Source organism: Filimonas zeae (genome assembly GCF_014641615.1).
Lineage (GTDB): Bacteria > Bacteroidota > Bacteroidia > Chitinophagales > Chitinophagaceae > Filimonas > Filimonas zeae.
The window spans coordinates 57672-173014 of the sequence record NZ_BMIB01000003.1 but is presented as its reverse complement, the minus strand read 5'-3'; the positions used below and the strand labels follow the sequence as shown (position 1 = coordinate 173014).

Below are 115343 nucleotides of genomic sequence, written 5' to 3'. Positions count from 1 at the left end.
AAGTATCACAATTACCTGGCCTTCAATTTTACCTTCAATCTGTTCTTTATTATCTTCTACCAAACGTATGTTCTTTACCACGGTGCCCAGTTTTGCTGAAAAGCTGGTGCCCTTTACATCTAAAGCCTTAATGGTTACTACCGTATCGCCGGTTTGCAGTATGGTGCCGTTGCTATCGCGGTGGAAGTCTGAAGCGCCCTCTTCATGATCGCCGGTGGCTTTAGCCCACTCCAGCATATCATCTTCCAGATATAACATATCCAGGTTGTCTGCCGCCCAGCTTTCCTGCTTAAAGCGCTGCAGCATACGCCATGCAATTACTTTTACACCCGGTATTTCGCTCCACATAGCTTCCGGCAGGCAGGCCGCCCAATGGTTACCATCCGGCTCTTCCTTTTTCTCTATCTGCGCACGGCATTTGCCACACAGCACTACACTGTTGTTTTCTGTTGCGCGGGTTTGCGGGGGTACTTCGTATACCTCAATTGCGTTGTCTTGCTTACATACTTCGCACTTTTGTCCGCTTCTTTCCAGTAATTGCTGTTCTAATTTCATGTTGAAAGGCTAAAAATGGCGCCGAAGGTACTATTTTCACTTTCGTATTTTTTATTATATCTGTTACATATGCAAAAACAAAATTTTCAAAACCACGTGCGGTATTATGCACCCCACCATTTTATACTGCTTCCGCTGATACTGGTGGGTGTGGTAATAAGTCTGGTATTTGCCGTAAAACAAACAGCAGATTCCGGCGCCTGGTATGGCATTACAGCCGTGTTTCTACTGCTGGGTTATACCAGCGTAATGCTCCGCCAGCACTATGCACTTACGGTACAGGATCGTTTAGTAAGGCTGGAAGTGCGCTTTCGTTATTTCACCCTTACCGGCAAACGCTTTGAACCGCTGGAGCAGCAACTGAGCCTGAGCCAGATACTGGCGCTGCGCTTTGCGGCTGACGAAGAATTGCCTGGCCTTGTACAGCGCGCAATAACCGAACAGCTGCCTGCAAAAGCCATTAAACAAAGCATTCAGCAGTGGCAGGGCGATTATATGCGGGTATAATTGTACTTTGGCGGCATGCAACAGAATACCTTTTTGCTTTACGGCGCCAACGGCTATACCGGCGAACTGATTGCCCGTTTTGCCGGTAATTATGGTTTACAACCTGTGCTGGCCGGAAGAAATGAAAAAGCCATACGTGCACTGGCCGAACGTTTGCAATTACCCTGTTGCATTTTATCGCTCAACAATACTGACGCTTTGCAGCAGCAACTGAGCCAGACGCAACTGGTGGTAAATGCCGCCGGCCCTTATGATGTTACGGCCAAACCTATGGTGGAAGCCTGCCTGCAAAACGGCACCCATTATATTGACCTGAACGGCGATCTGGATGTATTTAATCTGTTACAGACATATGATACACAGGCCCGGGAAAAAGGCATAATGTTACTGCCCGGTGCGGGTTTTGATGTAGTACCTACCGATTGCCTGGCCTTGTGGCTGCAACAGCAACTGCCTGATGCCAACCTGCTGGAAATAGCTTTTGCTATAGAGGGCAGCCACCTTTCGCGGGGTACTGCCATTACTACTTTACAAAAGCTGGGCCTGCCCGGTGCCGTGCGTACCAACGGCCATATAACACCGGAACCGGTGGGCAAAACAGGCAGATGGGTGCAGTTTACCGGAAAACCGCGCAGACAATTTACCATGAGTATACCCTGGGGAGATATCAGCACCGCCTTTGTTTCCACCCGCATACCCAACATAGTTACCTATACCGGCGTAAGCCGCTTTACCTGGTTGTTTTTACGTGCACAGGCGGTGTTTAACCCGCTGCTACGCGCCGCCTGGATGCACCGGTTGATACAGAAGATAATACTGCGGCAAGCCCCCGGCCCTGATGACAATGTACGGGGTAAGGCTACCAGTTATATTAAAGCAGCCGTAACTAACCCGCAGGGACAAACCTTAATGGGCAGTATGCGCTGCCCCGAAGCGTACGCTTTAACAGCAGATGCCACCCTGCTGATAGCACAGAAAATATTATCGGATAAGTTTACCCCCGGCTACCAGACGCCTGCCAGCGCCTATGGTGCAGACCTGGTAATGGAAATTGCCGGGGTAACCCGTTGGCTGGAAAAAGAAGCTACCTGGTAAGCGCTATAAAAACGGTTACGCTGATACCAAGCCATAACAATACACCCAGTAACAAGGGAGCGATACCCACCTGTTTCAGTTGCGGTAACGACAGCCCCGCACCAATGAGAAATAAGGTAAGGGTTAAACCTGTTTTTGCCAGCTGTACTATACCTCCACTGTATTGCTGCACAACCGGTACATAAGAACGCAGCAATACCGCCACTATAAAAAGGCCGATAAACCACGGAATAGCAACCCGGCCAGGCGTACGGAACAACCATCCGGAAACCAGGGCCACCGGCATTATCCATAACGCACGCGCCAGTTTTAGGGTGGTAGCTGTTTCCAGCGCCTGCCCGCTGAACCTGGCGGCTGCTCCTGTAACAGAGCTGGTATCGTGTATAGCAATAGCACACCAGGCACCAAACTGTCCATCAGATAAATGAAACAGGTGCCCCAGAAAAGGGAAAACAAACAGCGCCAGCGTGTTTAACAGGAACACCACCCCCAGCGATACAGACACCTGCTTTTCTTCTGCCTGAATTACCGGCGCCACCGCCGCTATAGCACTGCCGCCGCAAACCGCCGTACCTGCCGCCACCAGCCACGCCGTTTTACCATCCAGCTTCAGCCATTTACCTGCCAGCAGGCCCAGCAACAGGGTACCGGCCACAGAACATACGGTAAGCAATATACCCTCGCGACCCGCCTTTATGGCATTGCCCGCAGAAATACCAAACCCCAGCCCTACTACCGACGCTTTCAGCAAAAACTGACTGTAACGGTACTGCCGGTGCAACCATGGGTGGCCGGTGGTATGCGCTACCGCCAGCCCCAGCAAAAGCGCCGCAGGTGCAGACATGAATGGAAATAAACAAATAATACCCGAGCCGGCAAAAACCACTTTTCTAACCAATGGATGCATAATTCCCTTCTTTGTGTTGACAACACAAAGTTGCGTGGTGCCAGGCACGCTACCTTATTGCAAAAGGTGATGCGCTATAACCGGAAGTTATAACGCAGGGCAAAATTCATAAACAGTTCCGGTAAAGATTCGGTTTGCCCATGTGGGCGGATGAAGTAAAAATCCCTTTCAATGGTAAGCCCTTTTACTTCTATTACAGCACACTCTTTATTCTGTAACTCCTTCAATACAGAGTGTACCGATAAAAAGGCCATACAATCAGAATGCAGCACATATTGTTTGGCACTTTCCGTGCTTTCCAGCTGCATTTCTTTTTTCAGCTGGCTTATTTTAATACCAAGCGGTTTTAGCGCATGTGCCAGTACCTCCAGCGTACCCGATCCGGGTTCGCGCATTAATAAAGGAATCTGTAGCAGTTCCTCCGGCTTAATTACACCCTTTCGCGCCAGCGGATGGTTAGATGCTGCTACCAGTACCAGTTCATCTTTTACAAATGGGGTGTACTTAAACAGGGCGTTTCTGGAGCGCCCTTCAATAATACCCAGATCAATTTTTTGCTGCTGCAGCAGATGCTCTATCTGCTCTGTATTGTTTACCGTTAGCTCTATACTGCTGCCGGTAAAACGGCGGTGGAAGGCTGCCAGTACACCCGGTAATACATACTGTGCCACGGTGGTACTGGCGCCAATGCGTATTTTGCCGCTATGCGGCTGGGCAAGGCTGTTCATGTCCAGCTCCAGGCTATGATATACATTCAACAACCGTCCCGTATGCTGCAGCAGAATATCACCGGCAGTGGTAAGCCTTATTTTAGTGCCGTTACGCTCAAACAGCTTTACTTTAAAATGCTGTTCCAGCTCCTGAATGTGTTTGGAAACGGCCGGCTGTGTAATAAACAACTCCTCAGCCGCTTTGGTAAAATTGAGGCGGCGGGCCACTGTGTGAAACACCTGTAAACGAAAATCGAACATAAGTACGTTTACTGCCAGCCAAGGTTACCCAAAAAGCGGCTGGTTTCTTCAAAGTTTTTATGTTGAAAGCCGTTTATACCCAGGCCCTCTGCCACTGATACAAACATTGCACGGTCATCTATATACAATACCTCTTCCGGTTTTACCAGCGCCACATCCAGTGCCATGCGGAATATATCAGCATCCGGCTTGCGGAAATGTACAAAGCAGGAGGAAATAAAGAAATCGACAAACTTATCCAGTCCGAACTTGCGTATACGATATTCGTTCAGTTCGCGCCCTTCGTTGTTTACAATAGCTATTTTAATACCGTATTGTTTTTTAATACGGCACACCAGATCAATCATATCCGGGTAAGCTTCTGTTTGGGCATACATAAAATCTTTAAACGTCTGCCGCTCAAAAGAACGCTCTTCATAAAAAACGGTTCTATCCAGATATTCGTCCAGCGTAAGTTTGCCTTCTTCGTAGGTATCAAAAGTAAGGTGGTGCCTTTCTTCCGTTTCAGGAAGGTCGAGTGAGAAAGTTTCCGCAGCACGTCTGCGGGCAGCCCTGTCCCAGCCATTGGTTAGCAATACCCCACCAATATCCAGAAACAGGGTGGTAATGGCCGTTGATTGATTCTTATCCATTCTTAAAGATACTTGTTTTACAGAGTACCCTGCTGCCTTTCGGGCAGTATGGCCGTGATTATAGTGCCTACTCCCTCCTGCGACTGCACCTGCAACCATCCATTGTGGTTCTGAACTATTTTGCGGCACAAGGCCAGCCCTATACCGGAACCGGGATACACATCGCGCGTGTGCAGGCGTTTAAACACTTCAAAAATCTGATCGGAATACCGGATATCGAACCCAATGCCATTATCGGCCACAGAAATAGCATACCATTGCTGCACACCTTTCAACAGCGGCTCCTGTTCCAGCTCTTCTACCTGTAAAGGCTGTACGCGTATTGCAATCTGCGGCAACACACCGGGCCGGGTAAACTTAAGCGCATTGCTAATGAGGTTAAATACCAGCTGGTTCATCTGCAACGGCTCCGCTTCAATGGCGGGTAGTCTGTCCCACTGTATATCTGCATTTTTATCCAGTATAGCCACTTCAAAATCGCTCAGCACATTCTGCAGCACGGTATCCAGGTCTACCATGCCTATCATCTTTTCGTTACGCAGCAGCCGCGAAAACTCCAGCAGGTCTTTAATCAGCACGCTCATCCTTTCGCCCGAATAAATAATCTTGGCCAGCATTTCACGGGCCTTGTCGGGCATTTCTTTATAGTTATATACCATGCCTGCATACAACCGTATTTTCCGCAGCGGTTCCTGTAAGTCGTGCGAAGCCACAAAAGCATACTGCTCCAGTTCTTTGTTGGAACGCTGTAGCAGCATATTGGCTTCATTCAGCTCTTCGTTGGTAGTGGTAAGTTCTTCGTTGGTAGATTGCAGTTCTTCTGTAGTGGCCTGTAACTCCTCTGTAGTAGCCTGTAATTCGCCGGTGCGCTCCTCTACCTGCTGCTCCAGCCTTATCTCAGCTTCGGCCAGTACCAGTTTGGCTTTTACCACGTCGGTAATTTCTTCTGCGGTGTTCAGCACCCCGTATACCTCGCCCTGTTGGTTTTTCAGCGGTGTATAACTGAAGTTATACCAGGTAGACGTAAGCTGCCCGTTGCGCATCAGCAGCACCTCCTCTTCGCGTGCTTCGTAAGCCACGCCGGTGCGGTATACCTGTTTAAGAATAGCCTCAAAGGGCTGGCCCTCCATTTCGGGAAGGGCTTCTGCAAAGGTTTTTCCTATTACAGAGGCGTCTTTTTCCCAGGCATTTAATATAGCCTGGTTTACCAGTGTTACCCGTAACTCCTCTCCCAGGTACATGCCTATAGGTGCGGGTGAAGACATGACCAGATCTTTAAAACGCCTTTCGCTTTCTTCCAGCACACGCCGGGCTTCCAGTTCAGGCCTCAGATCGCGCAGGGTGGCACCATAACCGATAAAAGTACCGTTATCAAAAATCTTTCGCACATCTGCATGGCAGGGTATAGTGGCAGCGGTGGACACCTGCTTCAACTGCACCCTGCCAGACCATGCTTCTTCTGCAAACACCGGATAATTGGCCGTAAACAAATCCTGCATCTGTATAACAGGCAATGCTCCTTCTTCTGCAATACCGGCAAGCCTTCTGCCTGTACGGTTGAGATAAACCAGATGGCCTTTTGTATCTGAAACTGCTTTTATATTCTCGCTGTTCTCCACTAACGACAGCAGTTTGCGCTGCTCCTGCCTCGCATTCATTTCCGGCGTTATATCCTGTATAAGACCCGAAAAATCAACAGGCGTACCAGACGAATCAAAGGTGTACATGCCGGTGATTTTAGCAGCATGTACCGATTCATCCCGCCATATAAACCGTGCTTCGTATTGCAGATAACCGGTTTCCAGCGCTTTTTCATAAGCCTGCCGGCGAATTTCCCTGTCCTCCGGGTGCACATGCCCTATCAGTGTAGCCCGGTTTATCTCCGCCGTTTCCACGCCGGTTATAATGCGCGCTCCTGTGGGGGAATACATATCTTCCCCCGTATTCATATCTATAAAAAAAGTACCTACGCCGGTGCGGTCTACTGCCAGGCGGGCAATACGTTCCGTTTTATTTGCCTGGCGGCGCTCTTCTACCTGTGCAGTAATATCCTGTGCGGTACCTGCAAACCGGTAGGCAATTCCTTTTTCATCAAAATAAGCCTGACCTTTACAATGCAACCAGCGCAGCCGGTTATCTTCTGCCCCTATGGTGCGGAAACGGATATCGTACACACCACCTGTTTGCGCGTCCAGCGCTGCAGCAACCGCTGCCGACACCAGCGGCACATCTTCTTTATGAATGTATTTCAACACCAGATCAAACGAAACAAAATCTGCCTTGGAAAACCCGTACAACTGCTTGCAACGTTCATCCCATTTTACCTGGCTGGTAAGCGGATATAATACCCAGGTACCTATTTCAGCCGCATCCAACGCAAAGCTGCGCTCCTTTTCGGCCTCGTTGCGCAACTGCTCTTCCCGTACGCGCTCTGTTACATCCTGCATTACACCGGCAATGCGCAGGGGTTTACCATCTTTGTATTGTACGTACCCCCGGTCGTACACGTAAGCATACGCACCATCACCCCGTAAAAACCGGTATTCGCCACACCAGTGGCTGCCCCCACGTTCCAGTAAACTATCAACCTCCTGCATTACCCGTGGCAGATCAGCCGGGTGTACCCGCTGCTTCCAGCTATCCGCGTCTGCAAACGTTTCCTCAGGATTTCCCAGCCATTTCCGGAAATGATCATTCCACCATAGCGTATTGTTCTGAATATTCCAGTCCCATATAAGATCACAGGTTGCCTTTTCCAGTAGCTCATACCGCTCTAACGCAGCCTGCCCTTCCCATTCATTCAGCCGCTCTGACATAATTACCTGATTTTACATGCAATATAAATGAAGTAAACCGGTAGTGCATCGTTTATACCATTGGTTTACACCAGACGGTTTGTTAATAATACCCCGGAAGCATAAACTGAAATATATTATTTTTTATTATAGCGTTTGCCTGGCCGGATGGAAAGCAAGAACAACCCACCTAAAGCATTAGCAATCAAAAATTTACATAAGAAGTAGCACAACAGAAAGCAATAAGGCCGGGGAAGGATAATGATTGTTTACACAAAATTATTATTACATATTATTAAATAATACGTTAAATTGCATGCAAGAGGATGTAATTTACCAAAACCGGATTTCTTCAGCAACCCCTTAAAAGAGGGAAAACGGACGATCAAAAGGGCCGCACAGCATCTTTCTTACCGAACAACAGTTATCTATTTATCCCCAGTAGAGAAATGCTGCAATAGCCAGCCATGGCCATCTATTGCAGTAACCAAAGACAGGAACAATTGCAGACCAGCGGTGATGTTACAGGCAGGGTGTGTTTATAAGTGAGTCATTTATAAAATCAAAATATCCTTTATGAAAAATTTTTTACCTGCTGCGCTGGCAGTACTATTTATGGTACTGCAGTACCAGGGCAATGCCCAGTACGATTATGACTACGAGGGACCATTATTTTCGCGGCCTAAGGCAATTGCATTAACCCTTGGTACGCAGGGTGTAGGTGTTGATTTTACCCAAAACGTCAGCTTTGGTGTATCTGTAAGGCTTGGGGCCAGCTATCTCCCTTTTTCTTATAAGTACTCCGGCCTTTTTGGCAATGTAAATTCTGATGTAAAACTAAAAACCAAAAACTTTGCAAATGCACATCTGCTTGTTGATTGGTTTCCATTTGAAACCCTTGGACTGCGTGTTACCCCGGGTGTAGGTTATTTTTTTAACGCGCAAAGTGTAGCTACTGTTACCCCTAAAGGAAATTATAAGTATGGCGATATTGATATAACCGGAGAAGATATTGGCACTATGACAGGCACACTGGAATGGAAAGGTCTGGCCCCTTACCTCGGTGCCGGCTGGCTTTTCAGTTTTCAGGAAGGAGAAAGCCCCATCAGTATTACGGTAGACCTGGGCACCTATTATTTATCAAGACCAGATGCCACATTAACAGGCACTAAGCTGCTGGAAAACAATTCTTACAACGAAAAACGCTTTCAGGAAAATGTAAAAAACTACCGCTGGCTACCTGTATTGCAAGCCAGTCTGAGATACACTTTTTAATCCTGTCCAATATCCAATAATCTTCTTTTTATGAAAAATCAGCAACGCTATCTGCTATACATAGCAGGCATTCTTTTACCGCTTATTACCATTATCTGGTGCTGCACCAAGCCAACCAAAGACTTCATCATTAACGTAAATTCAGACATTATTACGTATAAAGCCACTTTTGACTTTACCGATGCCCGTACCGGCAGAGCGCCAGCCGGCCTTACCGTATCACTTACCGGAGCAGACGCGGCCGTCATTTATGACTATTCAGGCACCAAAGCGCTGAAACTGCTTGACGGCCGGGTTACCGTGGGTGTGCACCCGCATAATAACCCTGCCGGAACGGCTGCCCTGTCGTTTAACATTGTGGCCACGGCAGATAACTATCTGCCGGTAAACATTCCTGTAACTATAGGCAGCACCAATCATAATCAGAACTTTTCTGTGCCTTTAATTAATATAGATAACCCACCCGATGGTGTGGCCACCAGAGAGCAGAATAATGCCATAACAAGCAGCACCACTCCTTCTGCAATTACAGTATCTACCAGCACCAATGCCACCACAACAGCATCCATAAACCTTATAATACCTGCAGGCACACAGCTGAGAAATGCCGCCAATGCCACTATTGCCGGCTCTTCGGTTAACTCTGTACTGTCTGCCTTTGACCCTGCACAACCTCTGGCATCCGTTAACCTGCCAGGCGGCTCTGTTCAAACCAACATTTCGGGCGGTCCCTCTTCTTCGCTGGTTTTTCAGCCTGCCGGTTTTGCCACTGTAATTTTGAAAGTGGGCAATACGGAAGTTAAAAACTTCAGCCAGCCCGTAACCGTACAACTGGGCCTGAATGCAACTACCTATAACCCGGTAACCAATGCTGTTATTAAAGCCGGCGACGTTTTGGATATTTACAGCTATCAGGTAGAAACCGGTGTGTGGAAGTATGAATCCACAGCCACTATTACCAGTAGTAGTGGCAGGCTGTTTGCGAATTTTCAGGTAAACCACCTCTGCAGCTTCCTGGCACATGTGCGCAACCCTGTACAACCCTGTAGCAATGTGGCCAGCATTACCTTTAATGCACCGCAGATTAACCCCAACAGCTCAGAGCAATTTATACTGGATATAACACCTGCCGGCCTTGGCAATAACGCCCCACCTGTTTTATCACAATACATTACCCTGCACGATAAAGATGTAATTAACTTCAGACGTATTACAGCAGGCGCAGTTAATATTAAAGTATCAGTGGTAGACTACGACCATTATAAGTTACATGAATACAGAAACCGCGGCGCACAGGTAGGTAGTGTAAATGTAAATATATGCGCAGCCGGCCAGTCAACCACGGTACCCATAAACTATGCACCAGGCACTTATTTAACTGGCACAGGCGCAGCTGTTTGCCCTAACAATCCTGCTGTGATATTTCTTCCGCCAGATGGAGCACAGGTTTACTACCGTAAAAGCGGAACAAGAGATCAATACCGTATTCTGGGTACCATTGTCAATCAGGGCATCACTACCACGCAACTGGTAACAGGCCAGCGTTATGATTTAAACGGAAACTACAGCGGTAAGATGGTGGGTAGAAGTGACGTATTAATCAGAACAGGAGTTTCCTTTCTGGATAGTACTGTTGTAATTAATTCAGGTAGCAGTTTCTGCCAGTAACAATCAACTCTACTCCATATAAAACAAGCAGCCTGCCTTATTTATCATAAATAGTGCAGGCTGCTTGTTTTTATCAATGCCTATGCTTTCTTTAAAAAATCGCGCACCACATACTGCAGAATCCCCCCGTTGCGGTAATACTCCAGTTCAATAGCCGAATCCAGCCGGGCCTTCACTTCAAATACAATAGCTTCTCCCTCATCCGGCTGTGCTTTTACATTCAGTATTTTACCGGCGCTGAGGTCGGTTTCAATACCAGTAATAGTGTAGGTTTCACGCCCGGTAAGGCCAAGCGTTTCTGCATTCTGGCCATCAATATACTCCAGTGGTATTACCCCCATACCCACCAGATTGCTGCGGTGTATACGTTCGTAGCTTTCTGCTATTACGGCTTTCACCCCCAGCAGGTTGGTGCCCTTGGCTGCCCAGTCGCGTGAGGAGCCACTGCCATATTCTTTACCTGCCAGTATTACCAGCGGCGTTTTTCTAACCGCATACTCTGTAGCGGCATCAAAAATGGGCAGCACATTGCCATCGGGTAATAAAGTAGTAAACCCGCCTTCTTTAGAAGATATCTGATTTTTAATGCGCACATTGGCGAAGGTGCCACGGATCATTACCTCTTCATTGCCCCGGCGCGAACCGTAGGAGTTGAACATTTTAGGATCAATGGCATGGTTAATCAGATACTTACCTGCCGGTGTATCTGCTTTAAAAGAACCTGCCGGTGAAATATGATCGGTAGTTACAGAATCGCCCAGTTTCAGCAGCACTCTGGCCTGTACAATGTCCTGCACCGGAGCAGGTACATCAGGCAGTTCTTTAAAAAAGGAAGCTTCTTTAATATAAGTAGAACTGTTGCTCCATTGGTAGTTTTTACCATCCGGTGCATGCAGCTCTTTCCATTGTTCATCACCATCGAATATCACCTTGTACACCTCTTCGTAATCTTCCCGCTGTACCGCCTTCATAACCGCCTGGTTAATCTCTTCCTGGGTAGGCCATATTTCGCGCAGGTATACCGGCTCGCCGTTGGGGTCTTTACCCAGCGGTTCAGACAACAAATCCAGATCTACCCGGCCTGCTATAGCATAAGCTACTACCAGCATGGGCGAGGCCAGAAAATTCATTTTTACCTGCGGGTGTACACGGGCTTCAAAGTTGCGGTTGCCGGATAATACAGACGCTACCACCAGCTTACCTTTATCTACCGCTTCTGCAATATGCGGCGGTAACGGGCCGCTGTTGCCTATGCAGGAAGTACAGCCATAGCCCACGGTATGAAAGCGAAGTGCTTCCAGATCGCCCAGCAATTCGGCCCTTTTCAGGTATTGTGTTACCACACGGGAACCCGGTGCCAGACTGGTTTTTACCCAGGGCTTAACATCAAGCCCGCGTTTAATGGCCTTTTTAGCTACCAGCCCCGCCCCTATCATTACCGTAGGGTTAGAGGTATTGGTACAACTGGTAATGGCGGCAATAACAATAGAGCCATCGCTTAACACATACTCTTCGTTATGCAGCTTTAAACGTACGGTTTGTAATGTATTTTCTACTTCTACCGCCACATCGTTATCATGCTTTTGCACCTCGTAACTGAAAGTAGAACCGGAACCGCCTTCTGAAAGCCAGGCATTATCTCTGCGCTTACTTTCGGGCGTATACATACGTTGATATTCTTTACCCAGCAACTCGCTGAACTGGTTGTGTACCTCCGTTACCGGAATACGATCCTGAGGGCGCTTGGGCCCTGCCACAGATGGTTTTACCGCACTCAGGTTCAACTCCAGTACATCCGAATACACAATCTTATCTTCCCCCTCACGCCACAGCATATTGCTTTTACAATACTCCTCCACCAGTTTAATCTGCTCCGCACTCCGGTTGGTACGTTGCATGTACTGCAGGGTTTGATCGTCGATAGGAAAATAGGTAACCGTACAGCCGAATTCGGGAGACATATTAGAGATGGTAGCACGGTCTGGCACGGTAAGATGATCCAGCCCTTCCCCAAATACTTCTACAAACTTGCCTACCACACCGTATTTGCGCAGCAGCTGCGTAATAGCCAGTACCATATCGGTAGCAGTTACCCCTTCTGACAGCCTGCCGGTAAGTTTTAAGCCAATTACCTGCGGGCAGGTAAAGTAAATAGGCTGCCCCAGCAACGCGGCTTCTGCCTCAATACCACCCACGCCCCATGCCATTACACCAATACCATTTACCATAGGTGTGTGCGAATCGGTACCTACCAGCGAATCGGGGAATAACCAGCCATCCCGGTCAATAACCCCTTTGGCCAGGTATTCCAGGTTTACCTGGTGGCAAATGCCCATACCCGGCGGTACCACCGTAAAATTATCAAAAGCCTGCTGTGCCCATTTCAGTAACTGATAGCGCTCTTTATTGCGTTCGTATTCGTAAGTAACGTTTTTGGTATAGGCATAATCGGTGCCGAAGAAATCTACCTGAACGGAGTGATCCACCACCAGATCCACCGGTATCAGCGGATTAATTTTACTGCCATCTTTCCCTCTCCGCACCACTTCAGACCGGATAGACGCCAGATCTACCACAGCAGGTACACCGGTAAAATCCTGCATCAGCACCCGCGCCGGTTTAAAAGGCACTTCTTTATCGGTGCCGGCTGGCTCCCAGTTAATCAAAGTGTTTACATGCTCTTCTGTGATAGCAAAGTTGTCCTGATTACGCAACACGTTTTCCAGTAGTATTCTGATAGAAAACGGCAGCCGCGCAATGTTTTTTCCATTCTGCTCCTGCTGTGCAAGAGATGCGATTTTTGATTGCATGTTCATCGTTTTGATAAAAAGTAAAGTAAACTAGCTTATGCTTCTGACATATTCAGCGTACCCGCGTTTTGGTACAACAAAATCAGATTGATATACAACAACAAACAAGCCGGGAAGGTGCATTGTTTACCACATAAGCCGGTTTTCACTTTATCATAGCCCTTTAACCGGCTTTTAAAACGGCTACGGTTACCAGTAGCTGCCCGGTATGCCGGGTGGTATGTTCCGCTGCGTGAAACAACAACCCGCCTACGGTAGAAGGCAGTTGCTTACGCCCTACCCCACGCCAATTAGTAAGTATACTTTCATCTATACCGGATAATTGCTGTACAAAAAGCTGTATAGCACTGTTAAGCGCATCTACCAGCGTGGCAGGCTCCAGACCAGGCACTTCTTTGCCTTCAGCTGCCAGATACTGTAGCTGTTGTTCTGTCAAAGGCTGGCCCTGCGCATAGGTATACATACGATCCAACACCCCGGTAATATGTTGCAGGTGAAACCCCGGCGAAGCCAGCCCCGCAGGCTTTTGCCATAATAAATGCACCGGAAAATCTGTTAACAGTATGGTAATTTCCTGTGCAGCCTGCAGTAAAGCATGCGCTACCGGTTGCAACGGCGCGGGCACGCCGTTTATGGGGCCGCGCAGCCACATTTCTGGTTGTTCCTGTAACATATAATATCATCAGTTATGCTGACAAAGGTCATCTTTTTTGTTGTAGGGTGCAGGTAGCTTTGCTATAGAAGAAAACAGGAAACGTATGTATAGCGACAGAATTAAACATCCGGCACTTCAACATAAATTAATAACTGCGCAGGAAGCCGCAGGCATGATACGCAACAACACCGTAGTGGGCTCCAGCGGCTTTACCCAAAGCGGCGACAGCAAGGTAGTACTACCTGCGCTGGCAGAAAGAGCAACGCATGATCCGTTGCAGATTACTTTAATTACCGGAGCCTCACTGGGCCATGGTACGGATGGCTTGCTGGCCAACGCGCATGCCCTGCACCGCAGGTTACCCTTTCAGGTAGATCCGGTGCTGAGAAAAAGCATTAACAAAGGGGAAGTATTGTTTATAGATCAGCATTTATCTGAAACTGCAGAGCAACTGAAATCAGGCCATTTTCCACATATGGATATTGCCATTCTGGAAGCTGCTTTGATTGAAGAAGATGGCAGTATTGTACCTACTACCTCTGTTGGTAATTCAGCTGCCTTTGCCCAGCTGGCAGATAAGATTATTATTGAACTGAATATAAGTGTACCCCTTTCTGTAAACGGGCTGCACGATATATTTTATACCGGCAACTTTCCCAATCACCGCATTATACCGGTTACAAGGCCCGATATGCGCATTGGGCGCACCAGTATACCGGTTGACCCCGAAAAGATTATTGGTATTGTAATTACCGATATACAGGACAGTGCGGCAGATATTGCTGCACCGGATGCTGCTACCACCGCCATTGCCGGGCACCTGCTGGAATTTTTTAATTATGAAATTAAAAAAGGACGCCTTACCCAATCGCTGCTGCCCCTGCAGGCGGGCATTGGCAAAGTGGCCAACTCTGTTTTAACCGGCTTACTGAACAGTGATTTTCACGACCTGACTATGTATTCAGAGGTGCTGCAGGATAGCACTTTTGACTTGATTGATGCAGGAAAAATGCTGTTTGCTTCCGGCTCTTCTATTACGGTTTCAGCCCCGTATTACGAAAAGATTTTCCGCGAGATAGAGCGCTACAAAAAACACATTGTATTAAGGCCGCAGGATATCAGCAATGCCGCCGAAGTAATACGCCGGTTGGGTGTTATATCTATCAACACGGCACTCGAATGCGACATTTACGGCAATGTGAACAGTACGCATATCGGAGGCACACATATGATGAATGGCATAGGTGGTTCCGGGGATTTTGCACGCAATGCTTACCTGAGCATTTTTGTTACCAGCGCTGCAGGCAAAAACAACGATATCTCACGCATTGTGCCTATGGTGCCGCATGTGGACCATTCTGAACACGATGTAGATGTTATTGTAACCGAAAACGGCCTGGCCGACCTGCGTAACCTGGCACCCCGCGAAAGGGCTAAGCTGATGATAGCACATTGCGCGCACGCGGAATACCGGCCTCACCTGCAGGATTATTTTACAGAAGCCTGCCAGGCCGGAGGCCAGACACCACATTTGTTACATAAAGTTTTTGACTGGCATACGCAGTATAAAAACACCGGCTCTATGAAAAAAGAAGTATTAGAGCCGGAGATATACTAGCTGTTATCTGCCAGAGGCTCGAAGAACTGTGCTGCTATTTCATCAATCATTTCAGGTCTGAGTGGCTTGGTCATAAAGCGTAGTACCTGGTTATACCCCCGGGCTTTGGCTTCATCATCGGGATTGAGTGAGGTGGTTAGCATTACAATAATAATTTGTGCTTTGCTGGTTTCCGGCAGCTTATTGTATTCTTCCAGAAACTCCCATCCATCCATGCCGGGCATATTAATATCCAGAAGGATAATGCCCGGCCGTGGTGCCGGGTCTTCTGCTGTACTGGCTGAGGTAATAAAGTCCAGCCCTTCCCGCGCCGATTCTGCCACCTGTACATGCACCTGTACCTGCGAACGGCCAATAGCTTTGGTATGAATAAAATTAGTTACATGATCATCGTCTATCAGTAATATACAGTCTAACGCTTTGTACTTCTTCATAACTCCTTCAGGGCAATATTCCATTGATTGTTGTAAAATGGCTACCCTATATACGCAAATATAGGGCAACAGGTTTGCCCCATAAAAAGCCCCCTGGCCGTATTTTGTAACAACCAGAGGGCCTTTAATAACTAATATTTGTTATTATTATTTGACGGGCTGTACACGAAACCAATCAAAATCGGCAAAACCCGCATCATTAATCTGTGTGGTACGCGTGCAATAGATGCCTACTTTAGCCCCTATCCACCGGCCTACTTCTGCCACAAACGTATCGCCTGCGTTGGTGTAGTTTACACCATCCAGGCTATAACTAAAACGGCATTTAGCACCCTGCGTAACCGTAACCCGGAAATACACATCGCGGCTGGTTAATTTAACCAGTTCTGTTTCTGCCTCAGCCTTTCCTTTCACAGCATCTTTACAAAGGGTATACACCAGGTAATTGCCATCTTTACGGCTTTTTACCGCCAAACCGGCATAGCTGTAGCCCATTACTACCAGTCCCGCCTTTTCATTCACCAGCTTTTCATTGGGGGTAAAAGACAGTTTGGTAGTGGCCATAAACTCATCTGCCGGTGTTTTCTGCATCAGCACATTGGGCACATCCCACAAATTGGCTGCACTATCAGGTATTTTATCAGAGAACAAACGAAGGCTGCCTTTAGTGGGATGCATAAAACTCCAGGTGGCTTTGGGGTTGGCCTGCCATTGCCATTGCAGCCCTGGCATGTTGCCATTGAATTCATCACTTTCCGCTGGTGTTGCAACCGGCCATGTTTTGCCAACGTTCGGCTTTTTAAAGGTAAGTACCGGCTCGCCCTTGCCATCGCCATCTTTATCAATGCCAATTACCGGCCAGTCGTTCACCCATTTCATGGGTTGCAGATGTACTACCCTGCCATAAGCCTCTTTATCCTGAAAATGTAAAAACCAGTCCTCGCCGGTTTGGGTAGTTACCCATGCACCCTGGTGCGGACCGTTTACGGACGTTGAACCCTGTGCCATTACCACCCTGCGCTCGTATGGGCCGTAAATATGTTTAGAACGCAATACTATCTGCCAGCCGGTAGGCACGCCACCCGCAGGGGCAAATATGTAATAGTATCCGTTGCGTTTATAAAACTTGGGACCCTCTACCGTTACATCTTCTGTACCGTGGCCATCATATACCAACACACCGGCATCTGTTGTGCGGGTGCCTTCGGCATTCATTTTTTTAACTACTACAACACTTTTAATACCGGCACGGCTGCCGGCGTAAGCGTGTACCAGATAGGTTTGTCCGTCATCATCCCATAGCGGACAGGGATCAATTAAACCTTTTCCGCCTTCTACCAGTACCGGATCGCTCCAGGGCCCGTTAATACCGGCGGCTTTGGTTACATAAATACCAAAGTCAGGATCGGGGTAGTAAATATAAAATTCTCCTTTATGGTAACGGATAGCAGGTGCCCACACACCGTTGCCATGCTGCGTTTTAGAAAAGTGCTCAAAAGGCGGCTGGCGTTTAAGGGCATGGCCAATGATAGTCCAGTTAACCAGATCTTTGGAATGTAGAATGGGCAAGCCCGGCACCGCATCAAAGCTGGAGGCAATGAGGTAGTAATCATTCCCTACGCGTATCGCATCCGGGTCGGAATAATCTGCGTTTAACACGGGGTTTTTATACGTTCCATCACCGTTATCTGCCACCCATACCTGTGATAGGGCGGGTGTTTTACCGGCGGTAGTTTGTGCATGTGTTACACCTGTAAATGACAAGCCAAGGGGCAGCAGAAAAATAAGTTTTTGTACAATGTTTTGGTTACGCATATGGCAATATTGCAGTTGAATTTTATGGTTTCCAGTTTCCGAATATATTTTCCAATGTATACTGCTTTACCTGCTTTGCAGTAAGCTGTTTACTCCAGTTAGCCCTTTTATTGCCGGCTCCCGGTCCGGTGCTGCCATACTCCGCATATAACACCGTTTTTTCGTTTTCGGGGTTACGCCAGTTATCCCATCCTACAGGCAGTATATGGCTGCCCATTTGTGTGCGGATGAATACGGTTTTGGCATTGGGGCGCCAGGGGCGGCCCAGAAACACCTTTCGGGCAGCGGTATCTGCAATAAGATTACAATCGAAAAACACATAACCATATTGCTGGCGTGGCGTGGTAGAAGCGGCGGTAATATAAGAGTTGGTAAGGTTTTTTATGGTACAGCGCTGAAACACCGCAGTAGCTTCACCAAATATAAAATCGGTGGTGCCCTCTATATAGCAATCACGGTACAGTTGCCTGCTGTTTTCAGTAGCAGTATACAAAGTATCCTGATTGCCGAGTAAACGGCAGTTGGTGATAATACAGCGATCGCCCTCTACGTGCAGCGCCACAGCCTGCCCTACCCTGCCAGATGTGTTTTCGATGGTAATACCACTGGCAGTAAAATCATTCCCCTGCACCAGTACGGTGTAAGACGTATAGGTGCTGAACTTGTCTTTACCGGTAGCATCTTTACCGTTATAAGGCTTGCCCGAATAGTCGTTCCAGGTGATAATGGTACTGTCTTTATCTTCCCCTACCAGAGATATTTTTGTTTTCCAGGAAGGAATTACCAGCTTTTCCCGGTAAACACCTTTTTTAATGTGAATGGTTACCTGCTGCTGCGATAAATCGCGCACGGCGTTTACAGCCTCCTGTATAGTTGTAAAATTACCACTGCCATCTTTAGCCACTGTAAACTGTGAGGGATATACTACCGGCTGGGCAACAAGCTGTATCAGAAAGCAGCATAACACACAGCCGGATAATAATAGCTTTTGCATATATATTATTTTTTAGCGGTACTGATGGATAATGCTTTTTCTGCTGCTTCGTGCAAAAACTCACTTACCTGTGTAGCCCCTGCGGTATTGGTATTGAGTAATTTAATATCGCTGCTGTTTTTGCCGCTTACGCGCAATAACAACGGTACATTTTTGCCGTAGTTAATGTTATCTACCGTAATGCCTTTTGCGTTTTCCAGGTATACTACCGGGTTATTCTGTTCAGCCACCACCTGTATATCTTTCAGGGTAACATTACTGCTTTCAATCAACTCAACACCCTTATTCACTTTAAGTACAATATTGCTCAGCTGTATGTTTTTCACATGCATTTCGGGCAGGCCCCGCATAAATATACCTTTAGTGGCACCATTGCATACTACGTTGGTAATGTAAAAATCGCGGAACTGCGGGGTAGCTTCTGTTACAGCAGGCGCTGCTTCTACCACTACGCCGGCTGGTGGTTTGGTAAAATAATACATATCAAAGTAAATAGCCTCGCCCACTATGTTGCGCATAGCAATATTACGTACGTATATTTTTTCCACTACGCCACCGCGGCCACGGGCAGTTTTAAAACGAAGCCCTTTATCAGAACCAATGAACGAGCAGTTTTCTACAAAAATGTTTCTGGCGCCACCACTCATTTCGCTGCCTATTACCACACCGCCATGGGCATGGTATACAATGTTGTTTCGTATAATAGCATTCTCGGTAGGCATGCCTCTTTTGCGGCCTTCCTCATCGCGGCCTGATTTAATGCAGATACCATCATCTCCCACATCAAACGTACAGCCTTCTACCAATACGTTTTTGCACGATTCCAGATCCAGCCCATCACCATTAGGCGCGGTTTCGGGGTTTTTAGCATATACGTTACGTAAAGTAATATCCTCGCACATCAGCGGGTGTAAACACCAGGCGGGCGAATTCTGAAAAGTTACCCCTTCCAGCAGCACCTTTTTGCAACTGGTGAACACTACCATGTTCGGCCGCAGATAGTCCTTTACGTGTTCAAAATCTTTCAGGGTTTTGCCATCTTTTAAAATACCGTTATCCCTGGTTAAATGCCCCTTCAATGTTTTTTCAGTGGGGAACCAGCGGCTGCCATCTTCACTTACAATACCACCGGAGGCTATCTTCTTTTTCCATTCTCTTTCGGTAAAACGGTCGCGGAAGCCCATATGCCATACACTGCCATTGCCATCAATTACACCGGCACCGGTAACGGCAATATTTTCTGCGTTGGCGGCAGAAAGGGGCGACTGGTTGCGCGCGCTGCGCACTCCTTCAAAGTTACCCTCTACCAGCGGATACTGATCAAAATCGCCGGTGAACTGCAATATGGCCGCCCGTTTTAAATGCAGGTTTACATTGTTTTTCAGCACCACAGGCCCCGTCATCCACAGGCCTTCCGGAATTAATACCACACCGCCGCCTTTTTTACTACAGGCGTCAATAGCATTATTAATACTGGCTGTATTTAAGGTAATACCATCTGCTTTGGCCCCAAAGGCCACAATGCTGAATGTATCCTTTTTAAAAACAGGCTGCTGAATAACCGGCAAACGGTTCCATGAATAATCCTGGGATGTGCTTTTTTGAGCAGTAACAGGTGTGGTTACAGAAATACCACCCACGGTGAGAAATAGCCCTAATAAACGTAATGAATTCATGACAAGCGATTTATCTATGCTATAATCAGCAATGCTATTGCGTTTTTACCAGAACACCGGGAGTTTTTACGCAATCGATTTCATAACGCGGTATAAAAGACCGCTTCACCACGGTTTTGTGAATGTTTAACGTTTTTAGTGGTGGGCTGATACCCGATATCTGCCATAAATATGCATATTTACAGGTATAAATAAACAAACCCACATGAAACAATGGACTGCCCTTTCAATAATTGCATTAGCGTTTGCAGCCTGCGGCACGCCTAAAACCTATTTTAATGCTACGGTACGTAATACTATTGAAGCCAACCAGCTGCCCATCAATCAGGTTCAGTTTTATGTAGACCGTGATGTGGAACTAAAACGGGAAGTAGCATCGGGCAGCACCAAGGTATCTGCCGGTGTGGTTAAACTGGAAAACGGACGGTTTGTGAATATTATTACCCTGAAAAAGAACACGCCGGGCGTTTGTATTAAAACGTATCCGGATAAGATGGACATATCGTTTGAAGTAGGTGACGGCAAGTTTCTGACTTTTGGTAAACTGAAACGGGATGACCGGGCACCTTATACCCTGTATGCAGACTCCTGGCATAACGATATGGGCGCTATTACCTACGATGGCAAGCAGTACTACATTCTGGCCAGAGGCTCTGAAGCCAGACTGATGATAAAGAAAAGCGTACTCAATTCTTCCAAAGTGGAGAAAAGAGAAATGAAAGGCCGTAAAGTAACCGGATAATGGCACAGGGCTTGAAATACCTACTACAAACCTTACAGTATGAAAACACTTGGTATTGTATTAATTGTGGTAGGTATTGCCATGATAGTAATTAAAGGCTTTTCTGTTACCACGGAGAAAAAGGTGGTGGACCTGGGCCCGTTAGAAGTAAATAAAAAGGAAAACAAATGGATTGGCTGGCCAACCTATGCCGGCGCAGCCGTTGCGGTAATAGGTGTAATATTAGTAGCTACCGATAAAAGGAAAAGCTAGCACTATTGCGCGTTAATATATGCCGCTATTTCATCAGCATTCAGTATGCTATCTACCGCTACGTGGTTGATGGCATACTGAGGCATATAAGCCGCCGAAGCGGTTGCCGGATTCTGGGCCAGGCAAATGCCACCATGTTGCTTTACTATTTTCATACCTGCTGAGCCATCTGCATTAGCACCTGATAATATGATGGCGGTTAATTTTTTGCCAAAGGCTTCCGCAGCCGATTCAAAAGTTACATCAATACTGGGCCGGCTGTAGTTAATTTTTTCAGAGGCATCCAGCGATAAGCCTCCCTGCTTTTCCAGCAGCAAATGATAATCTGCCGGGGCTATATAAATAGTGCCGCCTACCAGCACATCGCCATCTTCCACTTCTTTTACAGGCAAATTTGTTTTGGCCGTAAGCAATTCGGTAAGAATATTCTCCTCAGATATTTTGCGGTGCAATACTATAATAACCGGCACCTGCATGGTTGTTTTTAATAACGGAAGTACACGCAATATCACGTCCAGACTGCCCGCAGAACCACCTATCACTATTAAGCCTGTCAGATGTGTTATTCTATTTTCCTCCATATCTTCTGTTTGTTATCCAACTGTCTGAACTTGTGTGCCACCGGCGAAAACTTCAGGTTTTCTTTGGAGCCCAACGCCAGAAAGCCCAGCTTTTCCAGACTTTCATCAAAAAGCACAAAAGCTTTGTCTTTCAGCGGCCGGTCGAAATAAATGAGTACGTTTCTGCAAACAATTAACTGAAATTCATTAAAAGACCGGTCTGAAACCAGGTTATGCGTACTTACAATAATGCTTTTACTCAGGCTGGCATCAAACCGGGCCCTTTCGTAGTTGGCAGTGTAATACTTCGAAAAATCTTCTTTACCGCCCGAAGCTATATAGTTTTCAGAATACTGCTTCATCTGGCTTAAAGGGAACATACCCGTACGCAGCTTTTCCAGCACCTTAGGGTTTATATCCGTTGCGTATAAAAGCGATTTATGTAACAGATTGGCTTCCTGTAACAGAATAGCCATAGAAAACACTTCCTCTCCTGTGGAGCAGCCTGCATGCCATATGCGTATAAAAGGATGTGTGGCCAGAACAGGTAACACCTCTTCGCGTAAGGCTTTGTAAAACGAAGGATCGCGGAACATTTCCGTTACGTTTACGGTAATTTCTTCCACAAAACGGCTGAAGTAATCGGCATCTGTTCTTATCTTATACCGGAACTCAGCAAAGGAAGGAAACTTATCCAGCGCAAACAAACGGTTAATACGCCTGCCTAAAGAAGCCCGCGCATATTCTGAAAAATCGTATCCATACAAGCTGACTACATCGTTTAACAGAATATCTATTTCATGATCATGAATATATGTATTTTCCAAGCCGGTTATACTATTAAAGCGTTCATTAATCTTATCAGTTCATCAATATCCACCGGCTTGGATACGTACCCGTCTGCACCCGCACGCAGGCAACGTTCGCGGTCGCCCGCCATGGCCTGTGCGGTAACAGCTATTACTGGAATACCCTTGTACTTTTCAACAGCTTTAATGGCAGGCAGGGCTTCATATCCGTCTATTTCCGGCAGCATCATATCCAGCAATACAACTTTTATGCCTTCCTCCTGTGCCATGGTATGCAACGCCTCATGCAAATCTCCTGCAGCAAGGCAGGTGTACCCCCTGGCTTTCAGCACAGCCGAAAGCGCAAATATGTTGCGTGCATCATCGTCTACAATCAATAATTTATCCTTGCCCATAATACTACTTCGTGGTTCAACTATTTAGTTTCTGTCGTACAACCAAACACGTAACAATGAAAGCAACTGATCTATATCTACCGGTTTGGTAATATAATCCGAAGCACCGGCGCTGATGCACTTAGCCCTGTCGCCCGTCATGGCCTTCGCCGTAACTGCTATTACCGGCAGGTTACGGAAAGCCTGCTTTTCACGTATCAGGCGTGTACTTTCGTAGCCATCCATTTCCGGCATCATCATATCCATCAGCACAATATCTGTATCCGGATGTATTTCCAGCTGCCTCAGCGCCTCCCGGCCATCCATGGCAGAAATAACATTCATATGAAACGCCTCCAGCGCCTTGGTTAAGGAGTAAATGTTCCTTACATCGTCATCCGCAATCAGCACCTTTTTGCCTTTCAGCACATCCTGCAACTGGCCCAGGTTACGGTATTGCCTGTTCTGCTCCACGCTTTCCTTTTTCTCTTCTACCAGATGCAGAAACAGCGATACCTCATCCAGAATACGCTTGTAAGAATGGGCTGTTTTAATAACAATAGAATCAGCATATTTCTTAATACGCAGCTCTTCTGCCCTGGACAGGCTTTTGCCGGTAAATATAATAATAGGCAGGTTTTCCAGGCCAGGCCTTTTCTTCACTTCCTCCAGGGTATCGTACGCATTCTGATCGGGAACCCCCATATCCAGAATTACGCAGTTTACCTGTTGCTGGTTAAGCGCCTGCACACTGTCGTTTACATTATCAGTTATTTCAGCATTTACCTCATGCGTTTCCAGGAAGTAAGCCAGCGCTTTGGCGTGTCTGGTATTCTCTTCCACAATCAGCACCTTACGCGGGTTGGCAGTAAGCACCTGCTCTATCTTTTTAAAGATATCCTGCATTTGCTCGTACGCTACCGGTTTATTGATGAAATCAACCGCCCCCTTACTCAGGCTCTGATACCTGAACTCCAGTGATGACATAATATGCACCGGTATATGCCTCGTAAGCGGCGATGCTTTCAGCATTTCCATTACCTCCCAGCCATCTTTAACAGGCAACTGAATATCCAGCAGAATACCTGCGGGCTGGTACATAGAGGCCAGTTCCATTACTTCATCACCACGTACACTCACTATGCCCTTATAGCCTTTTTTATGGGTATAATCCAGTAGCGAACGGGCAAAGTTTACATCGTCCTCTACAATCAGTATACAGTTATCACCCGGTTGTACCGTACTGCGGTCGTCTGGTATATTATCCGGAATAACATCAGAAATATAACGTTCTGCACGTTGTGCCGCTCTTGCTTCGGCGTCTTCTGCGGGTACCTCCTCCGGCGCAGGTGTGGTTTTTATCAGTTCCTCCTTGTCAGAAGCCGCAAGAGCATTTTCGGCGGCCACCTTGTTTGCCGGTATATATACCGTAAACTCGCTGCCCTCGTTAACCGTACTTTCCAGTGTTATGTTGCCACCCAGCAGTTTTACCAGTTCGCGGCTGATAGATAAGCCTAAACCCGTTCCGCCATACTTGCGGCGGGTAGAGCCATCGGCCTGCTGGAAGGCTTCAAAAATCAGCAGTTGCTTGTCTTTGGAAATACCAATACCGGTATCTTTTACCGTAAAGGCAAGCATGGCACTGTTGCCGGCTGCCACATTCACATCCATACGTACATAGCCCCTTGCTGTAAATTTCAGGGCATTGGATAACAGGTTTTTCAGAATCTGCTCCAGACGCATTTTATCTGTTTCAAAAGCAGCAGGTACTTCTTCATGTACCCGTACTTCAAACTCCACCCCTTTTTCACGGGCAAGCGGGTTAAACAACGCTTTCATATCAGCGGCTACATCGTTTACCTGCACGTTGGAGTATTCCAGTTCCATTTTGCCTGCCTCAATTTTAGACAGATCCAGTATTTCATCAATCAGCGATAACAATCCATGGCCGGAACTGAGTATTACATTGGCATACTCTATCTGTTCTCTGGTAAGGTTTTTATCGTTATTTTCCGACATTAAGCGGGATAACAGCAGAATGGAGTTTAATGGAGTACGCAGCTCGTGCGACATATTAGCCAGAAACTCTGACTTATACTTGGTACTTAACGCCAGCTGCTCCGCTTTACGCTGTATTTCAATATTGCGTTCAAAAATAAGGTTGTTCTTTTCTTCCAGCAGGCGGGTTCTTTCTTCCAGTTCGGTATTGGCCTCTTTCAGTTCCTCCTGCTGTACTTTCAGTTCTTCTTCAGAAGCCTGTAGTTTCTGCGTTTGAATTTCCAGTTCGGCGTTAATATTCTCCAGTTCGCTGTGTTGCGCTTGCAGTTCTTCTGCCTGCGATTGCGTTTCTTCCAGCAGTTCCTGCAACTTCTTCCTGTTTTCTATGCTGTTGATAATAACACCTATGTTGTGCGATACAGCGCGGATAAAAGCCAGGTCATTTTCGGTATAAGTTTGCAGCGAAGCCAGTTCTATTACCCCTACCACCTGCCTTTCAAACACCACCGGAAAAGCCACCACATCTACCGGCTTTATTTCACCGGCAGCATAACTGATGGTAAGCTGATTAACAGGTATATCCTTCAACCTTATTTCAATGCCGCTGGCTGCACACTGGCCGGTTATACCATCGCCTAAAGCCACCATTTCTCTTTCTTTGGTAACCCTAAAGGCATATCCGTTAATATAACGCAGCATTTTGTCGGTTTCTTTCAGGTAAAAGGCCCCCACCTGGCTGTGTGTGTAATGCGCTATAAATTCTGTTACATTGTACGCCAGCAACTGCAGGTTATATTCACCCAGCATTTTATCGTTCAGGGTGGCTATACCGGTTTGCAGCCATTCTTTATCAGACAAAGCAGTAAAACTGTTTTCCAGCGATGCTGCCATGCGGTTTACAGAAAATGCCAGTTCGCCCAATCCGTCCCTGCCTTCATCCGCTGCGCGGGTACCATATTCGCCCTCTGCAATTTTATTGGCAATATCGCTGATAAGGTTAATGCGGCGGGTAATATCTGCATCCTTTGCTTCCAGTGCCAGTTGTAACAGAGACCTTTTTTCAAAATCGCTGTTTACCCTTATCAGAGATATGATGGTAATTAAGAAGGCCAATGCTGTAGCAATAAGAATAATATTAGGGGTATACTCGGCAAATTTTGTCATACTGCCGGTTCTTTCGGCCAGCAACACCTGCTCCTGTGTAATCATTACATCCACCAGTGCGCGTGCCGCATCCATGTTACGCTTACCTGCTTCCAGGTCGTCCATTTCAATAGCCTGCCCATCCTTCTTTTTGTCAATCAGAATACGCAGCTGGCTCATGCGGTTGTTTACAATATCCAGTAACTGTTCGCAGTTTACCTGCTGCTGCCGGTTATCTGTGGTAAGCGTTTTTACCCGCCTTACACAGGCCGTGGCACTATCGTAAGCGCCATTGTACGGAGATAGAAAGCTGGCCTTACCGGTAAGCAAAAAGCCACGCTGGCTGGTTTCGGCATCTTTTAGGTACGAAATAGATTTCTCCAGGTTTTCTATTACCTTTTGCGTATGTGTTACCCACCGGGTGCTGGTGATAAGGCCTTGTATGCTGTTGTAAGATGCTATGGCACTTACAATAAGCAGCAACAGGGAAATACCAAAGCCAATAAGCATGTTTCTTTTAAAAGCCGACTTCATTTCCTTTGCTTTTTTTTCCATGTTGTTTTATGTAAGGGGTTCGTTCTGGTAAACGGGCAATACAATAATAAATTTGCTGCCGGTGCCTTCTTCGCTTTCGGCGGTAATTAATCCTTTGTGGGTATCTACAATTTTCTTAACTATGGCCAGGCCTATACCGGTACCTTCATATTCTTCCCGCGAATTAAGGCGCTGAAAAATCACAAATATTTTATCCAGGTACTTTTCGTTAAAGCCTATACCGTTGTCCATTATTTCAATGCGGCAATACCTGCCCCCCTCATCAGCCTGGGCCTGAAAACTTTTCTCCTTTACCAACCAGGCTTTTATATCAATAACCGGCGTAGCCGCTTCGCGTGAAAACTTAAGCGCATTGCTAACAATGTTCTGAAACACCTGCCGTATCTGCGAGCGGTTAACCTCTAATGCAGGTAGTGTTGCTACCTGTACCGTGGCATTCTTTTCCGTTATCAGCATTTCCATATCGGCCAGTATATCATTTACCACGCTGTTGATATCGGTAACCTCAAAATGCTCCGGTAACGATACCCTGGAGTAATCCAGAATATCCATGATAAGGCTGCGCATGCGTTCGGAAGAACGGATAATCTTATCCATATCTGCCATGGCATCGGTATTGTTTTTAAGATGCCTGTTCTTGATAAGATCGCTGAAGAAGTGAATTTTACGCAGTGGCTCTTTTAAATCGTGTGAGGCAATGTAGGCAAACTGCTGCAACTCGTGGTTGGTAGCTTCCAGCTCGTAGTTGCTGTTCTGCAGCTGTAAAGTACGTTCGGCCACCCGCTGCTCCAACAGCTGGTTAGCCGTTTTTTGCTCATGTATATCTGTAAACATACCCACCCATTTTACAATTTTGTCGTGTTTGCGAATGGGTGTCATAGTTAAGGTATGAAAACGGTATTCTCCGGCCTCCAGCGGACGTATGCGCACCTCGGCCACGTACGACCCTGCATTACCGATAGCTTCGCGTATACAGTCAGATACGCTCAGCTCGCCCGGGGCTGTTTTAGGCAGTACATTCTTATCTCTGCTGTAGGTGTACCAGTGCTGGTTAATAAATTCAATAGCCCCGCCTGCATTGGCGGTGAAAGCGATCTGCGGAATAGATTGCAGTATACTGTGCAGCTCTTCCACACTTTGCGACAGATCGCTCTCCGCCTGTTTGCGGAATTCAATTTCTTCCCGTAAAGCTTTGTGAATGGCGTTGAGTTCGTTGGTTTGTTGCTGCAACCGGTAAAAGGTTTTTACTTTCAGCAACAGGATATCGGGGTCAAATGGCTTGGCTATATAATCAATACCCCCGGAGGTATATCCGCGGGTGATGAATTTCTTTTCTATATTAACGGCCGACAAAAAAATGATAGGAACGTCTTTGGTACGGCTGTACCCCTTGATGGTTTCAGCAACCTCAAAACCATCCATGCCGGGCATTTGTACGTCCAGAATAATGAGTTCATAGGTATTCTTCAGAATTTTTTTTAACGCATCTTCACCCGATGTAGCCGAATCAACCTCAAAGTGATTTAACTCTAGTATCTTCTGAAGTGAATATATGTTCTCCTGCCTGTCGTCTACAATCAGTATCATAGCAGCCTCTTAGGGGTTGATGTTACAAGAAAGGTGTACCCTGTTTAGGACACACCTTCTGCCCGCTTCTTTTCCTTGCTTTTTTACCTACCCATCATAGTTATAGATTCTACAGTGACCGGTTGCTGGCAAAATTCTCAAAGGAATCAAATGACGGACCTGCTTATAATGTAAAAAACTATGCCATGTTATATAAAAACTGCATACGTAACGTAAAATACCAGAATTGTACAAAATATCCGGTACAAGCATACACCGGAATCCACAAAAAGAACAAAAAAAGAGGGGAATTAATTCCCCTCTTTTCTATTTTTATAAAAGTCCTCGAATAATAAACGTAAGCTCTGGTCAAAAGTAAAGTACTTATAAAACCAGTTCAGGAAAATCTGTAAACGGTTTTTAACGCCCAGAATCAGTACCAGGTGTAAGCCCATCCATACAAACCAGGCGAGTAATCCACCAAAGTGTATTTTAGGTTTAGGCATATCCACTACGGCTTTGTGGCGGCCCACAGTTGCCATGCTTCCTTTGTCTTTATATTCAAACTCAGTAAGAGCTTCCTGTTTGTTGCGTACCTGCTTCAGAATGTTCTCAGCAAGGGTTTTGCCCTGGTTAATAGCCACGTTAGCCAGCTGCGGATGCCCGTTAGGATATTTAGGCGTTTCCATGTAAGAGATGTCGCCAATGGCGTACACATTATAATAGCCCTGTACCTTATTGTAACGGTCTACTTTAATACGGTTGCCACGAACCACCAGTTCAGGGTTTACGCCCTTAGGCACATTGCCTTTAATACCTGCCGCCCAGATAACGGTTCTGGTAGATATTTTTTCGCCGTTGGTAAGGGTTACAAAACGGCCGTCGTAATCTTTAACAATGGTGTTCAGTTGTACGTTCACACCCAGATCGCGCAGATAACGCTCGCTTTGCTCGCGGCTTTTCTCGCTCATGTTTAACAGTGTGTGGTTGGAACCTTCCAGCAGAAAAATCTGCATGTTGTTAAAGTCCAGCTCCGGATAGTCTTTAGGCAGTACCTTGTTTTTCATTTCTGCCAGGGTTCCACTCACTTCCACACCGGTAGGGCCTGCACCTACTACCACTATGTTCATCATCTGCTGAAGATCTTCTTCAGATTTGGCGTTCAACGCCTCTTCAAAGTTGTGGATGAGGTGGTGACGCAGTTGAAGCGCCTCGGAAGTAGACTTCATGGGGTAAGCAAACTTTTCCAGGTTGCTGTTACCAAAAAAGTTGGTTCCCGCACCGGTTGCCAGTACCAGCGTATCATACTCAAAATCACCGATATCGGTTTGTACCGTATTGGAATTAGCGTCGATGTTTTTTACTTCAGCCAGCCTGAAACGTACGTTTTTGCTGTCATGAAATACTTTGCGCAGGGGAAAAGATATGTTACTGGCGTCGAGACCGCCGGTAGCTACCTGATAAAATAAGGGTTGAAACTGGTGATAGTTAAATCTGTCAATCAGCAAAACCTCAACGCCCTCTTTGTTATTCAGGCGGCGTGCCAGCTGCAATCCAGCAAACCCACCACCAATAATTACCATTCTCATACAATACTTCCTGTTTTTTCAGGGCGCAAAGGTAACTGTGTTTCCGGGGATTGACTAACGATTTCGTACTAAATTTGGCCTTCAACCCTTGAATAAGGTGTGTTTTCAGGGGTATTCTGTTATCTTTTGGTTACATTACCTGCCTCGCCTTCAACTCAAAGTATTTATTTAATGTATCGGCCGTTAACTGCTCCGGAGTGGTAAGTAGCGACATAATTCCGTGTTTATGCAGTTCGCGCACCATCTGCTTTTTTTCAAAAGCAAATTTGGCCGCCACCGTTTGCGTGTATATCTCTTCCAATGTGTTGGCCCGCTGCTCTATCAGTTGCGACAATTCTGTGTTATTAAAAAACACCACCAGCAACGGATGGTGTGCCGCCAGCTTTTTTAAATAGGGCAATTGCCGCTCCAGCCCATATGTACTTTCAAAGTTGGTAAACAGCATCAGCAGACTACGTTGTTTTATTTTGTAACGCACCACCGAGTACAGTGCTTCAAAATTGCTGTCCATAAAATCAGTTTCCTGCCGGTACAGCGCCTCGATAATAAGGGAAAGTTGTGTAGCCTTTTTGTCGGGCGGAATAAACTGCCCTATAGTGCTTCCGAAAGTAAGCAGGCCTGCTTTATCCTGTTTATGCAACACCAGATTACCCAGTGCCAGCGAAGCATTAATGGCATAATCCAGCAGCGAAAGCCCTTCAAAAGGCATTTTCATGGTACGTCCTTTATCAATCAGGCAGATTACCTGCTGGCTGCGCTCATCCATAAAATGGTTTACCATAATGGCACTTTTGCGCGCGGTAGCCTGCCAGTTAATGGTACGGTAGTCATCGCCCAGCACATACTCCCTTATTTGCTCAAACTCCAGGCTGTTGCCCAGCTTACGCAGGCGGCGGGTACCTGCCTCCTGCAACTGGCTGGTGTTTACCATCAGTTCAAAGCGGCGCATCTGCAGGTAAGACGGGTAAACCGCTACAGCCTTTTCTTCGCCGCATAGCACCTGCCGGCTAACCATTTTAAGTATGCCGGTAATAAATACGTTGATGTGCCCAAACCGGTAAACGCCACGTTCTACCGGCTTTACTGTATAGGTAATGGTAGAAGTAATGCCCGGCACCACCGTTAGTGCTGTTTTCCAGTTGCGTACCTGTAGCTGATAAGGCAGTTCATCAATAACCGTGATATCTATTTTATACGGCAGCAGATTGGCTATATGAATCTGCACCCTGTTTTCATCACTGTTGCTGAACCGCTCCCCCACCACCCGCTCTGCCTTAACCGGCACTTTGCGGGTGTATATCATTACCAGATCCATTACTACCGCAATACACAGGCATGCCAGCCCTATCAGCGCTACCAACTCCAGCACGGGAAAGAAAAAAGCCAGTATCAGCGCTATAACTATACCGCCACAGCAGGCATAAAATAAACCTGTAAAATAAAAAGAGATGCTATACAGCCACCTGCGCATACTATCGGGGTATTTCTATGGCGTGAACAATTTTATGAATCACTTCATCTTCCGTTACACCTTCCATTTCACGTTCCGGTGTAAGAATTAAACGATGGCGCAATACAGGGCGGGCAACAAATATTACATCATCCGGTGTAATAAAGTCGCGGCCCGCTACCGCTGCCGCCGCTTTTGCCGCATTAAGCAAAGCCAGACTGGCCCTGGGCGATGCACCCAGGTATACCGACTTATCGTTACGTGTGGCCACTATAATGCGTGCTATAAACGTAAGCAGTTTTTCTTCAGCAATTACCTGTCTGGTTACTGCGCGCAGCCGCATAATATCATCGCCGCTGATAACCGGTGTTACCGACTGAATACCCGCTTCTGCATCTGTTTGCTGAAAGCGTTGCAGTATGGCTATTTCCTGTGCTTCGGATGGATAAGGCACTTTAATCTTGAATAAAAACCGATCCAGCTGCGCCTCCGGCAGGCGGTAGGTACCCTCCTGCTCAATCGGGTTTTGTGTGGCCATTACCATAAATGGATGCAGCATTTTGTGTGTGGTACCATCCATGGTTACCTGCCGCTCTTCCATTACCTCAAACAAGGCTGCCTGGGTTTTTGCAGGGGCGCGGTTAATTTCATCAATCAGCACCACATGGCCAAATACCGGCCCTTTTCTAAATTCAAACCTGCCGCTGCCAGGGTTAAAAATGTTGGTACCCAGTACATCACTCGGCATCAGATCGGGCGTAAACTGTACCCGGCTAAAACCAACCTGCATGCTTTTGGCTACCAGCTTTGCAGCCAGTGTTTTGGCTACGCCTGGCACGCCTTCAATCAACACATGTCCATCTGCCAGTATCGCAATAATCAGTAGTTGCACCAGCTCATCCTGCCCCACAATCACTTTTCTTATTTCATCCTGCAGGCGCTGTACGGCACTGCTCAGTTCCGTTAAATCCAGCCGCTGTTCAAATAATGTATCTTCCATAATCAGGTGGTTTTATAATAATCATGTAGCAGCCCGTAAAACGCAGCCAGTTCTGTAGCATCTATTTTACCTGCTTTTGTTTTTAATATGTAATCTGCAATGTCTTGCGCATGCTGCGGCGTAATGCCTGCTTTGGCAGCCAGTTGCTGTGCAAAGGCGGGCTGTATATCCTGTGTATCCAGCTGATACTTCTGCCTTACCTGCTCCAGAAAAAACTGCGTCATTTTTTGCGCCATATTGGTATGATCGCCCTTTTCGTAATACAGCTTGCCTATAACAGAAATAAATTCCAGCGAGTCGTTTACGGGTTTGGGATGCCAGGGAATAAGGCGTTGCCTGCGCTTAACACCCGTAATAAGAAACAGTACTGTTACCACCAGTACTAACCAGAAAGCCCACCTGAAATTATGGTGCTGCAATACTGCTGTAAGCATTCCCTTCTCAACCGCTACTTTGCCGCGTAAAAAATATTCATCCCATATAATGCGCGATGGGTGGCCGGGCATCAGCGCCAGCATCTGTTGCAGGTAGCGGTAATTATTATGGTACAAAGCAAAGAAGTTGGTAAAGGTTACCGGTGCGGTATGCAGCAGTATGGCCCCATTGCCACTGATAACACCCGCCAGGTTTAACTCGCTTCTGCCATTGTAACCCAGTGGCTGCAGATATGCGGTATCTATCAACGTAAAAATATTACTGTAATCTACGCCCGGGTAATCAAAAGTGGTAGCAGAGGACTGTGCACTATTCGCTACACGTACCCCAAATTTATGAGATACGCGTATCATGGGTTGCCCTTCCAGTACAACATCGCCCTTCTGCGCATCCAGATACATCTGTTGCAGGCGAAAGAATTTACGCGCATCGTAATTCATTTCCAGCGCACTGATAACAATGTAATTGCCCTGCGCCGCCAGCACGCTCAGGTAATGCAGCTCATCCTCCGTAGGATTAAAATATTTAGCCACAATCAGCACCAGTTGCCTGGTACTGTCCAGGCTTATCTTCTCCCACTCCGCAGGCGCTTTACGGTTGGATGTAACCGGAATACGGGGATACATCTGCGAAAGCAGCTGATAAGTAGCATAACAACCATAAGGATTTTTATCGTTAATACCCAGCGTTACGCGGCCATCAAACACCGCACTCTTTTTACGGGAGGGCATAAACAGGTAAGCCAGCACAATTACAAGCACTGCAGTAATAGCAATCACCAATAGCTGCTTCTTTTTCATGATTCCAACCCGCTTTGTAAGGTGATAAAATCGCTGCTTATTTTTTCGTACATCTCTTTCGTCAGCTCAAACTTTCCATACCATACATGCTCGTAATGCCGGGTAATAATGGCAAATTGCCGGTAACAATCAGCCGGCCTTAACTGCAGCAGATAGTCGTAATTGGTTAAATCGGGCTGAAAGCGGATAAGCCCCTTTTTGTCCAGTACCGTAAGCGTTTGTAAAAACAACATGCGTACCGCCAGCCGGTAATTATTTTCGGCCAGTGCTTTGGGCAGCAGCTCCTGGTAAGGCAGCCCCCATATATGCTCTCCCATATCCTCTACGGTAATAACAGGTGCGGTTTCTTCTGCTTCGGGGCGGGCAAAAAAGCCCAGTTTGCCAGAGATCATAAAATACAGCACCACCACTACAAACACTACCACCGCTGCTAAAAAAAACCAGCGGCTATAATCAGCTTTTACATTACCCGCAGCGGCATCAAAAGCTTCGCGTGCAGAAGGCAGCGGTTTACCCTGGCTGCGTTGTACTCTTATAAGTGAATCTACATAACGCGTAAAATCCTCCATCTGGCTCATGTACTCAAAGTCATCGTCTTTTTTCCATTTGCTTACCGCCTTATCCAGCGTAGCAGCGGCCAGCCTGCTGCCCTGCCAGAAGGCAGAATCTGCATGCGTAAAATACTGTTCGGAAGAATCGTAGATGTGCCGTTCATAATCCTGCGCATATACACCGCCGCACAGGCAAATACCTGCCAGGCAGGCCACTAACAACATTAACCCTTGCCTCATTTCTTTTTCAGGATTATAGGATACACCACAAAATAGCCGGCGATAATAACAAACGATACGGTAATAATCAGCAGCCTTAACCACAAGGGCATACCCGAATGGCGGGTTACAAAACCCTCAAAAAAAGCAGCCAGCAATAACATGGGCACGTTGGCCATTGCTATAACAATACCATCCCGCGCACCGGCCTTTAATGCCTGCAGGCGGGTTATAGTGCCCGGAAAAAGCCAGCTTTGCGCCAGCACCAGGGCCGATGTAAACGCAACCACAATCATGCTTAGTTCTATAGTGCCATGAATCATAATAGTAAGAATACTGGCTTCCATAAGACTGTTGCTGTAAAAGAAATATTCAAACGCGCCTATCATAATACCGTTATACATAAACATGTACAGCGAAGGCAACCCCAGCAATATGCCGCCCGCAAAAAGGCGCAAGGCTACAGACAGGTTATTAATGAACAGGTAAATAAACGATAGCATTTCATTGCCGTAGGAATACACCCCAAAAGGCGCCCCACCGCGTATGTTATTCTCCGTCATATCCACATAACCATCGCCAAATATCTGCCGTACAAACGTAGGGTCTTGCCAGGCCGAGAAAAAGCCTATGGCCACAAACAATACAAACAGAATAAAACTAATCAGCAACAGGCGGTGGTGTTTGCCAATTACCGTGGGTATATCATATACAAAAAAACGGATGATGCGGTTTTTCTGCTGCCGGTTGTTTTTATAAATATTCAGATAACGTTTGGTGGCCAGCGTATTTAAATACGTGCCTATGCCGCTATCGGGATAAAAGGTTTTGCTGTATCCCAGGTCTTCAACCAGTTGTATAAACTCATTGGCAGTTTCGTCAGGATGGGTTGCCGGCTTCTCCTGCATGCTAAGCCAGCGGTCTTTATTCTTTTTAATGAACTGCGCTTCTCTCAAGTTTAGGTATTTGAATTAGGGAAATTATAATTACTTTACAAACAAAACAAGAGAAGCCCTTCCTGAATGGAAAAAATTACCATCCCTACCGCCTTTAATATTGATCTTGAGTTTGAAGCTGCCGGTTTATTACAACGTATAGCGGCATGGCTGATAGATGCCGCAGTAACAGGCTTATATCTTTATATAGCTTACGAAATACTGGAATACTACGAAGGGGATGAATACTTTGGCAACGATTATCCAATCATATACAACATTCAATCCTGGCAAACCATCATTTTTGCACCTGCCCTGTTGTACCACCTTGCCTGTGAGGTTTGGATGAATGGGCAAACCGTTGGCAAAAAAATATGTGGCATACGGGTGGTGAGTGAAAACGGAGGCCGCCCCTCGCTTTACCAATATCTGGTACGATGGGTATCCAGGTTTACTGACTTTACCTGCACCTTAGCCTTTGGCGCAGCGTACGGCTATATGATAAGCCGAAAGAAGCAACGGCCTGGCGATATAGCTGCCGGAACCCTGGTTATTAAAAGCAGCCTGCAGGGCAGCCTTACCGATGATACTACTTTTACTGAACTGAGCGATGCTTACCAGGCAAAATATGCGCAGGTGCTGCAATTGAGTGATGCGGATATGAATAGCATACGCAGGCTGCTGAAAGCATATCATACCCACCAGCCAGGCTCCTCTGCGCGGGCAGATCGTGCAGCGGACCTGATAAGAGAGGCTTTGCATATTACTGACTGGAAAGCCAGTATACCTTTTCTGGAAGGTATACTGAAAGACTATAACTCCTTATCGCACCTGCAGACTGATGTTTCTACCCGTAACCTGCTTACAGAAATTGAAGAAGAAAGCACGCTGATACCTGCCACACCGGGGCAGCGTTTTCTGAACTTTTTAATAGATCTGGGTGCTTTTTATCTGTTCTACATCGTTTTCTTCTCCTATGTGTCGGTGCTTTTAAGCGGGGTTACAAATGGCTTGACCAACTGGGTAAGAAGTATTCCCCTGATGCCCTGGCTGGTTTACATGATTTTTTATGCCATGTATTATATGCTGCAGGAAGTAGTTACACGGGGGAACAGTTTTGGAAAACTCATTACCCGCACACGGGCACTAAATATAGACGGCAGTCCTATCAGCTATAAAACAGCCATTTACCGGAGTTTAGCACGTGCAGTACCCTTTGCAGTGGTAAGCGGCCTGGGCCCACGCCCCTGGCATGACAAATGGACCAACACCATAGTAGTAAAAAGATAAGGATGGCAGCTACGCAACGCATGTCTGCAATGTTACTGGCCCCTCCTGCGTATAGCAGCCAGGATATAAAAGCGGCGGCAGCTTACGCAATTTCTTCCCCGGCAAAGTTTGCTGCACTAATGGAGTGCTTTTTAAGCAAGGAATACCGGCTGGTACAACGCGCGGCTGGCGCATTAAACCATGCAGCACGCTTAAAACCTGAACTGCTGCCTCCGTGGATACCCGTAATAGCAGAGCAATTACTACAAAAAAATGCACCAGATATGGTTGTACGTAACAGCGTGCGTATTCTGGAAAACTGCGAACTGCCGGAAGAACTACACGGCCCCTTAATGCAAACCTGTTTTGAATGGGTGGCAGCGCCCGGTACCGCCATTGCCATTAAAGCCTTTGCGCTTACTATGCTATACCGCCTTTCCTTAATTTATCCGGATATTCAGCCGGAACTGCTGCTGCTGATTGAGGAACAGTGGGAAACAGCAACGGCTGCATTCCGCAGCCGTGCTAAAAAAATCATACTTCAGTTAAAGCACTGAATTAGTAAAGCATTCTCACTTTAATAGTGCCTTTTACCTCTTTCAGCAGTTCAACTGCCTGGCTGGAAAGCTTATTGTCTACGTCTAATACCACATAACCAATTTCATCATTGGTTTTCAGGTATTGGCCGAGAATGTTGATGTTGTTTTGCGATAACTGGGTGTTGATAGCACTCAACACGCCCGGTACGTTTTTGTGTATATGTAAAATGCGGTGTGCGCCTGCAATAGCCGGAAGGCTTATACCCGGTAAAGTATGCGACCCATTGGTAATGCCTTTTTCAAGATACTGGTATAATTTATTGCTTACATCATCGCCAATATTCTGCTGTGCTTCTTCCGTAGAACCACCGATATGCGGGGTAAGAATTACGTTAGACAAGCCTTGTAAAGGACTTTCAAACTTATCTCCGTTTTTCTCAGGCTCCCAGGGGTACACATCAATAGCCGCTCCGTTAATATCTCCTGCTTTCAATGCTTCTGCCAGTGCTTCCAGATCTACTACTTCTCCCCTGGCATAGTTGATAAGTATGCCGCCCTTTTTAAACGCTTTGATAATATCCGCATCAATCAGGTTTTTAGTAGCTTCTGTTTCCGGCACATGCAACGATACTACATCGGCCCCGCTCACTACCTCTTTTATAGATTTTGCTGCTGTGGCGTTACCCAGCGGCAGTTTGGTTTCCACATCATAAAACAGCACCTTCATACCCAGCATTTCGGCCATTACACTTACCTGTGTACCTATGTTGCCATAGCCAATAATACCCAGGGTTTTACCGCGCAACTCAAAGCTACCTTTGGCATCTTTTAACCAGATACCGTTGTGGGCAGCCGTGTTTTTATCGGGAATGCGGCGTATAAGCATAATAGACAATCCAATTACCAGTTCTGCCACGCTTCTGGTATTGCTGTAAGGTGCATTAAATACCACAACCCCGTGCTGTGTAGCTGCTGCCAGATCCACCTGGTTTACGCCAATACAGAAACAGCCTATGGCCTGTAATTTTGAGGCATGGGCCAGTACATTTTCAGTAACCTTGGTTTTAGAACGGATACCCAGCAGGTGTACATCTTTAATCTCCTTAATCAGTTCTTCCTCGCTGAGTGCGCCTGACACCTTTTTTACATTCACGTAACCATTGTCTTTAAAACGGTTCACCGCCTTATCGCTGATATTCTCTAAAAACAGGATTTTAATTTTCTCCTTGGGGTAGCTGGTTGCCTGGCTCATATGGATTGCTTTTGAGTGAAAATAACTAATGTACGTATGCCCTTAAACACAAATCCCTCCGAAGCTTGTAAACTGCGGAGGGATCGTTTGAAAACATTTTAGCAAAACTATTTTTTCGCGTAACGTTTGTTGAATTTGTCGATACGACCCGCAGTATCTACCAGTACGTTTTTACCGGTATAGAAAGGATGCGAGGTATTCGAAATCTCCAGTTTGATTACGGGGTACTCGTTACCGTCTTCCCATTTAATGGTTTCTTTAGAACCTGCAGTTGAACGGCCCAGGAATGAAGTGCCATTACTCATGTCCTTAAACACTACAAATCTGTAACTTTCCGGATGGATACCTTGTTTCATAAACTTTAAATTTTAGGCCGCACGGTTTTTGCCGTGCTGTTATTTTATAGAAGCGCAAAGGTAATTGAAAGCTTTGAATTTACAAATACTCCCCGGCACCAGCGCACTACTGAAAATCAACTACTTAGCTCTTCATGTTAATAAATTGCAGTGGCATTCCCAGATTTCCACCTTTACAGGCAGCTATCACATCCTGCAAATCATCAATTTTTTTACCGGTTACACGCACAATGTCATCCATAATCTGCGCCTGCACTTTTAACCCGGAATCTTTAATCAGTTTTACAATCTTCTTGGCATCATCCTGCTTCAGACCGTTTTTAACCGATACCTCCTTTTTTACCACCTTACCGCTAGGGTAAGCATCTTTATCAAAATTGAATGCACTGGCATCAATTCCCTGTTTCATGGCACGGCTGATAACCACATCTATCAGCTGTTTCATCTTCATATCACTCTCCACTTCCAGATTCAGGATAAAATCCTTTTTATTCAACTCTATAGATACCGGCGAATCTTTAAAATCGAAACGGCCAGCAATCTCTTTTTTTACAGTATTAATAGCATTGTCCAGTGTCTGGAGGTCTACTTTGCTGCTGATGTCGAAAGACGGCATAGGCTACAGTTTTTTGCAAAGATATACAATTCAGGCTCGGTTTAACTATCCGTTTCAACAGCTTATGTACACAATGGGCTGATCGCCACAGCCCACCTATCTGCATTGGGGTGTAACTGATTCCTCCGCAGGGCCATTAAACTGTGCATATGATTTTGACTGACATTCGGATTTGGTACTGCTAAATGCCTTACTTTTAAGCGGTACAAAAGTGCTTTATGCAAAAAGTATATAACAACCTTAACTCTTACGAACAGGAAATTGAAAAACTGGCCTGGGCCTCTAAAGAATCTATTTTTGAGCTCGTTTTTTTTGCCCGGCGGGTGGCTAACTACTTATTGGATGCCCCTTTTACCGAACCCGACAAAACTGAAACAGTTCAATCGCTGAAAAAGCTGGGCGCCAGCCTCAACAGCGTTACCACCACTACTACCAAAACCAAAGAGCTGAAAGAGCACTTTGAAAAAGGTAAGCAGGAAATGCGCAGCACATTACAGCAGTTTATTGCCAGTCTGGCTGCGCATGTGTAACTAAGCCACAAACAGTTTTTCCAAAACCGGGTCGGTGTAATCTTTTACACAGGCCAGCACATTGGGGTAAGCGGCAAATTCATGAGCCGGGTGCATGGTAGTAATCACTACTGCCTTCATTCCGGCATTCAGCGCCGCTTCTACTCCCTTGGGGGCGTCTTCAAAAACCACACACTCCTCATAAGGCACCTTCAGCAGATCGGCACACTTTAAAAAGGTTTCAGGGTGTGGCTTACTGGTGGTAACATCATCTGCCGATACAATTACATCAAAATACCGGCGTATATCCAGGTTATCTACTGTAAAGTCTACATTAAAAGTAATGGCCGCAGTACCAATAGCCATAGCTATATGGCTTTCCTGCGCTTTACGCAGAAAGCTGCCCAGCCCGTTAATCAGTTGCAGGTGCGGTTTGTACGCCGCCTGATAGCGTTTTTCTTTTTCAAAAGAAAGTTCCTGCACCCGACCGGGCGTAAAATACCCGGCACCAAACAGGCGGTTCAGTACCTCTTCATTTTTGCCATACATCTGCTTATCCACTTCTGCACGGGTAAACGATGCTTTTACATCCTGCGTTAATACTTCGTACCATGCCTGCCCATGATAAAACATATCATCTATCATAGTTCCGTTCAGGTCAAACAAAAAAGCCTTTGGTTGTATCATATCCTTCCGGTTTATAGTAATTCTACGGCAAGCACACGGGGGTGGGAAATAAAAAGGGTGCGCCAAAGATAAGGCACACCCTTTTTCTGAAAAAACAGTGTAACAGAAACTACTTACCGCTTAAAGTAAGCTTGTAGGTAGTTACCGTATGGTATTTCTGCCCCGGCTTAAGAATGGTAGACGGGAATTCTATTTTGTTGGGTGAATCCGGGAAATGTTGTGTTTCCAGGCACAGCGCTGTATGCTTATTAATAGGCGTACCAGCGGATGTTTTAAACGTACCATCCAGGAAATTACCGGAATAGAACTGTAAACCTGGCTCAGTAGTATACACTTCCAGTGTTCTGCCCGAAGTGCTGTCAGATAAAATAGCTGCCAGTTGCAGTTGGGTAGAATCACCTTTTTTGTTCAGCACAAAGTTATGATCATAACCACCAGGTACATCGTTCAGTTGTAAGCCAATCTTCTTTTTGGCAGTAAAATCAAACGGAGTTCCTGCAACAGGTTTTATTTCACCGGTAGGAATCAGCGTGGCATCAACCGGAGTATATCCGGCTGCGTCAATCTGCAATCCGTGGTTTTCAATAGTATTAGCTACATCACCGGTAAGGTTAAAATAGCTGTGGTTGGTAAGGTTAACCGGTGTTGGCTTATCTGTTTCTGCTGAGTAATCAATTTTCAGTTCGTTATCATCGGTAAGTGTATACTGAACAATCACTTTCAGGTTACCAGGATAACCTTCTTCCCCATCTTTACTTACATAGGTAAGAATAAGTGCAGGAGTACTGTCTGATACAACTGTACCGTTCCAAACCACTTTATCAAAACCTTTATTACCGCCATGCAGGTGGTTTTTGCCATCGTTGGTGGCCAGTTTATAGCTGTCAGCACCAATTTTAAATGCGCCATTAGCAATACGGTTGCCGTAACGGCCAATGATAGCACCAAAATAAGGAGGCTTTGCCAGGTAGCCGCTAAGGCTGTCGAAGCCCAGTACAATACTGGAATTTTTACCGTTTTTATCGGGTGATACCCAGGAAGTAACCGTACCGCCGTAAGTAGAAATTTTCACCTCCACTCCTTTCTTATTGGTAAGGGTATACAATTCTACCTGCTTACCATCCGTTTCGCCCCAGGGGGCTTTCGTAATGCCTGCCTGAACTGTTTTTTGTTCATTTTTACCGGCCTCGCCACCGCCACATCCGGCTAACACGCCGGCAAAAACCAGTAACAGGGCTGCGGACCGAATCATTTGCTTCATATAGCTATTATTTGATTAAGGCTTCAAATTAAGTTTTTTTTCGTCTATTTCAACTCCAGTACCACTACTGATAACGGTGGTAACTGCACATTTACAGTGCTGCCAGCCACAGAAGCGCCTTTAAACGCTACAGGCTTAATTTTATCTGGCTTATCAAAAGTATTTACATCCGCATAACTGGCAGATGTAATAATACGGCCCTCTACCTGTGAAAATTTAAAGCCAGCCAGTTGCAGCGCCACATCGTTTTTGGTATTAGGATCGATATTAGCCAGTGTAATATGCACTTTACCGGTACTGTCTTTAGAAGCAGAAATGCTGATGGCTTCTATGTTGTCTTTACCTCTTGTATACTCAGGGCTTTTAAACTGTACAGGCAGCAACATAGCGTCGTGATGCACTTTGTACAAATCAAACACATGATAAGTAGGTGTAAGCAGCATCTTTTCTTTCTCGGTAAGTATCAGCGCCTGTAATACGTTAATGGTTTGTGCCAGACAGGCCATACGCACACGGTCGCTGTGGTTATTGAATATATTCAGCGTATTGGCAGCTATAATAGCATCGCGCATACTGTTTTGCTGATACAGGAAACCGGGGTTGGTACCAGGCTCTACATTCGTCCAGATACCCCATTCGTCCACTACCAGGGCTACTCTTTTCTCCGGATCGTATTTATCCATAATAGCACCATGGCGGTTAATCAGTGTTTCCATCTTCTGGCAGCTTTTCATGGCACCAAAATAACGGTCTTCATCAAAACCGGTAGCGGGGCCTTTATCATACCATCCGCCGGATAAGGTGTAATGATGCAGGGTGATACCCCACATATTTCTGGGGCCTATATTACGCATACAGGTTTCTGTCCAGTTGTAATCATCCACATTAGCACCGCTGGCAATTTTTTTCAGGGGTGCACCAGGGTAATTTTTAGCAAAAGAGGAGTAGCGTCTGTACTGATCTGAGTAGTAAGCAGGCGTCATTTCACCGCCACATCCCCAGCTTTCGTTACCAACACCCCAGAAAGATACTTTCCATGGCGTGCTGCGGCCGTTCTGCTTACGCAGTTCCGTCATAGGGCTCTGACCATCAAAGTTCAGATACTCAATCCATTTACTCATTTCTTCTACGGTACCGCTGCCCACGTTGCCTGCCACATAAGGCTCGCAATTAAGCAGGTTACACAGTTCCAGAAACTCGTGTGTACCAAAGCTGTTATCTTCCGTAACACCTCCCCAGTTGGTATTTACCATTTTAGGGCGTTGCGAACGGGGACCAATGCCATCGCGCCAATGGTATTCATCTGCAAAACAGCCACCGGGCCAGCGCAGGTTGGGAATATTAATTTTTTTCAGCGCATCTACAATATCCAGCCTTATGCGGTCTTTTTTGGGCACTTTCATATCATCGCCCACCCAAAATCCGTCGTAAATACAACGCCCCAGGTGTTCTGAAAAATGTCCGTAAATATGACGGCTGATTTGTTGTTGCGGATTCAGGCCGTTTACCAGCACCTGAACCTGCGCTTCTGTTTCATACACACTGGCACTAAGCGCCAGGAAGGACAGTGATAATGCGGGAATTATCCTGCGACAAGCTCGTTTCATGAAGATATGTTTTTATAGCACCCCAAAATAAATGTATTGGTTACAATTATTACACATACGGCATGCTTTTTTTGAGAACAAACTAAAACACCTCTCTCACCATTAAATTATACGTATGAAAAATCCAAACAGCCGTAAAAAAGGCAATACTTATTTTGAAAACACCGGGAAGGACAAGAAAAAAGAAACAGACAGCCAGCGCCGCACATTTAATAAAAGCGGCTATAGCGAAGATGCCAAAGATGTAGTAAAGGAAAATACAGAAGTGGCTAAAGACAAAAACGTAACCACATCCAGGTAGTTACATGCATAAAAGTGAATAGTAGTAATAAAGGTGCAGTAACCCTGCACCTAATTTTTTGACGGAACAGTAGCGTTGGTAATTGCTTCGCACGCATCGGAACAAATGCGGCAGGCAGCAGCACATTCAGCGCAATGCTGCATTCCGTGGGCAGCGTGTTTTTCACACTCTTCTGCGCATACCCTACACAGGTTGCTGCAAAATTTAGCCATAGTGGTAGAAAATTCACCAGGATAGTTTAATAGCCGGGCGGTAGCCACACAAACTTCAGCACATTGCACGTCCAGGCTTATACACAGGCGTAATGGTTCTACATCACGTTCATGCAGGCAGGCAGCTGCACAGGCGTTACAGGCAGCTGCACATTTCATACACAGTTCTATACATTCAGCGGGCGTCATGATAAGTAAATTTGTAATCAGGCGGCAACAGGTTCAGGTTTAAATAAAAACGACACATTGTCGCGCATCCATTGGTTTACAGAAGTCCACCATCCCATATGATTTCTGGGCGCTTCTGATACAAAATCACTCATCTGGTGACTTAATACATTCACCTTAATTACAGCAATATTACCAGGCAGGTAAGCCAACTGCGCTACCCCCTCAATTGTAACGTGATGAGGAACGCCTTTTTTATAGTAATGTAGTTTTACCGGAAACTTTTCGTCTACGCTGGTCCAGCATTTTTTTACCATTAACCACAGCGTACCACCTTCCTCATAACGGATAGTTTCAGCAATACTGGTAGGCATTTCAATTTCCTCACTTAATGTGCTGTACATCAGGGCCGTCCTTATCTTTTCGACCCGCTCTTTCAGATGCATTTCAACATTTTCTTCCATAGGTTCATCCTTTTATTGCCATACATAATTCAAAGGGCGTACCATTCTTATTCTGCCCATTTTATCAGCATCCTGGTTGTAATAAAGCATCGCCTGTAACCCGCTAATTGCGGAATTGCCTCCACAAAAACCCCTTAAAAGCAGGTACATCAGGGAAGAAGCAGGCAATTATATACGGGGAATGGTTTTTTGCAGCCTTTTGTAGGATCAAATGAATACACTATGAAAAAAAACAATCTTTTTTGGGGTATGCTGCTGATGGCAGGCATTAGTTTACATACAGCCTGTAACAACACTCCCAATAGCGAAACCAAAGACAGTAAAGAGGTAGCGGAAGATCAAAACGATCAGAAATTTGCTTCCGACTCTACCAACAATGCAAAAAAGAATGCAGATTGGCTGGTAGATGTAACGGCAGCAAATTATCATGAACTGGCACTTGCTTCTGTTGCCAAAGAAAAAAGTACCAATAAAAATATCCGTACGTTGGCAGATTCACTTATCAGCGATCATAAACAAGTGATAGAAGATATAAAAGGACTTGCGGCTAAAAAATCGGTTACACTTCCCGTAGCTGAAACAGAAGATGCCAGCAAGGATACAGAAAAATTCAAAACCAAAAACAATACAGACTTTAATAAAGACTGGGTAGATGAAATGGTAAGCCTGCACGAAAAAAGCATTTCAAAATTTGAAGATGCTGTTAACAATAACGATACAGATGGCGAATTAAAAACCTGGGCGGGTGCTACGCTGCCTAAATTAAGGCACCATCTGGATAGCTTAAAAGCACTGCAGGAAAGTCTCAAAAAATAATGTTGTTAGAGTGGACATATTCAAACGGGCGTGCCTGCTTCTGCAGGTGGCCCTTTTTGTTTTAATAATAAATAATATATTATGAGAAGTATCTGGAAAGGCGCCATTGGCTTTGGCCTTGTAAACATTCCGGTTAATTTATACAGCGCTACCGAAAACAGTTCGCTGAATCTGGATATGCTGGATAAAAAAGATCATTCACGCATTCACTTTAAAAGGGTAAACGATGCAGGCAAAGAAGTATCCTGGGCGAATATTGTGAAAGGGTATGATTTAAACGGAAGTTATGTAATACTGGATGATAAAGACTTTGAAAAAGCCAGCCCGGAAAAAACACAGATGATACAGATTAATGAATTTGCCAAACTGTCCGACATTAACCCCATGTTGTTTGAAACCCCTTACTACCTGGAACCACGTACAGAAGGCAAAAAAGCTTATGTATTGCTGCGGGATGCCATTACAAAATCCGGCAAGCTGGGCATAGGTTCTTTTGTATTACGCAATAAAGAACATTTATGTGCGCTTACTACCCATAATGAGGTAATGTTGTTATACATTCTTCGCTTTCCACAGGAAATAAGAGACGTTTCTGAAATTAAAATTCCCGCCGCTAAAAACAGCGCTGCAGAGTTAAAAATGGCTATGGCATTAATAGACAACCTTACGCCCGTCAAATTTAAAGTAGATAAGTATAAAGACACTTATACCGAAGCGCTTCTGAAAATTATTCAACAGAAGAAAAAAGGCGTTAAACGGCCTGCCGCAAAAATGAAGGTGGTACACAACCGCACCACCAATGATCTGGTAAGTCAGCTGAAAGCCAGCCTGGGTGGAAAGTCTAAAACAACATCACATAAGAAAGCATCCTGATACTGATTTAGTTCAGGATGGCTTCCGCCGGCCAGGGAAACAGAATACTGAAAGTGGTTCCTTTGCCTACCTCCGATTTTACTTCAATGGTTGCATTGTGCGATTGAAGAATGTTCAGTGTTGCTACCATGCCCAGTCCCATACCATTCCGTTTGGTAGTGTAATAAGGCTCGAATAAGCGTCCCAGGCTCTCCGCCGGAATGCCCATGCCATTGTCCTGAATTTTAAGCACTATGCCATCCTTGCTTTTTTCAGAAGACAACCATATCATTCCATCCGTATGTTCTATTGCTTCAATAGCATTGGTAAGCAAATTAAGAAAAGCAGAATTCATCTTCTCCAGATCAATCATAACATGTAAATCTTCCTGTGGCAGATTTACTTTTACCTGTATCTTCTTTAAATCTAACCGGTCTTTCACCTTTGCCAGCGACAGATAGAAGATATCATGTACCGGCCATTTCTGAATGTTCATCTCCGTATGCCGCAGTGAATGCAGCAGCTCGGTAATCAATGAATTAATATATCCGGAGTTACGCTTTACTATTTCAACATACGTATACAAACTGTCATCAGTCAGATATTCTTCCATCTGATCAATAGACATATTAATGTTGTTAAGCGGGTTACGCACCTCATGTGCCAGCGTTCTTACCAGGCGCCCTACAGCCGCCAGCTTCTCTGCCTGAAACAAGTGTCGCTCGCTCTTTTTCAGCTCGGTAATATCGTGCAGAAAGCACTGAAAAAAGCTTTCTCCACTTTCATTGGTAGAGCAGGAAATAGATAGCAGTGCTATGCGGATATCCTCTCCGGAATACAGTAATTCCGTTTCCAGATCTTTAATTTCCCCGCAATTGTCAATAATCGTATCCAGAATAGCTTTTTGCTGTTCAGAAGTTACCAGGTCGGTAATACGCAACGGATTATTTTCATTTATCCCCACCCCCAGTAACTCTTCAAATACAGAGTTTACCTGTAGAATTTTGCCGGTATGGTCAGCAATAAAAATAGCATCCTTTGAATTTTCAAAAACGTTGCGGTACTTGGTTTCGCTTAAACGGAGGGCTGCTATTACACGGCTGCGTTCAATAGCATAGCGTATACTGCGGTCCAGCTTCTCCTCTGTCATCTCCCCCTTTACCAGGTAGTCGGTAGCACCTGCCTTCAATGCCAATGCATCAATTTTAGCATTGCCTGCCCCGGTAAGGAAAATAAAAGGAGTATCGGAATGAAACCTTGCCGCATCAGCCATCAGATCCAGGCCCGTTTTCCTGCCCAGCCTGAAATCCACAATAATCACATCGAATTTTCCGGAACGGATCAGTTCCAGTGCATGATTATAGGTATAAGACCAGGTGGTGGTTACCGGATACGAAATGGTTTCCAGCATATCCTTTAAAATCAAATAATCGTCTTCGTCGTCATCTACAATCAATATTCTTACCGGCTGTTGTACCATGTATTATCTGGTTTCAGGAATGAGAATTATAAAGGAAGCACCTTTTCCAGATTCTCCCTGTGCATATATCACTCCGTTATGTACTTCTAAAATTCTTTTACAGATAGATAGTCCTATGCCCGATCCTTTGTATTCAGCTTTACCATGCAAACGCTGAAATATCTGGAATATACGTATGGCATCTTCCTGCTCAAAGCCAATACCATTGTCTTTTACAATCAGTTTCCAAACAGGCCGGCTGCCCAGCAGTGGCCATTGTAACAGTTCTTCTGCAGATGGCTTTTCCGCACTTATTTCTATCAGCGGATGCTGCTGGTTGTTGCTGAACTTTACTGCGTTGGAAATAAGATTATTAAACAACTGTTCCATCTGAGATGGAATGGCCTCAATTTCAGGCAAATCTCCTACTTTAATAATGGCTCCTGCTTCTTCCACCTGCAGCTCCAGGTTATTGATAACCTTGTCAACCGCCTGTTGCAGAGATACCTTTACAAAATCGTGGTTCATGCCGCTGATGCGCGAGTATTCCAGCAAATTGTCAATCAGATCGCGCATTACCTGTGCTGCCGCCATCATACGGCCCAGATAAAAATTACCATCTTTATCCAGCACATCGCTGTACTTCATCTGCAGGCGCTCACCAAACGTATTAAACTTACGCAGTGGCTCCTGCAAATCGTGCGAGGCTATATAAGCAAACTCTTCCAGCTCTTTGTTAGAACGGTTCAGTTCCTGAATTTTAGCCTCCAGACCACGCTGATATGTACGCAAGTCAGTAATATCACGGGTAGTACCTACTACCTTCACCAGGTTCCCCTCTTCATCCCGTATAAGGGAGGCGTTGGATTCCAGGGTTTTGATATTACCCGATTTGTCTTTAATGCGGAAGTCCCAGGAATAATGGCCCGGAAAATCATTCCAGGAGGCTCTTATCTGCCTGGCACGCTCCACATCTTCCGGAAACATATGCCGGAAATACAGTTCAAGCGTAACAGGAAACTCTTCTTTTTCGGTGGCAGGGTCGTAGCCAAATAACAGATACATCCCGTCTGACCAATGAAAAGTATCAGTATGCAGATGGTTTTCCCAGGTACCATACTTTAAAAAGGCCTCATTTTCCTGTAAACCATTGCCAGAAAAGGAAACAATGGGGTCAGAATGTATACTTGCAGCAGGCATACGCTTACCGGTTATTGTTCTCGTCAAATTGCTTAATCTTGTTATACAGGGTTTTCCTGTCTACATTCAACAGTCTCGCGGCTTTACTCTTATTAAAATTCACTTCTTTCAGTGCCTTCAATATGGTCAGATACTCCGCATCAGCAGCCGCATCTTTCAGGCTATGCTCTCCCAGCGAATCTTCACGGCGCGGAAGAATTTCGCCCATTTCTGCTTTGGCATCCTTAGCAGCAGGCACTTCTTCCTCTTCAAAGTTCAGCTTGGAATAGTTGATAATTTCAAAAGGCAGCGCAGTAACCTCAATAAACTCGCCATCGGTAAGCAAAGAAGTACGCTTGATTACGTTCTTCAATTCCCGCAGGTTACCATGCCATACATATTTACGGAAAATGTCTTCCACTTCAGGTGCAAAACCTTTAATGCCCTTGTTCAGCTCTTCATTGGCCTGGGCAAGGAAATGCGTAGCAAACTGCATTACATCTTCCCTTCTGTCGCGCAGTGGTGGAATTTTGATAGAAAACTCGTTAAAGCGGTGAAACAGATCTTCTCTGAATTTACCTTTTTTAGCGGCTTCCCATAATTCTTCGTTACTGGCCACTATAATACGTACATCAAAGTCTATGTCTTTGGTGCCACCTACCCTTCTTATTTTGCGCTCCTGTACAGCACGTAACAGCGATACCTGTATATCGTAGCTGAGGTTAGCAATTTCATCCAGGAAAACGGTACCCCCGTTGGCAACTTCAAATATGCCGGTTTTCTGGTTTAATGCACCTGTAAAAGCACCTTTTTCATGGCCAAACAGTTCACTACCTGCCAACTCTTTCGACAGGGCACCACAGTCTACCGCAACAAACGGAGCTTTGGCTCTGCGGCTTTGCTGGTGAATTTCGTTAGCCAGTACCTCTTTACCGCTACCGCTTTCGCCATATATAATTACACTGTAATCCGTAGGCGCCACACGGCGTACCTGCTCCAGTATATTCTTAAACAAAGGACTTTTACCTGCCACAAAACGGTCGGAACTTAATGTTGCGGGCTTTTCTTTAGCCGGTGCACCCTGTACCTGCACTTTGTTGCCATCCAGCGTAAGTCCGTTCACATTGCCGGCAACGCCTCCGCTTTTCAACGCCTTCTCTATGGTCAGCAGAATCTCATCCGGAAACAAAGGCTTGGTAACGTAATCAAACGCACCTTTCTTCATCGCATCCACCGCTGTTTTAATATCACTGTAAGCAGTAATAATAATTACCGGCAAATCAGCGTACTCCTTACGGATAGAGGTTAACAGTTCGGCACCGGTTACATCCTCCAGCTTGTAATCACAAAGCACCAGATGCACATTGTTTCTGAACAGTACATTCAACGCTTCTTTACCGGAATTGGCCACCACCACTTCATAGTTTTTCTTCCTGAGAAATCTTTCCAGCAGGAGACACATGTCTTTATCATCGTCAACGATGAGAATCTTAGGCATAGGTATTGTTTAATGTTGTATTTGAGCAGACAGCTTTCTTAAATGGGCAACAGGTATCTGCAGCTGTTCCCTGTACTTGGTTACCGTTCTTCTTGCAATCATTATTCCATTTTTTTTCAGCGTATCGGTGATCTGTTGGTCCGTAAACGGGTCGCTCTTGTTTTCTCCGGCAATGATATCTTTAATGTTCTGCCGTATAATCCGGTTGCTTACCGTTTCCCCTTCTGTGTTATGTACCCCTTCGGTAAACAGCTCTTTCAAACTCACCATTCCAAAAGCTGTTTCGGCGTATTTATTAGCCGTGGCACGCGATACAGTAGAAATATCCATGCCGGTTACGTCTGCCACCTGTTTTAGAATCATTGGTTTAATCTGAGAAGTGTCTCCTTCTTCAAAATACGCCGCCTGCAGTTGCACTATTGCTTCCATAATTTTCAGCATTGTATTCTCCCGCTGCTGCACGGCCGAAATAAACCAGTTGGCAGCCGTGGTTTTGCTTTTGATGTATTTATTGGTTTGCCTGCGCTGCTTTTCAGATAGCTGCTCCGGTAGCGATGCCCAGCAGTTACTCAGCATCAGCCGCTCTCCGTACGCATTGTTTAAACTTACCAGAAAGCGGTCATCCTGTTTCCATACAAACACATCCGGTACAATTACCTGCTTCTTCTCTTCTTCCACATCTGTTACTATCAGCGGATGCGGGCTGAATCTCGACAGATATTGTATTACCGTCTGAAACTCCTCTTCATCCAGCTGCATCTGCTCTCTTATTCTGTCAAAACTGCCCGTGGCCAGCTGCTCATAATGAAGGCTTAACAACTCAATGGCTTTGCGGCAAACAGGATCTTTACGCTCTACCCTTTCCAATTGCCGCAGCAGCGATTCCTTTACCGAGGAAGTGCCTATACCCGGCGGCTCCAGTGTTTGTATCAGCTGCACAGCACGTTCAATAGACTCTGTTTCTATCAGTCGCTGCTCTTTAAAAGAAAACTCTTCTGCCAGGCTTTCCACATCTGTTTCCAGCATACCATAATCGTTCAGCGAATCAATAACGTAGGTAGCCAACTCTCTGGTAACCTCATCCGTTTCCAGCAATCCCAGTTGTTTCTTCAGGTCTTCCCTGAAATCAACCCGCTCTTCGAGCGGCTTGTCTACATGGGAGGTTTCGGGCAGGTAATTCTGATACTCATATTTATAGTCAGGAATATCATCATACATGTATTCTTCCACCCCTTTATAATCTGCTACTAAATCGTCTGATTCTTTATTGTCGTCCGAAGCTTCTTTTAGTTCCAGCAGCGGGTTTTCTATTAATTCATTTTCTATCCGCATCTGCAGTTCCTGCCGGTTCAGGTACAGGAAATTGAGAAACTGAATTTTCTGTGGCAACACCTTTAACTGGCCTTTCTGCTCAATTCTCTGATTTATCATAGGTAGGTCGGTTAAAAACAAAACTGCTTCCTATAACACAATCACCACTCCAAAAAAAATTAATGACTCAGTTTTTTTTTCTCCACCAGAATTGTAGCGTACAATACAAAAATGGGGATTAAATTCCACAATCCCGCGTCAAAAAAAGCAGATCGCAAACGTGCCTTGTGTTGCAAATGTTCCCCCGCCCGTGTCATAAAATGCACACCATCTGTTACCTGTGTGCAGGATGTGCCCTTGTTCCTTCCTCCCCTTGCCCCCTCAATCAGGGGGCCTGGTTACACTTCTGAGGAACACAAGCCAGCGGTAACAGCCGGAAAGCCGTGGAAGCACCCGCTTTTTCACCTGCCCTACCGCAATATTCTTAACTGTATATTATTTTAGTTTCCTGATCGGCTTAATATGGAATACATATTGTACTCTATATATCTGAACAGATTTTGATAATTAACTTTTCCTGGAATGAAAATCTATCGGATATTGGTGATAGACGATGAGGCTGATTTTACGCTGCTGCTGAAAAATTATCTCACGCGACTGGGGCACACCGTGGTTACCGCAGGCACTATTGCGGAGGGTATGAATATGGCTGACGTATTTAATCCTGAAATTATATTTCTCGATAATCATTTGCCCGATGGGCTGGGCTGGCAGCAGGTACCTCTATTAAAAGAACGGATGCCCGAAGTACAAATTAACCTGATGAGTGCTTATTATACCCATCTTGCACACCTGCAGCATTACCCCGATGTGCAGTTTATTGAAAAGCCGCTGGGGTTAAAAGCCATATCCTCATTATTAACGCCTGCATCTTAAGCAGGTAAACATATATAAAAAACAAGCCTCCTTAGGGAGGCTTATCCATATCGGAAAATACAGACAGTTACAAACTGTTTTGCTGTTGTAACGTTTTTGCATGAATCGTTTCACTGCACCAGTGTTGCCATTCTTCTTCTACTATAGCCGGGCTGTTTTCATCCATTACAAAATTATCTCCGTCCTTTTCGCGGTTCAGATAAAAAGTCTGTAGTCCTTTATCCGGGTGTAACAATACCACCAGGTAGCGGCCGGTAGTTTCGTACTCAGGTTTGCTCATATCCACTTCCGGATGAAAATAAGCATAAATTTCCCTGTCCTCTGTGCTCTTTATAGCTTTAAAAACCTTGCTTGAGTAGTTTATCATAGTCGGTGTTTTTATAAGGTATAAAGATCAAAAACACTGCCACGCAATGCCCGGCAACATACCCCGTTTACCGAAACATAATACTGAGTTGGCTTGAGGAAACGCCTCTACAACCCATATTTTGATTTGCTTTTTTTATGTTTGCAGTTTACCAGGGAATTTTTGCGCGGATGAGAATAAAAATTGCAATACTGGATTTATACAACGGACAGCCTAACGAAGGAATGCGGTGTCTGCAGCATATTGCCCGGCAATGGGCGGCGCAGCACCCGGAGCATGATATCACCCACCATGTTTTTGAAGTGCGCCATCAGGTGCAGCTTCCCGATCTGTCTTACGATATATTTATATCCAGTGGTGGCCCCGGTTCTCCCCTCGCCAGCACTGGCAGCCGGTGGGAAAAAGCATGGATTAACTGGTTGCAAAAGACAGAAGAATGGAATACAAAACCCGGCAACCGCCCCAAACCGGTGTTTTTTATCTGCCACAGCTTTCAACTTGCCTGCAAACATTATCAGGTAGGAGAAGTATGCAAAAGGCATTCAGCAGCTTTTGGCACTTTTCCGGTTCATTTAACTGAAGCCGGCAGAGAAGAGATATTGTTTAATGGCCTGCACGATCCTTTTTACGCGGTAGACAGCCGTAATTATCAGATTATTCAGCCCAGCGAACAACGCCTGCACGCTATAGGCGGTCAATTACTGGCTATTGAAAAAGAACGTCCCCATGTGCCTTACGAACGGGCTGTAATGGCTATCCGCTTTAACCCGTATTTCATAGGCACTCAGTTTCATCCCGAAGCAGATGCAGAGGGTACCAGCAAACATTTACAGCGGGAAGATAAAAAAGCAACTATTATTGAAACTTACGGAGAAGAAAAATGGCGTAGTATGATAGAAGCCTTGTCAGATCCGGAGAAGATAAAACATACACAGGAACATATTCTGCCTGCTTTTTTAAACAATGCGCTGCTGCTGTTTTAGCAGCGCATTGCACGTACTTATAATTCAAACAACAGCTGCTGCTCATGCCCTTTTACAGGCACTTGTCTTATAAAATTATCATATCCAGCTTCGTGCTCGCTGTATACACCATAGGCATCCAGACTATACCCCTGCAGGCCGTCTTTTGCTTCCAGTATATATACAACTGACATATCAGAGGGGTCAGTAACGCCTTCAAAGCGGAATACTTTAATAATTTCCAGATCTTCCGGCTGGTAAAACTTACCGGTACCGGTGGTAAAGCCTTCATCGGTATAGCGGAATTCATTGTCCATTTTTTTAATGCGCAATTTTTCCAGTACCTGGGCTACGGTGGTCATTTCATGAGGTATTTCCATATGTTTATGATTTTAAAGCATAGTAAAATAATTATACATGCTGCGTTTTAACAATCGCTCTGGCCAGGGCTTTCTCGTCTGTTAAATCCAGCCGTAAAGGTGTTATAGAGGTATATCCGTTTTCCACCGCCCAGCGGTCTGTACCTTCTTCTGCCGGCTCCAGCGGAATGGTGTTAAACCAGTACAACTTACGCCCACGTGGGTCGGTAGCGGGTACCACCTCGTTATCATACAAACGTACCGACTGGCGGGTCCACTGAATGCCGGTAGGATTGGGCGGAAAGTTTACATTAATCAGTCTCACTTCATCATCAGGCTTGCCGAGTAACAGATTCAGAGCTTCTTCTACGTATGGCTCCAGCGCATCAAAATCAGGCTCAATCTTATCTGTTACCGTACTTAATGCTATGCCCTTACAACCCAGTAACACCGCCTGCTTGGCAGCTGCCAGCGTGCCGGAGTGCCACATAGCATTACCCAGGTTGGTGCCCATATTAATACCCGAAAGCACTACATCTGTTGTAGCCCATAAGTGCATTCCCAAAGCCACACAGTCTGCCGGGGTACCATTTACCCGGTAAGCCTGCAGATTGTCAAACTTAATAGGCGATGCTTTATAGTTAAGCGGGCGCGATGCAGTAATAGCATGCCCCATAGAAGATTGCTCCACATCCGGTGCAACCACTGTCACCTCACCAAAGCGCGAGGCTACTTTAGCCAGGCAGGCTATGCCCGGGCTATATATTCCGTCGTCGTTTGTTACCAGTATTCTCATATCCACGATGCTTCTATTATCATGCCACCAAAATGTGGTACACTTTTAAGGTTATTATATATTATAGCTATCAAAACACCACCATTATGAAAACAGCAGAACTGCTCCACAATCCTAAAGCTGGAGAAGAAGAACACTCTGAAAAACAACTGGTTAAAAGCATTAAAGCTGCCGGTTTCAAGTGTAGATATTTGTCAACAAAAACCGATGAATGGAAGAATACGGATAAAGACACCGAGTTCTTTATTGTTGCCGGAGGCGATGGCACCATTCGCAAAGTGGCTAAAAGTATTTATTGTAATGAAACACCTGATTTGCCGGTGGCTATATTACCCATGGGTACTGCCAATAACATTGCACAAACCATGGGCTTAACACAGGCACCGGAAAAGATTATTGAAAGCTGGCATGATGCACGGATTAAGCAGGTAGATACGGGCACTGTTAGCGGGCATGAAAAGCCGGTGTTTTTTCTGGAAGGGTTTGGCTATGGGGTTTTTCCACGCCTGATGCATACCATGAAGAATTATGATAAAGCTTCTATGAGCACAGATGAGCGCCTGCAAAAGGCATTGGAGGAGTTGTATAGCATTGTACTCGCTACCCCGGCGCTGGAATACACTATTACTATGGATAATAAGGATTATTCCGGTAAATACATCATGGCAGAAGTAATGAATATCCGTTCCATAGGCCCCAATCTGGTAATGGCACCAGACGCCGACCCTGGCGATGGATATTTTGATGTGGTACTGGTTGCAGAACAGCAACGCGGCTTGCTGGCAGGTTATATAGCTGCATTGAAGGATGGCGCAGAACATCCGGAGTTTCCACTACATGCCATTACAGCGCAACATATTACCGTCCATGCACAGGAACTATACTTACATGCAGATGATAAGCTGATGCAGCTGGGGGAAGCGGCAACAATGACCATTGCCCCCGGTGAAAAGCAATTACGCTTTCTGGTTACACAATAGCTGTAAAACAATAGTGGGTGCCCCTGTACAGGAACACCCACTTACAAACTCTGCTATTGATACAAATATTATACGGTGGCCGGAACATCCTCCCTGTTCAGGGCCAGCACTTCGCCGGACCAGTTTCTCACCTTTTCACAAAGCGCTGCGTCTTTGTCCAGGTTTTGACCGTAGGAAGGAATCATTTGTTTCAGTTTATTCTGCCATTGGGCACTCTTCACATTTTCAGGGAAGCATTTGGTAATCAGTTCTACCATGATAGATACCGCCGTAGACGCTCCCGGAGAAGCACCCAGTAATGCAGCCATGCTACCATCTGCAGAGCTTACCATCTCGGTACCAAACTGTAATATACCGCCATGCTCTTCGTCTTTTTTAATTACCTGTACACGCTGGCCGGCAACTTCCAGTTCCCAGTCTTCCATACGCGCATCCGGTAAAAAGTCGCGCAACGCCTCCAGTCTGTCCTCAGGGCTCTGGCGCACCTGCTGAATCAGGTATTTGGTCAGTGGCAGGTTGTCCTTACCGGCAGCCAGCATGGGGCGTATATTGTTCAGCTTTATAGATAAAGGCAGATCCAGATAAGATCCGTTTTTCAGAAACTTGGTGGAGAATCCGGCATAAGGCCCAAACAACAGGGCTTTTTTGCCATTGATTAAACGGGTATCCAGGTGTGGTACTGACATGGGCGGTGCACCTACAGAAGCCTTGCCATACACTTTTACATCGTGTTTGTCAATAATCTCCGGGTTTACACATTTCAGCCATTGGCCGCTTACCGGAAATCCACCAAAGCCTTTTCCTTCCGGAATGCCCGATTTCAACAACAACGGTAATGAACCACCACCTGCACCTATAAATACAAACTTCGCTTTTACTTCTCTTTTACGGCCGGTTTCTCTGTTCTTCACCTTTACCGCCCAGCGACCATCCTCTTCTTTATCCAGATCGCGGATTTCGTGGTTCATGTACATTCCCACACCTGGCTGCTCCTGTAAATAATGAAACAGCGTACGGGTTAATGCACCAAAGTTTACGTCGGTACCAATATTCATGCGGGTAGCCGCCACCTCCTGGTTAGGATCGCGCCCCTGCATTACCAGCGGCATCCATTTTGCCAGGGTAGCATGGTCTTCAGAATATTCCATGCCTTTGAACAGATGATTACTGGTTAAAGCTTTAAAACGCTTTTCCAGGTAAGCTACATTTTCTTCGCCCCATACAAAACTCAGGTGCGGTACCTGCCGGATAAACTCCTGCGGTGCGCCCACCATGTTCTGCTGAACCAGATAAGCCCAGAACTGGCGCGACTCTTCAAAAGACGCCGCAATGCTAATGGCTTTATTGGGACTGATAGTACCATCTGCCTTTTCGGGCGTGTAGTTCAGTTCACAAAAAGCAGAATGCCCCGTTCCCGCATTGTTCCATGCATCAGAACTTTCGGCAGCTACTTCGTCCAGCCTTTCATAAATGGCAATTGTTAACTCAGGTTGCAGCTCTTTCAGCAGCACGCCCAGCGTTGCGCTCATAATGCCTGCACCAATCAAAACTATATCCGGCTCCTGATTAGAAGAATTCGTACGCTTACTCATTGATTATCATCTTCTGTTCCGGCCGCAAAATTAAGTGTAAATTAGGTGAGGTGTGCATAGAAAATGTCGATATTAGGAAAACTTTTATATACCGGCTGTACATACAAATGTTCATTATCCGCGTGGGCAGCTGATTTACAGTGTCATTTTAACACGGAACCACCTTTTCAGAACACATTTTTTCCTTCTTTCTGCATCTCTTTCCGGATACCTTTTACAATATCCTCCGGTAAAATAAGGCGGGAGTTTCTTTCCAAAGCACAAAGCGAGCTGTAACGGAGTACATTCATAATAGCAGCACCGGTGAGTTCGTACTCGTAGGCCAGTTTATCCAGCTGCACGTCTGGCGATAGCTCACAGGGAGGGGTAAAGGCGTTTTTCCACAGCCGCAGCCGTTGCTCGTAGTCGGGTTTTTGAAAGTTAACGCTCAGTTGAAAACGGCGGGCAAAAGCTTCATCAATGTTCGATTTAAAATTGGTGGCCAGTATTACCAGACCCGGAAAATCTTCAATCCGTTGTAACAGATAGCTCACTTCCTGGTTGGCGTGGCGGTCGTGCGCATCAGAAGTGTTGGTTCTTTTGCCAAAAAGTGCGTCGGCTTCGTCAAAAAACAAAATCCAGTGTTTGTTTTCAGCCATATCAAAAATGCCGGCCAGATTCTTTTCTGTTTCTCCGATGTATTTGGATACCACCATAGAAAGGTCAATCCGGTAAACATCCATCCCTACCGTTTTTCCCAGTAAAGAGGCAGTTAACGTTTTGCCGGTGCCCGGAGGACCGGAAAACAGCACCCGGAAACCCGGTTTTACTTTTCCCTCAAATCCCCAGTCGTTCAGCAAAGTGGCACCATGCTGCAACCATATCCTTATTTCATCCAGCTCATCCAGTATCTCCTCCGCCACTACCAGATCTTTCCAGTTAAGGCTGGTGGTAATTCTTTTGGCCGGAAAGCTACCGCTGTATTCCGGGCGAAAAGCCCTTCCGGTGGTAAGCAGCGCCAGATATTCAGATGAAATGGTTAATAAGCCACTCAGCCGGGGTTCGTTGGCCGGGGCAGATTGTAAACGCAATATATTATGACGGTAAAAGAAGTGCTGGTCATCAAACAACTCCATCAGCAGCACCCGTTTTGCCAGGTCGTTACCCGCGAGCAGAAAAACGGCGGTTTCACCGGTAGGCAGGTAACCGCTGTGGGCGGTTGCCTTTTGCCCGCCCAGCTCTGTATATACCCTGTCTGTAGCGGGATTTTTTAAAAACAGCATATCCAGCATTTCCGGGCGCAGATGCGGAATAAGGGCGAGCGCCAGTATAAACCGCTCCTCAAACCCCATTTGAAACTGCCGGATGGTGTTGGCATAAACAGAAACCTCCTGCAAAACATCAGGAGGCTGAATCGTGTCTATAGCAGGTTGTGTAGCATCCTGCCCAAAACTGATGGCACCGCGGGCTACCGCCACTTCGGCAAACCATTGAATTTCGTTATGGAGGGTATTGATATTAGCGGAAAGCGCTGTCATTATAAAGGCTGTTAGTTGATCCGGAAAACCTGCAGTGCTATGGAAGCAACAACAGCATCAGAACGTGTTATTACTTTCTTTTCAGTGAAACGGCGGCCGCTTTGGCCCCCATTACATCGGCTTCAGATTCCAACGATACGTCATCATTAATACCTACGCCTTTTTCCTGTATGGTGGGCTGTACCCTGCCCTGCATCTGCTGTACAACATGCCAGGCTTCGTGCGGCAGATGTTGCTCCTGCCCCGGGCCCATATGTATATCCGAACCCTGTGCGTAAGCCAATGCATTCAGCTGTGCAGGTTTATCTGAGTTATAGTGAACGCGTACATTGTCCATAGAATAGCCTGACATAGATTCCACACCACTTTTCAAACTGTCAGGCATCCCTGTTTTGTTCTCTACCCGTTGTACCGCAAACTTGCCCTGTACCGGCAACTCTTCTTCCGGTGCCTGCAACTGGGCGGTAAACTTACCCTGCACGGGCAATTCCTCTTCCGGACCGGCCTGCAATTGTGCAACAAATTTACCCTGCAAAGGCAGTTCTTCCTCCGGTGCAGCAAGCTGCGCCGTTAGCTTGCCCTGTACAGGCAACTCTTCCTCCGGAGCCACCAGCTGGGCGGTTTTATCACGGCTCATGAGTTGTGCAGCCTGCTCTTTTAATAACTGAAAGGGATTACCGGCGCTTCTGCCGGCTGTTACCGCAGTATCAGGAAGTTTCGATTGCAAAACAGCTTGTTTCATAACGGCGAGAGGTATTAACCAGGTTATTGATAATTAAATATACTATTTTTTCCCAAACCTGTGGGGATAGTATGAAAACGTAAGCATAATATTGTTGCGCTTTTAGTATTCCCATTCCACGTACAACATCTCCCCCATCCAGGGCAACCGTATGGTGCTGATGCCCCATGGCAGGGTTTGCAGCAGCAAATCGTAGCCTTTCTGCTCTACCCGCAAACTCCAGTGATCGCCCTTATAACACAGAATACCATTGCGTTGTAAAAAGCTTTGCCTGAAACCATCCACACTCGAATTCTTCATTTTCTCCCATTGCTGAAAAATGCCTGCGAAAAGTGATTCAATCATGGCTGTTTCTTCCACCGTAGGTTCTACCTGTAACGGTACCGGCTGCTCCTGCTTTAATCCGCACAGCAGCTTGCTTAAAGGCAGCAGCGGTTCTTCATGCTCCCACCTGCCATCTGCCAGGTGATGTAACAGATGCACGGCCCGTAACTGTGCTTCCTCAGTTACCCATTTACCCTTTTCGGTCATTTGCAGGCGATTGAAAAACACCGCTAAAAACGGATGCATAAGAATGATACCCGCATTCTGTACGTGTATTTTATCATAGTTTTCGCCTGCCGGCAGCAAATCCTGTAGCGGATACCCTTCCTGGGCAGTGGCAACAGCCGGCTGCTGTACAACAGGCCTGGCTACCGGCGGCCGCTGTAACAGCCGTGCAGCTATTTCACGATCTACCAGCCGCACCAGCGTAGCTGATTCAGCGGGCTCCATATCCCGTGCTATGGCCCAGGCACGGGCAATCTGTTCATATACGCGGTATACAGGCGGTGGTATATGCTTATCGGTAAAAGCAAAAAAGTGGTGAATAAAAGCAGGCGCATCTTTTACCTCAATATGTGCGGCAAAGGCCAGTAGTATAAACTCATTCAATTGCAGCTGTGGCCAGTTGCGCGTTAAACCGGTAAAATGGCGGAAAAGCCGGTGCAGTATTTCAATGGCAGGCAACACCCGGTTGTACCAGGTACTGCTATAACCCTGCAGCCATTTTTGCAGGGTGGCAGTGGAAAAATGTACCGCTGCATATTTAATTACCGCCACCGGTAATTGCTGCCAGCTTACCAGCCGCAGCCAGGCGGCAGTTTCCGTAATATCTTCCTGCACCGAATGTTGCAGATAAGCCAGCACATCATGCTGCAACCACAAAGCAGTAAAAGCAGTTACGCTTTTACCATTTACATATTCATTGGTAGCAAACCATTGGTGTATCTGCAGGCGGGCGGTGGCATGGTGACTACTTTTTTGTAACAGTGTATACAAACTATTACTGTTTTTACCCAGCACCCACCTGAACAGATATTGTATCAGCAACAATCCTTCCGCACCTTGTACCGGAAAACCCGCAGGCAAACTGTTACGGGTAAAATAATAATCCAGCAACTGTATCGCCTGCTGTAACAGCACCTGCTCATCCGGTGGCACAGCTACTACTGTACCATAATATTTACTAAGCAATACAGCAGCCCGTGTAAGGCTAAACCCTTTCCAGGTTTCTTTATAATACCCCAAACCGTTTATATAAGGCACATCACCCAGATACACAGCCATATCTGCCTGCAAAAAGGTGTTAAGCCAGTTAGCTACCAATGCATCCCTGCCTCCCTTCTGCTGCGAAAACAAAGCATAGATTCTTCTTTTGGCTGCGTAAGAATTCAATGGCGATAAAAAAAGCGCCCGCAGCCGCGTACGATCCCGCTGAAACAGCAGCAACACCATATCCGCCAGTAATCCCCGCTCTTTCTCCCTTTCCGTTACCGGAAGGCTATCTGGTAGCTTATTCCACAGCAAAAAGTAAGACAGCGCTTCTTCCACCGTAGCTACGGTATTTTCGGGCGACTGATAAAACACGGAAAACAGCGGCAGAAACTGTAACTCCTGCTCTGCAACAGATAATAATATTTTCTTTATCTCCGGCAACTGCCCTACCGTTTGCCGCCATGCCTCCTGCTGCACCGGCATATGTATGCTTCCGTATTCTTTAGAATCCATAGCAGCCAGCAAGGTTATTACGGTTTGTAAGGCTGCCTCTCCTCCGCGTATAAACAAAATGCTTAACTCCGGCAGCAAGGTATACCATGCCTGCACAGGTACGCGATATAACATTTTTAGCCCCTGCAGGTAAAAACTTCCTGCATGAAAGCGTTGGTATTCCGCTTCGGCATAGTGGCTCCAGAGCATGCGCAGCCTGCTCTTTGCCAGTTGGCCTGTGGCCATACCCGGCAGCCGGCCAGCACCGGCGGCATTATGCTCCGCCAGCTGTGCCAATGCCTGGCTGGCCGCCAGCGCTTCTCCACCCTGCGGTAGCAGCAGTATAATAGCTGCAATCAGTTCCGGCGAAAACTGGTATAAAAAACGGTTCTTTCTTTTTTCCTCCGCACCTGCCCAGGTAAACAACTGCACCGCCTGTTGCGGATATTGCTGTAGTAACTGTTGCAGCAGTGCCTCCATGCTTCCGGTTGTGTAAGCGGTAAAGCCCGGCACCGTGCCTGTTTGTAAAAACCAGGCCAGTATGTTTTTAATATACAGCGCCCCCTGCGCCTGCGCTGCTTTGTCCAATACCCATTCAGGTACGGCAGCTTCCGCCAGATCGTAATCACCGGCTTCCTCAATAACATGGGCAGCCGCCAAACGCCGTGCAGGTGCAGGCAACTCTTCTTCCAGCACCACCTTTATAAACCAGGTAAGCCGGGCCTGCTCTATATCTACACCCGCTGCATATAGTGCCTGATACAGCAAACCTATCAGCGACAAATAGGGTACGTTAAAATGTGCCGACATCTGGCGCAGGGTACTCTTGATAAATACCCGCCTGTTAAACCAGGTTTCCCGCTCTGACAATAAAAAGGAGAATATAAAAAACCACACCGCGCGTTTAAAATCTTCTGTACCCGATTTTACCAGGTTATATTGTTGCTGCTGCCGGGTAACACTTTTATGGTAAGCCAGTATAAAAAAACACTCCTCTGGCTCCAGCACCTGTATCAATGTTTTAATACTGTGTTCGCTAAACTGCCAGGCTATGCGGCGGCGCACCTGCTCCTTCTTCCCTTCCTGCATCAGCAGGGCACGTAGTTGCCTCGGCCTCTTTACCGCCAGCAGCTCTATATAATCTTCCAGTTGTTCATAGGTAGTAGCACCGGCCCACCAGGGGAAATGTCCGACCTGTAAAAAAAACAACAGTAATTGCAGATAGCCCTCTTCGGTAGTGGCAATGGTATATTGGGCAGGTAACAAACGGGCGGTGTCTCCGCCGGTTAAAGAAATATCAAAGGCTTTCCGTAACTCCTGCAGTAGCCTTTCAGGCAATTCTGCTTCCAGTTGTTCATAAGATAGGTTGCCCAGGTCCAGCGTAACCTGCGCTGCTTTCACCACCAGCCCCGGTGGTATCACCTCCTCAAAGAACTGCTTCAGCAAGCCTTCCAGCCGGTAGGTATACATTCGGCTGATGGTATTCTGCAATGCATGCGCTTTGTCGCGTGGCGATAGCTGAATATCGAATACAAGGCTTTGTATCTGATGAGCAGGCGCTGTCATAACAATCCGTAATCATGTTTATCCAGCAAAAAAGAAATCAGCCTGTCCGCATGGCCGTGGGCGATAGCTTCCCTGCCATTTTTCAAGGCTTCCCGCCAGGCACCGTGCAGTTGTTCAAACTGCTTCATAGGCCCGGCATTCAGCCACAGAAAAACAGGCTGTATATGAGCTGGCAGGTTGTAGGTAAACAAAGCTTCTGCAAACTCGCGGAACCCTTTATCCTGAAAACGGGCAGGCCATGCAGGAAACACTACCGTAACCATGGCATTATAAAACTCCTCTTTTATTACCACGCCAGGCGAGCGCTGTACGCGATAAGAAAAACGGGGATAAAAATTAGTTCTGCGCCGCCTGTATGCCTGTAACGCATAGCGCAGTTTACCCGGCAGTATGCGGCGCATATCATCGGTCATACCCTCCCAGGAATGCACTTCCGCAGGCGCATGTTCCCGGGAGCGCGCCAGAAATACATGATTGGTTTCTAACACCCGCTGCACCCATTTCCGGTTTTTAGCATCTTCTTCGTCATCAGATAAAGCAGGCTTCACACGCATGTCACGCTCCAGCTTTAACAAGGCATCAATAGCTTCTTCCCGCTCCTGCCAGGCTACCCAGTTACGCTGGCGCAGCAGCAGTTGCTCATGCTCATCATAAAACTCATACCTATATACGTTGTTACCGTGCAACGGAGCCAGCAGTATATGCTCCACCAGATGAAAGCCTTCGGCCGATACATTCCAGGCACGCAGTTTATCGGCCAGTACCCGTAAGGCCAGCACCGCGCCAGCCTGTGTACTATGCCTGCTTACCGCCTGCCACTCCTCCTGCTGCTTAGCGGGCATGGCTACTATATATTCAGTATGATAAACCGGATGTTGCAGTACACGAAAACGGCTGGTATCAATGCCCGAACGTAAAAAACTCACCGGTACCCTGTGCAGATAAAACCCGCTGTCTACCGGCATGTTTTCATCTACCCAAACAGCTATGGGCTGTTCTTCCCCGGTTTCCCAGGTGCGGTAAAAGGCAGGCTGTGGTGTATGCGGGCGCCCTGTTTCTCCTGCTCCTTTCTCCAAAACTGCCGTGGCACGGTACGTACCCCGTTGCTGCAGATACAGCAACAACCGCATGTTATACGAAAAACCGTACGATACCTCATCCACACCCCAGTCCAGGTAATTTTCTGCACGTATACGGTAGTTATTAATTACGCGTGCGTGCTGTAGCAGCTGTGCTTTCCAGCGTATTTCTGTATCTGTACGTTCTGTTTTGCCACGGCCACCATAATACTGATTATACAGCATTACCGGATAAGGGTCAGGCACTATGTTAAACCGGCTGAGCATATGCTCAAGACTTCTCTTTTTACGCTTCCGGTATACATCATCCGTTTCCGCTATACGGCGCAGTGTGGCGGCATAGGCGTTATCTGCATCCGCTACAAACTGCTCCCAGCTTTGTTTATCGTTATCTGTATAGGCTTTAATAATATCCGATACACCCGGCACCTGATACAACGGCTGATGGAAATAGGTTCGTTCCTGTGTTGTTTCGTACGAATACAATTCGCTCAGGTGCGATAGCTGTGAGAGATAGCCCGCTATCGTTTGCTCAAACAACATCAGGTACGCTTTCAGCTGCTTTACCCGCGCCTTCTGCTCCGGCGCATCATGCTCCTGCACCTGCTCATGTCCCAGCCGGTAAATAGCCGGAAAATAATGCTGTAACGAGGTATAAGCTTCTGTATTACGCCACTCCCCCTGCCAGGCCTCGTTTGTTTTTTTATCGTGCATATCGGCCACAAACTGCCGTTGCATGCCTTCGCGCAAACGCATCAGCAGGCTTTCAAATACCGGCCCGTTTACCGCCAGCGGCTGCTCATCGTAATACAGCTTTATATCCGGCTCGTGCGGTTTAAATACCAATAAGGGATAATGATACTTCTGTAACTGTAACGGATAAATAATGTAATTACCATCAGGCCCCGCCACCTCTAACCGGCGTATATGCAATACATCCTCCATACCCGAAATAGCTTTAATCAGCTCTGCCGGGTCGGCCGTGGTTCGCATACGCCGCAGTTCGCTCTCCGGCACAATGCCATGATCCAGTAACGGACCGGCGTATATCTCTTCCACGGTATACCCTGCGGACTGCATTTCTTTTTCGGTGCTGAACAACACCGGGGGGTTCAGTGCGTTCTCAAGCCGGTAATAAATCTGCGCCAGTGTATCTTCGGGAATGGCTTTTTTATTCAGCATAATCTCCGCACAAACCGTAATACGCTCCGGCTGCATTACAATAAACTCTTCAAACTCCTCGCCTATATTTCTGGCTTCTGCCAGTAATGCTTTTACCCGTTCAATAATCTGTTGCGATTCTGCAAACTTCTCCTCCACCCTTCCCCCACCGCGCTGCCATTTATCGTACAACTGAACAATAACGCGGTAGCGGCCACGGGCAAAATGTTTGGTATAGGGAGAAACAATCGGTTCAAACCAGATATTGTCTACCTCATTCACCTGGTCTATTATCCAGCGCCGGTAATCCGATACCGATACCGGCTCGGTAACCAGTATTTTTTCGCGGGTAATAAAGGAATTGGTGGTGTAATTAATGCCATCCTTTTCCGTTGTCAGCAAATCTGCCACAGGCATACTGGTGCGATAGGCAAGATCTGTTAAGGCAAAACACAGCATCTCCAGTATCGTAACACCAGGGTCGTGCAGGTTATAATCCGTCCAGCTATTGCCGCTGTACTGCTGCACCAGCTCCACCGCTCTTTTGCGCAGCCAGGCAAAGTCCAGTGCGGTATCATCGCCGTAATCTTTATCAATGGTAGGTGGCAGTCGTGTATTCATAACAAGCTAAGCATGGTAGTAATCGGCCGGTAAAAAACTGGTATCATCCCACAGGCGAGATATATGATAAAAAATCTGTGGCTCGCCTTCGTATTTACTGCTGGTTTTCATTTCCAGTGTATACTTATGGGTTACTTTATCTGCCCGCCAGCGCAACCGTATTCTGTTCCAGAAAAAACCAAAGTGCGCACCCGTGCGTCGTATACGGCTGCGGGAGCTGCCATAGGCACACACCGCTATAGCATGCATAACAGCAAAACGGCCGGTATTGGTTTTGCCGGTACGTGCCACTACCTCAAACACCTGGCAGTTATCCAGGTCCTGCGCTATAGCATGCCAGCGGCCATCGGCCGGTACACCTCCCTGCTTCCAGGTACCTGTACGGCCATCCATGGCGGCAAAGCCGTTTACCTCCAGCCGGTATTTATCTTCACTGCGTTTGCCCAGGCCCATACTGCCGTTTTCATGAAAGAAAAAGCAGGTATCATCCGGCTTGCTCTTGCCCTCTTTGCCTGCCGGACTCAACCGTAACGAAGCATCTTCTTTACTGTCTTTTTCCAGCACAAAAAACGGATCAAAATCATCTATATTTTTAAACAGCGCCATAAAACGGCCTGTCTTCAGCGTAGAAGCAATCAGCATCCCATTGTCCACATCGCGTGCAAAACCATCGTCCTGCTTGTTAATCATCGATTCAATCAACGTACGGTAATGCTCTTCCGAGGGTATCTCCCCATTCCGGAAAAATTTTCGCAGGTCTTCCCTGCTGCGGGTTTTACTATCATTAAACTTAGACATAGTACTATAATTAAGCTAAATGAATATCTATGAACTCATCTTCTTCCTCATCAGGCGGTGGTGGAGGCTTTTCTTCCGCTGCAATACTTACATATACCGACAGCTCATCTCCGGCAATAAAATCGCCGATGCCGGAGGCTCGTGGCTCCTGATAACCGGCCGCTCCTACCACGGTTACCAGATGACTGTCCGCCGCTATCAGCACCGCATCTGCCCGGGAGGCTTCAATGTATTTTAAAGCGGGGTTCAGTGCGCTATCCACTACAACGGAATCAAACCTGCCCGTGGTTCTGTTCAGCCTTTTGAAAAAATGCAATACCGAAAAAGCGGTGATATACTGCACATAGGGCTTGCGCTTAATATCATCCAGTATATCCTGTATATAAATCTTACTGCCAATTTTAATTTCCTGCCTCTGATTATACAGCCAGGGATTTATAAAACGGCTGATATCTTCATTCAGCATTTTCAGGTAATAGCCGTCGTTGGCATTCACCCCATCTTTCCGTATGGCAATGGTGCATACAATCTTTATCTTTTCATATACCGGATTACCTACTTCAACAGCAGCAAAGGGAGAAAGAGAACCGCTGATATATTGCTTAATGCGATACAGCATATCCAGGCTCACACCCGGCTGACGGCTTACAAATATCCCGTCTTCCCGCTCCCGTGGAATTACTACCACCTGCATGTTAATAATGGGTAGCACCAGTTGCTTCTCTGTGCCTGCACCAATACACTTTACCATCAGAATATCCGGAAAAGCATCCAGTATCATCTGCGATATATCCATGCTGGTGCGCGGCCGCATTTTATGCCTTAGCCGCTCGCTCACACGCAGGTAGTATTGCTGCTTTGTTTCTTCCTGCCGCCCTCCTGTACTGGCAAACAACTGCCATACCTGGTTTATCTCCGGAATCTTTTGCACAAACCCTTTTACCGAGGCTGCCGGCAACCAGGTGTTTCGCTTTACAGGCCCGGCCTCATCTGCCTGCAGGCGCGTAGCCGCTACCACATGCGCAAACAAACCCAGCACTTTAGCCCCCGCACTTTGTGATCGGTTTACCGAAGCTTTCAGCCAAAAGCAATCGCCTCCCAGCAGGGTATTACCTGTGGGTATTTCCGCAGGCATCTGTAACACCACCATACCCGATTCAATAAAATTATGCGTACTGTCGCTCAGCACATCTGCCGGTTTCATCTGCTCCCATCGGTTGTTTTTCAGATAGCTCCATTCCACATCTTCCACGCTATGCGCCGTGTGGTGGTACTTCATCTCCTGTAACTGAAACAAAAACGATAACGGCTGTCCGGGGTTCACGTTCTGTAAACCAATCAGCAGGTTACGCTCCCTGTCCAGATACGGCACAAAAGTGACGTCATCTGCATCCAGATCGGGGTATACCTTTACCTGCCCAAACGGATACAGGTGTATCAGGGTAATAAAACTCTCATCCTGTTTGCGCCCCTTGCCATACAGCACCTCGGAATGTTCCAGCCTGTAATCTACCTCTACCGATTTAATTACCGGTATATACGGCTGTTCGGGTATAGGAACCTTTTTTACAAACCGCTTTGCATTGTGCATAATAGCTGCCGGAAACAATACCGGGTACAGGCGGTGCCCGAATGCATCTGCCGGGCCTGTCAACTCAAGCCTTACCGCTCCTTCTCTGAAAAAGCCTGACTGCTCTTCTTCCTTATCCAGCAAAGGCCGGTTACCAAAAGAAAAGCCCGGCCCTTCCAGGTTTTCCAGCACCGTTTCCCGGCAAAGGAACAATTCACTGCTGTTCTCATCTCTCCGTGTCTGAAACAGGTGTTTGCCCGTTTGGGCAGGAAGGGGTGTTAGCGATTTACCGTTTTCTACCGGTGTAATGTTGGCGGTAAAACTTTCGTTACGGGTATGATTCTGGTAGCCCTGAAAATAGGTTTCAAACCCTCCCGCCATCGAAGGCAGGTCAAACCATTCAATATTAATATCGAAGCTGCGTGTAAAACGGTTAAAAATATTTGTATTCTTTATATCCAGATAACTACCGGTAGCAGGCACAGGGCCAAAGGCCTGAAAAGGCGTATCTATACTCACCGGCCCCAGGTTATTCTGTAATTGCAGCCCCCGCGCTCCTTCCACATCCACCACAATAGAAATGCGGGTAATCTCCATATTGCGCAGGTAGCCAAACGCATTGTGAAAGGCATTGTTATTAATTTCAATTTTTACCGCCGGGGTGCTTACCGCGTAATTATCTCCATGCACCAACGGCTGGTATAAGCCTACAGGTACATCGGTGGAAGACAGTTTAAAAGTAAGCTCCAGATAGGGATTAGCCTCATCTGTATTGTTTAAACGGAAACTGTATTTTTCTACACCAATCCACCCTTCATCACCGGTTATAGATATATAAAACGCCCGGTTTAACAGCTGATAGGTAGTATACGCTTCGCTGTTACCGGTAATTACCGAAAAGTTCTGTACATAATCTGTAAAGTACAGAAAGGAAGGCCGGGGTATATAAAATTTCAGCTGTATGTTTCTGAAACCATCTCTAACATACAACAAAGGCGAACCCAATACAAAACCCGGCGAGGCATCTTCCATGGTACGCTGGTTCTGAGAAAAGCCAGACTGCTCTTCGCCCATCAGCGGCCATGGGCTAACAATAGCCGTACCCTTGCTGTAACCCGCGGCATCCGGTACGGGATAATTACCCTTGTATACTTTTACTTCTTCTACCGGCCGGCAGTTATAATTACTACCAGCTTCAAACTGTACCTGCCGGCTTATAAAACCGGTTTTCAGTTCTTTAATTACTGCACGGCCAATAAACGCATCACTGTCTGTCTGGTAAATCAGCGGCTGGCCTGCTACAGGCTCTGCCAGTAGCTGTTCACCGGCAGGCAGTATGTACTGGCTTACCTGCTTACCCGGCTCGCATACAATATGCACCTGGTCAGGCACAGCCCTGCGCCTTTCCATGCCCAGTATCTGCTGGTAATAAAAATCCAGGTGGCGCTGGGTAATGCGGTTCATCTGCTGCTGCAGATCGCCATACAATTCCAGAAAAGCCATAAACAATCCCAGATGCGGATCGTATTGCCGGTCTTTTTCCTGGTGTTGCAGATAATAGCGTGCTGCAGCTATCAGCTGGCTGTACTTCTGGCGCAGTTCTGAAAAAAGCAGCCCGAATACTTTATAAATACCCGCTGCCGCTTTTTGCTGTGTGGGATACGCCAGCAGGTTCTCTGTTTCTACCAGCGGAAAATGCATTTCGCCCGGTAACAGCGCTGCTACGTTCAACGTTTTTACGTTGGGCAGCATCACTTTTATCTGGCTGTAATATTCAATAAACTTTGCGCTTAAATTATAACAGTCGGCCGTTATGGTGGCTACCGGTGATACCTGCGTATTATTACGTGCATGCGTACTTTTAACGCGCGTTTTCACCAGTATATCCAGTGCGGTAAAAAAATAATCCAGCTGCTCATTCAGCGCCTGTACCAGTTCTTCCGGAGTATCGGCCTGTAACAGTGCTTCCTGTAATAAATCGTAATCACGCAGCGATGATTTCAGGTCAATACGCGCAATCAGCGTAAACAGCACATCCATGTCCAGGTCAAAAAACTCCTCCCAGGTGCCGTCTGGCCTGTTATGAATGTTGTAGTAATTAAACTGCCCCGCCAGGGCTATGGTAAAGTTCAGCAGTTGCCCGCTGTCTCTTTCGTCAGGTTTGAAGTAAGCCGGATGCAGGGCACGCGGAAACCGCTCTGTTTGACTCAGACCGTCGCGTAAATCCGTATTTGCATGCAGGCTCATGTACCGCTAAACAGTTATTCAGATAAGTTCGTTCCTTCCAGAAAATAAAACGGATACACAATGTTGTGCCGGGTATTGGTAATAATTACCATAAAACTAATATCTACCACCACACGCCCTTTCTCCGCCTGTTCTTCCATTACCTCCGCACCCAGAAACTTAATCCGGGGTTCAAAATTCAGCAACGCCATGCGTACAATATCATTCAGCTGATTTACAAACATGGCATCTACCCGCTCAAACACCATGCGTCTTAAGGCACAGCCAAACTCAGGCTGCATCACACGTTCGCCAGGCACCGTTCCCAGAATAATACGTATGCTCTGCATAATATCTTCCAGTTCCGATACCATATGCACCGTACTGCTAACCCGGTCAAAAGCAGGCGGAAAGCTCCAGCCCCTTCCTAAAAATGATTTTTGTTCTTCCATCCTGCTTACCCTCCTATCATTACCGTGGGGCAACCCAGTACAATTACACCGCCATGTGCCGTACTATCTCCCATACGGGCAGCGGGTTTGCCGCAGATCATTACCGTGGCCGATCCCTTAATAATAGAATCCGGTGGGCCTACGCATACACACATATCGCCCATTACTGCTGCCGGTAGCTTGCCTATTAAAACCGTAGGCGCACCGGGGCCGGTTACAGGCCCGCCTACATGTGGTATTGGTGGAAGGCCCGGCGTTACCATAGGGCAGGTATGCATATCTGTAAGTCTTGCTGCTAACATATCCTGTTGTTTATACCTGTTAATTAATCATCACCATAGCACCTTTAATAGTGGTCTGGCCCGATGCCGACACTTCCGCCGAGGCGGTGCCTTTGGCGGTAAAACCCATTTTGGCCGAACAGGTAACATTCAATCCGTTTGCCTCTACATCCTGCTTGGCGGTAATGCTTACAGAAGTATTGGCAGTGAGTGTAATGCCGCCTTTGGCAGTGATAGATACATCACTGTTGCTGCTGATTTCAACACCGGAGGAAGACATTTTAATACTGTTACTGTTCTGATCGGCTATGGCAATACTTTTACCATCATCGCTGATGGTAATGCTGTTACCACCAGGGGTACTGATGGTAATTACTTTTTTATCATCGTCAAACTGCATCATCAGCTGGCTACGTGTGCTCAGCATTTTCAGGTTATTCTTTTCATCAGAAGCCTGGTTAGGGCTGGCTTTCGCGCTGCCATACAACGAACCCAGTATTACGGGGTAACGCGGATCACCTTCAATAAACCCTACTATTACCTCATCACCCACCTCCGGCAAAAAACCCAGGCCTGCACCCGCCGTGCCGTAAAAATTAGCGTACCGCGCCCACACAGCCCCTACGGTAGCGGCATTGCTGGGCAGGGTAACCAGTATGCGGTATAACGATTGCGGATCGCTGGCCAGTTGTTTTACCGTGCCTACCTGCAAGCCCTGTATAGAAGGCACCTGCCCGGTAGCTGATACATAAGAATAATCCGGTTGCTGGCTCACCGGCTTGCTATCCAGCCCAAAACCGGCAGTAGTTTTCCATACCCCATCTTCCAGTTCATGCGTAACGGAGGTTACATAAGCATTTCCGTTAAACTTGGTACCCATACCCTCTAACTGAATAACAGTGCCTGTTTTAACCAGGGCAGAACCAATAAAAGAAACCGTACCCTTCAACGCAGCCATGCGCATACGAAACAGATAATTATCGGCCCATGCCTGTAATTCAGCAGTTGCCATAGGCGTACCCGCCGTTAACATCAGTTGTGTCTGACTTAATTTTCCCGACAGCGTTTTGGCAGTAACACTCCCCTGACTACCCAGCGTAGGCTCTTTGGCATTCGCATTCTGCAAGGCCAGATTTTTTACATCCCACGCACTTGCCTGTATAGTCGGTGCCTGCTTTTCGGCATTCAGTTCGCTCTGAAAATTCAGCAGGCCACCACCAGGTGCCACCGCCAGTACCGGACTGCCACTAAAATCAGGTGCTTTTATTACCGGCGAATCGCCGTCCAGAAAAATCAGCATGCCGTTAAACTCTGCTCTTGATAATACCACATCCCAGTCTGTAGCCAGCTTCTGAAAAAACATCTCGTTTTTAAAACTGGTGCTGGTTACCGTTACCGATAAACCATAGGTGCCACAAATGGCCGTAATAATATCACTGTCTGTCTGCTGCCCAAACAACTGCTCCTTACGTCCAAACGTCATGCTTACTGCCGCATGTTTGCAAAGCAGTTTCAGGTTAATGGTACTATCCGGGTTCATATCCAGCCCATGCTTTACAATAACCCCGGTAAATAAAGCCGTTTGCTGGTCATCACCATAGGCAGCAGAAATAACAATAGCATTACCCGGCGTAAAAGTATCTGAGTCGCTGAATGAAATAGAAGAGCCGTCAGCCGCAGCCGGGCCCGACAGTATTACTTCTGCATAGGAAATTTTATTTACCTCATGCGCCACCTTTATAAAACTGATTTCCAGCGAATCGTCAATTGCTTTTCCGTTAACCGTAATCGTATAGCGTAAAGAAGGCACATCCACATTCTGTCCTGCATAACTGGGCATAAGCTATTTTTTTAAGGGCGGAAAATACAGTTGCGTTCCGGGCTTCAGCTGATATACATTATTCAGTTTATTATAACGCGCTATTTCCAGATAATAGCTGCTATCGCCATATATCTGGTAACACATCAGCGGCAGCGTATCCCCTGCCCTTACCAAGCGCATATGCGTAAGATCGGGCGAGCTGTTGGCCGCCTCCTGCCCCTTTGTTTTGGGGTCCACTGTAGATTTGAACGTTATGTCCACCGTGGCCCGCAATGCGGTACCATCTGGCCGGAACATGGTATAATTCGTGTTAAACTCTGTACATACCCCTTTAAAAGTAAGCGTACCCCAGGTAACCTTTACATAAGGCGGCGAGTGCAGGGTGCCATTGTACTGGTATACCACTTTCGCCAGCTTGTTCAGATAGTCCTGTACATTACCCGCACCCGTAAGCGGAATAATGCCGGTGCCGTCTACCATCAGATTTTTTAAAACCAGCCCCCCACTGTTCATACTGGAAAAAACCAGCGTACCCGCGGGATTATTAATTGTTCTGAACGTGCTGTACCCCACCGAGTACTTTTCAGAATAGTTTTCGGGGTTTACCAGCGCTTCAATAGAACCCAGTAATGTGCCGTTGCATGAAGGAGTATCGTAACTCTCCAACAAAAGTTTCACCAATGCCATAATCAGTTATCGCTGCGATGCGTTTTCCAGTTTTCGTACTATTTTCTCCAGGCATTCGTTTACCACCTGCGCTTTCAGCGTCTGCAGCGTATGCTCGACATCCGCCTCCGGTTTGCCGGATTTCTCCTCCACCGTTACCTTAATCACCAGTTCTCTTATCTCCAGCGGCATACATCCTCTGTTTAATTGGTTCTTCTGAAAAAGTTATAAGCCAGCTCCAGCGTTTCTATCGCCAGTGCATTGTCCATCGCTTTCAACTCCGACATCTTAATAGATACCGGATAGGCGTTGTATAACGACCAGGTGATTATCGGCGTTTGTTCCGGATCTATCAGCTGCACTTTTACCAGCTTGGGTCTGAACACAAAATTGCTTACCGCATCATTTACCCAGGTAATGATGGGGGACCCTGTAATAAGTCCCCGCTTCAATACCAGGTTATCATATTTAGCCCTTCCGGGCAGTTTGTAAGTAAAGTTGTTAACGCCCCCCTCCTTCACCTCTTCGGTGCCGAGTGTTACGTTTAATCCGCTTACATCCTGAAAGCTGCATTCACCCTCGCCCGCAAAATCGCCCACTGTTACGTTGAACATGAACGCGCGTGGCATGCCATACGGAAAGCTTACTGCCATATTAGCTGGTTGCCAGTGTAAAGCCTTCGTGCGCCAGCTCCATGGTTTCCACCGCAGCTTCGTTGGCATCGGCTTTCATATCTGTAACCGTCATCTTACACGGAAAAGCATTGGTAAGGTTCCATGTCATCGCCGCTTTGTTCGATTCGTCCAGCAGGTTTATTACCACCGTCTGGCGCGCAATCGTGTTCATTTTAATAGCGTTATACATAGTCCACAGCTTGGTATCGGTTTGAAAAATGCCCTTCTTCAGGGTTACGTTACCAAACTTTTTAATACCCGGCATTTTAATGGCGGTGTATGACTGGCTATTGCCTACACGGTATTCAATAACCTGTGTTTCAGAACTGAGGCCTGTTACTTCCTGGAACAGAATTTCATCGCTGCCTATTTTAATAGAAAACTGAAATCGTACCAAAGGCCATATAGTGGATTGGGCTGAGCCGTTGCTATCTGCCATAAAACATATGTTTTATAAATGATGAAAAGGATGAAGATTAAGATTGTTGTTGCTGCTGCTGGAAGGTGAGTACGATAAATTCAGCCGGACGTGAAATAGCCAGCTTCACTGTTACGCGCATAATACCATCCAGAATATCATTCGGCGTCATGGTAGCACCCAGGCCAATAGATACGCTGTACGCCTGGTCAGGACTCGCACCTACCAGGGCACCCTGCGTCCACAGGTTATACAGGAAGTTGTTAAACATACTGCTGATCGTAATCCAGGTGGCAGAAGTATTGGGCTCAAACACATAAGCGCGTGTAGCCAGCTTTAAACTCTGCTCAATCATAATCAGCGTACGGCGTACGTTAATATAACGCCAGTCCTGGCTGTTGCCATCCAGTGTTCTGGCGCCCCATACCAGGGTACCTACACCAGGAAAAGGCCGGATAACGTTTACAGATAAACCTGCCATTACATCTACGTTCAGCGATTGCTGCTGCTGGGCAGATACGTTTACAGCCGGTGCATTTACCATGCTTAACGATACGTTGGCGGGTGCTTTCCATACGCCGCGGCTGGTATCTACCAGGGTATATATGCCTGCCATAGCAGAAGAAGGCGGCAACTCGTTCAGCTGCGAGCGTATTTCATCCAGCAGATGCACATAGGTAATACTGGCTGCTTTCAGGCTCTGATGGTAGTTTTTCTTAGCTACGGCATCCTGCTCTTCTGGTTTCAGTTCCTTGTATTTTTTAATTACATCCTGTGCCAGGGGCTCCGGAAGCACGGTTGACAGATCAACAGTGTCATCAAAGTTTTCAAAATCCAGCTCTGTAGGCTGTATTACAGAGGTTTTTAACCAGGGGTAGTATACGGAACCGTAATTCAAAAAAGCATTTCCTATGCCGTTGCGGAAGCCCGATACAACATCATCAATAGTTTTGCCGGGCGCCTGATATGCCACATCAAAAATACCAAAGCGGCTTTGCACCTTGGCACAATGCATCAGCACCTGTTTGTACAGGTCGTAAGCAGCTTCTCCCAGGGCAACAATATCAGGAAGTACTACCAGCGTAGGCTCCTGCTCTTTTTCCAGTATCTCACTAAATACATTCGGCGTTTTATCATCGCCAATAAAATCGCTCATCTTTACTTCCAGGCCGTCTGCACTGCCACCATAAGTGCCTACAGAAAGTATGTAACATTCAGCACCACCATTGGCATAAAACAAACGGATGCTGTTATAGAAATAAAGACTGTTGTTGTCTTTTACTTTTAGTATAGACTCTTTATTATTTAACAGAAAAGTTTCCTGTGGTAAGGCAGGGTCAGCATCAGCAATGGTAAACTTTGCTTTAAACGCGCCGCCGAACATTTCTACATACTCTGCAAACGAGGTTATTTTAGTGGGTTTACGCAGCAGGCTTTTACCAAACCGAACGGCCCTTTCGGTGTAACCGATAAATACCGGAACAGCTGTCGCCACTGCAACGGCTGATCCGGGGAAGGCGTTTTCTTCTTTGATATAGACCCCGGGCGTCATCAATGTTTCTGGCATGACATGGTGGTTTTATGATTATAAAATGATTTCTGAATAATTATAAATAGCGAATGTATCAGCAGCATCCAGCACCGAAATATGGCTGATATCAGGTGCCGGCAAGGTTTTCTTTACCACCTTGAATCTTCCGGTGGCAGCATCATACTGCTCTACCAGCTGCCATTCCCGTTTGGGAATTTCACTGAGCACAATTTTATCGGCTGAAACAAAACAAACTACTTTATCCTTTCCGGGAATGTTTACCCATTCGGGGCCTGTAAAAACACCGGCGCCCTGCCGGGCAATAACGGCAGGATTTTGCAATTGCTGCAGGTGGCCGGCAGCAAGCACATAACGCCAGTAAGTGGCTTTGGCAGTAAACTGAATAGTATATAATTCCTGCATATCACCAGTCAGGTGCAACCGCAGGCAGGCATACGGCTTTTTATTGGCAAGCGCTAACTGTTGCAGAACTGTGCTGTCGTACTCCAGTGCATCACCGGATACCGCTTCACCTCCATGCAAAAAGCCTGTGGTATAGGTATTGGAAAAAACAGGCAGGGCCTTGCCGGGTGTAAAGGTTTGTACCCCCTCTGTGTACTGCGCAAAATACGCATCATTGTTCTGCAGGTAAAACTCAAGTATAGTACCATCACCGGTACACAACTCCTCTCTGCTTCGTTCCCTGCCATGGAACAGGCTGTTGTAATAAATCGTAAATCTGTCTTCATATTGCCGGAACAATACATCGTTCCGTACAAGCCAGGCAGCCGTGTCCTCTCCGGGGAACACACGGAATGTTTTCAATTTTCCATCATTGTAATAACTGTGCTTATACACACAAGTTACCAACGGAATGAAACGGTTGTCCATCCAGCGTTTTGTTAGCGGTCAGTAATCAATTTCCCTATGTCATCTGTTACTCCATGGCTGAGCCGGTAATTACAGGGCGGTATTCCCTGCTTACTTCCGCATTATAGGTAAGCATACGCACCCTATACAGTGCACTGGGCATGTACTTGGCGCCTATCATGGCCCATAAATTGTTCATTCTTTCCAGCCCATGGGTTTCCAGTTCAACCGATAATTTCTCAATTCCTTCATGCAATGCAGGACTGTTAGCCCTTGTAAACACGGGCTTCTGCTGCATAAAAGAAATGATCAACGAAAGGAATTTCAATCCTTCCGAATAATTATTGCTTGAAAAATACACTACAAACATCACCTGCAATGTAAGGCTGACACTAGGGGAGTTGGTCAAACCGGTTTTGTTAGCTGATGGTTCCTTCTCAATGTTCACCAATGTTAAAGCAATCTTATTCTCACCAGGCAATGCTATCGTTCCATCGGGGTTTACTATGGAACTGAGCAGTACCTTCTCTTCCGGTATTTTTAGCCTGATCCTGAAATACTCGTTAAGCTCTTCAGCTATACAGGTTAAGCTTTCATAGATCATAAGCAATAGTTAGAGCCCCTAAAGCTATAGCATTTTTTTTATAGTTACCAAAACATAAATAATTTTTAATTTCAACCCGCGTTTATATATTACTGCTTACGTTTTATGAAAAAGACTACTGTTTCGCTAACATGCGTGGCCATACTGCTGATTCTGCTTGTATGTTGTTTACATACAACGGCTTATACGTATGATTTCAGCTATAATCCTGGCGACTCTACCGCTAAGGTTGCCGATCCAAAGGTTAAACAAGGATTGGTGAAAAGAATGGTAAGCCTGTTACACTTTAAAGCCAATGCCGAAAGAAGGCAGAAGCAGAGGGTACTGGCATTGCTGGATAGCCTGGCTATTAAAGACTCGTTGAAAGTAAATACAGAACGATTAAAAACACTGATTGATTCGGTATCGGAAAAACAAGACCGCTATCACAATGAAGTATTGCTGTTAATTGATTCACTCGGCAAAATAGCTACCGCTGCCCGTGAAGAAGCAGCGCAGAAAAGTCCTCCTGCCCCACCCGCACCTGCAGAACCGGAAAAAGCGGAAGAAGTGGTTACTGATAGCAGCACCAGTACCGATGCGGATGTGGCAGATGCCTTAAACGCACTGCTGCCCGCTATTTCCGGCCAAACAGAAGCAGCAAAGAAAGAAGAAAAACAAAAACGGGAATCTTTAAGTATTCTCCGCAAACTGGTGAATAACGACAGTGCCATTGTGCAACACCAGGACCCACATTCCGTAAAATATTATTTATACAGTTTTAACAAACAAACAGACTTCTACGCCTTCTATAACGGCATGGCGCCGTTTTCATGGCGCAACTTCCCTTTCCATATGTTCAACTGGTGGGTATACGATGCACTGTTGCTCAATGGCAGTACCGGTAATTTTAAATCACTGGCCGCATGGGATTCGTCTGCCGTTATGCTAGACTCTGCCCGAAAAGCAGGTTGCAATATTCAGTTTACCGTGTTGCAGGACAATGCTACCAGCGTTACTTCTTTTTTAAGAAGCACCCAGGCACAGCATACCCTTGCCAATAACATTCAATACCTGCTGGCACAGCAAAAAATAAACGGTGTTAATATCGACTTCCGTATATTGAACGCAACAGACCGGGATTACTTCAGCACCTTTATTTCATTCCTGTCACGCGCCATTAAAGTAAATGATTCTTCGCTGCAGGTTACCGTTACATTGAATTCTGCAAACCCTGTGGAAGCATATGATATTACTGCATTAAATGCCGCAAGCGACCGTTTCTACATCAGTGACAGTACCTGGCTTACCTACTACTTAAATCAGAAAGTACCTGCCTCTAAATTTGTATACACCATACCGGTAAGCGCCGGCAGTATGGAACCCATTGATATTATTTCCGGACAGTTTGAAATGGTAAAAGAAAACAAACTGGGCGGTGCAGGCATCCGTTATTCAGGCGATAACTTCAATTACAATACTGCGTGGGATGCCATGCTGTTTAAGCTAACCACGCTGGACTCTGTATTGATTAAAGATAGCGCTACTGCCCCCCTCACCCTATTTCAATCGCTTTACCGCCGTTTGGTATTATACAACTACATCCTCTCTAACCCGTGCGAAGAATGCTTTCAGGATTTGCAGAATGATTCTCTTTCCAGCGCAACACTGGTACAATACACCAGAGAACTGGGTATTGATTCCATTGTACATGCCCGAAATAAAATAGCTTCTAAAAAAGCAAAAACACCTGCGGAGTTAAAAAAATTATTGATAACAGAAGTGGAATATGTTACAAAGGAACTTACACAGGTATTACTGGTTATAACCATCCTGTTTGGCATGCTTACCCTGGCTACCGCCATCTTCTTTATTTTGAAGCTGAAGAATGAAGGCAGCGACTGGAAGTATAAAAAAATAACCGCCCGCGTGCTCACCGGCCTCAGCATTGTATTATCGCTGTTTCTTTTTGCTTACGTATTCACCAATGATAAAATACCACTATTCTCGTCCTCTGTTGAAAGCAAAGAACGTTATCAGAGTGTGCATCAAAATGCAGATGGTGTTTATTATAAAGAAAACTTCTACTGCTATCCTGATAACAATTGCGCCAATATGTCGCTCTATTCCCTTTGGGGCGTAATACTGTTAGGCATTCTGCTGGGTGTAATCATTGCCCGTTTTTTGATTCTGCCCCTTTTACGACGAAGCTATATACCGTAATAAGTGTAACAACGTAACTTTGCTGTAAACCTGAGGCGCCCGTGCATAATAAAGGCGCCTCGTTTTATGTTACGCGTTTACCATATCCTCAATAATCAGCTTTTTCATTTTCATCACCTCCCCCATTACGCGCGGTATACGTTCTTTATCTTTCATCAGTTCGGCAAGCACTTTGGGTATAATCTGCCAGCTGATACCGTATTTATCGGTTAGCCAGCCACAGGCAACCTCCTGGCCTCCATCGGCCGTCAGTTGTTCCCAGTAGCGGTCAATCTCCGCCTGGTCTTCACATTCCACTACCAGCGAAATGGCATCATTAAAACTGAATCCGTGGTTAGCAGAGCTATCCATAGCCATCAACGTATAACCCTTTACAGTAAACTGCGAATGTTTTACATAATCTGTATTATCCCCCTCTCCTTCTGCGTATTTTAATATACCCTCAATAGCAGAATCCGGAAACACCCGGGTGTAAAAATGCACTGCCTCCGATGCTTTGCCAGCTCCTGCACCGGTAAACATCAACGTAGGGCAAACCTTTTGTGTAGCAGTGTCTGCATCGTTCGTATATAGCTGCCACGATACGCCGTATTTATCCATAATCCAGCCATACTTCGGGCTCCAGGGGTAACTGTCCAGCGCCATCAGTACGGTGCCACCATCGCTCAGGCTAAACCAGAACTCCTCCGTATCTTCTGCACTGTCGCACATTACCATAAACGATACCGAGGCATTGGGCTGCGAAGTGGGGCCATCATTCAGCAACATCAGCTTCTGACCAAACAGCTGCATCTGAATTACAAAAGGGGATGTTTGTATAACACCTGCCTCTTTAAACACGTCGGTATAAAACTCAGCGGCTTCGGCTACCTTCCCTTTCAGCGTAATACAGGGATACACGGAATTATTCATATAGTTCAATTTTACAGTGTTATTACTACTGTAAACATACAAACGGCACCAACGGTTTACCGGGTGCAAAAAAGACATTTAGCGGGCAGATTGCGCCAACCTAAAAGCAAAAGCCCCCCGGTATTACCAGAGGGGCTTTATGCAGGGAACAGAAAAGAGCGTTTATTCAGCCAATGTATTGTAATCCGTTTCTTTTTGTGGCACTTTCCAGGTCCACTTGTTATTGGCAGTTGGCGCAATGGTTACCGCCAGACTGGTAATAAAATTACCACCATCTGCATACCCTTTGCGACTGATAGATTCATTCCAACGCTTCATATCAAACCAGTCAAAGCCTTCACCCCACAGTTCAATAGCGCGGTACAGCTTAATCTCGTTCAGCAGGTCTGTACCTGTTTTAGTACAGGTATAGCTGGCATCGCGGCCCGAACCATTGTTCAAAGCCACCAGCACACTCTGCACCTCCGAAGCTGCTTTGTTCTGATAATACTTTGCTTCCGCTTCAATCAGATACATTTCGGCAGAACGAAAATGGTTCAGATTGCCCACACCCGGCTGATCTGCTGCCGATACTTTAAACTGCATATAGGCAAATACACTGGAGGTACTGTACAGGTTAGGATACAACTCAAATGCACGCTTGTACAAAGCGGTAGTGGAACCTGCATTACCCGAAGAGGTAGTGTAGGTATACCCTGTAGGGTCAAGAAACAATCCCTTTCTTACATCCGTAGCAGGTATTTTAGCAAACAACTCCCGACTGATGCATTTGGGATAAGTTCTTACGGCACTGGCGCTGGAATTATATCCGATATAAGCAAAGTAGGAATAGTAATACAACGTTTCATCAGAAGCACCGTAGCTACCCCATATCCACTCCTGGTTGGGTGTATTAAAGCCCGCCTTGTATTCCGCATTGGTCATCAATGGGTAGCCTGTACGGGCTTTTACCGCATAGGTTTCTGCAGTAGCATAATCCTTACGGGTTATAGCCGCCCTGGCATAAATAGCATAAGCCACATTGGCATCCACTTCATAATTAGCGCTTCTGGATACGCCGGAACCGGCATATAGCGCTATGGCCTCATCCAGATCTTTATAAATCTGCTGATAGGTTTGTAAAAGTGTAGCACGCGCCATATCGCCTGTGCTCTCATCCAGCCTCAGAATAACACCATCTGTAGCGCCATCGTTGCTGTCATCCCAACGGTTACCGTATAACTGCGCCAGCATCAGAAAGGAATAAGCGCGATACGTTAGCGCCTGTGCTTTCAGAAAGTTTTTTACCGCTGCGGAACCACTTGCTTCATCTACATGAAGTACAATGGAATTGGCGTTACCGATAATTTTGTAGTAATAGTACCACGGATAATAACAGTAAATGCTGGATATATTTTCGTTGTAGGTGGAATTGATAATAGCCGCCCAACCGGAAAGGTTTACAAAAAAGTGATTACCGGGATAGTTGCCGTAATACATTTTAATAGTACCCTCGCCATTGAAACCCTGCGAGCTCAGGTATTGCGTGGTCATCATCTTCGCCAGGCCATTCACCGCCATTTTAGCGTTATCGGTAGTAGCAAATACAGTACTGGTAGATGTAGCATCTGTAGGGCTGGTATTCAGATAATCCTTACTGCACGATGCCAGGGAAACGGCCGCTGATACGGCCAGTATATTTATTAATTTTCTCATTGTACAAGGTTTTGTTTACAGGCCTACGTTGAATACCACAGAAAATACTCTTGGGGTTACAAACAGGTTATCATTGGTACCGGCAAAAGATTGCTGCGGGTTCATGCCTCTCAGTTTGGTAGCAGTATACAGGTTATCGATGGTTACACCCAAACTGGCCGATCTTACCGTAAGCTTATTTAACAGCTGTTGGGGAAAGCGGTACGTAAGGTTCACATTCTTCACCACCAGGTAAGAACCATCTTTTAAAAACTGGGTAGAGGTACCCGCGTTGTTTTTATCGCTTCTGTAAAAGTCCACTACCGGAATACCATTGGGGTCCACACGGTTGGCCGATGTTTCCGTCATACCTACAGGCACACCATCCCATGCATTCAGCAGATCTCTGTGCAGCGCCGAAGGCGTACCACTCATAGAACGCAGTGCGGCATAAGCATTGTCGTAGGTTTTACCGCCGATAGCATAGGTAAACAAGGTAGACAGGCTCAGGTTTTTATACGTAAAGCCCGGCGAGAAACTACCAAACACTTTGGGTATGGCACTGCCGCTCCAGTTTTTCTGCGCATAAGTAGTGTAAGTAGTATAATATTTACCATTAATATTCACCAGATAATCCGCAGGTATCTCCGCAGCGCCCGGTGCAGAACCGTTCACATTAAAATCGGTTGTATTAGGTGTATACAGTGCGTTACCGGTCATCTGATCTACGCCTTCAAACTGATACAACCAGAAGTCGTAAATACTGTGACCTTCCAGATATCTTTTAGATCCGTTTACAATGCCCCCCTTGTTCTGCTCATGCAGTTTGGTTACCTCATTCTTCATCAGGGTAGCGTTTGCTCCCAGATTAATGCGGAAATCTTTGGTACGGAACAGATCCGCATCAACGGTAAACTCCCATCCTCTGTTGCTGATGCTGCCTACATTCTCTGTAATAGTAGCCTCGGCAGCGCTGTTAGAAGTGGCCCCGGCAGAGAGTGGCAGGTTTACATCAAACAGCAGGTTGGTACTCCATTTATTAAAATACTCTACTGTAAAGTTCAGGCGATCAAACACCCGGCCTTCCAATGCCGTAGTAGTACTTCCGCTCGCCTCCCATACCAGGTTGGTGGCAGCGTTCTGGCTTTTATACAAAGCAGCAGCATTGGCGTTCTGTGCCAGATCGTACAGGGCCAGTGAGGCATAATAACCCGCACCTGCATCATTACCCACCGATCCGTAACTGGTACGAAACTTCAGAAAGTTTACTTTCTTAGCCAGGGGCTGAAAGAAATTTTCTCTGGAAATAGTCCAGCTACCACCTATACTCCAGAAATTACCCCAGCGGCTGGCCGCTGCAAAACGGGATGAGCCATCGCGGCGGAAAGAGGCTTCCGCAAAATACTTGTCTGCAAAGCTGTAACGTCCACGGGCAAAATAACCTTCCGTACGGTATACATCTTTGTAATCGGTAAGACTGGTGATATTGGTAAAGTTTACCAGTTCTGTTGCGTTGGCAAAACTTTCTGTGGTTTTATACGCGTACAGGTAATTGTATTCATTGCTGTAGTTCTCATGCCCGGCAAACGCATCTACACTGTGGTTACCAAAACGCTTAGCCCAGCTCAGGCTCTGGCGTACGGTGTAGTTCAGATAACGGTAGTTGGTGCGTGAAGCCCTGCCACTGTTACCGGCACCATCACCAATAACCGCATTGTTGTATGTATGCTCATCGTTGTTACGTGCATTCATATCACCGTTAAACGCCAGTGTAAAGTCTTTCAGAAATTTCACATTCATGTATACCTGCCCATTCAGCGTGTTGCGGTAGTTCTGATCTTTATTCAGTTCGTTCTCCCAAATAGCATGGCGGCCTACATACTGCGCACGGGTGTTGGTACCATCATCATACTGCTTGTTACCCGATTCATCCAGCACATATGCACCGGTAGCCGCATCATGCAAATGCACGGGATAAATGGGCGCAATGGTTCTGGAAAAATAAATAGGGTTTACATACGCCGTAGAGTTGCCGGAAGTGGATGGCGTGTTGTTGGAGGTCTGGTGCGTAGCGCCCAGGTTAAAGCCATATTTAAACCACGGAGTCGCCTGCAGATCAGCATTAATACGGCCTACAAAACGTTTGAAGTCAGAATAGTTTACATATCCTTTCTCATCCAGATAGCCCACAGAAAAATACAGGGAGTTTTTGTCTGAGCCGCTTCTGCCGCTCAGGTTATACTCCTGCCTTCTGCCCGTACGTTCATAGTCTTTATACCAGTCCAGATCGCTGGCATAACCAGGCAGAATGGTGGCATCAGCTACCAGCTTGCCATTGGCATCAAACAACGCATCATCTGCCTTATTGTAAATGTTCAGCTTCAGGTAATCGCTGATAAGTGTGCTGCTGGCTTTGGCACCGGCAAGTGCGGCAGTGGGATATGTAGTGGGGTTTGAACTCATCAGATAATTACGGTAACCCTTCCACATGGTTTCCATAAATTCATTTGCATTCATCTTATTGTACTCCTGAATGCCTTTGTTGTAAAAACCCTGGTTCATGGTAAAATTCACGCTGGATAAGCCTTTCGAGCCGCGTTTGGTGGTCATCAGTATCACACCATTCGAAGCTCTGGCACCATACAGAGCGGTAGATGCGGCATCTTTCAATACCGAAATACTTTCAATATCCGCAGGGTTAATATCCGCTACGTTGCCACCAAAAGGCACACCATCAATCACATACAGCGGATCGTTATCACCGTTCACCGAAGTAAATCCGCGTATGCGTACGGTAGGTGAAGCGCCAGGCTGCCCAACGGTGTTGTTTACCTGAATACCTGCCGCTGCACCTTCCAGCGCTGCTACGGGGTTGGTTAGCGGGCGTTTTTCAATATCCTTTGCAGATACCACTGCATAAGAACCGGTTAACGATTCTTTCTTCTGGGTGCCGTAAGCCACCACCACCACTTCACTCATGGTAGTAGCATCTGCACCCAGCTTCACCTGCAGCACACCCGCGCTGCCGGCTTCCACTTCTTTCGTACCGTATCCTACGGCAGAAACAACAATAAATCTGGCATTGGCGGGTAAGGTAAGGCTGAATACACCTTCCTCGTTGGCTGAAGTCCCTTTTTTGGTTCCTTTGATAAAAATGGTAGCGCCCGCTATGGGGGTACCGTCCTCAGAAGTAATTTTTCCTTTTACTACCTGTTGCGCAAACGCAGCAGCAGTAAGCATCAGGAGCCCGATTGCTAAAAATAGCAGCTTTCTCATGTATGACCGTTTTGGTTAAAAAAGTGTGAATCCCAGAACGCCGAAGATAATTTCGGAGACTATGTAGATACTACACTAATAGACCAACTGCCATATTTCGTTGCCGTATTCCGGCTTTTTTTGCTGCAAACTATTTTTGAAACAGGCGCAAAAAAGCAGCTAACGTATGTTTGTTGCAGGCTTGTCCGGAGTTTTCTCAAAGTAGTAAGGTGCCTTCTCTGTACTCTCAGGCAACAGACTATCCGGAAAGTACAACTCACTGCGGGTGCGGGTTACAGCCACATACAATAAATTAATCTCTTCTGCCAGCCGCTCAGCACTTACCTTTTCTTTGCCGCTGAACATGCGTATCAGCTTCTTCTCTGTGATAAAATCATCGGCCAGTGTTACCTCATCATACTCCAGGCCCTTGCAGCGGTGTACGGTTGAAAATACCATGTCGGCTTTCGATTTGTCATCATGAGTAAGGTGACTGTCTTTAATTTTCTTAATATAACCGGGAATCTTTGTGCCGTACTCTTTTACTATATCCACCAGCATCCGCAGCTGCGGGTCGGCTGTGTTGTCAATGTAATCCTCCAGCTCTTTCAGGTTACGCATAGAGGCTACCATTTTATCCCGTATACGGTCGCGCTGCCCGTTGTACAGGTTCAGCACATCGTATATAGAGGCCCCTTCCGAAGCATAGGTGTAGCTTTCAATACGCCCTTCAAAGTATACCGTTTTAATCTCTTTCTTTTCAATCAGCAACTCAATGGCTTTTACCAGCAGGCCCGCATTGGTGCGGGCTATGCAAGCCCTTGTAGTAATTTTACCCGGCTTACCCAGGCCCCGTATCTGCACCTGTGCTTTCTGTTTCAGGTGCTTCTTCCACCCTATCACATCCTGCGCCAGCGCAGCCACCTCTTCACCAAAACGAAAACTGGCACTCAGGTTAAAGCAGGGGTAATCCGCCTTATCCAGCGAGTTTACGGCGTAACGCCAACTGTAAATCTGCTGATGGGTATCCCCTACGATCACCTTGGTAGCCCGTTGCGATAAAAACACCGCCAGCATGGCTTCTGAGGCATCCTGCCCTTCATCAAACAGAATAATATCATAGTTCAGTACCGGCCTGCTCAGCTGGTACTTCTTCAGGTAAAAATCATGCGTAACCGCAATCTCTCCCCGGTTCATCTTATCCAGCAGCACCCGTGCCTGCAATACAATCTGCTCATAATGCTCCGTTACAAACTGCCTGGCATCTTTATCCTGCACGGCTGCCGCATAGTCCAGCTCCTGCACCTTTGCCTTATCACTGTTACAGAAATACGCCACCAGCCCCAGTATATGGGTGGCCATAATATACTCCACCTGCCTGCCTGTAAGCGTATGCAGGCCCAGCAGCTCTACAATTTCCGGAGCGCTGTATCCTTCTGTTTTTACCGTGTAGTTGTTGCCGCGTACTATGGGATAATATGCCAGCGAATGGGCTGTATCTATACGCACATTGGTAAGGCCCTTTTCTGCAAACTTTTTCTCCGCTTCCAGCTTTACCGCCTTGTTAAAAGCCAGATATAAAATGCGCTGCTTTGGCCGCGCGCGTGCATATTCAATCAGCGTGGTGGTTTTACCGGAACCCGCTACAGCATTAATCTTTATATCTCCTGTACTATTAATAATCGCCGTCTGTTCTGCTGTAAGCATGGCGCGAATGTAGGCAATTACGCCAAACTGATCAAAGCAGCCAGCAGGTCTTCCGGTGCCAGCTCTATCGCATGCGGTGTACCCGGAACAATTGCCAGGCGGGCATTGGATAAACGCTGATATACTGCCAGCGTTTCTTCCATCGTAACCATCTTATCCCTGTCACCACGCATCACCGTTACCGGCACGGTAATCTCCGCATAGTCCTCTTCCTGTAACGGATTGTGTTGCCCCATTGCCTGCAGCATATCTGCCGTGCGCGCCAGCACCTGCTTCCAGTCGTTCGGCGCATGCATCTTCTCCAGCGTTGCCGCAAAGGCAGGTACTTTAGCCAGTAAAGTATCCGGCTGCAACAACGCAGTTTCTTTCTGCGCCACTGCTGCATCCCAATAAAATTTGGTACCCAGCGTAACCACCCGCTTCACCAGGTGTGGCTGGTGCCTGGCCAGATACATAGCCACATAACCGCCCATGCTGTAACCTGCAATGGTTACCGGTGCCAGTGAGTACTGCACTATGTAATCCGCTATAAACTTTGCAAAAAACGGAATGGAAAAAGGTTCGTCCGGCATGGCTACCCCGCCATGCCCGGGAAAAGGCGGTGTGTATACAGCATATTTATCTTCCAGTATATCAGCAATCGTTTGCAACTGTACAGGCGCACCTATAGCGCCATGCAGCAATAGTAACGGCATTTTCATGCAAGGGAAGATACGTTACTTTATACTTTAGGCAACCGGATTCTGTAACCTGGGCTTGTACAGAAACTGCAGATACAATACCGCCACAACCGTAAGTGCAGTACAGATATAGAAAATAAACGGTATCATACTATAGTCGCTGATAAACAGCCAGCCCGCCAGCAAAGCGCCGGAACCAATACCCGCCTCCAGCGAAATATACATGGTAGCCATTGCCTTTCCCCGTTGTCCGGGATCGCTCAGGTCGGCTGTCCATGCCGTAGCAGCGGGCGACAACATACCCGTGGCAATACCATATACTGTACTGGCCGCCATCAGCAACGCGGAGTTTTTAGCCATCGCAATCATCAGCGTAGCCAAAGCCAGCAAACACAGCGAAATACCTATTACAATAGTACGGCCATAACGGTCCGAGGCCTTGCCTGCCACAAACCGTATCAATAATGAAGACATTGTAAACACCACAAAAAACAGCCCTTTGTTCGCTGTACCCAGGTGTGCACTCCAGTCTGCAATTACTGTTAATATAGCACCATAGGTGATATAACTGAGAAAGATGATAATCACGGCCGGCAACACCCGCATATCAAAAATATCTTTACGATGAATACGCAGGTGCGACAACTGAAAACGTTGCTTATCAGGCAACGTATCCTTCATGTTCGCCAGTATTACAATAGACAGTAAGGCAAACAGTGAGGAACAGTAAAACAAAATATTGATGGAATAATACGCCGTAATAGCACTACCGATAGCAGGCCCTATAGCCAGCCCGGTACTGAAACATACACCATGAATACCCATAGCCTCGCCCCATTTTTCTGCAGGCACCAGATCTGCCACATAAGCTGCCGTAGCCGTAGGTTTAAACCCGGTTGAAAAACCATGCGCCAGGCGCAGCAGCAGAAACCCCACTACGGTGGTAAGCAGCGGATACAAAAAACCACACACAAAACACACCAGCGAACCCACCGCCATTACCGGCACGCGCCCGATGGTATCGGTAAGCTTGCCGCTGAAAGGGCGCGATATGCCTGCTGTAAGCGTAAACAAGGCAATAATTAACCCTTTGTACTCCGCCCCACCCATACTGGTTAAATAAGCCGGAAGCTCAGGAATCAACATATTAAAGCTGGCTGAGAAAAGAAAGGAGCTTGCACACACGAGTCCAAACTGCAGGTTATAAATGCTCTTAGGCGCCGTAGTATCCACTGTAATTACCTTTTGAAATGCGGAACGAAAGTACAACATTGTAAAAGAACCGTAGCTTTACGCCCATGTCAAACAATCAGTCATCTCCTTATTACATCTTTACAGAAGAAATCCGCCTTAACTGGAAAGAAAACGGCATCCGCATGGTAAAAGTGGCCGAAATGGAAACCGGCGGCGATATCAGATTCTACGAACTCACGCCCGATCCCGAATTTATTTTAACCGACGATACCGTGTACTCCATTGATTCGGAGGATATAACAGAACTGAGCGAGCCCGTTCCCCATGCAAAATTTGTGGTACACGAGGTGCATCTGGACTTTGAGGACGAATAATTGCCGCTATTTTTCCGGTTTTGCTGAAAATTTATTCAACTAATTCTTGGATAATGCATTACAGATCATTACTTTTGCATCCGCTTCGGCAAACAAGTCTTGGTAGCTCAGCTGGATAGAGCAACTGCCTTCTAAGCAGTAGGTCATTGGTTCGAATCCAATCCGGGACACACAGAAAGAGGAAAATTGTTGAAAAACAGTTTTCCTCTTTTCATTTTACGCGTGCTGGAGTTTTGGCATATAGCTTTTGATCTACGCTCTTTTGAAAGCTCACGCATTTGCAGGCCCAACTTTCCGGGCATTTCTACCAACTCGCCGATCGTTTCCGCCAACCTTCTGGCCATTTCAGACAATTCTCCGGAACGTTCAGGCAACTCTCCGGGCAAATCAGACAACTCTCTGAAATGCTCAGGCAACTTTCTGGTTATTTCAGGCAACTCTCCGGAATGCTCCGCCAACTCTCCGGACAAATCAGAGAGTTGGAGAAAAGGCCGGTAGGACTCTCCGACCACTCCGGAGAGTTGTCCGGGCAAATGGGAGAGCTTTCTGAGCGTTTCCGCCAGCTCGCCGGAGAAAAAATAAAGTGGTATTTTTCCCTGATTCATAAACAGAACCTGATTGTAAGGCACCTGTTTATAATTTAGGATCAAAACCATTCTGGCAACTATAAACGGTCAGAGCAACACTCACTCCCTTTCAAATCCAATCTCTTACTTTTTAGGACTGCAAAACAAGCGTTTTTAAACCATCCCCAAACTTTTCAACCCGATCCGATCAAAACTATAAATACGTTATTTTAGTTATTCATTATAACAACATGAAACGCCTTATTTGCTTTTTATTCACCCTGGTTCCTTGTTTAGTCTTAGCCCAGGGCGAGGTTACATTATTGTATGAAATGCCCGATTTGAAAGGCATTCCCATCAGGAAAGTAAAGGTTGAGAATGTATTTGGCGAAACCACAGTTTCCAAATTCGATGATTCTTCCCGGGTAATTGAAGCCCAAAGCTATTGCAAAGAAAAGGGCTGGTATGACCGTCGAACCTATACCTATACCACGCAAGACAGCATCCGGATTATACGCGAAACCGAGTTACGTAATAATGAAAAAATCAGATACTTCACCCGGGAATAGCGCAATCACTATAATAAAGAAAAGAAACTGGTCAAATCAGAGGAATTCATTGAAACCAGCCTACATCGCTTACGCTGCGTAGTTGATAGCAATTTCCAGTATGTAAACGGGAATCTTTATTCCTTCACCAACTTTACTTATTCATCAAATGCCCCCATCAGATACTTTATTAATATACACAGTTACACCCCTGATGGTAAACTTGCAAACATCACCAGCCAGGATAGTGAAAATAAGATTAGCGGCACCAGAACTTATGTGTACAATGGTCGAGGCCAATTAGTAGAATCAGCCTGGATAGACGTAGACACAACCTGCGACAATCGCACCTTTTACGACAAACATGACAAAAAGGGGCTTTGGCGGGAGAAGTACCCGATAGACAAACAAGGGCGTAAGTGGATTACCCGCCGTACCATTAGTTACCACTAGCCATTCTGGATTTCAGGTATGGCGCAGTCTTGCTGCCTGAAGCTTTCAGGATATCTTCCGGCTTCCCCTGTGCAACAATAGTTCCCCCTTCATTACCAGCACCGGGCCCCATATCAATAATCCAGTCACACTGTGCAAGCACATCCATATCATGTTCCACAACCACAACTGTATGCCCGGCATCTACCAATCTGTTAAGTTGCAGCAACAGCCTTTCAACATCAGAAGGGTGCAAACCTGTTGTAGGTTCATCCAACACATAAAGCGTACTTCCACGTTGTTTGCCCTGAAGTTCGGTTGCCAGTTTTATCCTCTGGGCTTCTCCGCCAGAAAGCTCTGTCGCCGATTGGCCTAAGCGAAGATATCCAAGCCCAACTTCCCTGATTACTTGCAAACTATCCCTGATCACGTCCTCTCCCTCAAAAAATGCCCAGGCTTCATCCACACTCATTTTCAGAATCTCAGAGATATCCTTATCCCGATAGCGCACCTGCAACGTTTCAGCATTATACCTCGATCCACCACAGGCCGGGCATGGTGAATAAACACTCGGAAGAAACAGCAACTCCACCATAACCTGGCCTTCCCCTTTGCAATGGGGGCACCTGCCTTTGGCAACATTAAAAGAAAACCGCCCCGCATCATATTTCCGGCTCTTTGCGAGTGATGTTTTGGCAAACAAGGAACGGACATAATCAAAAAGTCCGGTATAAGTTGCCAGGTTCGAACGGGGTGTACGCCCGATAGGTTTCTGGTCTACAACAACCAGCCTGGTTATAAGCTCCTGCCCTGATATTATTTTCCCCTCAACGGGTAACTCTTCAGCACTGTGCAGCACCTCTTCAGTTGCATCATCATGCTCCACCTCTGCCGGACTACCTAAGTACTCCCGCATGAGTTGCACCAGCGCCCGGCTGACGAGACTGCTTTTCCCCGATCCGGAAACTCCTGAAACAGCCGTAAAAACACCTATCGGAAAAGAGGCTTCCACATCTTTCAGATTATTGGTTTGAACTACTGCCAGCTTCAACCAACCTTTCGGTTTTCTTTGCCCCTGGGCTAATGGGGATTTCTGGTACAGGTATTTCGCTGTAAGTGATGTTGGAACGTTTTTCAACCCATCAGCGGGACCGCTATACAGAATTTCTCCACCGGACTCACCAGCTGCCGGACCAACGTCTACAATCCAGTCCGCCTGAGCAATAACATCAATCTCATGCTCCACAACAAACACCGTATTTCCCGCCACCCTCAGCTTTTGCAGTGCATTCATTAAGGCGCGTGTGTCAGCCGGGTGCAGACCAGCTGACGGCTCATCCAGAACGTAAACAACACCAAAAAGATGGGATTGCACCTGGGTAGCCAACCGCAGCCGCTGCAATTCACCGGGAGACAATGTAGGCGTACTTCTATCCAGCGCCAGGTATCCCAGCCCCAGATCCTGGATAACCTGTAACCGGGCAATCAGTTCATTCGCAATCCGGAACGTTACCACACACTTTCCATCCTGTATCGGATCACGAGAAGGATCAGACTGATAAGCCAGGACATTAGCAATTTCCAGCAGCCTTGCGAGGGGCAAACTACTTATCTCTGCAATATCCAGCCCTGCTACTTTAACAAGCAGAGAGGCTGCACGAAGCTTTTTACCTTCGCAAAGCGGACATCTGACGCTGAGCATATACTGGGCGGCCCTCTTTTTCATCTGGGCACTCTGCGAATTAGCGAACGTGTGCATTACATGCCGGCGGGCACTGGTAAACGTGCCCATGTAGTCTGGCTGACGCTTCTGTAGTATTGCTTTTTGGGTTTCTTTAAGGCTGAGGCCCGGATAAACCGGCACTTCGGGTTGTTCTTCCGTAAACAGAATCCAGTCTCTCGTTTGCTGGGGCAGGTCTTTCCAGGGCACATCCACATCATAGCCCATACTTGTGAGAATATCCCGCTGATTCTGCCCGCCCCACGCGGTTGGCCAGGCAGCAATAGCCCGCTCCCGGATTGAAAGAGAAGCATCAGGCACCATAGAATCTTCTGTTACGGAATAAACCTTTCCCAGTCCATGACATTCCGGACAGGCCCCTTCCGGGGTATTTGAAGAAAAGCCTTCTGCGTAAATAATTCCCAGACCGTCCGGGTAATTTCCGGCTCTGGAATAAAGCATTCTCAGCAAATTGGAAATGGTGGTAACGCTGCCCACGGTTGAGCGTGTGTTAGCCGCCCCCCTGCCCTGCTGTAAAGCCACCGCAGGAGGCAAGCCATGAATCTGATCAACTTCGGGTACAGACATTTGATTAAACAGCCGGCGCGCATAAGGAGAAACCGATTCAAGATAACGCCGTTGCGCCTCAGCATACAACGTTCCAAATGCCAACGAAGATTTCCCCGAGCCTGACACACCTGTAAAAACAACCAATGCATCTCTGGGCACCAGCAGGTCAACATTTTTCAGATTGTGCGTTCTCGCGCCCCTTACTTCTACATATCCGCTGAAATCATCTCCCTTATGTTTCTCCATAATTCAACACAGTTTCGTGGCACAAAACTAAACGAACGCAATGGTTGTTAGCAGCTTTTCTGTACCCGGCCATATTATCAGGTGGTATCAGATGAAAGTACATAATATCGCAGTCAGCATTCTGATAAACAGGTGCTGTAATGGCCAGCATCACTCCGCCTGTCTTTTTGTATACACAAATCAGTCTGAAATCCACAATATCCTTTTTAAACACCGCCATCTCTGTTGCAGGCAGAACAACTTTCCCGGACTTATCTTCAGCTACTAAGAACATTACCCACCAAATTCGTGTTGATTGTAAACGTACCCGGGGAGAAAACTCAGAGTCTTTTATGTAAGTATTACAGCACATCCGGCGAGTACACTCCCCCTTTACGTAAGTCTTACATCACACCTGGAGAGTACATTCATAGCCTTGTGTAAGTCTTACAACGCACGCGGGCAGTACGCTCATACCCTTATGTAAGTCTTACACCGCACCCCGGGAGTACTCTCATGCCTTTATGTAAGTCTTACAGCGCACCCGGGCAGTACACTCATACCCTTATGTAAGTCTTACACCGCACCCCGGCAGTACACTCATACCCTTATGTAAGTCTTACAACGTTCCCGGGGAGTACAATCATACCCTTATGTAAGTCCTACAGCGCACCCGGGGAGTACTATCATAGCCTTATGTAAGTCTTACACCGCACGCGGGGAGTACTGTCATAGCCTTATGTAAGTCTTACATCGCACCCGGGGAGTACAATCATAGCCTTATGTAAGTCCTACAGCGCACCCGGGGAGTACTGTCATACCCTTATGTAAGTCTTACACCGCTCCCGCGTAGTACAATCATACCCTTATGTAAGTACTGCAGCGCACTCGCGGAGTATGCTCACAGACTTATGCAAATTTCACCACTATAACAGGGAAAGATCTGATAACCCTTGCAACAGCATGCCTGCCTCTGGATATTTGATGCCAGGTATCAGGCGCTAATAAGGCGTTACTGGCGCAGTAAAGTTTTTAATAAAGTAAACACCTGCAGGCCGGTAATACATGGCAACCTGAACCCATTCATTCCCTTATCTAAATCTATTCAGGTATCCCCTGCACTAACCATCCCTGATCTTCTTTGGTAAATCCTTCTTTAATATCCCCACTTATTTCAGCCACATCAATCTCAGGAAACTCAAATGCAGCGGGGTAAAAACACCCATCCTCCGCACAGGCCTCCCTTGCTTTACTGATGCAATTTTCAACAAAGCTTTTAACCTCCGTTGCCATTTCAAAGTAGTCTATCGCCTTTCCAAACTCCGCCAGGTATTCTATTTTGTCCTGCCCATCAAAAGCCAACTCTTTATCCTCATCTCCGGCAACAATTATTACTCTGGTTTCCAGTTGCAGGTTACCATTATTCTGCTTCAAATCAATGGAAAATAACATATCAGGCATGGGGAACATCTCTTCGGGATTAGACACTCCCTTGCGTATAGCTTTCCGGTTATCGGTTTTTCTATTAATAATATACATAGTGTACGGTTGAAAGATGTGGTGTAATATGTGTATGAAGTAGGTTACTGTTCTTTAAAAGAGAAAAACATCTGCATACGCTTCATAAAAATTTCAGTAATCAGATCGTTTAATGCAGACTCTTTCTGCGTTTCCGGACTCAACTCAATGGTTCCGTCCGCAGTTACTTCCTCCAGGGTACAGATTTCTTCCAGCGTTTGTTTGCATTTAAAAGCAGCTTCCCGTATAAGGTGGTCGCAGTTGCCGTTATCAATCAGATCGCCGAAGCTCTCATAAGGCGATAAGTCTACCGCAAAAATATTCATAAACCCTCCTGCAAAGGTTTCAAAATGGCTTCGGAGTACACCATTAACCGGATCAGAAAGATCCTTTTCCAGCACCTCCTGATAAGTGCCGGCATACATCATAAAAACAAATACATAAAATTCTTCGGGAGTACCTTCCCAGGGTTGCTGCCATTGACTGAGCAGATCAATCATTTGCGTACGGATGTCGGAGTTTGATTCCATAAGGTTCCAATATTTATAGGATTAAAATACAATTCATACCAGCGTTAGCCGGATGCTGTTTATCATAAATATTGGATACGAAAAATCACTCAACACGAACCATGCAGGAACTAAAGATATTCCATTTAGTAAACAAAATGAAGTAACTGCCTGCAACATTCTGTTAAAACAACCTGAATTTATCGCCGCCTCATCATCCTTATCTGTTTGTTGGTGGGTTCCAATTGTTCAAACTGGATGGCAAAAAAGGATGCGGAAAAACGGGAGTTAGCAGAGAATGCAGCTCGTGGACAAATATATCGTGACTCTATGGATGCCATAAGAAAAGCCGAAGAGCGTGGCTGGGCATACAGGAAAAAGGAGGATCCCATGACATCAGACACTACGTACACAGCTTTCCGGCATTCTGACGAAAGTGTAATCACCGGCGGGCATTGGGAAGACAAATCAGGCACTACAGCTACTACCACAACAGAAACAGTGCAAAACAGGCAGCGATATAGCAATAAAACTGTGGTGGGGCGTATGTTGAACGGCCCTAAAAGCAAAACAACTACTAATACAACTGTTACTTCCAGCAATGGCCGTGAATGGGTTTCCAGTAAAGGCTATATGACGATATTGTTAACCAGGAACGCAAACGAGCCAACAAAAGCAATCATATATTGTACCTCTGGAGAATACAATGTTAACTTCAGCCGGGTACGCTTCCGCTTCGACAAAAACAAGCCGGTTACATTTGATATAACCCCCTATAGTTACGACAGTAACGAAACCAATGGTTTTATCATTGACGATACCAGCAAATTCATATCGCTGCTGAAAGAGGCATCAACCCTATTACTGGAAGACAACGGAGGAAAGCAGAAGATTATATTTACTTTCCAGGTAGGTGGGCTTACATGGGAACAATAAAACGGGTCTGATAACCGGTAAGGTGCTACATTCCAATCGTTGAAGGGAAAACATTCTGGAAATTTCCGCAGGCAGGTGAAATTCTGCATTTTTGCGGCATGAACATATACACCACCCCAGGAAATGTTACTATCAGTTGTCATAAGCGGGCTATGCCTTATCTGGAACAGGAAGTAAAAGAGCTTGGTTTTGACCTGATGGAAACTTTTGTTACCGGTGTTAAGTTAAAAGCAACGGTGAACGAATGTATCAGGCTTAACCTGAACCTCCGTTGTGCCAGCCAGGTACTGTACAGCCTTCAATCGTTTGAGGCATATAATGCTGATGACGTATATAATAACCTGATCCACTATCCCTGGGAAAACATCTTACCCGATGGAGGGTACTTTTCCATAACCAGCAATGTTAGCAACGACAGCATTAACAACAACATGTACGCTAACCTGCGCGTAAAGGATGCCATTATAGACAGGCTGCGCGACAAAAAAGGAACACGCCCTTCCACAGGCGCTGCTTTAACAGGTGCTGTAATTCATTTGTTTTGGAAAAACGAGAACGCTGAAGTGTTTATAGATACCTCGGGCGATTCACTGGCCCGTCATGGATACCGTAAAATACCCGGTCAGGCGCCGATGCTGGAATCACTGGCCGCGGCCACTATTTATGCTTCGCGCTGGAACAGGGTAAGCGCTTTTGTAAACCCCATGTGTGGTTCTGGTACTATTGCTATTGAAGCTGCCATGATTGCCACAAACCGCAGACCCGGCTTATTCAGAACCAACTATGCTTTTATGCACCTGCGGGGTTATGATGAGCAGGTATACCTGCAGGAAGACGCCCGGTTGGAAGAGCAGATTAAAGAAGTGCCGGGACTTCGTATTATAGCTACCGATTACAGCGCCAAAGCTATTGAAAACGCCCGCAAGAATGCAGTGGCGGCCGGCGTGGGCAACCTGATAGAATTTGCCGTTTGTGATTTTGCAGATACAACGGTACCCCCAAATGTACCCGGTGTATTTTTTGTGAATCCTGAATACGGAGCGAGGTTGGGAGAAATAGAAGAGCTGGAAAAAACATATAGCCGGATAGGTGATTTTATGAAACAAAAATGTGGCGGTTACTTTGGCTATGTATTTACCGGCAACCTTGAACTTGCCAAGAAGATAGGCCTGAAAGCAACACGACGTATAGAGTTTTATAACAGTACTATTGACTGCCGCCTGCTGGAATATGAGTTGTACAGTGGCACCCGTTCCATACCCAAAGAAATAGTTACACCACCTGCTAATTAGTGATCTGATCAGAAGATAGCATTTATATTTAAGTGTCCGGCAGCTGTAGCGCCGGACACTTAAATATAAAAAGGTCTACAACTTAATTACCCGGGTAGATAACACACCCGTTTTTGTTTGCATGCCCACCACATAGGTGCCTGCAGGCAGTTTTACTGCATTAATATCAATATTGGTTTTAAAATCACCTGCTGCCAGTTTACCCAGCCGCTTCTGAAATACCACCTGCCCCTGCATGCCGGAAATAGTAAAAGTATAATCAGCCGCTTGCGGCACCTTCACCCGAACAGCCAGCGTTCCTCCCTGTATGGGGTTGGGGTTAATCTGTAGTTCAGGGGTAACAGCAGCTTTTGCTGTGGCCAGAGCAGCCATTACCGTACCGGGTGTAAGCCCGGGGCCTGCATAGGCTATAGAAGGCGCAGGTGGCGTAGCCATACCATTGCCCAGGAAGTAATCAAGATGATGCGATTGCATATAGCCTTTAATAGTCATACAATTGCGGTAGGCCGGGTTATGCGCCAGGGTATATAACCGGGTACTGGTAGGTACGTTGGTGGTAAAAATAACCAGCTGCGAAAAATCAGCATTGGTAACAATCACCTCTTCGCGCCAATCGCCCAGTATATCACCATAAAACATAGGCGCACCACGATCGCTGCCCGTAGCCCCATCAAAATTCCACATGGTTACCAACCTGGAAAAAGTGGATGTGGTGTAATTCCATTTCTCAATTTTTTCGTCGTTCAGGTTTTCACTCAGCAAATCACCATCCCACCACAATCTGAAATTGGGATAAGGCCGCGCCGGATCATCTGTTAATTTGGTGTTTGTGGGGCCATTATATACGCCACCAAAAGACCACACTTCAAAACCGTTATAACGGGGATCAATATCACCCGCTGCCCCGCGGCCTACATCAGCTACCGCACCAATATGTTTCCATAGAATAGCGCCGGTATTGGCATCGTAGTAATATTCCTGCAAACCGCTGGGGTTATCCTGCTGCACAGCATACCCCTGCATTCCTGCCCGGTTAGGGTCCAGCTTGCCAATATGCGTTCTATCGCCATGTACCACGCCCTGGCCAGCCAGCGAATACCGCAGCGTACCGTTACTGTTAAGGCAAAAACCGATTTCACAAATTTCATCCGTGCCATTACCGTCTACATCAATAATACGTATCTGGTGCCCGTCAGGCGCCGCAGAGGAGCCACGAAGCCATTTCCATTGCACAGTGGTGGTGCTTCCATTGTAACGAAACGCACAGATCATCATATTGAAAGAGCCATCTGCGTTACGGTTTTTGAATTTGCCTATGATGCTGGGGTTGGTACCATTCAGGTAACCAATGCCCAGGTTGCAAGCCAGAGGGCCTACGCTGCTGTAATCCTGTGGAATGGTAACATAACTTTTTAACGCACCTGTTTGCCCGTCCAGCACCGCCATCCATTGGCGGGTATTGCTGCTGTTAGTCCAGGTATTACCATCGCCAAAACGTACCCCGTTAGCGATTTTAGTAATTACCTCTGCCTTGCCATCCTGATCCAGATCATACACCGTTACGCCATCCCAATGCCCAACATCTATAGTGGCTGCACCGGGCGAAATATTGTTCATATTTACACTGTTGGGGCCATAATCCACATCCCAGAGAAAAGTGCCATCACGCTTGTAAGCTTCAATACGGCAGCCGCCTCCGTTATAATCCAGGCGGTCTACAATATAGTCATACTCACCATCGCCATCCAGATCTCCCACCCACGCAAAATGAATGGCCGGGCCGGGACGCAGCGGCACGGTAAAACATGGCTTGTCTGCTGCATTGGCAGCCAGGCGGAATGTACTGCTGGCCGCCTGTTCCACCCCGCTTATCACGGGCCGTACATAGTACACGTTCTGTTGGGTAAGGTTGGCAGAATTGTCTGTAAAATTAGTTCCACCCGTAAGTACGGCGCTGTTTAACTTAACAGCTGTTCCCCCGTTTGCAGAGCGGTACAGATTAAAACCGATGCCGGAAGGGTCCAGCGCCAGCAAACGCCAGCTGACGAATACATTATTCCCGGTTCTTACCGCCACTACGCCCCGGTTAAGCCGTTCCATTATGCGTTGCGCCTGAACGCAACAGACAATTGAAAAGAAAAGAAAGATAGAAAGAAGTACTGTTTTTTTCATATGATAATCGTTAATTGGTGACAAGCGTTATAACGCAATCATAGGTTTCGGATAACAGGTAGACTTCTGAAAAAAGAAAATGTGGGGGTAGTTAGCAGAAAAAAAATAATGTAACCGGAGGGCAGTAATTACTTACCTGCCGCCAGCGCTGTAACCGCCTGCATAAACCATGCGGCATGCGGTATCCACTGCTCGGTCCAGCGCCATTCATTGCCGGCTGCTTCCTGTTTATAATCAATACCGCTGCCATCAGCATAGCCATCTTTGCCGGTAATGCCGTTGGAGATACCGCCTTTCTCAGAACCATGGCCATACATAGAAGCCATGTAAGGCACATTGCTTGTGCCAAAACCATATAGAAAACACATAGAGTAAGGGTTGCTGCCCAATATCCAATCCAACTGCCGGGTTGCCAGTGCAGTCAGAGAATCCCTTTTCTGTTTATCGGCAGGCTGGTTATATACCAGTTGTGCGCCTGTAAGCAAAGCGGTAGCAACAGAACCCAGCCGTGCGTTCTCCCCCTGCCACCACCAGCCCGATTCATTTTCATGGGGAATAAAAAAGCCATTCCTTATCTGATTCTGCAAGGCAAATGTCTGGCGGGCATACCCGAAAGGATTGCTTACCTCGTAGGTTACGTTTAACTGGTAATTGAGCCAGCCGCGGATGGTGTTGAGTGCGGCATTGCCATAAGCAGTGTCTGTTTCTATGGCGAGGTAGCGGCTTAGAGCCACTACGGGTAGCCCGGCATCAGACGCATGCCAGAAAGGACGGCTGCCCTCATTGGCAATAAAATACCCTTCAGGGTCCAGGCGGTGTGCAAGGTTACCGGCCCGCCTGCGTGCTTCTTTCTGATAAAGTGCTTCACCGGTGGCCCTCCATAATTCAGTGGCTGCCATTAATGCGCAATAATCATCCAGTATATTCTCCCGGCCATCGTCGGCATATTTCGTGTTGTTCACCAGCAGGTGTGCAAAGGCGCGGCGGGCGGCAGCGAGGTATTGCGCAGCAGTTGCTTCGCCATGCTTTTTCCAGCGCGATACCCTGGCCAGCGCAGCTATAGCCATTCCGCCGCCTTCGCGGAAAGCACACTGGTAATCTGCGGTAGTAACACTATTGGCCAGTAACCCCACAATACGGCGGGCAGCGGGGTCTTTTTTGAAGTAGCTGAACACCGTCATGTAAAAATACCCCTCAGGGGATAGTGAACGCATCAGATAGTCGGCGCCCCACAAAGCTTCCTGTTCCAGCGAATCTTTTACTTTTAGCGTAGTCAACAATTGCGGTGCAGTTTCTACCGTATTAATCATAGACCAGGTAACCAGCGGTATCTGCTGCGGCAGCATAAAATTGGTGTAGGCCAGATGTGAAAAGTATTTACTGATATCGCCCGAGGCATCGCACCAGCCCCCGCGAATGTCCACCCTTTTATTACTGCCAAACAACAGCATGTTGCTATCCGCTGCCTGTTCCTGCGGCGTATTGGCCCGCTGTTTACGGTAATAATGGATAATGGAAGGTATGGTAAGGCTGGCCAGTGCCTTATCAGCAATCTGAAAAGGGGGCGATAAACAGGGCGCACCACGCAACGATACAAGCAACCGGTATACACCGGGCTGCCGTACGGCAGAAAAATCAGCCTGATAGTAATAATCTCCCGGCGCCCACTCCCCTACCTGCTGCCCTTTGCCAAGCTTACCGCTGAACACAATTGCCTGCGAGGCTTCCCGTCTGATGAAAAAAGAAGCAGTATCTGCATTGCGGTTATCCGTTTGCACAATGGCTGTTTTGCACGCCTGAGCATCCCAGCCCACCTGGTTAACATGCACCTGATGCCGGGCAGGCTTATCAGCTGCCCAGAAAAGCGCATTCCGGAATAATGTGGTATAAGCCGTGTTGTTGAAAAGCTCAGGAGCGTGCCCCATAAAAATATAAACATTGCGGGCGGGCCATGCCGGGTTGCTCCACACTACCGGGTGATCTCCCATTTTTATTTTTGAATCGGGCTGGTAGGTTGCTTCATCTACACTGGCCAGCACCCGTACCTGCGCACGCGGGCTTTTGTTCCAGGTATACCACTCCTCTTTATCAATTACAAAAGAACGCGGCACACCCTTCATTACCGGATGTGCGGTGTCTTCAACATTTACCTTACCCGATGCAAAACCGGGAATATAATTTTCAAAGCGGATGCCACCCATAAAGTCAGAAAACCAGGGCCACATAGCATAACCATCAAACGCTCCCAGCAACGTTGCATGGTGAAAGCCAATCCAGCCTCCTTTACCCTTTTCTATATACTGTTCAAATGCCTTAACGGCTTTTTCCGGCCAGGTATAAGGCGGATAATCCAGCTGTAGAAAAACCTGAAAACGGGATAAATAGTCATCGGTAATCAGGTTGGCACTGTTAATATACTCAATAGCAAAACTGCTATCAGCTGCCAGCTTATCCAGCCATATACGGGCTGCTCTGGAATAAGCAAGGTGGTGCCCTCCGTTTTCATACAAAGCCAGCACACGAAAACGGGGATTGGCCGGTTGGCCCAAACCATTAAAGCGCCATAAACAGGCAATCAGCGCCAGGAAAATACACCCGGTTAATTTTTTCATGAACAAACTTTTAAAGGTGCCGGAAAGCCAATAATAAAACGCCAAACGCACCGGTGGTGAACGCATGCGCTGTGAATGTACATGCCGGATGAGCAGGAATGATATGCCCACCCTGGCCCAGGCGCGTTAACCAGCACCAACTGCCTGATAGTGAATCTGTAAATTTACCGCTGTAGAGTTTTTGACGTAGTATACAGCGGATACAACAGTGAAATACGATTGGCATAGGGACAAATTTTTCCCCCGGTGTAATCCGCAACATAGGTTTACTTTTATCGTATGTATGAAAGGAAGATTCTACCGAACCTGAATTGCGGGCTTGACTTAATTGGCGAAGTACTTTACGGTAAATGGAAAATCCGCTTGCTCTGGTTTATCAACGAAGGCCATAAACGCCCCAGCGAATTGCAACGTAAAATTCCGGATGCCACCAGGCGGGTGTTGAATATGCAGCTGAATGAGCTGGAAGATCATGGATTAATTACCCGGGAAATTTTTCCCGTTGTACCCCCCAAAGTAGAATACAGCCTTACAGCGCTGGGCAAAACATTAATTCCTGTTATATCAGCGTTAGGAGAATGGGGAGATAGAAACGGGGAGCAACTACGCGAAGTTATTCTGAAGCGGTTTGACAAGTAACATTCCCTTTCTGCGCAGGCAGCGCCTGCCGATGAATTTATATAACATTTTTACAAATGGCTCAGCGGTGGCATAAACAACCACCGCCTTCGTTTCAGCCATAACGATTGCCCTATTTAGTGAGTAAAACACCGGGTAAGCGCAAACCATCCTCACTTTCCAGTACCTTAAGCATCCCTTTTTGTAACCCGTTAGGAATAAGAGCAATTTCTGTTTGGCTAAGGGGCTGAAACAGTTCTATAAAGTCATCCTTTTCGTTGTAATATCCCAGAGACAATATCCACCGGCTTTGCGACAACAAAATCAGCGCTGTTTCTGTGTCTTCATCATAGTCATTCGTTTTTACAACGGCATAACTATCGTCATCACCCTCTTCAAAATGCACATCAAATGCCTTTGTTGCAGCCAGCTCTTTCAGCATATCTTGCAGAATGGCACCAGATTGTTGTTTCAACCGCTCTTCGTGTTTATTATTTTTTGCCATAGTTGCACAAAGATATTTAAACAGGCAACTTTTCAAACATTTACCATTTTAAAATACCGTCTGCTGTTTATGGCTCAAAAGCAGGAATAATATACCTGGCCAGCAGATCGAAAGCCCGCTTGGCTTTCCAGCTTCCATAATAACCCTGGGTAAAAACGACAGCAATGCCCAAACGTTCTATCAACATAATGTACTGACCGCCGTTGCCTGAGGCAAAAAGCACCTTTTCCCGATAGTTCTTTGTTCTCACTTCCTCACTATACCAGTAATAGCCATACCAGGTGGGTTGAGGAATAGCAACAGGAGACCTGCTGAACTTTAAAAACGAAAAATCGGGGATGCCAATGGGCGTATCAGTAGATTTTTCAAGCCAGGCTGCTGACACTATTCTTTTACCATTCCACAAACCTTTCTGCAACACCATTTCTCCGAATTTTACAAAATCGGACGACAGAATATAAAACGAACCGGCAGTCATGCCATGCCCGGCAGGGTCTACCGTCCACCTGTAATGTTGTATTCCCATGGGACCGAACAGATACTTTGCGGCAAAGTCCATTACAGACATATTTGCCACCCGGCTTATAATTCCGCTCAGTATCATAGGTGCACTGGAATTGTATGCCCAAACAGTACCGGGTTTATCCTTCATAGGCAGATTCAGGGAAAAGCGCACCCAATCCCCCGATGCCATCATATCTGTTTCACAGTCCTTCCCATCGTTAAACTCCTCACAGTCAAACCCCGCTTTCATCTGCAGCAAATGCTCAATAGTCATATCTTTTTTCCAGGCATTATTACCAGAGAAATCATTGTACTCCGGAAAAAAGGAATACACTTTCTGATGCACATTTTTAATAAGCCCCTTATCAAGGGCTATACCTACCAGCAAACTGGTTACAGATTTAAAAGCCGACCGGGAATCGTGCAGCGAATCTTTAGTCCACCCATTGAAATACTTTTCGTACAGCAACGTTCCATTTTTCGCAATCAGAATGCTATGAATATCGGGATGGTCTTTTTCTGCTACAACAGCCGTAAGGCTGTCCAGTAATGCAGACTTGCTTCCGTTAAGAGGTTGAGCGGTTGCGTGAATAGTCACAGGCAAAAAGAATAGAATAAAAATAAACTTATTCATCTTTTCTTTCAAATATGGCCTAAAAGCAGCAAAATGCAAAATATATTTGCCCCGTATAACATTACGGCATGAAGGTTTTAAGCGGCAAGTCTTACGCCAGCATTCCACATTTACCCGGCAGCCGTACTGGTTCCGGAGATTATCATATAAACGAAGGGCAGGCGCGTAGACTTCCTTTGCAAATTCGTTCACCATTTTAAGCAGGACGGCAAATATATGGATCAGAACATCTGGCACTGGAAGCCAGATCAGTAACAACCAGCTTATATACCTGCAGAAGTACCACCTGCAACCACAGGAACAGGCTGACTGGTTAATGCCAGTATAGCATCGTCCAGTTCTTTTTTCATAGTGGCTATGTATTGGTTACTCTCCTTTTTAAAAAGCGCTGCTTTGTTTTTATAATAATCAATGCCTTCCAGCAGATTGGTTTTGAAGGTTTGAATATATTTCAACTGTTTGGGACTAAGGCTGCAGGTTGCTTCTAAATGCTTTTTCCAGTAAGCAATATACAGGTGTAACTCATTCACAAACATATTGGGACGGTAAACAGCATTGAGCAACTGCAACCGGCCGTAAATATGACCTACCATTTCAGACAGTGTGAATACCCCTGAAAAATAGGCAAGATTAGGGCCCGGACATATGGTTACTGCTGTACTGCGGCGTGATGAAGTAATACGATCTCCTAACAACGCGGTTGCCCCCAACCCCTCACAAAGGCAGTCCTTAACCGTTATTTCCTGTAAGGCTTTTTGATAGGCCCCGGGCGACAACTCTTGTTGTTTCAGCTGTTTTATTTTTAAGTGCTGGTATTGGCGCGAGGCAGTACAGATAGGACTGTTACCAAACTCCATATCGGTAGCAAGATACTTTTTAACACACGGGCTGCCTGGCCTGCCCTTTTCAATTCTCTGCAGGCGCTGCATTTCCGAACTGCTTTTTCTAAAGTTATTAAAGGGCACCCCCAAAGGAGAAGCATCACTTATATAGTAATCATCGGGAACTGCCGTAGCCAGCTGCTGTAGCGTATCCTCATCAACATTAGTTGCTTCAGGTACCAGTAAAAAAGGACTTCCCCATCCGGTACTGTCTACAGCATAATGTTCCAATAAAAATTCATTTTCGCTAGCGGTACCAATGCCACCCTGTACCGTAATTTTTAGCGGAGGCCGCGCCGTAAAAACCGTTTGAGCTGTGGCAGCCTGTGCGGCGCAGCAAATGGCAAAAAGCTCAGTGGTTAATGCTGCTCTTTTCTCTTTAAACTCTTCCAGTATAGGGCCCAGCAACATGCCCTCTGTAGCAAAAGCATGTCCACCGCAGTTAAGGCCCGATTCTATTCTGAACTCTGATACCCAAATACCTTTTTTTGCCAGCATTTTACCCTGCACCAGGGCAGAACGGTAATCACTTACTTTTAAAATCAGTTTCTTGCGCAGCTGCCCCTTAGCATCTGGTAAAAAGTCTGAAAACTGGTCGATATAATTGTACAAACGCGGGTTGTAACCGGCAGAAAGTACTACGGAAGATTGCAGATTACTATTGGCGAAGCCACGTAAAGCCGCCAGTGCATCGGAATATTCAGAGGGTAGCGAATTACCTTCCGCATCGGTATTCTGCTTATCTACCTTAGCCATCACGTTTACATCTATGGCCCCTGCCACAACAGCCTCACGTAAACATTGCTGCAACCGCTGCTTTTCTGCCCCCGGTGGCAAAGCAGTCATTTTCACAAACTGTTGTTTCAACTGTGTATTGTCTGGCAACAACTCAAAATATTTATCCAGTTCGTTACCAGGTTCAAATGGCAAGGCACGCAACTCAGTTATCTGCTTTTGCACCATATCGTTTACCAGGTTCAGGTAACCGGTAATACGGGCGGCCCTGAAATCAGCAGTTGCCTCTGTAATGGGCGTATAGGCCAGTCCCTGCTGCAAACAATAATATTCCCGCATTTTCTCCACCAGTTCATCATCTACTATTGAAATTACCGATGCTATGCCAAAGCGGGCTACCTTAACTGGTGTATCTATACTATAACCTAAGCCTAATACCGGAATATGAAAACTATGTACTTCGGGGGTGTGCATGAATATTTGTTTTGCAGACGCGCTGCTGATTTACCAAAAATGATTTGGACGCGAATCTCAGCCTGCAAAATGGCCTCACCTATGACAACAATCATCCTTTCACCTAATCCCGGCTACCCTATGGCAGCTTGGATGTATTAATCTACACCCCTTTTCTATCAATCCCATATACCATTCTGTGCAGTAAATATCACCGGCTCACCACCTGTTACCATAATGGTATGTTCGTGCTGGGCCACAAACCCACCTTTATTACCCACCAGCGTCCAGCCATCGGCCTGCGTTTCAGCAATGGTAGAGCGCGTAGAAATAAAGGTTTCTACAGCTACTACAGAATTCTTTTTAAAACGCGTGGTGTTGTACCTATCGCGGTAGTTGGCAATTTCATGAGGTTCCTCATGCAAGCTGCCACCGGTGCCGTGCCCTGTAAGGTTTTTTATAACCGTATATCCTGCCTTTCTGGCTTCAGTTTCAATTAAGCCCCCGATATCAGATATTCTAACGCCGCCTTTAATATTACTGATGGCCTTTCTTAATATCTCTTTGGAAGCTTGCACCAGCCTGCCGTGGCCATGAATATCCTGCCCTAATACAAAGGAACCTCCGTTATCAGCCCAAAAGCCATTCAGCTCTGCAGACACATCAATATTAACCAAATCACCTTCCTGTAATATTTTACTGGCCGAGGGTATGCCATGCCCCATTTCTTCATTCACACTAATACAGGTATAACCCGGGAAATGATAAGTTACCGCAGGAGCGGAAGAAGCGCCCATCTGAGCCAGCAAGGCACCGCCGTATTCATCCAGTTCTTTGGTACTCATGCCTGGTCTGGCATATTCCCGCATCTTCTTCAGCGTAATGGCAACAGCATCACTGGCCTGCTGCACACCTATTCTTTCGTTTTCAGTGGATATAGACATTTTGTTTCGTTTTACTGGCAGTAAAATTACCACTAAATCAGCCGCCGCAAATACCCATCAGGAATTGGGCGATATTACTGACAACAGTTTACAATCATCACACTTAAAATTGTAGCTGGCATGTAATGGTGTTTTAAGATGCCATTGCATGCCACAACCTGGGCAGAGTTTTAAACATTCATTTCCAACGTTTTTTCTATAATTATGCAGATAGTAGTAAACAGGTATACCAGTTAACTCTTCTATCTTTCTGCAGATTTTCAGGCCCTGTTTTGAAAGTTGCGATTTTAACTCCTGCATCTGATTTAAAGCCCATCGCTCGCCTACCTCACCATTCATTTGCAAAGTGTCGCATGCATTATAATTGCTCTCCCAGCTTAAAACAGGCATATAACCATAGTCGTAATACACAGGAAGTTTATACAACGGTACCGTGTTTTTACAATTGCCGCAGGTAATAGGTGAATCAATAGATAGATAATTGGTAATCAGAATATAAAAATCAGACTTTTCGCACTTACAAGCTCCTTCGTAACCATCATACACCTTGCCGGCTGTTCTGTAAAATAACTTAGCCTTACAAAAAGCTTCCACCCGCTCCGCATATTCATTTACATAATAGTTATTAAACTTCGTGTCAAGAGCGTCTTTTTCCAGCGTAAAAGGCAGGCTTACAATTCTCCCACCCTCGATGTACCGGGATTCTATTCTTCCCTGCGTTTGGCCACTACTGCGGTAAGCATACATCAGGTTCATAAATTCTTCCACCGCATCATCTTTATCTACGTCAGCCTGTATGTTTATTGATATTTCCTGTATATACATGTTGGTATTCTACTCCCATTAAATGCTTAATCCTTTAGCAGATACAATCTTAAGAAATAAAAAACAACCCGCCAGCACAGTTTGGACCAATTTTAGCGCAGAAGGGGTCGCTTCAAAATCCAATCCTTATGTCACAACACGCAATTGAAGACCTGATTGAAGACACCGTGCATCTGATAGATGCCGCTACCCTACCCGATGCAGCCAAACGCGATTATCTGGCAGCGCTTTATGGCATTCAGTACTATTACGATACCTCGTACACCCATTTTAGGGTAATGCCCATTCTGCTGAAACATGGATTTGTATATCGTCTTCCCTTAGATACCTACCCGGCGCATACCACTAAAAAGGTAACAATACCCGGATGGCTGGAAGATGAAACAACCGGCGAACTGGCCCGTATAGAACAGGAGGAAGACGGTACTTTTATATATGTAGATGCTGGTAGCACCAGCTGGAAGATACTTTGTGAAAAAGGTATATTGCCCGGCGATGCCTGCAACGCCGTAATACCTATAACACGCCTGGTTTACCATCTGGCACAGGAAGCCGAAAAACAGGCGCAGCAAACCTTACTTACCCAATGGTACGGCCTGCTGGTAAACGGATACCTTCAAGGTACCCTTGGCGAGGCAGAAGGACTTAGCAGCAACCTGTATGACCTGATAACACATAAAGACCTGCTGCAGCTACGCACCATTGCCCAGCGCAATAATGTAAAACGCAACCGCGATATAGACGAAGACCTGAGGCTACCTGTATTATCTGAAGAAGCTAAAATGGCGGACACACCAGATAAAGAATATGCAGCCCGCTTTCTGCTGGACCTGAAAAAAACACCCGATGCCATAAAAGCCGCCTACGAAAAAGCCGCTAAAGCCAGACTGGCCAATGCAGGCGTGAAAGACCAGCTAATCAACGTTCAGTTAAATACCAGCCTGTCACAAGCCGGTTGGACCGCTATTGCCGGGGCAGAAAAAAACCAATGGAGCTGGTATAAAGATGAGCCAGCCGGCCGCAAATTTATATGGGTGGTATATGAAGCACAAGACAAGATGCTGATGTGCCATCTGGGCATGCAACACCGGCTGTTACTCAACTGGCAGCAACGCCAGGCAGATACTGTTCTGGCACACCTGCATTTTACTCAGATGACCATTGCCTCGCTACCCCAGGACAGGCAGGAGGATAAGAAATTTATGCACGATTACGGGGGCTGGAAGTTTGACATTGCCAAACCCGCAAAAACATTACAAAGCCAGATAGACCGCCTGACAGAAGATATAGGAATAGCAGAGAATACCTACTTTACCTGGCTGAATAAAGAATTTCCGGAAGCATTCTTTAACCGCAATCCGGAACGCCTGGTACATCTGGCAGAAGAAGGCGAAGACGACAGTGGCATAGTTCCCGACTACACGCTGTTTAACAGCTTTTATTCCATCCAGTTAAGTTTTATATACCATTACCACACACAGGGTAACGCTGCAAAAGCCAACACCCTCATCAGTAATATCCGCGAAAGACTAAACAACAAACAAAGGAAGTCTGTGTATGAAACAAAATGTCTGGAACCTTTCCTGCAACAGTATGAAAAGAACGCATCAGCCACTCCAATGCCCCTACTGCACCATCATTTGCTGTTACAGGCGTTGAGAAAGGAAGAATAGGAGTTCTGCTGTAACGTAACTTCCCACAAACCGGGCACGTTGGACTCTCAAATCGCACCTCCGGTAGCTGGTGAAATGGCAGAATGCCTTCTGTTCCTATTTATTCTGCCATACTTCAACAATCTGTCGCCTGCCCATACATGTAAGCAGAATTCCATTTCGCCCCCAGTTACTGGACGACATCTCCTTTATAGCAGATGCATGAAAAACACTAATCCATAAACAACTTTTATTATTACTGCTTATTTTGCACGTACTGTTGTAGAAAACAATTGCAGCAGCACGTTTATTAATGAGCACTGTAGCACTCCCCACCGACTGGCAAACAGCACCCATGCCCAATGAAAAGGTAGAACTGGACTACCAGAGAGCTTTTTCTGCACAGGAGTTTGAACAGATCCGGCAGGGCTTTATTCCAATGGAAATGGAAGACAAATGGTTTATCTATTGCGATAACAACACTCTAAACTTTCACAGAAGCTGGACAGGACACCATATCTTTCAGGTAACATTGGTAGTACAGCCCGACAATAGCTGCACCACTACACGGTTAACCATTAACAGAAACCAGCAGCAATACAAACAGGATAACAATAACTACGATATAGCAACTGTTGATTTTTTGATTAACCGGCTACTGCTGGGTAAAGAAGTGCCCTTTACTTTTCCGGAATCAATGCCCGAAACAGCAAAGGCGATATACCAACATAGCATGGTAGGCTATGCCACAACAGCTTCCGCATATAACACTCCGCCTTCAAAAATCGCTGCGCTTTCTGTAGAACAAAGACTTTTAGGCTGCCTGGTGGGTGGCGCTATAGGTGATGCATGGGGAAGCAGTTATGAAGGCCAGAGTAATGTATCTTCTGTACAACTGGAACAGATACGGGGCATAACAGACGATACGCAGTTAACACTTGCCACCTGCGAAGCCATACTGGCATCAAAATCGGTATCGCCACAGACGATTGCCGCCAGAATGCTGGCCTGGTATAATAACCGTAAACTTACCGGACTGGGAGCCAGCACCCTGAAAGCACTGAGAGATTTGCAGGTAGGCGCCCATTGGGGACTTTCAGGTCGCTCTGGGGAATATGCTGCCGGTAACGGTGCTGCCATGAGAATAGCACCACTCGCCTTTTTTACAGATCCGCATACAGATCAAACCCTGATACGCGATATCTGTTGTATCACTCATAAAAACGATGAAGCATATGCCGGATGCCTTGCTGTGCTTCATGCCATAGACGCCATCCGTAAAGATATCTGGTTTCCGGACCTCACTCTTTCAGGCCTGATAGTATCTGTAATTCCAGATACAGCTGTACGCGATAACATAGTAAAACTGTATGAAAACCCGGCACTAAGCATTGCACGGGCAGCACAGTTGGTTGGCTGCTCCGGCCATGTAATAGAGTCGGTACCCTTTGCCATATTTGCTGCCGGAAAAATAAAAGAGAAAAGTGCAGAAGAAATATATACAGAAATTATTCTTTGCGGTGGAGATACAGATACAAATGCCTCAATAGCAGGCAATATTATGGGGGCTTTTATAGGCTTGCAGGGCTTTTCGCCTGCAATACTTGCGGCTTTTGAAAAAATAAAGGAAAGCACGTACATCCTTCAGACCGGGAAAGAATTAGCAGGCTTTGTGAAGGGTTAGTTGTTTGCACAACTTGCTGCAACACTTAGGGTTAATGACATAAATAAAAAAGGAACCCGAAACCGGATTCCTTACAACCAAAAGGTGAACATTCTATTTTTTTGCAAACACCATGTAAGAATAAGCGGTATTAGCTGATCTGGCAGTTATAGCCTGCTTAGTAATATTTTGTTGATAAGCGGCATTCATGGTCATTACCAGCGTATCACTGCTAATGCCTTTAAAAATACGATACTTATATCCGCTGGCCATAGTAGGCACGGTAGTAGGGTTAGCATTGGAACCAGACGCATCAGGAACAGTAACCAATCCGCCACCCGGAAAATAAATAGAATCAGTACCCACTGCCTTGTAATTGTTCTCTCCGTTAGAGTTAGACAGGTTGTAGGTGAAAGGCACATCAAACGACAAGTCATTGTCCAGGGAGCCATTTTCATAAATCGATGTCGTAAGCGTGCCTGATGACTTGTAGGAAAAGTCTATCGTATTGGCTTTTTCGTTGCTAAAGCGCAGCACTCCTCCCACCTCACTGGTTGCCATATCAGCTTTGGTAATAAAACGGTAGGTAACACCCCCCTGAGCAATAGTAGCATCTGAAGTGGCAGTGAATTCACCAATACACCCCTATTTACTTCCCGCGCTATCCTCATACACCGGCCCATACATACCAGGCACTTTATTACCGGTGGCACGTAAATAAACAATCATCTCCCCGCGGTGATGATAAATATGATTAAACAAAAAGCTACGCGCCACAATACCACGCGGCATAGGCCCCAGCACCACACGCTCACCTACCTTCATAGTCCAGTCTTCTGTAAGGTTTTCCTCTTTCAGCCCCTGTAAGGCAGTTCTGGCCAGCGCTACGTTTTTCTCAAACAATGCCAGCGTGGCTTTAATATCATCGGGGCTGCCGCGTTCCAGCGAGTCTGCAGCCATATCGTATACGGTTTTGGTAAGCGTGCCTACGTACCAGTAGTAGATAGTGGCAATGTGCTGCGCCAGTTCGCCCATTGTCCAGGATACGGGAGATGGCTTGTATAGAATGTCTTTTTCCGGAACAGCTTCCAATAGTTTACGGGTGCTGGCTACTTCGTACTCAAACTCGGTTAATAAGGCTTGTAAAATCATGGTTAGAATTTTTTGTGTTGAAAGTTTTTAAAGCAACTCTTATAAATACTCCGTAAGCAAATGATTGTTTTAAAGGTAATTCTATCGCAAACACAATACCCTTAAAATCCGGGCACGTTACCTCCAACAGATTTACCCAGGCTTATGCATATGAAACCACCTGGTTACTGCCAGCTACCAGCGAAACAGAAATATTTTTGCGTAGCCAATTGACTACACTTACATTTGTAGCCAAATAACTACACAATGAATCTGAGACGAGATGTATTTCAGGCAATAGCAGATCCCACACGCCGGGCTATTCTGCTGCTGTTGGCGTCGCAGGCAATGACCGCCGGCGCTATCGCCGCTAATTTTGATACTGCCAGACCTACAGTTTCAAAGCACCTGCAGATTCTTACTGAATGCGAACTGCTGAAACAGGAGCAAAATGGCCGGGAGGTGCATTACCAGTTAAATCCTCATAAAATGAAGGAGATAGCAGACTTTATTGAACCTTTTCGTCAGATGTGGGACGACCGGTTTAATAAACTGGAAGACATTATGCAGAAATACAAATCATAACCAAACCATATGGAAAAGAAAACAAAAGTACAAGCCGGAGAAGGCAGACAGGATATACTGATTACCAGGGAGTTTGACCTGCCTGTGGAGCTGCTTTTTAAAGCCTACACCCAACCGGAAATTGTAGCAGAATGGATGGGTACCAAAGTAGTAAAACTGGAAAACAAAAAACACGGCAGCTGGCAGTTTGAAACCTCAGACCCGCAGGGGAATGTGGTTTTTACCGCAGCAGGTACCATACACGATATAATACCCAATGAAAAAATAGTACGCACTTTTCAGATGGCGGCACCCGGTTTTGACGCACAACTGGAGTTTCTGGAATTTGAGGCGCTCACCGCCAGTACCAGCAAACTCAACATGCTTATTGTGTATAAATCGGTAGCGCACCGCGATCAGCAGTTGCGCCTTCCCTTTGCCATGGGCCTTAACATGGCACATGAACGTTTACAAACCATTGCCAGCCGTTTACAATAATCCGCTATGAAAAAAAGCCATAAAATCATTTATTGGATAGCCACCGTATGGTTGGCATTGGGTATGACTTCTACAGCGTTAGTGCAATTATTACAAATAAAAGACGAATCTACCTTTATGACCAGTCTGGGCTACCCCACCTATGTAATGACGCTACTGGGCATCTGGAAAATAACCGGGGCAATTGCCATTCTTCTGCCCCGCTTTCCCTTGCTGAAAGAATGGGCTTATGCAGGCTTTTTCTTTGTCATGACGGGCGCTATATACTCACACCTGGCA

At 46.3% G+C, this 115343-nt stretch carries 101 protein-coding genes and 1 tRNA gene (2 of these 102 cut by a window edge); 28 read left to right on the top strand and 74 right to left on the bottom strand.

The window, feature by feature from the left end:
* A protein-coding gene (locus IEY13_RS13710; protein ID WP_188953020.1) for a PhnA domain-containing protein crosses the window boundary here: on the bottom strand, positions 1-555 show its 5' portion. Its footprint begins 27 nt before the window's first position; only the first 555 of its 582 coding nucleotides appear in the window; it begins with the start codon at positions 553-555; its stop codon lies off the left edge, out of view.
* Between the two features lie 69 nt (positions 556-624).
* Here IEY13_RS13710 and IEY13_RS13705 point away from each other — a divergent pair, with 69 nt between their 5' ends.
* Both IEY13_RS13705 and IEY13_RS13700 read left to right on the top strand, forming a co-directional pair.
* Complete coding sequence (locus IEY13_RS13705) at positions 625-1062, top strand: DUF6526 family protein (RefSeq protein WP_188953018.1); 438 nt, start codon at positions 625-627, stop codon at positions 1060-1062.
* A 15-nt stretch (positions 1063-1077) separates the two neighbouring features.
* Positions 1078-2157 carry a saccharopine dehydrogenase family protein gene (locus tag IEY13_RS13700; RefSeq protein ID WP_188953016.1) on the top strand — a complete coding sequence of 360 codons (1080 nt, stop codon included), beginning with the start codon at positions 1078-1080 and terminating at the stop codon, positions 2155-2157.
* On the opposite strand, the gene IEY13_RS13695 is transcribed toward IEY13_RS13700, so the two are convergent.
* The 4 genes from IEY13_RS13695 to IEY13_RS13680 all read right to left on the bottom strand — a co-directional run bounded on the left by IEY13_RS13695 (position 2147) and on the right by IEY13_RS13680 (position 7483).
* Positions 2147-3001 (bottom strand): YeiH family protein, encoded by an 855-nt coding sequence (locus IEY13_RS13695; protein ID WP_229687860.1) that lies wholly within the window; start codon positions 2999-3001, stop codon positions 2147-2149. The genes IEY13_RS13700 and IEY13_RS13695 overlap by 11 nt on opposite strands.
* Before the next feature lie 137 nt (positions 3002-3138).
* Positions 3139-4035: a LysR family transcriptional regulator gene (locus IEY13_RS13690; RefSeq protein WP_188953012.1), complete on the bottom strand. Its 897-nt coding sequence runs from the start codon at positions 4033-4035 to the stop codon at positions 3139-3141.
* 8 nt (positions 4036-4043) lie between these two features.
* Entirely contained in the window at positions 4044-4667 is a 624-nt protein-coding gene (locus IEY13_RS13685; RefSeq protein ID WP_188953010.1) for an HAD family hydrolase, read from the bottom strand.
* Between the two features lie 17 nt (positions 4668-4684).
* Positions 4685-7483, bottom strand: coding sequence for a PAS domain-containing protein (locus IEY13_RS13680; protein WP_188953008.1), 2799 nt, complete (start codon positions 7481-7483; stop codon positions 4685-4687).
* Positions 7484-8038: 555 nt separating this feature from the next.
* On the opposite strand from IEY13_RS13680, the gene IEY13_RS13675 reads away from it, so the two are divergent.
* Entirely contained in the window at positions 8039-8737 is a 699-nt protein-coding gene (locus IEY13_RS13675) for a hypothetical protein (RefSeq protein ID WP_188953006.1), read from the top strand.
* A 30-nt stretch (positions 8738-8767) separates the two neighbouring features.
* Entirely contained in the window at positions 8768-10405 is a 1638-nt protein-coding gene (locus tag IEY13_RS13670; protein WP_188953004.1) for a hypothetical protein, read from the top strand.
* 80 nt (positions 10406-10485) lie between these two features.
* Here IEY13_RS13670 and acnA read toward each other — a convergent pair whose 3' ends face one another.
* Positions 10486-13215, bottom strand: a complete 2730-nt coding sequence (gene acnA, locus IEY13_RS13665) for an aconitate hydratase AcnA (protein WP_229687859.1) — start codon at positions 13213-13215, stop codon at positions 10486-10488.
* Between the two features lie 163 nt (positions 13216-13378).
* Positions 13379-13888 (bottom strand): DinB family protein, encoded by a 510-nt coding sequence (locus IEY13_RS13660; protein WP_188953000.1) that lies wholly within the window; start codon positions 13886-13888, stop codon positions 13379-13381.
* An 85-nt stretch (positions 13889-13973) separates the two neighbouring features.
* On the opposite strand from IEY13_RS13660, the gene scpC reads away from it, so the two are divergent.
* Positions 13974-15488: a succinyl-CoA:acetate CoA-transferase ScpC gene (gene scpC, locus IEY13_RS13655; protein ID WP_188952998.1), complete on the top strand. Its 1515-nt coding sequence runs from the start codon at positions 13974-13976 to the stop codon at positions 15486-15488.
* Here scpC and IEY13_RS13650 read toward each other — a convergent pair.
* From IEY13_RS13650 to IEY13_RS13635, 4 genes are all read right to left on the bottom strand, one after another.
* Positions 15485-15922, bottom strand: coding sequence for a response regulator (locus tag IEY13_RS13650; RefSeq protein ID WP_188952996.1), 438 nt, complete (start codon positions 15920-15922; stop codon positions 15485-15487). The genes scpC and IEY13_RS13650 overlap by 4 nt on opposite strands.
* A gap of 147 nt (positions 15923-16069) precedes the next feature.
* Positions 16070-17737 carry a glycoside hydrolase family 43 protein gene (locus IEY13_RS13645; RefSeq protein WP_188952994.1) on the bottom strand — a complete coding sequence of 556 codons (1668 nt, stop codon included), beginning with the start codon at positions 17735-17737 and terminating at the stop codon, positions 16070-16072.
* A 22-nt stretch (positions 17738-17759) separates the two neighbouring features.
* The gene (locus tag IEY13_RS13640; protein WP_188952992.1) at positions 17760-18731 is read right to left on the bottom strand and encodes a pectinesterase family protein; all 972 of its coding nucleotides are present in this window, start codon (positions 18729-18731) and stop codon (positions 17760-17762) included.
* 5 nt (positions 18732-18736) lie between these two features.
* Positions 18737-20407, bottom strand: a complete 1671-nt coding sequence (locus tag IEY13_RS13635) for a glycoside hydrolase family 28 protein (protein WP_188952990.1) — start codon at positions 20405-20407, stop codon at positions 18737-18739.
* Positions 20408-20612: 205 nt separating this feature from the next.
* Here IEY13_RS13635 and IEY13_RS13630 point away from each other — a divergent pair, with 205 nt between their 5' ends.
* Together IEY13_RS13630 and IEY13_RS13625 are read left to right on the top strand one after the other, a co-directional pair.
* Positions 20613-21149: a hypothetical protein gene (locus IEY13_RS13630; RefSeq protein ID WP_188952988.1), complete on the top strand. Its 537-nt coding sequence runs from the start codon at positions 20613-20615 to the stop codon at positions 21147-21149.
* A gap of 39 nt (positions 21150-21188) precedes the next feature.
* Complete coding sequence (locus IEY13_RS13625) at positions 21189-21401, top strand: hypothetical protein (RefSeq protein ID WP_188952986.1); 213 nt, start codon at positions 21189-21191, stop codon at positions 21399-21401.
* A 2-nt stretch (positions 21402-21403) separates the two neighbouring features.
* Here the strand turns inward: IEY13_RS13625 and IEY13_RS13620 are convergent, their stop codons facing one another.
* The 11 genes from IEY13_RS13620 to IEY13_RS13570 all read right to left on the bottom strand — a co-directional run bounded on the left by IEY13_RS13620 (position 21404) and on the right by IEY13_RS13570 (position 35406).
* Positions 21404-21982: a chemotaxis protein CheB gene (locus IEY13_RS13620; protein WP_188952984.1), complete on the bottom strand. Its 579-nt coding sequence runs from the start codon at positions 21980-21982 to the stop codon at positions 21404-21406.
* Positions 21964-22788 carry a CheR family methyltransferase gene (locus tag IEY13_RS13615; protein ID WP_188952982.1) on the bottom strand — a complete coding sequence of 275 codons (825 nt, stop codon included), beginning with the start codon at positions 22786-22788 and terminating at the stop codon, positions 21964-21966. Before IEY13_RS13615 ends, IEY13_RS13620 begins: the two co-directional genes overlap by 19 nt.
* 5 nt (positions 22789-22793) lie before the next feature.
* Complete coding sequence (locus IEY13_RS13610) at positions 22794-23165, bottom strand: response regulator (RefSeq protein ID WP_188952980.1); 372 nt, start codon at positions 23163-23165, stop codon at positions 22794-22796.
* A 24-nt stretch (positions 23166-23189) separates the two neighbouring features.
* Positions 23190-26840, bottom strand: a complete 3651-nt coding sequence (locus tag IEY13_RS13605; protein WP_229687858.1) for a response regulator — start codon at positions 26838-26840, stop codon at positions 23190-23192.
* Positions 26841-26846: 6 nt separating this feature from the next.
* A complete protein-coding gene (locus IEY13_RS13600; protein ID WP_188952978.1) occupies positions 26847-28427 on the bottom strand; it encodes a response regulator in 1581 nt (526 codons plus the stop codon).
* Positions 28428-28717: 290 nt separating this feature from the next.
* Positions 28718-29995, bottom strand: a complete 1278-nt coding sequence (locus IEY13_RS13595) for an NAD(P)/FAD-dependent oxidoreductase (RefSeq protein ID WP_188952976.1) — start codon at positions 29993-29995, stop codon at positions 28718-28720.
* A 130-nt stretch (positions 29996-30125) separates the two neighbouring features.
* Positions 30126-31466 (bottom strand): DUF58 domain-containing protein, encoded by a 1341-nt coding sequence (locus IEY13_RS13590; RefSeq protein ID WP_188952974.1) that lies wholly within the window; start codon positions 31464-31466, stop codon positions 30126-30128.
* Between the two features lies 1 nt (position 31467).
* A complete protein-coding gene (locus IEY13_RS13585; protein WP_188952972.1) occupies positions 31468-32445 on the bottom strand; it encodes an AAA family ATPase in 978 nt (325 codons plus the stop codon).
* A gap of 2 nt (positions 32446-32447) precedes the next feature.
* Positions 32448-33680 carry a DUF4350 domain-containing protein gene (locus IEY13_RS13580; protein WP_188952970.1) on the bottom strand — a complete coding sequence of 411 codons (1233 nt, stop codon included), beginning with the start codon at positions 33678-33680 and terminating at the stop codon, positions 32448-32450.
* A complete protein-coding gene (locus IEY13_RS13575; protein ID WP_188952968.1) occupies positions 33677-34471 on the bottom strand; it encodes a DUF4129 domain-containing protein in 795 nt (264 codons plus the stop codon). Before IEY13_RS13575 ends, IEY13_RS13580 begins: the two co-directional genes overlap by 4 nt.
* A complete protein-coding gene (locus IEY13_RS13570) occupies positions 34468-35406 on the bottom strand; it encodes a stage II sporulation protein M (RefSeq protein ID WP_188952966.1) in 939 nt (312 codons plus the stop codon). Before IEY13_RS13570 ends, IEY13_RS13575 begins: the two co-directional genes overlap by 4 nt.
* A 66-nt stretch (positions 35407-35472) precedes the next feature.
* Here IEY13_RS13570 and IEY13_RS13565 point away from each other — a divergent pair, with 66 nt between their 5' ends.
* Together IEY13_RS13565 and IEY13_RS13560 are read left to right on the top strand one after the other, a co-directional pair.
* Positions 35473-36675, top strand: coding sequence for an RDD family protein (locus tag IEY13_RS13565; RefSeq protein ID WP_188952964.1), 1203 nt, complete (start codon positions 35473-35475; stop codon positions 36673-36675).
* 2 nt (positions 36676-36677) lie between these two features.
* Positions 36678-37211: a HEAT-like fold family protein gene (locus IEY13_RS13560; protein ID WP_188952962.1), complete on the top strand. Its 534-nt coding sequence runs from the start codon at positions 36678-36680 to the stop codon at positions 37209-37211.
* A gap of 1 nt (position 37212) precedes the next feature.
* Here IEY13_RS13560 and serA read toward each other — a convergent pair whose 3' ends face one another.
* The 3 genes from serA to IEY13_RS13545 all read right to left on the bottom strand — a co-directional run bounded on the left by serA (position 37213) and on the right by IEY13_RS13545 (position 39417).
* Positions 37213-38445, bottom strand: coding sequence for a phosphoglycerate dehydrogenase (gene serA / locus IEY13_RS13555; protein WP_188952960.1), 1233 nt, complete (start codon positions 38443-38445; stop codon positions 37213-37215).
* Positions 38446-38552: 107 nt separating this feature from the next.
* Complete coding sequence (locus tag IEY13_RS13550; RefSeq protein ID WP_188952958.1) at positions 38553-38801, bottom strand: type B 50S ribosomal protein L31; 249 nt, start codon at positions 38799-38801, stop codon at positions 38553-38555.
* Positions 38802-38925: 124 nt separating this feature from the next.
* Positions 38926-39417, bottom strand: coding sequence for a YajQ family cyclic di-GMP-binding protein (locus IEY13_RS13545; protein WP_188952956.1), 492 nt, complete (start codon positions 39415-39417; stop codon positions 38926-38928).
* Between the two features lie 218 nt (positions 39418-39635).
* Between IEY13_RS13545 and IEY13_RS13540 the strand changes: the two genes are divergently transcribed.
* A complete protein-coding gene (locus IEY13_RS13540; RefSeq protein ID WP_188952954.1) occupies positions 39636-39947 on the top strand; it encodes a hypothetical protein in 312 nt (103 codons plus the stop codon).
* On the opposite strand, the gene IEY13_RS13535 is transcribed toward IEY13_RS13540, so the two are convergent.
* The 3 genes from IEY13_RS13535 to IEY13_RS13525 all read right to left on the bottom strand — a co-directional run bounded on the left by IEY13_RS13535 (position 39948) and on the right by IEY13_RS13525 (position 43481).
* Positions 39948-40613: an HAD family hydrolase gene (locus IEY13_RS13535; protein WP_188952952.1), complete on the bottom strand. Its 666-nt coding sequence runs from the start codon at positions 40611-40613 to the stop codon at positions 39948-39950.
* A gap of 109 nt (positions 40614-40722) precedes the next feature.
* Positions 40723-41874, bottom strand: coding sequence for an aldose epimerase family protein (locus tag IEY13_RS13530; protein WP_188952950.1), 1152 nt, complete (start codon positions 41872-41874; stop codon positions 40723-40725).
* 44 nt (positions 41875-41918) lie between these two features.
* Positions 41919-43481 (bottom strand): alpha-N-arabinofuranosidase, encoded by a 1563-nt coding sequence (locus IEY13_RS13525; RefSeq protein ID WP_188952948.1) that lies wholly within the window; start codon positions 43479-43481, stop codon positions 41919-41921.
* A gap of 115 nt (positions 43482-43596) precedes the next feature.
* Between IEY13_RS13525 and IEY13_RS13520 the strand changes: the two genes are divergently transcribed.
* On the top strand, positions 43597-43782 hold the full coding sequence (locus IEY13_RS13520) for a hypothetical protein (protein WP_188952946.1): 186 nt from the start codon (positions 43597-43599) through the stop codon (positions 43780-43782).
* 50 nt (positions 43783-43832) lie between these two features.
* On the opposite strand, the gene IEY13_RS13515 is transcribed toward IEY13_RS13520, so the two are convergent.
* Both IEY13_RS13515 and IEY13_RS13510 read right to left on the bottom strand, forming a co-directional pair.
* Positions 43833-44183 (bottom strand): four-helix bundle copper-binding protein, encoded by a 351-nt coding sequence (locus IEY13_RS13515; protein ID WP_505661239.1) that lies wholly within the window; start codon positions 44181-44183, stop codon positions 43833-43835.
* Positions 44184-44200: 17 nt separating this feature from the next.
* A complete protein-coding gene (locus IEY13_RS13510; RefSeq protein ID WP_188952942.1) occupies positions 44201-44626 on the bottom strand; it encodes a hypothetical protein in 426 nt (141 codons plus the stop codon).
* A 222-nt stretch (positions 44627-44848) separates the two neighbouring features.
* Between IEY13_RS13510 and IEY13_RS13505 the strand changes: the two genes are divergently transcribed.
* The gene (locus IEY13_RS13505; RefSeq protein WP_188952940.1) at positions 44849-45442 is read left to right on the top strand and encodes a DUF4142 domain-containing protein; all 594 of its coding nucleotides are present in this window, start codon (positions 44849-44851) and stop codon (positions 45440-45442) included.
* A gap of 81 nt (positions 45443-45523) precedes the next feature.
* Positions 45524-46315, top strand: coding sequence for a non-homologous end joining protein Ku (gene ku / locus IEY13_RS13500; RefSeq protein ID WP_188952938.1), 792 nt, complete (start codon positions 45524-45526; stop codon positions 46313-46315).
* Between the two features lie 7 nt (positions 46316-46322).
* Here the strand turns inward: ku and IEY13_RS13495 are convergent, their stop codons facing one another.
* The 4 genes from IEY13_RS13495 to rpoN are packed head-to-tail and all read right to left on the bottom strand — an operon-like array spanning position 46323 to position 51861.
* A complete protein-coding gene (locus IEY13_RS13495) occupies positions 46323-47774 on the bottom strand; it encodes a hybrid sensor histidine kinase/response regulator (RefSeq protein ID WP_188952936.1) in 1452 nt (483 codons plus the stop codon).
* A 3-nt stretch (positions 47775-47777) separates the two neighbouring features.
* A complete protein-coding gene (locus IEY13_RS13490) occupies positions 47778-48953 on the bottom strand; it encodes a sensor histidine kinase (RefSeq protein ID WP_188952934.1) in 1176 nt (391 codons plus the stop codon).
* A gap of 4 nt (positions 48954-48957) precedes the next feature.
* Positions 48958-50430: a sigma-54-dependent transcriptional regulator gene (locus IEY13_RS13485; protein WP_188952932.1), complete on the bottom strand. Its 1473-nt coding sequence runs from the start codon at positions 50428-50430 to the stop codon at positions 48958-48960.
* A gap of 9 nt (positions 50431-50439) precedes the next feature.
* A complete protein-coding gene (gene rpoN, locus IEY13_RS13480) occupies positions 50440-51861 on the bottom strand; it encodes an RNA polymerase factor sigma-54 (protein ID WP_188952930.1) in 1422 nt (473 codons plus the stop codon).
* Positions 51862-52323: 462 nt separating this feature from the next.
* On the opposite strand from rpoN, the gene IEY13_RS13475 reads away from it, so the two are divergent.
* Positions 52324-52677, top strand: coding sequence for a response regulator (locus tag IEY13_RS13475; protein ID WP_188952928.1), 354 nt, complete (start codon positions 52324-52326; stop codon positions 52675-52677).
* Between the two features lie 67 nt (positions 52678-52744).
* Here the strand turns inward: IEY13_RS13475 and IEY13_RS13470 are convergent, their stop codons facing one another.
* Positions 52745-53044 (bottom strand): hypothetical protein, encoded by a 300-nt coding sequence (locus IEY13_RS13470; RefSeq protein ID WP_188952926.1) that lies wholly within the window; start codon positions 53042-53044, stop codon positions 52745-52747.
* Between the two features lie 170 nt (positions 53045-53214).
* Between IEY13_RS13470 and IEY13_RS13465 the strand changes: the two genes are divergently transcribed.
* Entirely contained in the window at positions 53215-54027 is an 813-nt protein-coding gene (locus IEY13_RS13465; RefSeq protein WP_188952924.1) for a type 1 glutamine amidotransferase, read from the top strand.
* A gap of 17 nt (positions 54028-54044) precedes the next feature.
* On the opposite strand, the gene IEY13_RS13460 is transcribed toward IEY13_RS13465, so the two are convergent.
* Positions 54045-54386, bottom strand: a complete 342-nt coding sequence (locus tag IEY13_RS13460) for a hypothetical protein (protein ID WP_188952922.1) — start codon at positions 54384-54386, stop codon at positions 54045-54047.
* Positions 54387-54417: 31 nt separating this feature from the next.
* Entirely contained in the window at positions 54418-55161 is a 744-nt protein-coding gene (gene surE, locus IEY13_RS13455; RefSeq protein WP_188952920.1) for a 5'/3'-nucleotidase SurE, read from the bottom strand.
* A gap of 86 nt (positions 55162-55247) precedes the next feature.
* Between surE and IEY13_RS13450 the strand changes: the two genes are divergently transcribed.
* Positions 55248-56141 (top strand): diacylglycerol/lipid kinase family protein, encoded by an 894-nt coding sequence (locus tag IEY13_RS13450; protein WP_188952918.1) that lies wholly within the window; start codon positions 55248-55250, stop codon positions 56139-56141.
* Between the two features lie 68 nt (positions 56142-56209).
* Here IEY13_RS13450 and IEY13_RS13445 read toward each other — a convergent pair whose 3' ends face one another.
* The 17 genes from IEY13_RS13445 to IEY13_RS13365 all read right to left on the bottom strand — a co-directional run bounded on the left by IEY13_RS13445 (position 56210) and on the right by IEY13_RS13365 (position 78359).
* Positions 56210-57733 (bottom strand): malate:quinone oxidoreductase, encoded by a 1524-nt coding sequence (locus tag IEY13_RS13445; RefSeq protein WP_188952916.1) that lies wholly within the window; start codon positions 57731-57733, stop codon positions 56210-56212.
* Positions 57734-57900: 167 nt separating this feature from the next.
* Entirely contained in the window at positions 57901-59250 is a 1350-nt protein-coding gene (locus IEY13_RS13440; RefSeq protein WP_188952914.1) for an ATP-binding protein, read from the bottom strand.
* A gap of 70 nt (positions 59251-59320) precedes the next feature.
* On the bottom strand, positions 59321-59992 hold the full coding sequence (locus tag IEY13_RS13435; protein ID WP_229687857.1) for an eCIS core domain-containing protein: 672 nt from the start codon (positions 59990-59992) through the stop codon (positions 59321-59323).
* Between the two features lie 102 nt (positions 59993-60094).
* A complete protein-coding gene (locus IEY13_RS13430) occupies positions 60095-63586 on the bottom strand; it encodes a contractile injection system tape measure protein (RefSeq protein WP_188952912.1) in 3492 nt (1163 codons plus the stop codon).
* On the bottom strand, positions 63583-66447 hold the full coding sequence (locus tag IEY13_RS13425) for a baseplate wedge protein (RefSeq protein WP_188952910.1): 2865 nt from the start codon (positions 66445-66447) through the stop codon (positions 63583-63585). The genes IEY13_RS13430 and IEY13_RS13425 overlap by 4 nt, the downstream gene beginning before the upstream one ends.
* 6 nt (positions 66448-66453) lie before the next feature.
* Positions 66454-67245 (bottom strand): hypothetical protein, encoded by a 792-nt coding sequence (locus IEY13_RS13420; RefSeq protein ID WP_188952908.1) that lies wholly within the window; start codon positions 67243-67245, stop codon positions 66454-66456.
* Between the two features lie 10 nt (positions 67246-67255).
* Positions 67256-71062: a baseplate J/gp47 family protein gene (locus IEY13_RS13415; protein WP_188952906.1), complete on the bottom strand. Its 3807-nt coding sequence runs from the start codon at positions 71060-71062 to the stop codon at positions 67256-67258.
* Between the two features lie 14 nt (positions 71063-71076).
* Positions 71077-71493 (bottom strand): GPW/gp25 family protein, encoded by a 417-nt coding sequence (locus tag IEY13_RS13410; protein WP_188952904.1) that lies wholly within the window; start codon positions 71491-71493, stop codon positions 71077-71079.
* A gap of 5 nt (positions 71494-71498) precedes the next feature.
* Positions 71499-71795 (bottom strand): PAAR domain-containing protein, encoded by a 297-nt coding sequence (locus tag IEY13_RS13405; protein WP_188952902.1) that lies wholly within the window; start codon positions 71793-71795, stop codon positions 71499-71501.
* A 19-nt stretch (positions 71796-71814) separates the two neighbouring features.
* Positions 71815-73614: a type VI secretion system tip protein VgrG gene (vgrG, locus tag IEY13_RS13400; protein ID WP_188952900.1), complete on the bottom strand. Its 1800-nt coding sequence runs from the start codon at positions 73612-73614 to the stop codon at positions 71815-71817.
* 3 nt (positions 73615-73617) lie between these two features.
* Positions 73618-74283: a CIS tube protein gene (locus IEY13_RS13395; RefSeq protein WP_188952898.1), complete on the bottom strand. Its 666-nt coding sequence runs from the start codon at positions 74281-74283 to the stop codon at positions 73618-73620.
* A gap of 6 nt (positions 74284-74289) precedes the next feature.
* Positions 74290-74454, bottom strand: a complete 165-nt coding sequence (locus IEY13_RS13390) for a DUF5908 family protein (protein ID WP_188952897.1) — start codon at positions 74452-74454, stop codon at positions 74290-74292.
* 11 nt (positions 74455-74465) lie between these two features.
* On the bottom strand, positions 74466-74915 hold the full coding sequence (locus IEY13_RS13385) for a phage tail protein (protein WP_188952895.1): 450 nt from the start codon (positions 74913-74915) through the stop codon (positions 74466-74468).
* Position 74916: 1 nt separating this feature from the next.
* Positions 74917-75375, bottom strand: coding sequence for a phage tail protein (locus IEY13_RS13380; protein ID WP_146835605.1), 459 nt, complete (start codon positions 75373-75375; stop codon positions 74917-74919).
* A 37-nt stretch (positions 75376-75412) separates the two neighbouring features.
* Entirely contained in the window at positions 75413-76921 is a 1509-nt protein-coding gene (locus IEY13_RS13375; RefSeq protein WP_188952893.1) for a phage tail sheath family protein, read from the bottom strand.
* Between the two features lie 18 nt (positions 76922-76939).
* Positions 76940-77695, bottom strand: a complete 756-nt coding sequence (locus tag IEY13_RS13370; protein ID WP_188952891.1) for a hypothetical protein — start codon at positions 77693-77695, stop codon at positions 76940-76942.
* Positions 77696-77822: 127 nt separating this feature from the next.
* On the bottom strand, positions 77823-78359 hold the full coding sequence (locus tag IEY13_RS13365) for a Pvc16 family protein (RefSeq protein ID WP_188952889.1): 537 nt from the start codon (positions 78357-78359) through the stop codon (positions 77823-77825).
* 105 nt (positions 78360-78464) lie between these two features.
* On the opposite strand from IEY13_RS13365, the gene IEY13_RS13360 reads away from it, so the two are divergent.
* The gene (locus IEY13_RS13360) at positions 78465-80561 is read left to right on the top strand and encodes a glycoside hydrolase family 18 protein (protein WP_188952887.1); all 2097 of its coding nucleotides are present in this window, start codon (positions 78465-78467) and stop codon (positions 80559-80561) included.
* A 69-nt stretch (positions 80562-80630) separates the two neighbouring features.
* Here the strand turns inward: IEY13_RS13360 and IEY13_RS13355 are convergent, their stop codons facing one another.
* The 6 genes from IEY13_RS13355 to IEY13_RS13330 all read right to left on the bottom strand — a co-directional run bounded on the left by IEY13_RS13355 (position 80631) and on the right by IEY13_RS13330 (position 90061).
* Positions 80631-81473 (bottom strand): VOC family protein, encoded by an 843-nt coding sequence (locus IEY13_RS13355; protein ID WP_188952885.1) that lies wholly within the window; start codon positions 81471-81473, stop codon positions 80631-80633.
* A gap of 162 nt (positions 81474-81635) precedes the next feature.
* On the bottom strand, positions 81636-83168 hold the full coding sequence (locus IEY13_RS13350) for a RagB/SusD family nutrient uptake outer membrane protein (protein WP_188952883.1): 1533 nt from the start codon (positions 83166-83168) through the stop codon (positions 81636-81638).
* A 15-nt stretch (positions 83169-83183) separates the two neighbouring features.
* The gene (locus tag IEY13_RS13345) at positions 83184-86423 is read right to left on the bottom strand and encodes a SusC/RagA family TonB-linked outer membrane protein (protein ID WP_188952881.1); all 3240 of its coding nucleotides are present in this window, start codon (positions 86421-86423) and stop codon (positions 83184-83186) included.
* Positions 86424-86582: 159 nt separating this feature from the next.
* Entirely contained in the window at positions 86583-88109 is a 1527-nt protein-coding gene (locus IEY13_RS13340; RefSeq protein ID WP_188952878.1) for a 3'-5' exonuclease, read from the bottom strand.
* A 17-nt stretch (positions 88110-88126) separates the two neighbouring features.
* Entirely contained in the window at positions 88127-88810 is a 684-nt protein-coding gene (locus IEY13_RS13335) for an alpha/beta fold hydrolase (protein ID WP_188952876.1), read from the bottom strand.
* 27 nt (positions 88811-88837) lie between these two features.
* A complete protein-coding gene (locus IEY13_RS13330) occupies positions 88838-90061 on the bottom strand; it encodes an MFS transporter (RefSeq protein ID WP_188952874.1) in 1224 nt (407 codons plus the stop codon).
* A gap of 26 nt (positions 90062-90087) precedes the next feature.
* On the opposite strand from IEY13_RS13330, the gene IEY13_RS13325 reads away from it, so the two are divergent.
* Positions 90088-90357 (top strand): hypothetical protein, encoded by a 270-nt coding sequence (locus tag IEY13_RS13325; protein ID WP_188952872.1) that lies wholly within the window; start codon positions 90088-90090, stop codon positions 90355-90357.
* A gap of 96 nt (positions 90358-90453) precedes the next feature.
* A tRNA-Arg gene (locus IEY13_RS13320) sits at positions 90454-90527 on the top strand.
* Here IEY13_RS13320 and IEY13_RS13315 read toward each other — a convergent pair.
* Positions 90501-90962, bottom strand: coding sequence for a hypothetical protein (locus tag IEY13_RS13315; protein WP_188952871.1), 462 nt, complete (start codon positions 90960-90962; stop codon positions 90501-90503). The two genes, IEY13_RS13320 and IEY13_RS13315, sit on opposite strands and share 27 nt — an antisense overlap.
* A gap of 212 nt (positions 90963-91174) precedes the next feature.
* Between IEY13_RS13315 and IEY13_RS13310 the strand changes: the two genes are divergently transcribed.
* Positions 91175-91492, top strand: coding sequence for a hypothetical protein (locus IEY13_RS13310; protein ID WP_188952869.1), 318 nt, complete (start codon positions 91175-91177; stop codon positions 91490-91492).
* Positions 91493-91910: 418 nt separating this feature from the next.
* On the opposite strand, the gene IEY13_RS13305 is transcribed toward IEY13_RS13310, so the two are convergent.
* The 4 genes from IEY13_RS13305 to IEY13_RS13290 all read right to left on the bottom strand — a co-directional run bounded on the left by IEY13_RS13305 (position 91911) and on the right by IEY13_RS13290 (position 96466).
* Positions 91911-94439 (bottom strand): excinuclease ABC subunit UvrA, encoded by a 2529-nt coding sequence (locus IEY13_RS13305; protein WP_188952867.1) that lies wholly within the window; start codon positions 94437-94439, stop codon positions 91911-91913.
* The gene (locus IEY13_RS13300) at positions 94426-94713 is read right to left on the bottom strand and encodes a hypothetical protein (RefSeq protein ID WP_188952865.1); all 288 of its coding nucleotides are present in this window, start codon (positions 94711-94713) and stop codon (positions 94426-94428) included. The genes IEY13_RS13305 and IEY13_RS13300 overlap by 14 nt, the downstream gene beginning before the upstream one ends.
* Before the next feature lie 806 nt (positions 94714-95519).
* Positions 95520-95957, bottom strand: coding sequence for a hypothetical protein (locus IEY13_RS13295; protein ID WP_188952862.1), 438 nt, complete (start codon positions 95955-95957; stop codon positions 95520-95522).
* 44 nt (positions 95958-96001) lie between these two features.
* Positions 96002-96466, bottom strand: coding sequence for a hypothetical protein (locus IEY13_RS13290; protein ID WP_188952860.1), 465 nt, complete (start codon positions 96464-96466; stop codon positions 96002-96004).
* 237 nt (positions 96467-96703) lie between these two features.
* On the opposite strand from IEY13_RS13290, the gene IEY13_RS13285 reads away from it, so the two are divergent.
* Positions 96704-97381 carry a hypothetical protein gene (locus IEY13_RS13285; RefSeq protein WP_188952858.1) on the top strand — a complete coding sequence of 226 codons (678 nt, stop codon included), beginning with the start codon at positions 96704-96706 and terminating at the stop codon, positions 97379-97381.
* 98 nt (positions 97382-97479) lie between these two features.
* Positions 97480-98673: a THUMP domain-containing class I SAM-dependent RNA methyltransferase gene (locus tag IEY13_RS13280; protein WP_188952856.1), complete on the top strand. Its 1194-nt coding sequence runs from the start codon at positions 97480-97482 to the stop codon at positions 98671-98673.
* A gap of 75 nt (positions 98674-98748) precedes the next feature.
* On the opposite strand, the gene IEY13_RS13275 is transcribed toward IEY13_RS13280, so the two are convergent.
* Entirely contained in the window at positions 98749-100845 is a 2097-nt protein-coding gene (locus tag IEY13_RS13275) for a rhamnogalacturonan lyase family protein (RefSeq protein ID WP_188952854.1), read from the bottom strand.
* Between the two features lie 128 nt (positions 100846-100973).
* Positions 100974-103457 (bottom strand): ThuA domain-containing protein, encoded by a 2484-nt coding sequence (locus tag IEY13_RS13270; protein WP_229687855.1) that lies wholly within the window; start codon positions 103455-103457, stop codon positions 100974-100976.
* Positions 103458-103736: 279 nt separating this feature from the next.
* Here IEY13_RS13270 and IEY13_RS13265 point away from each other — a divergent pair, with 279 nt between their 5' ends.
* On the top strand, positions 103737-104096 hold the full coding sequence (locus IEY13_RS13265) for a winged helix-turn-helix transcriptional regulator (RefSeq protein WP_188952852.1): 360 nt from the start codon (positions 103737-103739) through the stop codon (positions 104094-104096).
* A gap of 112 nt (positions 104097-104208) precedes the next feature.
* Here IEY13_RS13265 and IEY13_RS13260 read toward each other — a convergent pair whose 3' ends face one another.
* The 5 genes from IEY13_RS13260 to IEY13_RS13240 all read right to left on the bottom strand — a co-directional run bounded on the left by IEY13_RS13260 (position 104209) and on the right by IEY13_RS13240 (position 109556).
* Positions 104209-104580, bottom strand: a complete 372-nt coding sequence (locus IEY13_RS13260; protein ID WP_188952850.1) for a hypothetical protein — start codon at positions 104578-104580, stop codon at positions 104209-104211.
* Between the two features lie 67 nt (positions 104581-104647).
* The gene (locus IEY13_RS13255) at positions 104648-105718 is read right to left on the bottom strand and encodes a serine hydrolase domain-containing protein (RefSeq protein WP_188952848.1); all 1071 of its coding nucleotides are present in this window, start codon (positions 105716-105718) and stop codon (positions 104648-104650) included.
* A 263-nt stretch (positions 105719-105981) separates the two neighbouring features.
* On the bottom strand, positions 105982-107808 hold the full coding sequence (locus tag IEY13_RS13250; protein ID WP_188952846.1) for a hypothetical protein: 1827 nt from the start codon (positions 107806-107808) through the stop codon (positions 105982-105984).
* 158 nt (positions 107809-107966) lie between these two features.
* Positions 107967-108731 carry a type I methionyl aminopeptidase gene (gene map, locus IEY13_RS13245; RefSeq protein WP_188952844.1) on the bottom strand — a complete coding sequence of 255 codons (765 nt, stop codon included), beginning with the start codon at positions 108729-108731 and terminating at the stop codon, positions 107967-107969.
* Positions 108732-108788: 57 nt separating this feature from the next.
* Positions 108789-109556, bottom strand: a complete 768-nt coding sequence (locus tag IEY13_RS13240) for a DUF2310 family Zn-ribbon-containing protein (RefSeq protein ID WP_188952842.1) — start codon at positions 109554-109556, stop codon at positions 108789-108791.
* Positions 109557-109684: 128 nt separating this feature from the next.
* Here IEY13_RS13240 and IEY13_RS13235 point away from each other — a divergent pair, with 128 nt between their 5' ends.
* Together IEY13_RS13235 and IEY13_RS13230 are read left to right on the top strand one after the other, a co-directional pair.
* Positions 109685-111229, top strand: coding sequence for a hypothetical protein (locus tag IEY13_RS13235; RefSeq protein ID WP_188952840.1), 1545 nt, complete (start codon positions 109685-109687; stop codon positions 111227-111229).
* A gap of 292 nt (positions 111230-111521) precedes the next feature.
* Entirely contained in the window at positions 111522-112892 is a 1371-nt protein-coding gene (locus tag IEY13_RS13230; protein WP_188952838.1) for an ADP-ribosylglycohydrolase family protein, read from the top strand.
* 93 nt (positions 112893-112985) lie between these two features.
* Here the strand turns inward: IEY13_RS13230 and IEY13_RS13225 are convergent, their stop codons facing one another.
* Together IEY13_RS13225 and IEY13_RS13220 are read right to left on the bottom strand one after the other, a co-directional pair.
* Positions 112986-113432, bottom strand: a complete 447-nt coding sequence (locus IEY13_RS13225; protein WP_188952837.1) for a hypothetical protein — start codon at positions 113430-113432, stop codon at positions 112986-112988.
* An 84-nt stretch (positions 113433-113516) separates the two neighbouring features.
* On the bottom strand, positions 113517-114023 hold the full coding sequence (locus tag IEY13_RS13220) for a DinB family protein (protein ID WP_188952835.1): 507 nt from the start codon (positions 114021-114023) through the stop codon (positions 113517-113519).
* A 246-nt stretch (positions 114024-114269) separates the two neighbouring features.
* On the opposite strand from IEY13_RS13220, the gene IEY13_RS13215 reads away from it, so the two are divergent.
* The 3 genes in view from IEY13_RS13215 to IEY13_RS13205 are tightly spaced (at most 9 nt apart) and all read left to right on the top strand, a layout consistent with a single transcriptional unit that may run on beyond the window.
* A complete protein-coding gene (locus IEY13_RS13215) occupies positions 114270-114587 on the top strand; it encodes an ArsR/SmtB family transcription factor (protein ID WP_188952833.1) in 318 nt (105 codons plus the stop codon).
* 9 nt (positions 114588-114596) lie between these two features.
* Positions 114597-115064: an SRPBCC domain-containing protein gene (locus IEY13_RS13210; RefSeq protein ID WP_188952831.1), complete on the top strand. Its 468-nt coding sequence runs from the start codon at positions 114597-114599 to the stop codon at positions 115062-115064.
* 6 nt (positions 115065-115070) lie between these two features.
* Positions 115071-115343, top strand: the 5' portion of a protein-coding gene (locus IEY13_RS13205) for a DoxX family protein (RefSeq protein WP_188952829.1). 126 nt of this gene lie beyond the right edge of the window; 273 of the gene's 399 nt are visible here — the first part of the coding sequence; the start codon lies at positions 115071-115073; the stop codon falls past the right edge of the window.

Excerpts from the sequence above, each read along its gene's own strand:
- IEY13_RS13705 (WP_188953018.1), top strand. The coding sequence starts at position 625 with ATGCAAAAACAAAATTTTCAAAACCACGTGCGGTATTATGCACCCCAC.
- IEY13_RS13700 (WP_188953016.1), top strand. The coding sequence starts at position 1,078 with ATGCAACAGAATACCTTTTTGCTTTACGGCGCCAACGGCTATACCGGC.
- IEY13_RS13695 (WP_229687860.1), bottom strand. The coding sequence starts at position 3,001 with ATGTCTGCACCTGCGGCGCTTTTGCTGGGGCTGGCGGTAGCGCATACC.
- IEY13_RS13690 (WP_188953012.1), bottom strand. The coding sequence starts at position 4,035 with ATGTTCGATTTTCGTTTACAGGTGTTTCACACAGTGGCCCGCCGCCTC.
- IEY13_RS13685 (WP_188953010.1), bottom strand. The coding sequence starts at position 4,667 with ATGGATAAGAATCAATCAACGGCCATTACCACCCTGTTTCTGGATATT.
- IEY13_RS13680 (WP_188953008.1), bottom strand. The coding sequence starts at position 7,483 with ATGTCAGAGCGGCTGAATGAATGGGAAGGGCAGGCTGCGTTAGAGCGG.
- IEY13_RS13675 (WP_188953006.1), top strand. The coding sequence starts at position 8,039 with ATGAAAAATTTTTTACCTGCTGCGCTGGCAGTACTATTTATGGTACTG.
- IEY13_RS13670 (WP_188953004.1), top strand. The coding sequence starts at position 8,768 with ATGAAAAATCAGCAACGCTATCTGCTATACATAGCAGGCATTCTTTTA.
- acnA (WP_229687859.1), bottom strand. The coding sequence starts at position 13,215 with ATGCAATCAAAAATCGCATCTCTTGCACAGCAGGAGCAGAATGGAAAA.
- IEY13_RS13660 (WP_188953000.1), bottom strand. The coding sequence starts at position 13,888 with ATGTTACAGGAACAACCAGAAATGTGGCTGCGCGGCCCCATAAACGGC.
- scpC (WP_188952998.1), top strand. The coding sequence starts at position 13,974 with ATGTATAGCGACAGAATTAAACATCCGGCACTTCAACATAAATTAATA.
- IEY13_RS13650 (WP_188952996.1), bottom strand. The coding sequence starts at position 15,922 with ATGAAGAAGTACAAAGCGTTAGACTGTATATTACTGATAGACGATGAT.
- IEY13_RS13645 (WP_188952994.1), bottom strand. The coding sequence starts at position 17,737 with ATGCGTAACCAAAACATTGTACAAAAACTTATTTTTCTGCTGCCCCTT.
- IEY13_RS13640 (WP_188952992.1), bottom strand. The coding sequence starts at position 18,731 with ATGCAAAAGCTATTATTATCCGGCTGTGTGTTATGCTGCTTTCTGATA.
- IEY13_RS13635 (WP_188952990.1), bottom strand. The coding sequence starts at position 20,407 with ATGAATTCATTACGTTTATTAGGGCTATTTCTCACCGTGGGTGGTATT.
- IEY13_RS13630 (WP_188952988.1), top strand. The coding sequence starts at position 20,613 with ATGAAACAATGGACTGCCCTTTCAATAATTGCATTAGCGTTTGCAGCC.
- IEY13_RS13625 (WP_188952986.1), top strand. The coding sequence starts at position 21,189 with ATGAAAACACTTGGTATTGTATTAATTGTGGTAGGTATTGCCATGATA.
- IEY13_RS13620 (WP_188952984.1), bottom strand. The coding sequence starts at position 21,982 with ATGGAGGAAAATAGAATAACACATCTGACAGGCTTAATAGTGATAGGT.
- IEY13_RS13610 (WP_188952980.1), bottom strand. The coding sequence starts at position 23,165 with ATGGGCAAGGATAAATTATTGATTGTAGACGATGATGCACGCAACATA.
- IEY13_RS13605 (WP_229687858.1), bottom strand. The coding sequence starts at position 26,840 with ATGGAAAAAAAAGCAAAGGAAATGAAGTCGGCTTTTAAAAGAAACATG.
- IEY13_RS13600 (WP_188952978.1), bottom strand. The coding sequence starts at position 28,427 with ATGATACTGATTGTAGACGACAGGCAGGAGAACATATATTCACTTCAG.
- IEY13_RS13595 (WP_188952976.1), bottom strand. The coding sequence starts at position 29,995 with ATGAGAATGGTAATTATTGGTGGTGGGTTTGCTGGATTGCAGCTGGCA.
- IEY13_RS13590 (WP_188952974.1), bottom strand. The coding sequence starts at position 31,466 with ATGCGCAGGTGGCTGTATAGCATCTCTTTTTATTTTACAGGTTTATTT.
- IEY13_RS13585 (WP_188952972.1), bottom strand. The coding sequence starts at position 32,445 with ATGGAAGATACATTATTTGAACAGCGGCTGGATTTAACGGAACTGAGC.
- IEY13_RS13580 (WP_188952970.1), bottom strand. The coding sequence starts at position 33,680 with ATGAAAAAGAAGCAGCTATTGGTGATTGCTATTACTGCAGTGCTTGTA.
- IEY13_RS13575 (WP_188952968.1), bottom strand. The coding sequence starts at position 34,471 with ATGAGGCAAGGGTTAATGTTGTTAGTGGCCTGCCTGGCAGGTATTTGC.
- IEY13_RS13565 (WP_188952964.1), top strand. The coding sequence starts at position 35,473 with ATGGAAAAAATTACCATCCCTACCGCCTTTAATATTGATCTTGAGTTT.
- IEY13_RS13560 (WP_188952962.1), top strand. The coding sequence starts at position 36,678 with ATGGCAGCTACGCAACGCATGTCTGCAATGTTACTGGCCCCTCCTGCG.
- serA (WP_188952960.1), bottom strand. The coding sequence starts at position 38,445 with ATGAGCCAGGCAACCAGCTACCCCAAGGAGAAAATTAAAATCCTGTTT.
- IEY13_RS13550 (WP_188952958.1), bottom strand. The coding sequence starts at position 38,801 with ATGAAACAAGGTATCCATCCGGAAAGTTACAGATTTGTAGTGTTTAAG.
- IEY13_RS13545 (WP_188952956.1), bottom strand. The coding sequence starts at position 39,417 with ATGCCGTCTTTCGACATCAGCAGCAAAGTAGACCTCCAGACACTGGAC.
- IEY13_RS13540 (WP_188952954.1), top strand. The coding sequence starts at position 39,636 with ATGCAAAAAGTATATAACAACCTTAACTCTTACGAACAGGAAATTGAA.
- IEY13_RS13535 (WP_188952952.1), bottom strand. The coding sequence starts at position 40,613 with ATGATACAACCAAAGGCTTTTTTGTTTGACCTGAACGGAACTATGATA.
- IEY13_RS13530 (WP_188952950.1), bottom strand. The coding sequence starts at position 41,874 with ATGAAGCAAATGATTCGGTCCGCAGCCCTGTTACTGGTTTTTGCCGGC.
- IEY13_RS13525 (WP_188952948.1), bottom strand. The coding sequence starts at position 43,481 with ATGAAACGAGCTTGTCGCAGGATAATTCCCGCATTATCACTGTCCTTC.
- IEY13_RS13520 (WP_188952946.1), top strand. The coding sequence starts at position 43,597 with ATGAAAAATCCAAACAGCCGTAAAAAAGGCAATACTTATTTTGAAAAC.
- IEY13_RS13515 (WP_505661239.1), bottom strand. The coding sequence starts at position 44,183 with ATGACGCCCGCTGAATGTATAGAACTGTGTATGAAATGTGCAGCTGCC.
- IEY13_RS13510 (WP_188952942.1), bottom strand. The coding sequence starts at position 44,626 with ATGGAAGAAAATGTTGAAATGCATCTGAAAGAGCGGGTCGAAAAGATA.
- IEY13_RS13505 (WP_188952940.1), top strand. The coding sequence starts at position 44,849 with ATGAAAAAAAACAATCTTTTTTGGGGTATGCTGCTGATGGCAGGCATT.
- ku (WP_188952938.1), top strand. The coding sequence starts at position 45,524 with ATGAGAAGTATCTGGAAAGGCGCCATTGGCTTTGGCCTTGTAAACATT.
- IEY13_RS13495 (WP_188952936.1), bottom strand. The coding sequence starts at position 47,774 with ATGGTACAACAGCCGGTAAGAATATTGATTGTAGATGACGACGAAGAC.
- IEY13_RS13490 (WP_188952934.1), bottom strand. The coding sequence starts at position 48,953 with ATGCCTGCTGCAAGTATACATTCTGACCCCATTGTTTCCTTTTCTGGC.
- IEY13_RS13485 (WP_188952932.1), bottom strand. The coding sequence starts at position 50,430 with ATGCCTAAGATTCTCATCGTTGACGATGATAAAGACATGTGTCTCCTG.
- rpoN (WP_188952930.1), bottom strand. The coding sequence starts at position 51,861 with ATGATAAATCAGAGAATTGAGCAGAAAGGCCAGTTAAAGGTGTTGCCA.
- IEY13_RS13475 (WP_188952928.1), top strand. The coding sequence starts at position 52,324 with ATGAAAATCTATCGGATATTGGTGATAGACGATGAGGCTGATTTTACG.
- IEY13_RS13470 (WP_188952926.1), bottom strand. The coding sequence starts at position 53,044 with ATGATAAACTACTCAAGCAAGGTTTTTAAAGCTATAAAGAGCACAGAG.
- IEY13_RS13465 (WP_188952924.1), top strand. The coding sequence starts at position 53,215 with ATGAGAATAAAAATTGCAATACTGGATTTATACAACGGACAGCCTAAC.
- IEY13_RS13460 (WP_188952922.1), bottom strand. The coding sequence starts at position 54,386 with ATGGAAATACCTCATGAAATGACCACCGTAGCCCAGGTACTGGAAAAA.
- surE (WP_188952920.1), bottom strand. The coding sequence starts at position 55,161 with ATGAGAATACTGGTAACAAACGACGACGGAATATATAGCCCGGGCATA.
- IEY13_RS13450 (WP_188952918.1), top strand. The coding sequence starts at position 55,248 with ATGAAAACAGCAGAACTGCTCCACAATCCTAAAGCTGGAGAAGAAGAA.
- IEY13_RS13445 (WP_188952916.1), bottom strand. The coding sequence starts at position 57,733 with ATGAGTAAGCGTACGAATTCTTCTAATCAGGAGCCGGATATAGTTTTG.
- IEY13_RS13440 (WP_188952914.1), bottom strand. The coding sequence starts at position 59,250 with ATGACAGCGCTTTCCGCTAATATCAATACCCTCCATAACGAAATTCAA.
- IEY13_RS13435 (WP_229687857.1), bottom strand. The coding sequence starts at position 59,992 with ATGAAACAAGCTGTTTTGCAATCGAAACTTCCTGATACTGCGGTAACA.
- IEY13_RS13430 (WP_188952912.1), bottom strand. The coding sequence starts at position 63,586 with ATGACAGCGCCTGCTCATCAGATACAAAGCCTTGTATTCGATATTCAG.
- IEY13_RS13425 (WP_188952910.1), bottom strand. The coding sequence starts at position 66,447 with ATGAATACACGACTGCCACCTACCATTGATAAAGATTACGGCGATGAT.
- IEY13_RS13420 (WP_188952908.1), bottom strand. The coding sequence starts at position 67,245 with ATGTCTAAGTTTAATGATAGTAAAACCCGCAGCAGGGAAGACCTGCGA.
- IEY13_RS13415 (WP_188952906.1), bottom strand. The coding sequence starts at position 71,062 with ATGAGCCTGCATGCAAATACGGATTTACGCGACGGTCTGAGTCAAACA.
- IEY13_RS13410 (WP_188952904.1), bottom strand. The coding sequence starts at position 71,493 with ATGGAAGAACAAAAATCATTTTTAGGAAGGGGCTGGAGCTTTCCGCCT.
- IEY13_RS13405 (WP_188952902.1), bottom strand. The coding sequence starts at position 71,795 with ATGTTAGCAGCAAGACTTACAGATATGCATACCTGCCCTATGGTAACG.
- vgrG (WP_188952900.1), bottom strand. The coding sequence starts at position 73,614 with ATGCCCAGTTATGCAGGACAGAATGTGGATGTGCCTTCTTTACGCTAT.
- IEY13_RS13395 (WP_188952898.1), bottom strand. The coding sequence starts at position 74,283 with ATGGCATTGGTGAAACTTTTGTTGGAGAGTTACGATACTCCTTCATGC.
- IEY13_RS13390 (WP_188952897.1), bottom strand. The coding sequence starts at position 74,454 with ATGCCGCTGGAGATAAGAGAACTGGTGATTAAGGTAACGGTGGAGGAG.
- IEY13_RS13385 (WP_188952895.1), bottom strand. The coding sequence starts at position 74,915 with ATGGCAGTAAGCTTTCCGTATGGCATGCCACGCGCGTTCATGTTCAAC.
- IEY13_RS13380 (WP_146835605.1), bottom strand. The coding sequence starts at position 75,375 with ATGGCAGATAGCAACGGCTCAGCCCAATCCACTATATGGCCTTTGGTA.
- IEY13_RS13375 (WP_188952893.1), bottom strand. The coding sequence starts at position 76,921 with ATGCCAGAAACATTGATGACGCCCGGGGTCTATATCAAAGAAGAAAAC.
- IEY13_RS13365 (WP_188952889.1), bottom strand. The coding sequence starts at position 78,359 with ATGATCTATGAAAGCTTAACCTGTATAGCTGAAGAGCTTAACGAGTAT.
- IEY13_RS13360 (WP_188952887.1), top strand. The coding sequence starts at position 78,465 with ATGAAAAAGACTACTGTTTCGCTAACATGCGTGGCCATACTGCTGATT.
- IEY13_RS13355 (WP_188952885.1), bottom strand. The coding sequence starts at position 81,473 with ATGAATAATTCCGTGTATCCCTGTATTACGCTGAAAGGGAAGGTAGCC.
- IEY13_RS13350 (WP_188952883.1), bottom strand. The coding sequence starts at position 83,168 with ATGAGAAAATTAATAAATATACTGGCCGTATCAGCGGCCGTTTCCCTG.
- IEY13_RS13345 (WP_188952881.1), bottom strand. The coding sequence starts at position 86,423 with ATGAGAAAGCTGCTATTTTTAGCAATCGGGCTCCTGATGCTTACTGCT.
- IEY13_RS13340 (WP_188952878.1), bottom strand. The coding sequence starts at position 88,109 with ATGCTTACAGCAGAACAGACGGCGATTATTAATAGTACAGGAGATATA.
- IEY13_RS13335 (WP_188952876.1), bottom strand. The coding sequence starts at position 88,810 with ATGAAAATGCCGTTACTATTGCTGCATGGCGCTATAGGTGCGCCTGTA.
- IEY13_RS13330 (WP_188952874.1), bottom strand. The coding sequence starts at position 90,061 with ATGTTGTACTTTCGTTCCGCATTTCAAAAGGTAATTACAGTGGATACT.
- IEY13_RS13325 (WP_188952872.1), top strand. The coding sequence starts at position 90,088 with ATGTCAAACAATCAGTCATCTCCTTATTACATCTTTACAGAAGAAATC.
- IEY13_RS13315 (WP_188952871.1), bottom strand. The coding sequence starts at position 90,962 with ATGAATCAGGGAAAAATACCACTTTATTTTTTCTCCGGCGAGCTGGCG.
- IEY13_RS13310 (WP_188952869.1), top strand. The coding sequence starts at position 91,175 with ATGAAACGCCTTATTTGCTTTTTATTCACCCTGGTTCCTTGTTTAGTC.
- IEY13_RS13305 (WP_188952867.1), bottom strand. The coding sequence starts at position 94,439 with ATGGAGAAACATAAGGGAGATGATTTCAGCGGATATGTAGAAGTAAGG.
- IEY13_RS13300 (WP_188952865.1), bottom strand. The coding sequence starts at position 94,713 with ATGTTCTTAGTAGCTGAAGATAAGTCCGGGAAAGTTGTTCTGCCTGCA.
- IEY13_RS13295 (WP_188952862.1), bottom strand. The coding sequence starts at position 95,957 with ATGTATATTATTAATAGAAAAACCGATAACCGGAAAGCTATACGCAAG.
- IEY13_RS13290 (WP_188952860.1), bottom strand. The coding sequence starts at position 96,466 with ATGGAATCAAACTCCGACATCCGTACGCAAATGATTGATCTGCTCAGT.
- IEY13_RS13285 (WP_188952858.1), top strand. The coding sequence starts at position 96,704 with ATGGCAAAAAAGGATGCGGAAAAACGGGAGTTAGCAGAGAATGCAGCT.
- IEY13_RS13280 (WP_188952856.1), top strand. The coding sequence starts at position 97,480 with ATGAACATATACACCACCCCAGGAAATGTTACTATCAGTTGTCATAAG.
- IEY13_RS13275 (WP_188952854.1), bottom strand. The coding sequence starts at position 100,845 with ATGAAAAAAACAGTACTTCTTTCTATCTTTCTTTTCTTTTCAATTGTC.
- IEY13_RS13270 (WP_229687855.1), bottom strand. The coding sequence starts at position 103,457 with ATGAAAAAATTAACCGGGTGTATTTTCCTGGCGCTGATTGCCTGTTTA.
- IEY13_RS13265 (WP_188952852.1), top strand. The coding sequence starts at position 103,737 with ATGTATGAAAGGAAGATTCTACCGAACCTGAATTGCGGGCTTGACTTA.
- IEY13_RS13260 (WP_188952850.1), bottom strand. The coding sequence starts at position 104,580 with ATGGCAAAAAATAATAAACACGAAGAGCGGTTGAAACAACAATCTGGT.
- IEY13_RS13255 (WP_188952848.1), bottom strand. The coding sequence starts at position 105,718 with ATGAATAAGTTTATTTTTATTCTATTCTTTTTGCCTGTGACTATTCAC.
- IEY13_RS13250 (WP_188952846.1), bottom strand. The coding sequence starts at position 107,808 with ATGCACACCCCCGAAGTACATAGTTTTCATATTCCGGTATTAGGCTTA.
- map (WP_188952844.1), bottom strand. The coding sequence starts at position 108,731 with ATGTCTATATCCACTGAAAACGAAAGAATAGGTGTGCAGCAGGCCAGT.
- IEY13_RS13240 (WP_188952842.1), bottom strand. The coding sequence starts at position 109,556 with ATGTATATACAGGAAATATCAATAAACATACAGGCTGACGTAGATAAA.
- IEY13_RS13235 (WP_188952840.1), top strand. The coding sequence starts at position 109,685 with ATGTCACAACACGCAATTGAAGACCTGATTGAAGACACCGTGCATCTG.
- IEY13_RS13230 (WP_188952838.1), top strand. The coding sequence starts at position 111,522 with ATGAGCACTGTAGCACTCCCCACCGACTGGCAAACAGCACCCATGCCC.
- IEY13_RS13225 (WP_188952837.1), bottom strand. The coding sequence starts at position 113,432 with ATGGCAACCAGTGAGGTGGGAGGAGTGCTGCGCTTTAGCAACGAAAAA.
- IEY13_RS13220 (WP_188952835.1), bottom strand. The coding sequence starts at position 114,023 with ATGATTTTACAAGCCTTATTAACCGAGTTTGAGTACGAAGTAGCCAGC.
- IEY13_RS13215 (WP_188952833.1), top strand. The coding sequence starts at position 114,270 with ATGAATCTGAGACGAGATGTATTTCAGGCAATAGCAGATCCCACACGC.
- IEY13_RS13210 (WP_188952831.1), top strand. The coding sequence starts at position 114,597 with ATGGAAAAGAAAACAAAAGTACAAGCCGGAGAAGGCAGACAGGATATA.